Raw genomic sequence first — 86,755 nt, 5'->3', positions numbered from 1 at the left:
AACGCCTTAATGCTCTTCTTGATAGAGAATACAGAGAAAAAGTTCTTGGTTTTAAATGAAATTGCCCTGCATGTTTATGGTCGTGATTTTGACCATACAGGAAGTATGGATATTGTTTTGGCAAAGAATATAGATGCCGAATTGTTTCCTGTAAGGGGAAAAATGTGCTCATCGGAACAAATGCCATTTATAAATGAAAAATTTAAAACGTTCAATGCGTTCGCTAGCGCCGATCTTTCAGATATTTATGGAAGTGCTATGTTAGAAGAAGCACTTCATCTTGAAGCTAAGGAATTCAGGTCGGTAATGATTATGAATACAAAAAAAGGTTTTGTTATTGAACCCTTACCTAAGGAAGCACAGTTTTCTACAATTAATGGTATTGTTTGTGGAGATTTTGATTTAGATGGAATTAACGACCTGCTTTTGGCAGGAAACAAATATGAAGCAGAGGTGGAAACCAGCAGGGCAGATGCTGGAATAGGTGTTTGCTTAAAAGGTAAGGGGAATGCCGATTTTGATTATATCATTCCCCAAAAGAGCGGTTTTTTCGTTCCAGGCAATATTAAAACCCTTTTGGATATTAAAGTGGGTGATAACACTTTGATTGTAGTTGGAGAAAATAATGCGGCAATCAAAGGATTTGTTAGCAATAACTAAAAAAACTTTAGTGGTCATAAATTAAAATAAAAGTACGCTGCCAAAAAAGTATCAGTATTTATCAAGATAATCAGAAAGAATACAATTAGTAACCAGTAAATTAGCTCTTTGTCAAGGAGCTATCAAGCATAACAAAGTATAAATGACAATGAAAAACCCTAAAAAAATTAAAACAAGTATGTTTACTAAAACGGTAAAATGGAATGTTTATGCAATAGTATTATGCATAGCACTAACAACAATAGCCTGTTCGGAAAAAGAGATTGTATTAAGTACTGAGTCTTTTCAAATACATATCGATAAAAATGGCAATCTTCAATCGTTAAAGGATATTAGTAATGGAACGGAGTTTTTAAAAAAGGACCAGAGTGCACCGTTATTGGCTATTCGTGATTTGAGCGATACCATAAATCAGTTACCATTGTCTGCAGATTTTAATAAGAAAGAAGCAACTATAAGTCTAAACTTTAAGAGTGGTGTTAAGATAGATGTAGCATTCAAGGAAAAAGAACACTATGTTACTTTCGAAGTTATTTCTGTTGCTCCTCAGGAAAAAGTGCCAGCTATAGTATGGGGAAGCTATCCTGTTAATATCGAAGGAGTTGTTGGAGAGGTAGTTGGGGTTGCCCGAAACCAAAATTTTGCAATAGGATTGCAGGCTCTTAATTTAAAAACTACAGGAGGGGAGCTTACAAATAATGCAGGCGAAGCTGGTGGACGTAAAGGCGCGGCTACCAAAACAGATTTTGGTTGTACCCTAAATGCCTTTACTATAGACAGGTCTGTAGAAAGAACAGCCAATGTATGGGCCAATCATTTTAAAAATATGCCAGTAAAACCTATTGAGGGAGAAACCGTTGTGGGTTCTAAAATTGCGCTTTTTGGTTGTCATCCGGAAGCGGTGCTCGAGACCATAGGTACTATTGAAGAAGCAGAAGGCTTGCCACATCCACTTGTTGATGGCCAATGGATAAAAACACATCCAGAAAGGAGTAAAGCTTATTTAATTACCACGTTTACCGAGGACAACTTCGATGAACTTTTAGAATTCACGAAAAAGGCAGGTATGAATGCCATTTACCATGGGCATCCGTTTAAAAATTGGGGAGCATTCGATTTGATCCCCGATCAATTCCCTAACGGAAGAGCGGGTATGAAAGCACTGGTAGAAAAGGCAAATGCACAAGGAGTGCGCGTTGGAGCTCATACATTGACTACCTTTACAACGCCCAACGACCCTTTCGTAACACCAGTTCCTAATAGCGGACTAGTTTTTACAGGCCAGGGAACTTTAACAGGAGATATAGATCCAATAAGCACAGAAATATTGGTGAGTACCAACGCGTATTTTAATAATGAAGAATTCAACTGGATGCATACGGTAAAAATTGGTGATGAATTGATTCGCTATCGTACCGTTAGTAAAGAGGCTCCTTATAAACTACTGGATTGTGAAAGAGGAGCTTTTGGAACAGAAAGCTCAGGACATCAAAAAGGCGATGTGGTAGGAAAGTTGTTAGACCATCCGTACAAAGTGTTTTTTCCTGATTTTGAGCTTCAGAAAGAAATGGCTCAGAATATGATCGATTTTTTCAATGAAACAGGTATTACCCAAATGGATTTCGATGGTCATGAAGGTGCTTTGGCTACCGGACAAGGGACATACAGTATGGACGATTTTGCAAAAAGGGTGTTCGAAGGGACACAAAAGAATCTAGTTAATGGTTCCAGTCGTACAACACATTATTACTGGCATATTAATCACTATATTAATTGGGGGGAACCCTGGTATGGAGGCTTTCGTCAAAGTCAGTCCGAATATCGTTTTAAAAACCAACCGTTTTTAGAAGCTAATTATCTGCCCAATATGCTAGGTTGGTTTTCATTAAGGCCACATACTACTATAGCCGATATCGAATGGATGTTGGCAAGGGGTGCAGCTTACAATGCGGGATTTGCATTATCGGCCAATCCCGATGCTTTACGCAATAATCCAAATACTAATACCATTTTAGATTTGATTAGGATTTGGGAAAAAGCAAGGCTTAGCGGGGCATTTACAGATAAACAAAAGCAACAACTGAAAGACCTTAGTAAAGAATTCCATTTAGAGGAAACTATACGTGATAAAGAATGGAAATTGATGATGTTCCAGGATTATGATTTTGTTTTTGAAAAAATCGAAGTACAACCTGGCCAACCCACTTATGCTGAATGGAAATACACCAACGAAACGGGAGAGCAGCCATTTAAGGCCTTTATTACATTGGATGGAGAAAAAGATGCTGCCGTGAGTGACATAACGATTGAAGTAAGTAACCATGCCTCTATTTCTATACCTGAAAAATTAGAACAAGGTCAAGAATTAATTCTTGAAAACAATAAACTTGTCATTTCAGATGCAAAAGGTAAGTTAATTAAAGAGCGTAACATAGAGCTTCCAGTACAGGGAAATGGAGGACACTCCATTCAATTTGACTGTAAAATTAAAAATGGGAACCCTAAAGTAAAAGTCAAAATTAGGTTAGACGGAAAGTAAGAAACTATAACGGCTAAAATTTAAGAGTCTTTAGTTTTAATTCAGAATTAATAAATCAATTATTATTTTAAAAAATAAATGAATACCTGCTATAAGTAATAATTTGCGAACTGTCATTCGGAACGCAGCGTGGTGAAGTGAAGAATCTTTTGATTTTTAAAGAGATTCCTCCTTTTGTCGGAATGACATAATACTATTTTTTGCATTATAAGCAGAACAGATATTCAAAAAAATAAGTCATCAAATGAATACATTAAACAAACTGTATATTACCGCACTAATATTTTCTATTACTTTATTAAATGCCCAACAAAGTTCTAGGTATGAATTAAATATCTCTGATTTGGACTTGAAAAAAGTAGAGCAACCCTGGTGGACGGCTCAAAAGAATAAGGCCATTAACGGAGCAGCAATTAGTATTTCGGGGGACAAATACCGTAAGGGTATCGGTACCATATCCAGAAGTAAAATGTTTGTTTTTCTGGACGGTAAGTCCGATCGTTTTACGGCGTTGGTTGGTATTCAGGATAAACAAGATCTAACAGGAGAAGTAAAGTTTAATGCCTTAGGAGATGGCAACAAGTTGTTTTATAAAGAAGAAGATAAGGAAAGCCGATTTGTTGGGATAGCCAATACAGAAACTTCGATTCAGAAGGGATCAGTAAAATTTGTTATTTATGGTGATGGTAAAAAACTGTGGGCAAGTAAAAAAATTAAAGGGGGAGCCAAAGCAATACCTGTTGATATCTCGGTAAAGGACATTAAGGTTTTGGAACTTATTGTGGAGGATGCCGGCGATGGTGTGTCTGGAGATCATGCAGTTTGGGTAGACGCTAAATTAACCTATAACGGTTATAAACCTCAAATGGTAGATGGAAACTATTTAAGCAGAATGAAAAAGGCTGATGTTGTTTTTACTAATAATATAGTCCCCTTGATTAACCAATTGCCAATGCCAACCGAACCGTATATGGAAGGCGTAAAAAGCGATTGGCTTATAGAAACCCCCAGTTTACCATCGATGGTGTATAAATCGGAAAATGGCAAAGAAATAACCATGTCTAATGGTTTGGTAAGTCGAACGTTTAGAATAACTCCCAATTGCGCGACCGTAGGATTTAAAAATTTGATCACCGGCGATTTTTTATTGCGAGGCGTAAGTCCGGAAGCAATATTGAAATTTGATGGACAAGAATATACCATTGGAGGTTTGGACGGACAAATAGAATACGGCTATTTAAAAAGAGAATGGTTGGAGCAAATGTGGAGTCCGACAAACTCATTTCAGGTACAAACCTTTAGGATTGAAAATATAAAACCGCGAATTGATTGGAAAAATAGAAGGTGGGCTTTAGAACAGAAAAAAACAATAAAAGGAAAAGAACTCATTTTTGAATATGCACATGTAAACCTACCGGGCATAAAAGTGGAGGTGCATTATGAAATTTATGATGGCATCCCTTTAATAAGTAAATGGATAACCGTTGAAAATAAAAGTACAAAAGGTATAAACTTAGATAGTTTTAAAAGTGAAATTTTGGCCACTGTAGAGCCTGAAAGTGCCGTAGAAAGAGGTGAAACGGGTTGGGAATTGCCAAATATACATGTAGAGAGCGATTATGCCTTTCATGCCATGTCCTTTAAAGGGTCAAACCAAGTGGTTCATTGGGAAAAGGACCCACGTTATACGTCCCAAACAAATTATCCGTTATTAATGCCCTGCTTGTTAGAATGTAAGTTGCCTCTAGGTCCTAACGAAACTATAAATGTAGGATCTGAATATGAGACCTTTAGAGTTTGGGAAATGCCCTTTGATAGTTACGACAAGCAAAGAAAAGGGTTGGCTACAAACAAATTCTACAATCTTGTAGCACCCTGGACAAGTGAAAACCCTTTGTTTTTACATTTAACGACAACAGATGAAATAAAGGTTAAAAGAGCAATAGACCAATGTGCAGAAACAGGTTACGAAATGGTGATATTAAGCTTTGGAAGCGGACTTAATATGGAAGATGTTTCTGAAGAAAATATAGCCAATTTTAAAGGCTTGGCTGATTATGCCCATAGTAAAGGTATCGAGTTAGGTGGCTATTCCTTATTGTCAAGTCGGTGGATTAGTGATGAGGTAGATGTTATAAATCCCGAAACAGGAAATAGAGGTGGGGTAATTCATGGTAGCTCTCCATGCTTAAACAGTCAGTGGGGGATCGACTATTTCGAAAAACTAAAAACCTTTTTAGAAAAAACAGGTTTCGACCTGTTAGAGCACGACGGGTCATACCCCGGTCAATTCTGTGCATCAACCAAGCATGTAGCACATAAAAATGTAGAAGATTCACAGTGGAAAGCCTGGAAACGGATTTCAGATTTTTATAAATGGTGTAATGAACACGGTATCTCTCTAAATATTCCGGATTGGTATTATTTAAGCGGCAGTACCAAAAACGGGATTGGTTACCGGGAGGTAAACTGGTCCTTACCCAGAGAGCGTCAATTGGTATTGGGGCGGCAAAACATATACGATGGTACCTGGGACAGAACACCGAGTATGAGTTGGACTTTTGTGCCTCTTACACAATATCATGGAGGTGGCGCAGCAGCAACCATAGAGCCTTTGGATGAGCATTTAGAGGCTTACAAAGCGCATATGATCCAAAATTACGGTATGGGTATCCAGGCCTGTTACCGGGGGCCACGGTTATACGATACAGAGCGAACCAAAGCAGCTGTAATTGAAATTGTCGATTGGTATAAGAAATACAGGGAAATACTAAATGCTCCCGTTGTCCATATTAACAGAGCTAATGGTAGAGATATAGATGGTATGATGCATGTTAATCCGAAGTTAAAGGAAAAAGGCTTTGCTATGTTTTTCAACCCTACCAATCAAACGATCAAAAAGAGTATAAAAATCCCTATGTATTATACGGGCTTGAAAGAAAAAGCAAGCGTAACAATGGCGGATGGATCAAAAAGAGAATACACATTGGATAGAGACTATACCATAGATATGGAAATCGAGGTGGAAGGGAATGGTTATAGCTGGGTAGTTTTTAAATAGCTATTCCGAAGCATTAGAGCTTTCTGAGATCCTTTTTATTAATCGAAACATAGTTAGATGAGAAATAATTGTCTCCAATTAGTGTGTGCATGGGCTGGTTTTATTGCCCTTTTTGGCAAGTGTGTGGCTCAGGAAATCAATATGACGTCATTGCTCAATGAAATGGTAGACCGTGAGCAGATAACAAGATTTCCCGAAACAAATTATCGCACATTACAGGCGAGTAGCTATAACAGGGAATCCGTTTCACCTGACAAGCCTGGTTGGTTTGCCGATAGTGATGGTATAGGGTTTATTAGAACCGAAGAAAATAACGGTAGAAAAGAATGGGTCATTATGGAAGATGATGGTCCGGGTGTAATCACTAAAATATGGGCCGTTTGCTTTTATTACGGTTTGGATAACACCACAGGTGCCAACATTAATTTTTATTTGGATGGGGCGACCACACCTACCATTAGCACCAACTTTTTTAAATTAGTGAAGGGTGAGGATTTTGTAAAAGCACCTTTTGCAGATGAGTCTACCCGGGCAGGGAATCTGTATTTTCCAATACCCTATGCCAAAAGTTGTAAGATTACCATGGATAATAAAGCCTTCTATAACATTATTAATTATAGAAAATACCCCGAGGGCACTAAGGTAAAAACCTTTACCATGCAAGAATTCAACGAAATTTTGAATTTAAGAGATGAAATAGGTACTATCCTAAATGATAAACCAAAGGGAACAGGACAATTAATTTCAGTATCGAAGAAACTAAAAAAGAAAGATGCTCTTCATTTACCATTAAAGGATGGCGCGGTCATTACCCAATTAGAAATAAAGCTGCAAAACACCGAAAATCTGCCACAAACGTTACGTTCTGTGGTTTTACGAGCCGAATTCGACGGTAAGGAAACCATTTGGGCTCCTGTTGGTGATTTTTTTAGCAATGTGGGTAAGATACAGCCCTACGACATGTGGGAGCGTAGTGTAAAGGAAGATGGTACGATGATATGCAGATGGATGATGCCATTTAGAGACGATGCTAACCTGTATCTTGAAAATTATAGCGATATTGGGGTAGAGGCTACTATGAGAGTTACTACAGATGAATACGAATGGGATGATTCTGCCATGCATTTCTATGCTACGTGGCGTATGGACGATCCCACACCCACATTTCCCTTATATGATTGGAATTTTTTAGAGGCCGAAGGCCAAGGCGTTATTGTTGGTGATGAATGGGCAGTATTAAACCCAATTGAAGGCTGGTGGGGTGAAGGCGATGAAAAAATTTATGTTGATGGCGACTTTGAAGAAAAATTTCCATCACACTTTGGTACGGGAACCGAAGATTATTACGGATGGGCAGGCGGAAAAGTTCCTACACCAGCCGACCAGTTTTCCAAACCATTTTTAGGTAATATTATTGTGGCCAATCCAAATTCAAAGGGTTACAATGTTTGTGCCCGAACAAGGGTGTTAGATGCCATTCCATTTCAGGAACGAATAAAATTCGATGTGGAGTCCTCTTGTGGGAAACGTAGTAAATCCCATTTCCTGCAATATGCGCAAACAACCTTTTGGTATGCCAAACCTGGTGTTGAACACAATAGGAATCCGTTGCCAAAAAGGGCTGCTGCAAATTTACCTCAAATTGAAGACTTGCAACAACTAATAGATAAAGCATCAAGAGAACAATATGTTGTGGAAGATGCTTTGGAAGCTGAAATTTTGCCGATTGCTGCAAAATCAGAGGGTGTTAAGGAGAACTTTGCCGAGATTCCACAATGGGGTGAATTAAGTAATGGAGCCATGAAAAGTTTGTGGTTTGAAACTAAAGGCGATTTTGCGGAAATAAAGATTACTGAACAATTCGAAAAGGCTGAGATTGCTTTTAGTGCCACACTCGGACGATCATGCGGTAGTTTTAATATTTATGTAAATGGAGCTCTTGTAACCACACAAAGCTTTTATTCGAATCATGCTGGTATAACGACGCCTTATGTAGATTTAGGAGAGAATGAACCCATTAACAATGCTTTTGTCATCAGGTTCGAGTATTTAGGCTCTGGAGATCAGGGAGAATCAGTAAAAGGAAAACAAGCTTTAGGTCTCGATTTCTTTAAGGTTAAAAGCAATTTTTTGAAAAGGGAATAAATGGTAAGCAGAGAGGTGATGAACGGTTGCGGACGAATAAACAAAATAAAAGAACTATAGGATACAAAGAGATCTCAATAATTTAGTTGAGATCTCTTTGCTTAGTTGAAGTCATTACAATTGTCCCCTGATTTCTCCACCTGGATGTGTTGCAGTATGAACATTTACATAAATGTTACCCGCTCTTATGGCATCAATAAGAGCACTTAATTCTTGTCCTGCCAGTGCGCCTTGTAAGTTTTCAGCCTGAATAGTGCCTTCGGCTAAAAGACCATTAGTCCAACCAGAAGTGCCGGCAGTAAATAAAGTAGCTACAACACCACTATTGGAACCTGCAGGCGCCATATGAAAGTGAGATGCTTTTACATCCATGATGTTGTTAACAATCACTTTATAGTAAATCATGGTTTCTGATTTGTTGATTCTTACAATGGCCCGACCAAAGGCTTCAGAATCATTCGCGGGAACTTCATTTGCACCACTTAAGTGAACATTGAAGATAAACTGATTGTGGTCAAAGGTGTCAGTAGTAGCAGAAAGCTCGGTGTTTGTTTTGTTGCTGAATCCAACCAAAGTCAGACCAAAAACCAACAATAAAAGATAACTTCTTAGGGTATTTGAATGTGTAATCATAGCAATTAAATATTTAGTTAAACAATTGATTTCAAATATTTAAAAGATATGGGGATATAAAATAGGTAGGGATATGTTAGTCTTAAAAGTAGATATTTGGCAACTTTTCTTAAATATAGAAAAAAAATCTGACTTTACATAACAAAACCGCTGAACTACAATTTGTTAAGTGTGAACTTTTTTAAAAGGTCTTTGCTAGGCCTGTTTTACAGCTTTGCCTTTTATGTAGACAGATTCGATATGATTGGAGCCAAAAGCATAAGGAATAAAACCTATTGAATTTACAGATTTAGTAAGTATTAAGTTGGCTTGTTTGCCAACCGTAATAGAACCTACTTTCTGTGCCAGTCCCATAGCGTAAGCACCGTTAATGGTAGCTGCATTAATGGCCTCTTCCGGGGTCATTTTCATTTTTATACAGGCGGTACTCACTACAAAGTTCATGTTGCCGCTTGGTGTAGAACCTGGATTGTAGTCTGATGCCAAGGCCAAGGGTAATCCGGCATCGATCATTTTACGGGCTGGCGTATACGGAATACTTAAAAAATAGGAGCAGCTCGGTAAGGCAACGGGCATAGTGTTCGTGTTTTTTAACGCTTCGATATCTTCCTCTCTCATAACTTCAAGGTGATCTACAGATAAGGCATGATGCTTAACACCGGCCTGTACGCCACCAATGGCCGTAAACTGGTTAACATGGATTTTAGGAATCAAGCCATAACGTTTGCCTGCTTCCAGGATTACTTCCGTATCGGCTACCGAAAAATAACCCGTTTCACAGAATATATCAATGTATTCAGCCAACTGAGCTTCTGCTATTTTAGGGAGCATCTCGCCAACAATTAAATCCAGATAGGCCGATGGATTGCCTTTATATTCGGAAGGGAGTGCATGTGCGCCCAAAAAACTTGCTTTTATAGGTAGGTCATAAGTGTCTTTTAAACGCTTAATAATGCGTAACATTTTTAATTCCGAATCTACCGTCAGACCATATCCTGACTTGATCTCCACGGCACCCGTACCCAGTTGCATAATTTCTTCTAGGCGCACCTTACTTTGTTCGTAAAGGGATTCTTCTGATGTTTTCTGTAAAGTTCTGGCTGAATTTAAAATACCGCCACCTTTGTTGGCAATTTCTTCATAGGATAAACCATGAATCCTGTCCACAAATTCACCCTCTCGATTACCTGCATAAACAATATGGGTATGCGAGTCGCACCAAGTGGGGAGTATCATTTTTTCAGAAGCATCAATCGTTTCTTTTACAGGGGTTGTTGGACAGTCTGCCATATACCCATAGTCAGCTATTTTTCCATTTTCAACTACTAAATAAGCATTTTTAATGGTAGGAAGTTCTTTCATGTCCGATCCGGCTACAAACGCTATAGGCTCTTTACGTACCTGAATCAATTCTTTTATGTTTTTGAATAGGATTGCCATTAAAATAGATGGTTTAATAATTCGTCTTCAACTAAATTAGGAATGGTTACCTGTAAATTAGGAGTACGTTCCATTTCACGCTTTATAGCGAACAGAGCCTCATCGTTTCTTGCCCAACTACGTCTGGCAATGCCATTATTTACATCGTAAAATAACATATTTTTTAAACGTACTTCGGCTTCGGGCGATCCATCCAATAGCATACCAAAACCACCATTGATCACTTCACCCCATCCAACACCGCCACCATTGTGGATCGAGACCCAGGTAGCACCTCGAAAACTGTCGCCAATAACATTATGGATGGCCATATCGGCCGTAAATTTACTGCCATCATAAATATTAGAAGTTTCTCTATATGGCGAATCGGTACCACTAACATCATGGTGATCTCTTCCTAAAACAACCGGGCCTATCTTACCGGTAGCAATAGCGTCATTAAAGGCTTTGGCTATTTTTGCACGACCTTCGGCATCGGCATACAGAATACGAGCTTGCGAGCCTACAACCATCTTGTTCTTTTTAGCATCTTTAATCCAGGTAATATTGTCTAGCATTTGTTGTTTGATCTCATCGGGAGCATGAAGCATAATGTCTTGAAGCACCTTCATTGCTATTTGGTCTGTAATGTCAAGATCGTCTGCTTTCCCGGATGTACACACCCAGCGGAAAGGACCGAAACCATAGTCAAAGCACATGGGGCCTAATATATCCTGCACGTAAGATGGATACTTAAAGTCAATGTCGTTTAGATCCATTACATCGGCACCTGCACGCGATGCTTCCAATAAGAACGCATTGCCGTAATCGAAAAAATAAGTGCCTTTCTTCGCATGATTGTTTATAGATGCCGCATGACGTCTTAAGGAAGCCTGAACTTTTTCTTTGAACACTTTAGGTTCCTCGCGAATTAACCTATTAGATTCATCGTATGACACGCCTACTGGATAATACCCTCCGGTCCAGGGGATGTGTAATGAAGTCTGATCGGAGCCAACATGAATAAAGATGTTCTCCTGGTCAAAGCGTTCCCATATATCGACTACATTTCCGATAAATGCAATAGATACCACCTCATTGTTTTCCTGAGCCTGACGGACTCTGACAATCAGTTCATCCATATCATCAATTAAAATATCGACCCATCCTTGTTCATGGCGTTTAATGGCTGCTTTAGGGTTTACTTCTGCACAAATGGTAATACAACCGGCTATATTTCCGGCTTTGGGTTGCGCGCCGCTCATACCGCCCAGACCTGCAGTTAGAAATATTTTCCCCGCAGGTGTTTCCGTTTTGGATAAAATGTTTCTGAAAGCGTTCATGACCGTTATGGTTGTGCCGTGAACAATGCCTTGAGGGCCAATATACATAAAAGACCCGGCAGTCATTTGTCCGTATTGTGAAACACCCAGCGCATTGAATTTTTCCCAATCGTCTGGTTTGGAATAATTGGGAATGACCATGCCGTTAGTAACTACCACACGCGGTGCATTTTTAGACGAAGGAAATAATCCCATAGGATGTCCGGAGTACATGTGCAGTGTTTGTTCATCTGTCATCTGGGATAAGTATTGCATGGTTAATAAGTATTGTGCCCAGTTTTGAAAAACGGCACCATTTCCACCATAAGTTATCAGTTCTTCAGGGTGTTGTGCTACTGCAGGATCCAGGTTATTCTGTATCATAACCATGATGGCCGCAGCTTGCATTGACTTTGCAGGGTATTCCGAAATGGCACGGGCGTACATGGCATACTCGGGCTTAAAGCGATACATGTAAATGCGTCCATAGTTTTTTAGCTCTTCGGCAAACTCGATAGCCAGTTCTTTATGCCAGGCTTCAGGGAAGTAACGCAAAGCATTGCGGACGGCCAGTTGCTTTTCTTCCTTTGATAAGATATCCTTTCTCCTGGGAGCTCTGTTGATGCCTTTGGGGTAGGTGTGCTTAGGAGGTAAAGTGCTAGGGATTCCCTGTTCTATTTGTTCTTGAAATGTCATAATAGTTGTCTTTTATTTTACTACAAAAGCCTGTGTTTTAACCAGACGAATCATGGCGTCTATATCTTCTTTTAAAATCCTGTCCTCCTCTAATTTAGCAACTTTACTCCTGATTATTTTAAAATTGGCTTCTATAATTTCTGAAAACGTATTAGGCCTTCTGAACTCCAAAGCTTGTGCAGCGTACATGAGTTCAATAGCCAAAATGCTCTCTAAATTATTTAAGATCTGGTTGAATTTTCGTCCTGAAATGCTTCCCATAGATACGTGGTCTTCCTGCCCTAAAGAGGTCGGAACGCTGTCGGCCGAAGGCGGAAAACATAAGGACTTGTTCTCGGTAACCAAAGCAGCTGTAGTATATTGAGGGATCATGAAGCCCGAGTTTAGGCCACCAGCTTCCGTAAGTAAGCGGGGTAATCCGTATTTGCCTTCCAGTAATAAATAACACCTTCTGTCCGATATATTGCCCAGCTCAGAAGCCGCTAAAGCACCGTAATCAATGGCCATGGCCAGTGGTTGTCCATGAAAGTTACCACCGGAAATGGCTTCCGTTTTACTGATGATAATGGGATTGTCGGTAACGGCATTCATCTCTATTTCCACCAGTTCCTTCAAATGGTAATACGCATTTCGTGACGCGCCGTGGACCTGAGGAATACAACGGATCGAATAGGGATCCTGTACTCGTGGACAGTCAAAATGGTTTTCAAGATTTTGAGAGTCTTTCAAAAGCAAACGCATGCGTTCGGCAACAACTAAACTTCCCTTAAATGGACGAATGAGGTGCAATACTTCCTTAAAGGGGGAAGCACTTCCCTGAAAACCCTCTAAGCTCATAGCGCCTGCAACATCTGCTAAATCCAACAGATAGGCCATGTTGTGAAGACCTTTAATAGCATGTGCTAAAATAAATTGGGTTCCGTTAATCAGTGCTAGTCCTTCTTTGGCTTGCAGCTGAATGGGTGTTAAGTTATGTTGTTTTAATGCATCCATTGCAGGGACAATTGCATCATCAACCCAAAATTCACCCTTACCTAAAAGCGGTAAAAATAAATGTGATAATGGAGCCAGGTCTCCCGAAGCCCCTACAGAGCCTTGTTCTGGAACTACAGGCAATAAGTTGTGTTCAATAAAGTATATAATCCGCTCGATCACTTCTAAACGAATGCCTGAAAATCCTTGACATAATGCATGTACTTTACAGATCATCATGATTTTGGATAATTCTTTGTCAATGGGTTTTCCAACACCTACAGCATGTGTTATTAGTAAGTTTTCTTGAAGTTTATTGGTTTCTTCTGGTGTTATTTGTGTATCGCATAACGGTCCAAACCCTGTATTGATACCATAAACTGCTTTGTTGGAGTTTGCCATTGTCTCTACATTTTTTCTGCATTTTTTTACCATATCAATGGTTTCAGCAGATAGAGTGGCTTTTAAATTACCCTGCGATATTTCAATAATTTTATTGATTGTTAACGTTTCTGTACCGTATGAGAACATGTCTTTTTTCAATTTTTATTATTACAAAGTTATTTTTAAATTTAATGCTTAACAAGACTATTAAAGTTGTTATTTAATAACTATGGGTTATCAATTAGAATTTAGGCATTTAAAATATTTTTTAGCAGTTGCTGAAGATTTACACTTTAGAAAGGCTGCAGAGCGTCTTTTCATATCGCAACCGGGTTTAAGTAGGCAAATAAGGCAAATGGAAGATGATTTGGGCATTAAGCTATTTGACAGGCACAATAGAAAAGTTGTACTTACTAAGGCGGGAGAGTATCTTAAAGAAGCAACCGAAAGGAACTTAAAAGAGCTGGACTATATTTTGGATCACGCTAAACTGTTGCATGATGGTGTGGGGGGGAACTTGAGAGTTGGGTATGTTGGTTCAGCTATGCACGAAGTGATACCTAATTTGTTATTGCAGTTTAAAGAAAAACATCCGAATATTATTTTTTCTTTAAAGGAAATGGATAATCAAAAACAAGTTAAAGATTTACTTTCTTTGGATATCGATCTTGGTTTTGTGCGTTTGGACAGAGTGCCAAAAGACCTGGAGATTCGTCCAGTGTTAGAAGATGTGTTTTGTTTGGTATTGCCAAAAAATCATCCAGTTAGTGATGATGATTTCAAAGATTTATCGCAGTTTAAAAATGAATCTTTTATTTTATTTGATGCTTCCTATAGTCCGAGTTATTATGAAAAGGTCATGCAAATCTTTGGTGATAGTGGGTTTAGTCCCCAAGTAACTCATAATACTATTCATGCTAGTTCAATTTATAGATTGGTAGAGAATAACTTAGGATTGTCCATTGTCCCCAAGTCATTACAACAGGGATACAATATGGGAGTTAAGTTTATAGACCTTAATAAGATATCCCAACGAGCCATACTGTCTGTTATTTGGAATAAAGAAAATAGAAACCCGGTTTTAAAGAAAACAATCGAGTTATTAACATAAAAAGTTAAAGCCCTTGAGTGTTAACATCAAAGGCTTTAAGGAATAATTCAAAAAAAATTAAAAACAACAACTATCGTTAACAAGTGCATTTAACACATGTGTTTATTTTTTTATGGAAGGTACTTCTAGTTTAGTAAAGTCTATATTGGGAGCAATGCCGTTGGCTTCTCTTGTAAACATGGAATTGATCTCGGTGGTTTCATTAAAGAAGCCACAGTTTTTCATATAAAATGTGTTACCGGTAACTCCGCCAGCGTAATCCATTCTGGATTCTTTTCTGGCTGTAGCATCAGCTGTAAATTTAGCTTCTGTAAGTTCTGTCCATAGGCCATCGGTTGTGTGAACCCATTGGTTTAGGTAATTTGCTTTTCTTGAAATATATCCGGTATCGGTTCTGAAGTTTTCTAAGAACGAGTAGAAATTTTGTAGATATCTTGAAGTTTTTGGTCTCCTAAAACTAGCAATAAGGTGCCATTCATTATCCTCGGGAGTAAAGAAATAAGCGGTGTAATCGGTCTCATCATTATTAGTGGGGACGCCTTTTAGTAAGAACTTATATGTAAGTCCAGCTTTCCAGTTGTATACTTTATAGCTTTGGCCACCAGAACCTTCATTACCAAATTCACCGGTTGTTACACCCTCGCCTTTTCCTAGGAGTTTGATTTTATACTCGTCGGGAATGTCTTTAGGATTTTGGGTATTGTATGGACTCCATACAGAAAAGAGTATGCGTCTCTCAGTTTCTGAATTCACCTGAATTCCAAAATAGCCATCTTTAAAACCATTAGCCATATAGTATGATCCTAAAACGTCCTCTCCTTCGGGGACATTTATTTCGTTATAATACCAAAGTACGTCTTTGTTCTCTGGTGTTTTGTATGATAAATGGACTGAAGGACCACGACGTCCAAAATAAAAGTCTTCGTTTACGAAATACAGTTTACTTTTGGTTATTTCACCATTTAACACGATATTTTTTATGTCGGCAATGGTCGTTCCGGTTTTAGTTACTCCCTGTAATTCAATACGATTATAGCCTTTTGAAATATTAAAATCTCCAACTTGAATGGTAGTATACGTATTGTTGTCTGTTTTAATCGTTTTGCTAATGCCTCCAACAGTGACTTTAATTTCGGAAGAGCCATCGTTTGTTTTAGCCTCTAGGGAAATATTTACTTTTCCGGGAGTTGTGGTTTTAAAATAGGTGTGGATAATAGTATTTAAGTTGATCCAGTTATGGATACCTTCTTTTCCAATTACAGATTTGTTTTCACTTAATTGATTTACTGCCCAACTATTACCGGCCGTTGGAATAATGACCTGCGTGGTAGAGTCAATAGCATTTTGTGCTGTCTCCGATTTGTTATTAGAACGACAACCTGTGAAGCAGAAAACTAAAGCCAAACAGCATGCTATAATGGAAATATTTTTTATTTTTTTTAAGATCATAAACTATTTTTTAAAAGGTACTTTAACGATAACTGTTTCTCCTTTTCCTTCTTTATTGGCAATACTTTGTATGGTCCAGAGATCTGTGAGATTATCGCCATCTATCACACTACCGCTATAATCACCCCAAGAGGTGCCGTTGGTTGCGCCTTTACCGTTGCCTAAATTGACAATGTCTCTAACGGTTCCTAATGGATCACTGGCTTGGCGATAGGCTAATCGCGGACTTATAAACATGTTGGCATTGGTTTCCTGAAAGCCAATAAGTACATCGTTATTTTTATTAACAGCAATAGTAGTTTGGATGTAATTGGTGTTTTCGTTTTCAATCAATCCCGTTTGAACAATGGTGCCGTCTGTTTTTATTTGATGCCATTGTACAGCAGATTGTCCATTGTAATTTACGGCATGCGAAATCCAAATGCAACCATTTTGAAAGACCAGATTTTTAGGATTTCTGTCACCAGATGATGTTAGTTGATCTGTGTCTTTTTGAGGTGACTTTGGAGGATAGTTGGTATGTTCTAAGTTATGTTTTGTTTTGCTTATAACTTTAGCAACTGGATTGCCGTTTTCATCATCGGTCACTTTGGTTATTATGAATTCTTCTCGAGTAAGATGAAAAAAGTAGAGGTCGTCTATATTGTCTTGGGTAAAAACGGGATGTCCCAAGCTTCCTTCAAAGTGATAAACAGTAGCAACCTTGCCTTTTTTGGCATCTTTCATTCTTAGTACAAAAGTTTTTTCGTTACCACCAGGGAATGAATAACCAATCCATTTTTTGCTAAACCCAATGCCTCCACCGTCAACACCGTTAGGTGCTGGAACGGGGTAGATGCTCCATCCTTTAGAAGGGTTATCGGATTTGGAAATAGAAATGTTTACAGGTTTTTTCTTTTCCTTATCCCATGGATTCCAAAGGTCGAAACCAAAGACTTTATTATGCGGGTCGAAAAACATTTTGGGATCTATACCTTTATTAAAACAATTTTGAGAAACGCCGTCAACGTAAATTCCTTTTTTGTCATAAATAATTAGACCTGAATTTGTACCGTGTAGGACATACCCGCCTCCAACGGCTATTTGTGGATCGACCTGTCTGTTGCCGTCCATAGCGCCATTAAATTGCATAAAACCATTGTAGATTTTTGTGCCTCCTCCTTGAACACGTTGAGGACAATGATCCTCTCTAAATGTTTTTTTTAGGATTGGTGTAATTTGCTCAGTTCTGGTAGGCTTTTTAGTTAGTTCACTTTGGCCAAAAATTGGAGCAAATAAACCTAAAATTAATACTAGTATGGTTGCTTTTAGTTTGTTTAATATCATTTTTGGAAAATTTTATGGAATCAAGGCTACCTTGTAATATTTAGCCTTGATTCAACAATTGGAATAACGTATTTAATAACTGTCTTTCATCCAGTTGTAGGGGTTTCGTTTAATCCAGGTCCCTCTGGTAAAATCGGGGAAGTCCTGGGGTTGGCCGTTGTTTTCTATGGAAGCTTCCGACAGCGGGGTAATGGCACTCCATGCGGCCGCATCGTATGCATCCATCGGTGGTGCTATGTTTTGCTTGGCAGACTCCACAAAGGCCTGTAGTACGAAGAAATCCATGCCGCCGTGCCCTGCTCCCGTTGCCAGTTCGCCATATTTCTTCCAGAGCGGGTGATCGTATTTATCTAACCAGGCCTTGGATTCGTCCCAGCGATGTGGCTTCGATTGCCCTTCAACGTATATCCTGTCCCCGTCCTTTTCCCACAGGCCCTTCGTTCCCTGTACCCTGAAGCCCAATGAATAGGGTCTTGGCAACGATACGTCGTGGGTAACGATGATGGTCTCGCCGTTGGCCGTTTCGATGGTAGAGGTAATCACGTCCCCCATTTTAAAGTTCACTTTAGCATTGGGATGGTCTTTACCACCATTATCAACGATGTAATTATGCAGTCCTCGGCTTTTTGTAGCGTGAGAGGTTAAGGATACAAATCGGTTACCTCGGTTGATATCGCACATAGCGGCTATCGGACCAACGCCATGGGTAGGATAGACATCGGCATTCCTTAAAACAGAATGCTGTGTCCTCCACACGGATTCGGATATGCCCTTTTCGCCAAACTCCACCCCTTTGCCATAGGCGGTCTTTCCGTCGTTGAGCATCACGAAGCGCAGGTCGTGCTGGTAACCGCACCTAAAGTGCACCAGCTCCCCAAACACGTTTTGCTTTACCATGTTCAGTACGGCCAGTACATCGCGACGGTAGTTCACGTTCTCCAGGATCATCATATGGGTGCCCGTCTTCTCGTGTGTGTTTACCAGGTCCCAGCATTCTTCAAGTGTGTTGGCCGCCGATACCTCGAGCCCGGTGTACTTGCCGGCCAGCATGGCGTCCTTGGCCATACGGGTGTGCCATAGCCAGGGCGTGGATATAATAACGGCATCAAGGTTCTTAAGTTCCAGAAGGTTCCTGTAGTCGTAATCGTTGCTGCCAAAGACCTCGGGCTTCTTAAAGCCAGCCTTGTCGATCTTGTCCAGGGCTATGCTGATCCTGTTGGGGTCGATATCGCAAATGGCCGTGATCTCCACGTCCTTTCTGTGCAGTGCATTGTTTAGGTGGTTGGTCCCCCTTAGTCCAACCCCAATGAAACCCAGTTTGAGCTTCTGAGCATCGGAACCTAGCATGCTTCCAAATGATAGGTTAGGCAATATGGCGGCACCTGCTCCTGCAAGGGCGGTGGTCTTAACAAAATTTCGTCTTGATGTCATGAGTATATTTTATGATAAAGTTGCATGAATTTAAATTGATATTCCAAATATGTTAATTATATATACATATATATGGTGCTATTTTGTGCATAAAGTCGGATATTTTAAGTTTTTTACCGCACTTGCAGAAAGCGTCCACCTTTTTGATTAAAACGTTATCCTTAATTTGTAGTAATGACTTGATCTACAAGCTGCCCTCATGGAATTTTATTAATATATTTACTCTTCTTTTAAATGGAGGCTCAGAAGTATTGTTTTTTGGAACTAGAGGAAACCATTCTATTTTGTAAAGAGATTTTGATCGTTTAAGAAAATAGCTTATGCGGAAGTTTAAATATTATATGTTTTTGGTGGGAGTTATGTTATCAGTGTGTTTGGCTGCTGGACAGAATCATACTAATTTCAGTCATATTTCTCCAACATTAAATAATCGGGATATAAGAATTTCTAAAACCATTCAGGATTCAATAGGGAATATTTGGATGGCTTATGGGGGAGGTTTGTTAATTTATGATGGGTACAGGTATAAAGTTATAAGCAACAATAGCCTTTTTCCAAATCGAAAATCTGGAGACTATGTTAAGGATATGGTGTTGGATAGTTCTAAGAATATTTGGTTGCTATCGCATCGGGGGTTACTTACCAAATATAATGTTGGAAATAAACATTTTGAAGCCATTTCTCCCTTATTGAAAGGAGCAGCAATTACTTCAATAAAGGTAAAACGTGATACGGTTTGGATGGGGACTCAGAGAGGAGCCGTGTATCGTTATGCTCATGCGGTTATTGATAGTATAACACAGGTTCCAAAGAAAATGTTTCCTGAAAATTTCATTAGTGATATTGAAATTGGACCAGACAATGAGTTGTTTTTAAGTATAGGTTATGGGACAGGTACTATCCTTGTTTACTATGCTAAATCTAAACACTTAGAAGAGTTAGATGCTCCTTTTAAGGATTATCCAGGAGGCTTGGTTATTGTTGCAGATAACTACAATAAACTTTGGATTGGAACAGAGACCTTTGGTTTATTTGTTTATGACATACTCAATAAACAATTTATACAAGATACTTTTTTTAAAGGGCGCTTGTTCAATATACGGAAGGAGATGTTTCGCGCATTATATTGTGATAGCAATGGATATGTTTGGGGAGGAACAGACGGAGGCGGACTGTATAGGATAGATGCACAAAAAGGAGATGTTTCATTATTTACAAAGCAAAACGCAAATGAATCTTCTTTGAGTACCAATACAATATTAGATATTAATGAAGATGCTCATAAAAACCTGTGGGTGATAACAAATTATGGAAAGGTAAATATCCTGCCCAATTCCAACAACAGCATTTTTTATCATGAAGGATCTCAATCCAATGCGCCATTACGAATACTTAGTATGTGTAAAAGTTCTAAAGGCGTATTATGGGTAGGTACGGATGGCGAGGGTATAACGAAAATAATTTTTAATGAGGACGGAAGCACAAAGGAGAAGCAATATTTTAATGATGCTATTTTAAGTAAAGGATTTTACGTACAATCCATTGTTGAGGACGATAATTCTAATTTGTGGTTAGGGACTTATAAAAATGGTTTGTGGTTTTGTAATACTAAGAATGATAAGTTTAAAAAGGTTGAGATATCCAATTCAAGAAATCTAAAAGCGTCAGATGTCAGGACAGTATATAAAGATTCGAAAGGGCGTATCTGGGTTGGATCTGATATTTCAATAAATGTCTATTCTAAAGATCAAAAGCTGTTAGCTTCTTTTGCGCATAATTCGTATGGTCTTAAGGGAAGTATTGTTGAATCTATAATTGAAGATCAGAATGGTACTATTTGGTTGGGATTATATGAAGGAGGTCTATTTCAGTTCGTTGAAAATAAGGAAGAATTAAAAGCCTCATCCTTTGTAAATTGTAATTCTGTCAATAATGAAACACGAGCTGGAGCACTTGGAGTTAAGTCTATGGCAGTAGGCGGAGCTAACACAATATGGATGGTTAACGGAAGCGGGAAACTGGTAAAGTTTAATACAAAGAATTATAACTATACCATGTTTGAAGATTTGGATGCTTTAGCAGATAAGTCTTTGTCTGCTGTAATAATGGAAGATAACGACAATTTATGGTTGAGTTCTACCAACGGTATTTGTCATTTTAATTTAAAAGACTCTATTGTAAAAACATACTATAAAGCTGATGGCTTACAAGATAATGTGTTCATGTCGAGAAGTGTTTTTAAAGCTAAGGATGGGCGGCTGTATTTTGGAGGGTTTAAAGGGTTGAATTACTTTTATCCCCAAGACTTGAATAAAAACCAGTCGGTAGCCACGTTGCAAATCAATAGTATCGAAGTTTTAAATCAATCAGCAAATGTTTTAATTCCAGATCAGGTGCCAAATGAGCTATATGATGTTAAGTCCCTTAAATTAAAGCACGCACAATCTTCTTTTTCATTCCGATTTTCGGCTGTTGGCAATAATATCTTAGATCCCAAATATTATTATGCTTACCGTTTAGAGGGATTTGATGCAGATTGGATTACAAGTAATACAGAGCGTATAGCAACGTATACTAATATACCTGCTGGTAATTATACTTTTGAAGTAAAAGCCGGAACTAAAAAAGGTGTATGGGATATTCCTGTAAAAAAGATTGTTATTGCAATAGCACCACCGCTGTGGAATACACCACTAGCATATATTGTATATATATGTATATTAGGGCTGTTGGCTTATGGGATAAAGCGTTGGTATTCTTTAAGAAAAAATCTGTTTTTAGAAAAAATAAGCCATAAAAAAGATAGCGAGTTAAATGCATCAAAGATGAATTTCTTTGCAAAGATGTCGCATGAAATTCAAACCCCAATAACGTTAATATTAGGCCCAATAGAGGATATGTTAAAGCGTGCCGAAGCTAATGGAAATTTATTGTTAAAGCAACGTCTTAGTATTATTGATTACAACGCCAAGCGGCTTTCTAAAATTGGACGTGAATTGACTTTGGTTAGGGATAAAGAGTTGGACACATTAAGGCTAAATGTAACTAAAAATGATCTGTACGAAAACATTGAAGCTGTAGGTTTGTCCTTTAAGGAATTAGCAAGAAAAAAGCACATTGATTTTGCGATTAATTGTCCTAAAAACCTATCAGAAGCTTGGTATGATAAGGAGAAATTGGAGCATATTGTATATAATCTTTTGTCTAATGCATTCAAGTTTACGCCGCAAGAAGGTAATATTCAGTTAACGGTTATTCCGATTAATTCAAAAAAGATGATAAAGCTTTCAGTAACCGATTCGGGACAAGGCATACCTAGGGAAGAACTGAATAATATTTTTGAATTGTTTTATCAATCAAAATCTGGTAAAAACAAAAAGGGAGCGGGAATTGGATTAGCGCTCACCAAAGAATTGGTAGATCTGCACAAAGGAAAAATAGAAGTTGAGTCTTCTCCAATAGATGGTACGGTATTTACTGTTGTTATTCCTATAGCAAAGGAATCTTATAACGATTTTGAACGTATAATAGCAGATGAGCCTAAAGAAACAAAACTACCAGAAGAAACAAATACGGCACAGTTAGAAGAAAAAAACAAAGGAGATATATTAAAAAAGACGGTTTTAATTGTAGAAGATAATTATGACCTTCAAAGCTTTTTAAAGGATATCCTTTGTAATGAATATAATGTTATTCTAGCCGAAAATGGAGAAGAAGGGTATTATTATGCTAAAAGTAACTTCCCCGATCTTATTTTAAGTGATATTATGATGCCTGAACTGGACGGGATAGAAATGTGCAAAAAACTTCAAGAGGATCACTTAACAAAGCATATACCTGTTGTGTTGTTAACGGCTAAGAACTCTACCAAATCTAAGTTAACAGGGTTGCAATCTGGAGCCATTGAATATATAAGTAAACCTTTTAACACCAATGAGTTATTGCTTAAAGTGAAAAATATTATTATGTCTAAGGAGCATATAATATCCAAATATCGAAAAGAGTTTATAAGTAGTCCCAATCTAAAAGAAAAGAAATCCCAAGATGAAGTTTTTCTTGAAAATCTTGTGGCAAATATTAACTTAAGGATGGATGATGCGAATTTTAAAATGGAGGAACTATCTGATATGTTAAATATGGGATATTCTAGTATTTATAGGAAATGTCAAGCTTTGACTGGTCATAGCTTGTTAGATTTTGTTAGGCTTATACGATTAAAAAAAGCCGCTGTTTTACTTACCAAATATGGTTATTCTGTTTCGGAGTCTGCATTCATGACAGGTTTTAACGATCCAAAATATTTTTCTAGATGTTTTAAAAAATCATTTAAAAAAGCTCCTGCAGAGTTTAAAAAAGAGGCTCAAAAAATTGGGATCGCAGACTATTTAAACAAGCATAAGGTAGATTCATATTATTAATTTTAAAGGTTCCAATTAATATTAGAAGAATCCCTTACAATCAATTCGGCATTAAGAATTATTTTGTTCAATGTTTGCTTTACTGGAGTCATTTTTACACGCTCCAGAAATGTTAAAGCTGCCTGTCTTCCAATTTCTCCACTGTGCTGATTGATACTCGAAATAGTTGGGCTAACCATAGATGTAAAAGGTTCATTGCCAAAACCAACAAGAGCGATATCCTTAGGGATATTAATACGATTTTCTTTTAATACTTGTAAAGCACCTAGAGCAGCATAATCTCCAGCAACATATACGGCGTCAGGTCTGTTTTTTAATGCTAATAACTGGTTCATTTTTTCTCTTCCGTCTTCAATCGTTAAACTACTCTCAAACAGCAATTCATCATCAAGAGGTAAATTATGTTTTTTTATTGCGTCAACATAGCCACGAATTCTATTATTGTAAATTCTGGTATGCTTAAAACCTCCTATATGTGCTATACGTTTACAGCCCTGACCTACTAGATGTTCTATAATTAGATGACTACTTTGGTAATCATCTATACCTATGTAATCAACATTTAAATTATTCTCACCACGATCAAACAGAATTAAAGGAATCCCATAGGACTTAATCTTTTCGTAATAATCAAGATCAATAGTTTCATTCGCCATAGAGGCAATGATACCATCAACTTGGGTAAATAAAAGTGCATCTATATTGTTGCATTCCTTTTTAAAAGACTCATTAGATTGTGTTATAATAATATTGTACCCTTCTTTGTTTAAAATTTCTTCTATATTTTGGATAACAGAAGAAAAAAAGTTACTGTTAGTTTTGGGAACTATAACGCCTACTAAATTACTTTTGCCTTTTCTTAAGGCACTTGCGAGATGGTTGGGTTGGTAATTTAGTTTTTTAGCAACTTCCTTTACGGCTTCTATTGTTTTAGCACTAATACGAGAGTCTCCATGCAAGGCTTTAGAAACAGCCGCAGGAGAAATATCTAAGACGTTGGCAATGTCTTTTATGGTCGTTCTTTTTTTATTTCCCAAATTTTTTATAGCTTTGCTTAATCGTTTAAGCAAAAATAACGTATTAGTCGGTATAATCAAAACATCTAGATGCTATTTAATGTTTTGATTTCTTTTAGACACAACTGCTTAAACGATTAAGCAAGTTGTTTAATTTAAAGTAGAATATGAGTAGAGTAGTAACATTTGGAGAAATCATGTTAAGGTTAGCTCCACAGGGATTTTTAAGATTTTCCCAAGCCAGTAGTTTTGATGTGGTTTATGGAGGAGGAGAGTCTAACGTAGCGGTGTCGTTGGCAAATTATGGGATACCAGTTGATTTTGTAACGCGCTTACCAAAAAACGATATTGGTGAATGTGCGATGATGGAAATGCGTAAACGCGGTGTTGGTGTCGACAAGATTGTTTATGGAGGAGATCGTTTAGGTATTTATTTCTTAGAGACCGGTGCAGTATCTAGAGGAAGTAAAGTGGTATACGATCGAGCCCATTCGGCCATGGCAGAAATAGAGCTAGGTATGATTAATTGGGATGCTGTTTTTGAAGGTGTAGAATGGTTTCATTGGACAGGAATTACACCGGCGATTTCTCAAGGTGCTGCCGATGTGTGCTTGGAGGCAGTTAAAGCAGCCAGTGCAAAGGGTATCACGATTTCAACCGATTTGAATTACCGTGCAAAATTATGGAAATATGGAGGAGATAGGGAGGCTATCATGACCGAATTAACATCATATTGCGATATTATTCTAGGAAATGAAGAAGATGCCGAGATGCATTTTGGCATAAAACCAGAAGGAATTAGTGTTCAAACAGAAGGTCATAATGTAAAAGCAGAGGCCTTTTTGTCGGTTTGTCAACAAATGATGAAAAAATTCCCAAGAGCCAAAAAGGTTATTACAACATTAAGAGGTTCTATTTCTGCGTCACATAATACCTGGGCTGGTGTTTTATACGATGGCAAAAAAATGTATGAAACCCGCCAGTATCAAATTACAGATATTGTAGACCGTGTTGGTGGAGGTGATTCGTTTATGGGAGGTTTAATATATGGATTGTTAACCTATCCCGAAGATGACCAAAATGCCTTGGATTTTGCAGTAGCAGCATCCTGTTTAAAACATACCATCAAAGGAGATGCTAATTTGGTAACAGTTGCAGAAGTTGAAAAATTAATGGGAGGTGATGCTTCAGGACGTGTTGCTAGATAAAATAAATGTGTAATTGTTAAACCGTTATGTCTTAAACGATTTAACAATTACACAAATAAAAAATTAAACATTTAAATAAGAATGGCTCAATTTACAAGAATAGAAGTTGCAAATGCAATGCAAGAAACAGGGATGATTCCTTTGTTTTTTAACAGTGATATTGAAGTAAGTAAAAGTGTATTAAAGGCTTGCTATAATGGAGGCGCTCGTTTAATGGAGTTTACTGCACGAGGAGATTTTGCCCATGAAGTTTTTGGAGCATTAACAAAATATGCTATCGAAGAATTACCGGGTATGATAATGGGCGTTGGTTCTGTAACCGATGCTGCAGCTGCATCATTATACATGGCTTTGGGGGCTAATTTTATTGTAACACCTGTGTTACGTGAAGATATTGCCATAGTCTGTAATAGAAGAAAGGTACTATGGTCACCAGGATGTGGTAGTTTAACCGAAATTGCAAGGGCTGAAGAATTGGGATGTGAGATTGTTAAACTGTTCCCTGGGGATTTGTATGGCCCAAAATTTGTAAAAGGTATTAAAGGACCACAACCATGGACTAGTATTATGCCTACCGGAGGCGTTGCTCCGACGGAAGAAAATCTTTCAGGCTGGTTTAATGCTGGCGTGACTTGTGTTGGTATGGGCTCGCAATTAATTTCAAAAGAAATATTGGCCAACAAAGACTATGCGAAATTAGAAGCTGACGTCAAAAATGCACTTACTATTATTAGAAGTCTTAGAAAATAAGTTCTCCAAAAAAGAGAAGCCGCCTAAAATAGGTTCAAGCTGTTACAAACAAAAAGAAGTTAACCATCAGGTAATTAAGTGATGATTCGTTTTTGTTAAGGAGTTTTTGAATACTTCTTTAGGTGGTTTCTTATGTTTTGGAGTGTATTGAATCTTAATTTTTTATACAGTGGTATTATAAGAACGTATTTTTGTAAATTGCGTTACTTATAAATTACGTGTAAATAGTATGGTTACTTTAAAGCAATTGGCGAAAGAGTTAAATGTTTCGATTTCTACAGTTTCTAAAGCATTGAATAATAGTGAGGAAATAGGTGAAGAGACAGTAAAACGTGTTAAGGAACTAGCCGAACTATACAATTATAAACCCAATAAGGTAGCATTAAGCTTAAAGCAAAATAAAACCAAAACAATTGGTGTTATTATTCCCGATATCCTTAATCATTTTTTAGCTAAAGTACTTTTTGGAATAGAAAGAGAAGCCACTAATCATGGTTATAACATTATTACATGTATTTCTAACGAATCTTTAGAAAAAGAAAAAGAGAGTTTACAGTTATTGGCCAATGGTAGTGTAGATGGGTTTATATTATGTGTAGCCCAAGAGACACAGATGAAAAATGAAGTAGATCACTTTAAAAATACAATAAAGAAAGGGCTTCCAATTGTTATGTTTGATAGAGTGGCTCACGACGTATTGTGTGATAAAGTTATTGTAGATGATTTTGAATCGACTTATAATGCTACTAAAAGTTTGCTAGATGAAGGTAGAAAACATATTGCTTTTATAAGCAATATAGATGATTTAAGTGTTGGTAAGCTAAGGGAAAGAGGTTATGCAAAAGCTATTTTGGAGAATCAAGATCTTCAGGTTTTGTCTTTAAGAATGGGACGTTATGATGACCACCAAAAGAAGATACATGACTTCTTTAAAGAAAACAAAGGTATAGATGCGGTTGTTGCAGCCGATAGCGCTTCGGGTGTTATAGCCATCAATACAGCCATAAGTTTTGGGTTTAAAGTTCCCAAAGATATTTCTGTTATAGGTTTTTCAAGTAAATCGGTATCTAATCACAGTATTCCAAGATTAACAACTATTAGACAACATGCAAAGGACATTGGAGCCAATGCAGCCCAATTACTCATTAATAGGCTCCAAAATAACCTAGGTGACGACGATGTTAAGACAAAAATAGTCAAAACAAGCTTAATACGAAGTGGCTCAACACTTTAAAATATAGACGGTATTTTATACATAAACAACAATAAAACGCAGTTAATCGATTAAATATGCATTTCATCGATTATTTATTCGTAATAAAGGTAGTTTAACCTACTTTAGTAGCATCTTAACGAGCATTTATAATTTTACCCTCAGCTCCGCAAGAAAATTAATCCATTTTTAGGCAGAAATGCCAATTCCCTCAATTTAGTAAAGTAAAATCTGTATGCATTGTTTATGCATTCGATTTTAGATTAATTATTCCATTTTTCCCTCGACCGAGACACTTGATTTCAAGGTCTTAGTTATTAGTATTTTTTTTAACAAATAGAGAAAAATAGTTTAACCCTAAAATCGAATGGATATGAAAACCTTAAAAGTTATTTTAATGCTAGCTGTAGTGTTAACAGCATTTACATCATGTACTAAACAAGATCTTAATGAAGATGATATACTAAAATCTCCAGAAACCTCTAAAGTTCAGTATACTGGAGGTCAGGGAGATGACTAATACAGTAACCTGTATTAAGAAACAATCCCATACAACTAAGTATGGGATTTTTTTATGGCTAAAATGATATTATAAAAATTAAAAAATTATGGATACATTTGGGAGTAAAGTTAATTGACTATAATAATTGAAGGGCAAAATACTCTATATAACTTTATTCTTCTTCTTTTTTTGTGTGAGCATTCAATCGCAAACACAACAGAATTTATACAAGATTGATTCTATTCATAACGTTCTAAAAAATAATAAAACTTTTGATTCAATTTACATAGCAGAAGAACACTATAAGATTGGTGAATTATTTCGAAAATCATTATTAGTTGATACAGCCTATTATTATTATCAAATAGCAGAAAAAGTATTTAGAAAATACGATTATAAATATGAAACAGCCATAACGCTTTACGGTATTTCTGTCTGTCAAAAAAATAATAAAGATTTTACGGGTAGTGAGGTTACTTCAATTGAGTCGCTAACATTATTAAATGAGCTAAAGGAAAGTAAAGAAGTTAATCAATATAAGGCGTACAACTATAATAATTTAGGAGTTGTTTTTAATGAGCTTGGTCTGTTCGAAGAATCTATAAAGTATCATCAATTGGCTCTTGAATTAAAAAAAAGTCTAGAAGGTGATTTTGAAAGAAGTATAGGTTTGTCGGAAAACAATATAGGGTATGCATATAAGGCAGTTGGAAAATATGAATTGGCTAAAGAAGCTTTCAATAGGATTTTGGCCAACAAGGGTTTGGTGGCAAATTATCCAGATGTTTATGTTTTGGCTTTAGGTAATTATGCCCATACCTTGTACCTTTTAAGGGAGTTTGACCAATTACCAAGTTTATATTTGAATGCTTTAGAAATTTGTAGCGAGGCTGGTTTGGAATATAATTCTATAATTATTCATCAACATTTGGCTGAGTATTATAGCCATAAAAACCAGAAAGATTCAGCTCTTTATTATGCTTATAAGGCAAAAGACATTTCTGAAAAATATAGTAACGATGATCTACTTAAGTCATTATTAATTTTGTCAGAAATTGAAGAAAAGGATAAAGCGTTTATGTTTTTAAATGAATATATATCGCTTAATGATAGCCTTCAAAAGGCTGAAAGAGCAATTCGAGATAAATTTGCTAGAATACGCTTCGATACGCAGCGTGTCGAACAAGAAAATATCCAAATAGCCAAAGAGCGTATGTGGCTATTAATACTATCTGTAGTGATAATTATAACTTCCTTGTTATTATACGTAGTTATAAACCAACGTAACAAGAATAAGGAGTTACAGTTTATTCAAAAACAACAGGAAACCAATGAAGAGATTTACAATTTAATGCTTTCGCAACACGATAATGTAGAAGAAGCAAGGGCATTAGAGAAAAAGCGAATATCCCAAGAGCTGCATGATGGTGTTCTAGGGCGTTTGTTTGGTACCCGTTTAAGTTTGGATAGTTTGAATATGAATAATAGTGTTGAGGCTATAAATACTAGGAGTCAGTATATAGACGAGCTTAAAGCTATTGAACAAGATATTAGAAAAGTGTCCCATGAGTTGAATACAGATTTTGTGTCCGGGGGTGGTTTTATGGACATTATTAAAACTCTTGTAGAAACCCAAACAAAAGTTTATGCACTGGATTACGAATTAAAACAAGACGATACTATTAATTGGGAGACCTTGCCTAATAAAAATAAGATTCATATTTATAGGATTATTCAGGAAGCATTGCATAATATCCATAAGCACGCAGAGGCTTCTTTGGTAACAATTAGTTTTAAATTAAAAAAAGATGTAATTTGCTTAACAATTAAAGATGATGGTGTTGGATTTGATGTTAATAAAGCAAAATCTGGTATAGGACTCAAAAATATGAATGCTCGAATTAAAGATATTCAAGGTAAGATTACCATAACTTCAGAAAAAGAGGCAGGAACTACCGTAACATTAAAAGCCCCAATTAACTAAAAACCAATACCATGACCGAAGATATCAAGATTTTAATGATTGATGATCATCCTATGATTATTGAAGGGTATCAAAATACCTTACTCTTTACAAAAAAGGAGCATCAAAATTTAGAAATAGATATAGCAAATAACTGCGATCAGGCTGTTGCGCTCATGGATGGATCCATTCAAAAAGAACGACCTTATAATATGTTGTTTGTGGATATAAGTTTGCCTCCTTCTAAAGATGGTGCGATGACATCGGGAGAGGATCTTGCAGAATATGCCAGAAAGGTATTGCCAAATGCCAAGATTGTAATACTTACCATGTTTAATGAGCCGTTTAGAATTCACAACATAATCAAAACCATTGACCCCGAAGGGTTTTTAATTAAGAGCGATTTGACATCGAGTGAGTTGGCCAGTGCTTTTCAAGCGGTACTTAATAACCCGCCATTTTATAGCGGTACAGTAAATAGTTTTATAAGAAAATCTATTACTAGCGACATCGTAATAGATGAAAAAAACAGAAAAATATTACACCTTTTATCGCAAGGAGTTAAAACTAAAAACTTAGCTTCGCACTTAGATATTTCTTTAAGCGCTGTAGAAAAACGAAAAAAGCAGTTAAAAGAATTATTTTCCATTCAAGATGGACAGGATGAATCGCTTTTACAGGCTGCTAGGGAGAAAGGTTTTGTTTAAAATTGTGCATAATTTGCCTATTTAAGAATAAAATTTTCATAAAGTTCAAATTTTTTTAGCTTCGAGAACATATATTATAATTGAAAAGTGTAATTAAACCGTAAAACCGTTACGGTTTTCCCACACCTAAAAGATCAGACTTATTTTTATATTTGATACTGTCAACACTACAAAAATTAATTAATCCCTCAATTTTTTCTTGTTGATAATAGCAATTTACTGCCCTATGGAGGTGAGAGACCCATAGGGCTTCTTCTTTTTGTTAAAATAATTTGATTAAAATCAGATACTTAGTTGTGAACTAAAAAATTAGTTTTAACTAAAATTTTAGTTGAACAAAGTAATGACCATTTTTTTAAATGAATTGTATCTAAATATGGTCAGTTAAAAACATAATCAGATAAAAAGTGGATAGTTAAAATTTTGGTTGCTGCCATAGAATGATTATTTGGATGTTACCATGATAAAAACAGTAAAAGAAAATACATGAAACAACTCACAAAAGCAGAAGAAGAGATCATGCAAATACTTTGGAATCTTAAAAAGGCTAATGTAAAAGCTATTATAAAAGAGCTTCCAGATCCTAAGCCAGCCTATAATACGGTGTCTACCATTGTTCGGATTTTAGAGAGTAAGGGTTTTGTTGATTATGAAAAGGAAGGAAAGGGACATGTTTATTTTCCTGTAATACCCAAACAGGAATACAGTAATCAATCCATAAATAAATTGGTCGACGGCTATTTTCAGGGGTCATTTAAAAGTATGGTGTCATTCTTTGTTAAAAAGAACGATATCAGTCTAGAAGAGCTGGAATCTGTTTTAAAAGAGATCAATAAAAAGAAGTAGTTATGTTGCATTATATTTTACAAACTATCGTATTCCAATTGTTCTTTCTATTGGTTTATGATGTGTTCTTAAATAAAGAAACCTTTTTTAATTGGAACAGAGGTTATTTGTTGGGTACGGCGGTTTTGTCAATACTACTGCCTTTTATAAAAATACAACATTTAAAAGAAACATTACCATCAGAATATATCGTAACGCTTCCTCCCGTAATATTAGGACAGACAACTACAGAGGTTAAGGAGCCAATAGTTTTAGATGCCGTAATGATAGCACCAAGTATGTCAGTTTGGGAAATTATGTTGTACGTTGGTATGGCCGTAGCCTTTGGGTTCTTCTTGTTTAAGTTTTTTAGGATATTGTTTTTTGTCTTTAAAAACCCTAAAAAACGTTTTGATAAAGCTTTGATTGTTAGGTTGATAAATAGCAGTGAGGCATTTTCATTCTTTCATTATATATTTTTAGGGGAACAGATCAAGGAAGTTGAAAAGAAAATGATTTTAATGCACGAAATGGTACATGTTAAACAACGCCACACTATCGATTTATTGTTTTTTGAGATGTTACGGGTTTTATTTTGGTTTAATCCTTTAGTGTACATGTACCAAAATCGTGTGGCTGCACTCCATGAGTATATTGCCGATTCACAAGCAATAAAGTACCAAGATAAGAATCAATACTATCAAAATTTACTTTCTCAGGTTTTCGAAACAAAACATATTTCTTTCATCAATACATTTTTCAATCAATCATTAATCAAAAAACGAATTGTTATGTTAAGTAAATCTAGATCCAAACAGATTAATTTAATCAAGTATGCCCTTTTAATTCCGTTGGTATTCGGTATGTTGGTGTATACTTCTGCCGAAGCTCAAAGAAAAGGCAATAATAGTGATAACCAATACCAGGAATTAGACGATGAATCCTTAAAAGAAAAGCTTTACAGTGATTTACTGGATATGGAAAAAGCGGGTATGTCCTTTACGGAAATACTAACAGCAAGTAAGCTTAATTCAGATCGTTATTTTGTGTCGAGGGTAGACTTTTACAAAAGTCAAATGGCAGATAAGTATATGTTAAGCAAAGGGGAAACACTCGTAAAGGATTTGAGTAGGCAACAAAAAATGACTTATGCTGATTATTTGGAATATAAGAAAACGGATGAAGCCAAATTATTGTGGGAGAGTGATATTAAACATGGTGTTTTAAGGCTGTTAGTAAATGATATGGATGCGTTAACAGATGAAGAGCAAAAGAGAAAAGAACAAAAAATTAACTTGATAAAAAAGGATGACTATTTAAATGCGTTACGAATTGAGAATATAGATGGTAGTAAAATGTATGTTCAGTCACACGCAAGTCTTTTTTCCGTTAATAAGAGAGATGATTCTAAGGCAGTTTTATTAAATAACCCAAGTTTCAATGTAGGTTTCGATGTGGTAGATAGAGTACCTGCTTTTCCAGGCTGTGAAGGGTTATCTAACGCGGATTTAAAAAAATGTCTAACCGAAGGCGTATCCAAGCATATAAGAGATAATTTTAATTACGAGGTAGCCGACAAATTAAATTTAATAGGAGAACAGCGCATACACGTTATTTTTAAAATTGATGAAGAGGGGAATACGATAGATGTTAATGTTGTAAGGGCTCTGTATTCAGAGTTAGAAGTTGAAGCAAAAAGAATTGTGAAAACCTTGCCAAAAATGATTCCTGGACAACATAAAGGCAGAAATGTAACGGTTCCTTATTCGTTGCCAATAATTATTGACATTGGAGGTAATAGTGAAAGGGCAAAAGATTTGGAGGCAATAATGTTAAACGAAGTAGAAGTGCCTTTTGCGATGGTAGATAAGGCTCCCGTATTCTTGGGGTGTGAAGGGCTAATAACTAACGAAGAGAAGAGACAATGTATGTCTAAAGCTGTCCAGAAATTTGTTAACAGAAACTTTAATACAGCTATTGCCGATTCATTAGGCTTGACAGGTAGACAGCGTATTAATGTTATCTTTAAGATAGATACGAAAGGAGATATTGTTGGGATAAGTTCAAGAGCATCCCATCCTGCCTTGGAAGCAGAAGCTATTAGAGTAATTGAATCCCTTCCTAAGATAATCCCGGGAGAAAACAATGGTAAAAAGGTTATTGTTCCTTACTCGTTACCAATAATTTTTCAAGTTCAAGATCAATCGACCGTTGATGAAACAGTGGTTATTGCCTATGGTGAAAATAAGAAAAAAGATATTTCAGAAGAAGCTATTGAAGTGCCTTTTGCGGTGATCGATCAAGTGCCTGTTTATCCTGGTTGTGAAGATTTAGCAACTAACCAAGAGAGAAAACAATGCATGTCCGATAAAATACGTGAATTAATAAATCGAAAGTTTAATACAGATATTGCAAAAAGTCTAGGTTTAGAAGGAAGGCAACGTATTAACGTGATATTTAAAATAGGTGAAAATGGAACTATTAGTATGGATGACATACGTGCAAGAGCTCCACATAAGGATTTAGAAGCTGAAGCCATTCGTGTTATTAAAGAACTTCCTAAAATGATGCCAGGAAAACAACGCGGTAAGAATGTAACGGTGCCTTATTCTTTACCCATAGTATTTGAAGTCGATAATACACAACTCTTAGATGAGGTTGCTGTAGTGGCATATCCATCATTGGATCAATCCAATATTGAAGTTCCTTTTGCTGTTGTAGAAGAAGTCCCCGTATTTCCAGGATGCGAATCACTAACCTCAAATGATGAACGAAAAAAATGTATGTCTAATGAAATTCAAAGTCATGTAAATAAAAATTTTAATACCAAGCTTGCAAAGAAGTCGGGAGTGAAAGGAAGGCAAAATATTAATGTAATATTTAAGATTGACACAAACGGTAATATAACTGATATTCGTTCGAGGGCAAAGCATCCAGCTTTAGAAGCTGAAGCCATCCGCGTAATAAAGACATTGCCCAAAATGATCCCTGGAAAGCAAAGAGGTAAAAATGTAGTAGTGCCTTATTCGTTACCAATTGTATTTCAAGTGAAGCGTTAATAATGATTAGATTTACAAAACTATTATTCTTATTTGTATTGTTTAAAGCCGAAGCCCAGACTTCGGTTTTAAATATGGCAGATAGCTTGTATATAAATGGAAATTACTCTAAGGCTATCGAACAATATAAGTTGTACAAAGAGCAGTCAGTGGTATTAGATAAGATAGCAAAATCGTATGTCGCCATTGGTAATTATGACGAAGCCCTTAAAAATTATAAGGCAAGTATAGATGAGAATCCAGAAAAAGCTTTGTTAAAATATGAGTACGCTAAATTACTGTATAAGACTAAAAAATATAATGAAGCGGCTATTGTTTTTAATGAATTGGTCTATTTGGATCATAAAAACCCCAATTACCATTACGAATTAGGTTTGGCTTTAGAGCGCATAAATGATTCTACGGCGGCAAATAGATTTTATAATGCAATTGAGTTAGATTCAACACATCAAAAAGCTATTTATAGCCTAGCAAAGATATACCTTAAAAAAGGGAAGAATACATTAGCCGATAAGTACATAGATATCGGTTTGTTATCTTATGGAAACAATAAGGAGTTAATCAACCTAAAAGCCCAGAATTTTTATTTGCGAAAACAGTATGAGAAGGCGGCCGTTTGGTTTGAAAAATTAATAGCTTTGAATGAGTCTTCGCAGTTTATTCATGAAAAATTGAGCTATTCCTATGCTAAAATAATGGAATATGAAAAAGCAATAGAACAAGGCCTTGAAGCTTTAAAATACGAACCAAATAACTCTGGTAATTTGTATATGCAAGGCCAACTTTACGAGCGGATAAATGATTTTGAAAATGCCGAAAAATATATTGCAGAATCGTTGGAATTACAAGATGTGTCTTTAGAAGAAGGCTATAAAAGCTTAGGAATGGTTTTAAACAGGCAAGAAAAACATAAAGAAGCCATAGAAGCCTTTAACAGGGCAATACATGAAAACCCAAAAAGTGATAGTGCCCATTTTTATTTGATTTATACCAAAGATCACTATTACAAAGATATTGATACTAGGATAGCTTTATATGAAGCATTTAAAGAAAGATTCCCTAAAAGCAGTTATATAAATATGGCTAATTTTAGAATTAGAGCGTTGAACAAGGAAAAATTCGTGAAGAATGATTTAAACACTGATTAAAAACCAAAAAAATTGTATTTTCGATTTCACGATGCGATCGATAAAGCAAATTGGAATTTTTCTGTTCGTTTTAGTACTGGTGTCATGCGAGTATTTTAACGTAAAAAAAACATCTCCAGAAGCCATTTTAAAGGAAGAGCTAAGAACTTTTAATTGGCAAGAAGTTGATGCCTATCCTAGTTTTGCCTTATGCGATTCATCCGAATCGAAACAAGTACGCAAACTGTGTTTTGAGCGTACACTAACTACGCACATAGCAGAGTATTTGCAAAAGGAAGCACTAATTGTTACCAAAGATGTTCAGGATACGATCTTATTGCAATTTCAGTTGTCCGAAAAAGGTGTTTTAGCACTTTTAAATGCTAAAATAGACTCGCTCACAACTAAAGAAATTCCTAATATTGGGAGCTTACTAGTGCAAAGCTTGGATTCATTACCGCAAATTTTTCCAGCACTAAAACGCGGTCAGCAAGTTAAAACAGAATTTGTTTTACCTATTATAGTTAAGGTAAATTAAACTTATATCCAAACGAAAAGTTAAGAGGAAAGCTATTATGGTAGTCTGCAAATACAGCAAATATTTCGTTACAATTAAAAGTTATAAAACTGGTATTTCCCAACTTTATATCAGATCCTAGTCCAAATATTAAAGGGACACTAAAACTGGTGTTTTTTTCATGCTCATCGGTGCCGTTTGCTTGGGTAAAAGTGCGATTCGAAAATGTAAAATGTGCCATTTGCAAGTTAAGGAATGTACTTCCTATATTGTTTTTTATAAACCGAAACCTGTAACCTAGAGCAAATTGTGAGGAAACATAATTTATGTGGTTGTTGTCTAAAGCCTGCTCAAAACTTAAATAACCACTTTGTCTGGCGGCACTATTTTTTTCGTAAATTTCAAAGATGGCTCCAAGAAAAGCAGAAGAAGCCTGTTCTGGAGTGTCTATAAATGGGTGATTTGTAATACCGCTATAAATGCCTATCCGGGATTGGGCCTGAACACGCTCTCCTGTGTAAGCATATCTTTTGTGGCCATTGGAATTATAGGCTCTAATGAACTGTTTTAAGCTGTAACGTCCAAAGCCAACATTTTTTGCTGACATATTTGTGCCTTTAGTTAGTAACTCTAATGTCTTTTTATATGTGTTACCGGCACTACTGGGATGAATTAACTCTGTGATAGTATCATTTTTATCCTTAATAAAAAAACGATATTGATCATTTTTCCGAAAAGATAGTAGGTGTAAAGCGCCTTTAATTTCAGTCTTGAGCAGTAGTGGCTCTCCATTTACTGTATAGGTTGTTTGAGACAAACAATTTAACGAACTTAATAGCAGAACACACAGTAGAAAAAATAAAGCTCTCATGAAACATGAAGTTTTCAAAAAACATATAAAGCTACGAAAATAAATAAAACTACTATTTGTTAAAATACCTTGCTTTCCATGTGTAGCCCTTAAAAATAGAGTTAGCAGCGATATACGTGCTGAAAAAAGGGTAGATAAAGAAGGCCAAAGTATAACTGCTTAATGCAGATTTAGTGTTAAAAAATGCAGCGGTTTTATAAATTAAATAAAAATCAACACAAAATTTAATGAGCAATGAATAAAGAAAGTAAGAACTGTTAAAAACTCCAGCTAAAGTTAATATTAAGCCACAAACAATCCAACTGTTCATTAGTAATACAACTAATCCGGTGAGTTTCCCGAACCAGTTGTTATAAGCACTCGTTTTAGCAGCCCAACGTACACGCTGGGATAGGAGATCTGGCCATGAATCTTGCGTTGCGGTGGTAACAATTGCTTGTTGACATTTTAAATAATGCACTTGACTAGGGTAGGCTTTTACTGCTTTTTCGAGGAAGAAAATGTCGTCACCGCCAGCAATATCTTCATTGCCATTAAAACCATGTAAACTCTTAAAAATTGATTTTTTGTAGCATAAATTAGCACCATTACATAAAAAAGGCTTTTTTAAGCCAAAACCTCCTATGGTAGCTCCTTGTAAACTCAACATGTCCAGTAATTGGAAACGATCTAAAAATGACTTTCCTGTGTTATATGTAACCGGAGCAGCAATGCATAAAGTGTCATTTTCTAGAATAAAACTATTAAAGCTATGTAGCCAGTCTTTAGGCAATATGCAATCGGCATCTGTGGTGATAATCCATTCATATTTAGATTGGTTAATAGCTTCAGTAATGGCATCTTTTTTTGGAGAATAACTGATCCTTTTATTAGGTATAACCCTGATGTTTACAGGCGAACTGGCAGCAGTTTTTTTTATTAAGAGTTTAGAATGATCGTTGGAATCATCATCTATAAAGATAACCTCAAACAGAGATGAAGGGTATTCTAGTAAAGTTATAGATGTTAATAGTTTCGGTAAATTTTCGGCTTCGTTCCTAAAAGGAATGATAATGGAAAAAGATATTTCGGCTTTCTTTACTTTAATTTTAAAAGGTCTAACCTTATCAAATCCGTATAGAAAGCATCCTATTAAAAGTAAGTATGAAAAGTAAATAAAGGTCATGTAAAATTGGTTGGTTTCGATTGTTAAAGGTACATCTAAAAGTTTTCTGTAATATTAGTTCTTTAAATAATCCAAGAAAATATTTTAGTAACACTTTTAATTCATTGTCTTTTCATGTTGAATTTGTAGGTTTTTTTTGTATCTAATGGGCAAAGTAACATTAATATGAAAATGATTGTAAATATCTGCATACTATACAGGATAACTTGGTTGGGGATAGATAGTATTTCTTAAATAAATTTCTATATTTGAAGAATTACTTTCTTCAAAGTAAATGAAAAAGCATTTTCTCCATAAAGATGAAAACCAGAATTTAATCAACTCTAAAACATTTAGGGTTGTTTACTTAAACCATTGGGATAAATTGTATGTTTATGCTTTTAACATTTTAAAGGATAAAAAAATATGTGAAGATTTGGTACAGGACATTTTCTTTACCCTTTGGAAAAATAGGAATACTACCAATATTCATAATATATCGGGATACTTATTTCAATCTTTAAAATTTAAGATATATAAACATTTTAGGGATACTAAGTTTATAGATATGGACATCGAAAAATTTCACAATATAAAAGAAACAAGTGAATCTCCATACGACATGATAACCCTACAAGACTTAGAAAGAATAGTTGCCATCCATAGCGAAAAACTACCCAAAAGATGTCAGGAAATTTTTTATTTAAGTCGTTTTGAATGTTTATCGCACAAAGAGATAGCAGATAAACTAAATATCTCTATTAGGACAGTAAAGAATCAGATTTCAGTGGCTCTCAAACACCTAAAAGTGCATTTGGAAAAGGAATCTTATGTTGTTTTACTTCTCTTTTTATACTTGCTTGTCTATTAGGTTGTTGTAAGGGTGAGAGAAAATAATTGTCTTTAATAATTTCTTCGTTTTGAAGCCGGTTTGTCAATTGGCAATACTCATGTGGTAAAAAAAAAATAAAAAAAGTATAGTACCATCTTGCCCTAAATGGAACTTATATAATGTAGCGATTCCAAATTAACACTAAACTATACTAAATATAATGCAGTCATCTAGAAAAGAAATAGAAAGCCTTATAGATAAATATCTTGAAGGGCGATGCACACCAACAGAAAAAAAGCTGTTGGAAAAATTTTTACAAAGTTATCAAAAGGATGATGAAGGATGGGTAGAGGCCAAACATGGAGAGCGACAGCTAATTCAAGACAATTTGTATAAAAAGATCCAAAAACGAATAGCTAGGAATGGTAACCAATATCCAAACAGTTTTCTAAAGAGAAAACGTGGATATTTAAAGTTTGCAGCCATTTTAATTCTGGGTATTTTTTGTGTTTCAAGTATCTATGTCTTTAGGAATCAGTTGTTCTTTAAGGGGTCTCTCGATAAAAATGATGTAATCTTAACCTTAGACAATGGAGAGGTTAAGACCATTCGTGAAGATGGTAACACACAAGTTAAAGATGCTAACGGAAACGTAGTTGGGCAATATATAGGTAAACATTTGATTTATTCGAGTGATTCCGAGGTGGAAAAACTAGTATATAATACGTTAACCGTTCCTTATGGTAAATTATTTGATTTGCGCTTATCTGATGGGACTCATGTTTTTTTAAACGCAGGAACCACTCTAAAGTATCCAGTAAAATTTATCAAGGGTATGGAAAGGAATATATTCTTGGATGGAGAAGCCTATTTTGAAGTGGCTAAAGATAAAGAACATCCCTTTATTGTGACAGTTGACGATAAAATAAATGTTAGAGCTTTAGGAACTACTTTTAATATCTCCAGTTATGAAGAAGATAGGGCTATTAACACTGTGCTATTGGAAGGTTCTGTGGGCATATATAAGAAAGAAGAACCGTTTAACCTAAAAGAAGCTGCGATATTGAGCCCTAATGATAAAGCTTCATGGGATAAGAAGCAACGTGAAATTGATGTTGAAGAAGTAGAAACAGATATTTATACGGCTTGGATGGACAGAAAGCTGATTTTTAAACATACACCATTTAAGATTATTAGAAAAAAATTAGAGCGGTATTACAATGTCACCATACAAAACAAGAATGCAGTTTTAGAAGAAAGTACGTTTAATGCTAGTTTTACCAATGAAACTATCGAGCAAGTTTTGCAAACATTAAGTAGTGGTTCAAATATCATTTATAAAATTAAGAACAAAAAGATAGTTATAGAATAACAGTAAACCAATTATAAAATTTAGAATTAATTATTAACCATAAAAATTAGTATTGCCGATGAAACACTAAGACATAAAATCTCTTTTACAAAAAAGTCACAAAAAACCGGAAAATGGTCGCAACATTTCCCGGAATATAAAGTGATTGCATTTAAATCAAAAAAAACAACCAAACACAAATTTATGAAAATACTTTGTAAAGTAAAGAGTAATGACTTTACTCTTTTTAAATTCGATTTAAAAATGAAGATAACCTCATTTTTTATATTGATAACACTTTTTCAAATACATGCCAATACGTATTCTCAAAGTTTTAGAATTTCGTTGGATCTCGAAAATGTAGCTATTGAAAAGGTGCTTGAAGAAATAGAAACAGCTTCTGACTTCAAGTTTTTTGTCAATACAGATCAAGTTGATGTAAAAAGAATTGTTTCCATTAAAGCAAAAAAGGAACGCATTTCAAAAATATTAAAATACTTGTTTGATAAGCAGCCAGTTACTTTTAAGGTTATAGATGAACAAATTGTTCTTAAATCAAATGTAAGTAAGGAAAAGACGGTTATGCCTAAAATTTCTCCGATTGAGCTGTCAGATATTAAACCTCAAGAGTATTTGATTAAAGGTAAGGTGGTAGACGGGAATGCGATGCCTATGCTAGGTGTAACGGTTCTTGTAAAAGGAACCAACACGGGAACTTCAACCGATTTTGATGGAAATTATACCCTAAAAGCAAAAGACCCTAATGCGGTGTTAGTCTTTTCATATATAGGGTTTACAACTAAGGAGATTCCAATTGCCGACCAAACAACCATTAATGTTACTTTAAACGAATCAGCATCTGAGTTAGATGAAATCGTGCTTATTGGGTATCAAAAAGTGTCTAAAAGAGAAGTCACAGGGGCCGTATCTAGCGTTAAATCTGATGCGATTGAAGGAATTCCTGTTTTGAATGTGTCAGGGCTTATTGCAACCCAAGTACCAGGTATGCAAAGCGTCACTATGACTGGAGCTCCGGCGGGTAGGGGTGCTTTGGTGATTAGAGGAAATACCAGTATTGGGGCGAACATTGATGCCGATATAGCTTACAGTAACCCTTTATATGTTGTAGATGGTGTACAAACAAGTTTGGAAGATTTAGCAGGTTATAACGTATCCAATCAAGATTTCCTGGCATCATTAAACCCCAATGATATTGAAAGTATTGATGTTTTAAAGGATGCTTCGGCCGCAGCCATTTATGGTTCCAGAGGAGCTAATGGGGTTATTATTATCGAAACCAAAAAAGGAAAATCTTTAGCAAGACCCGAATTTACCTTTTCTTCTAGTATAGGGATTCAGCCAAAACCCGAGTTAGCTCCTATGCTTGTAGGTGCTGCAGAGCGTAATGCCAAATGGGATATGATAAACAATTGGTGGGCACCTTACGAGTTGCAAAACGGTACAACACCCATGGTGTTATCAGATAGTTTAAACCCTGCATTTAATAATAATGTAGACTATCAAGGGTTGTTTTACAGAACCGGTATTGCTCAAAAATACAATATGAGTATGCGTGGCGGAAGTGAAGAAACAAATTATAGGGTGTCATTAGGGTACGACGATCAGGAAGGTGTTGTAAAGGGGACCGGTATAAAAAGGATAACGTTTAGTTCTAATTTAAACTTCAAAGCCGGTAAAAAATTTAAAGATCAGCTCATCACCAGATTTACTTATGGCGATCAATTAACAGGTCAAGGAAACCCTTATTATGGTGTTCAATATAATTATAGTCTAAATTCATCGCTACCAGTTAACCCAGCGGGATTAAATTCGTCCCTGTTTTATATCTCCGAAGCACGGCGCAAATCTTTAAAAGGTGAATTAAATGAAAAGTTAAATACCGATAGAACTTATGGTTTAACACTTTCTAATTTTGCTAATTTAGATCTTACAGATTGGTTAACGGTGAACTCTCAATTGAGTTACGTATATAATAGTAATAAAAAGAATTTCTACGAACCTTCGACTATTAGGACAGAAGGAGACGGATTTGCGAGTTACTCGCTTTACAATAGAAACAATCTTACCGCGGATACTTATTTAAGTTTGTTTAAAGAATTTAATAGTGGTGATCATCAGGTAACGGGTGTTATTGGTAATCGTGTAGATTATAACCAATATGAAACGATGAGGTTGGCTGCTTTTGGTTTTGGTAGTGATGCCATCAAGGTTATTAATGGTAGATATGCCTCAGATGAGATTACTGGAGATACAGATATAAGTGAAAATGCTTTAATATCATATTATGGACGTGGGTCTTATATGTTTAAAAATCGTTATCGGTTTGATGGTACTTTTAGTATCGATGGTTCCTCTCGATTTGGGGAGGATGTGCGTTGGGCAAAATTCTATTCAATGGCGGGAAGCTGGACGATCTCCGAAGAGCCCTTCTTTGAACCGCTTACCAATGTGATAGATTATTTAAAAGTACGAGGAAGCTGGGGAATTAACGGAAAGCAATTCTCTGAAAACTATAGAAGATATGGAGCTTACAGCTTAGGTTACGGAGGTAATACATTCTGGGCAAATCAAATGAATGTGTCCTCTTATGCAGGTGTTACTGGTGTAATTCCAAATTACAACAGAATAGGAAACTCCGCATTGACATGGGAAGAAACCGAACAATGGAATATTGGTTTTGACCTTGAAATGTTTAACCATAGATTCAATGTGAGTTTTGAAGCCTATAATAAGAGTACCGATCAATTATTCTTCGATGTGAGTTTCCCTGCTTATTCAGGCTATAATTATGCTCCTGCCAATATTGCAGGCGTTTTAAACTACGGATGGGAAACGATTTTACGCTATAAAGTATTTCCAAGAACCAGTGATTTTAATCTGGACTTAACGGCTGTTTTTTCGCAGAATAAAAACTTTATATCAAAGCTTCCTAATGGTAATCGTGATTATATAGGAGGTAATTATGGTTATGTGGTGGGTAGACCACTTAACTTATATAAAATGTTTATCAACGATTATATTATAGACGATTTAAGTCAGTTACCCGTAAACCCATTTACAGGTGAGCCGTTAACAGGTAAAGCAGCCTGGGCGGCTATAAGACCTGGTTTCCCTATATGGAGAGATTTGAACGGTGATTACCTTTTGAATGAAGAGCATGACCAAAAACTCGCAACTGAGTTTTCTCCAATTCCGGATATACAAGGAGCTTTTAACATAAACTTTAAATATAAAGGCTGGTACTTGCAAGCTTATAGCCAGTTCTCTTTTGGTGCAGACATAAAAAACACCGTACTAAATGCTTATTTGGATGCGTATGATCGCACTGGTGATGCTTGGGCAAGAAGAGGTTTGGCAGACTTAAGTGCACATACATTTTGGGAACAACCGGGCGATGGAGCGGCAGGTGTTGATTTTCCTGCTTTATACCCTACCGTGGGTAGCATCGGTGGGCCTTTTTACGGATTTAGAGGTAATCAAACACTATGGATAGAAAGCGGTGATTATTGGAAAATTACTAATGCGTCCATTGGTTATACTTTCGATCAAAAGGAAACCTTTATGAAAAATATTGGCCTTACCAGACTGCGTTTGTACGCTTCGGTATTGAACCCTTACCAATGGCAACGTTCTAAAAAAGTAGTGGATGCTTCTATGGTAGATGCCAAAGGATATACTTATGGAAATGGATATCCTCAAGCCAGAACAATTTCAATAGGAATTGATACTAAATTTTAAATTAAAAGATTATGAAACGATTTAAGAGTTTAAAAATATATGGATTGGTCTTGGCTTTACTAACAATTGTAAGCTGTAATGACCTTTTAGACAGGGAGCCAGTAAGTATTACACATCCAAACGTATTTTGGGTTAGCCAGGCAAATGCAGAACAGGCTGTTGCTGGAGCTTATGGCTTATTTAAAGAAGCTATTATGACGCAATCTAATTTCCTATATTGGGGAGAATGGACTGGTATGACTTTTATGGATAGTAGAAACTGGATTGTTAACTACATTGAAGGAAGTGGGAACTATGTTTTAGCTTATAGAGATGCCTCAAGAAACTGGAAGAACTTTTACAGAGCAGCTAACTGGGCACTTACAACGGAATTATATGTAGAAGATATGTCTGATGACTTATTCGATTCTACTGAAGACAAAAACAGAATAATGGGAGAGGCTGCATTTGTTCGTGCTTTAACCTATTTCTATATGGCTCGTATTTGGGGAGATGTGCCAATTATTGATGAATCCATAGAGAGTATCGATCAGCTTGTTACAGAAGACGGTTATATAGTTGATATAAGCAGAGCTCCAGAATTGGAAGTTTTGGATTATGCATTAGAGGCTGTTAATAAATCTATAAGTTTATTGGAATACTCTTCTCCTGGAGCTTCCGATTGGGCTATTAGAGCTAATAAAGCCAGTGCAGAAGCTTTAAAAGCACACATTGCCTTATGGTATGCAGGAAGAGATAATGACAACAGTACCATGATCCAAGAAGCTATTAATGCCACTACTTCCGTTATTAATAATAGTGGAGCTAGTTTAATCGATTATGCTTCTGAAGGACAAAATGGTGTTGACAGAATGTGCATTGGACAATCTGAAACCAGTTTATTTGAAATTAATGTGAGTTCAGATGTTAATGAGTCCTTTAGAGTAACAAAAGGTGATAACAGTCATACGGGGTTAACCTTAAATTATCCCTTCGCCTATTCTTCTGTTAATACTAACAGATCTCCGGGATGGAACGCTGATTTTTATGGTAATGAAATGATGGCTACAGATTCAGATAGAGAAAATGATGTACGTAAAGAGTTGTTTTTCTATGAATATGGTACAACGAATGGTTCTTTTTTAATGAAGTACTCGTATTCGACGCAAGATCCTGATTCGGAAAATGCCTATGCGCAGTTCTCTGAAGCCAATATTTTAATTTTCCGTTTAGCAGATATGTACTTACTAAGAGCCGAAGCAAATGCCAGATCAGGTAACGGAACTACTGCAGTTTCAGATATTAATATGGTTAGGAGCAAAGCAAATGTTCCTAATTACACAGGGGCAACAGATAGGACTTCCCTCTTTAAGGCCATTTTTGATGAACGCGCTATTGAATTTGTTGGTGAGGCCCAATCTGGTTACGACAGAATTCGAATGGATTACTTTGAAGGGGTTAGTTGGGCCAATCAGGTAAGGAACGATAAAAAAGGTTATTTCTGGCCAGTACACCCTTCCATAATTTCTATTAACCCATCCATTCTTCAAACAGAATACTGGAGAGGTAAACTGTAAGTAAAATTTAAGACAAGACATAATATGATGAAAAATATAATATTACCAATACTTCTGCTTTTTGCAGTTTATGCCTGCGACAATGGTGGCGACTATTTAACAGATGGAGGCCTTAGTAATCCAAATGTTGGTACAACTACTTTGGAATTCTTTAGATCCCATGAGCAGTTAGACACCTTGGCCATACTTATTGAACGTGCGGGTATGGAGGACTTGGTCAATGGCGAGACCACTATTTTTGCGCCAAACAACCTGTCCATTAAACACTATATTGACAAAGTTTTAAGTGAACTACGCCAAAGCGATCCATTGGCAGAATATACTGTAAATGACATTCCGGTAGACACACTTACTAAATATTTAGGAGGTTATATTTTTAACGGCAAAATAACCCGGGATAATATGACTCCAGATCAGGGTAAAATATATACCGCTACAAACGGAGAAGAGCGTCGTATCTCTTTGGAACCCACAAACCAATATGGAAACGAATTGGAATCGTACCCAGAGTATGTATACTTTACTTATAAGAATGGATCCGAATGGGATGACTGGGATAGAACGATAAACGATCCGGATGAAAAGGATGATAAGTTTGTAGTAAGAACGTCCAATTTGCAGTCCACTAACGGAATGATATATGTACTTCAGGGAGGGCATACACTATTTAATTACAAAAGTAATTAGTGCAATATTGTTTAAGTGTATAAGCGTATAATCTAAAAACAAAAACACATGAAAAATATATTTTATTCTTTTCTAACCATAACACTTCTTATTGTTGCTTGTAAGCCGCCAGAAATAGGCTATTTAAGTGACAATATCCACGCTTTGGAAGATACCATTTTTGCGCCGCGTGGCATTTTTGTAAAAAGTGCACCACCAGCCATCGAGGGATCTACGTACCCATTACACTGGGAGATAACAAGCATTACAGATGGTAATGGTAACCCCACAAATGCTTTGTTTGAGGAACATGAAATTTTAACATGGAAAGAACCTTTTAATCCAGAAACCGATACATCATTGGAAATAGTCAATCAAAAGTTAGAGTTAACAAATCAACCTTCTATTCTTATGAATGACGTTAGTGGCGAATTCGCCTTTACGCAATCCACCCGTAATGTAACGGATAATGATATTTACCATTTAAATGTTAAAGCGACCAACGTAAGGGGGGAACGCCAATTAGATGATTTTGTGGTGGTTAAACTGGAGCCTTTTGTGCCAGTAGAATTTCCTGTAGAAATGCGATCAAGGCTTAACTTGGTTAACCAGTCAAATGGTTCTTTGAGTGCACTATATACCTCCAAGATTACAAATGGTTTTGACGATAATGTCCCAAGTGTTCTAGATGGAACGCATCCTTACATTACTATTACTAAGATTAGTAATGAGCCTGCTTTAGGTGTCAATGTAAAAATGATAATTACCGATAGTTATGATAACCCTTTAGACCCAGCGAAAATACCTTTTTATCCTTCAGGGTCTTCCTATCTTCAAAATTATCACGATAACTCTATAGAAACGGTGTCTGATGCAACATCGACTACGTTTTCATTACCAGCACCTCCATTTCCTCAGTATGCGAGAAACTATGGTGGTAATAATTCATATTTAATGTATTATATTACAACACGTGATGCCTTCACGGTAGATACAGAAGCTTATGAAAATGATTATGGAGCCAAAGACTGGGCGCCATTTACCGATCCGGATACAGGCGTTATAGTTAACCAGGCTTACATTCGCTGGGGAATCAAAATTAACGATTCAGGTACTTGGGAGATTAAAATGCGTATCCCCTATACAAAACTAAAGGTATAACCTTTAAAAAAAAATTGGGATACTAATTTAAAAACAAGGCTAGGTAATTATCTAGCCTTGTTTTATGTTATGAAATAGTATAAAAAATTATTGAAAGAATATTTTTTTACTCTTGTTGGTAGGAGGAGATTAATACCATTGTTTATATCATAATCAGTTGCGGCAAAAAAGAATTGATTAGTTTTGTATGATATTACATTTGTGGTTTAGACCAATGTAAGCAAATAAAACTACCATATGTTATGACCTCAAGTTTTAAAAGATATAAATACTTTGTTTTTGCTATTGGTATGATGTGGTTTTTTCAGGGGAATGCGCAGGGAGACCCGAGTACATTTAAGGGACAAATAGCATTAGGCGTCAATAGTCCTTCGCAATCGGGGTTTGTAGATGATTTTGAGGCAAAATCTGTAAATTTTCCCAGCATCAATTTGGGAGTTCAGTATATGTTTAATTCCTTGTTGGGAACAAAACTGGATTTTGGATACAATCGTTTTTCTAATCTGGATAATACGCCCGAATTTAAAGTGAATTATACCAGGCTTAACGCCCAACTGGTTTGTAATGTAACACGCGTTTTAGGTTTTGTACCGCAACGCATTGGGGTTTTTGCCCATGCCGGTCCGGGATTTTCAATGATAAAGCCTTTGGTAGATTATGGGGAGAACGATACGTCTTTCCTTAATGCGATGGGAGGTTTGGAATGCCATTTTGGAGTGTCTGATGCCTTATCGGTTTATTTGGATGCTTCCTATATTTTAGGATTGGGCGATGACTTCGATCCGGTAACCACCGGATATGGATCATTTAATGGAAACCTCCTAACGTTTACCGTTGGATTTTCAATTTCGCTTAGTGGTTGTTATTATTGTGAGCATGAGTAAAGAACGTATTATATTGGGGATCGATCCGGGAACGACCGTTATGGGGTTTGGACTTATAAAAGTTGTTGGAAAGACCATGCACTTCTTACAGCTAAATGAACTGGATCTGAAAAAGTACGACGATCATTATTTAAAGTTGAATCTTATTTTCGAACGTACTATCGAGCTTATTGATACACATCACCCCGATGAAATAGCGATTGAGGCTCCTTTTTATGGCAAAAATGTGCAAAGTATGCTTAAACTAGGTCGGGCCCAGGGGGTTGCCATGGCGGCAGGTTTGAGCAGGCAGATACCAATTACCGAGTACTTGCCCAAAAAAATAAAGATGTCTATAACTGGTAATGGAAATGCCAGTAAAGAGCAGGTGGCTAAAATGCTTCAAGGGATGCTGGGATTAAAAACTTTGCCTAAAAATTTGGATGCTACCGATGGATTAGCTGCCGCCGTTTGCCATTTTTATAATTCGGGTAAGGTGTCGGTAGGTAAAAGTTATTCGGGATGGGCAAGTTTTGTAAAACAAAATCAGGACAAAATAGGTTAACTCATTTTTTGTCAGGCATGATTGGTAATGACAGGGTATGTTTTGTATAATTTATTGTAATTCATAAATCTAAAATCGAAGATCATCGCAGGTATCTATATTCATATTCCCTTTTGTAAGCAGGCATGTTTTTATTGCGACTTTCACTTTTCAACCTCTCTGAAGAAAAAAGACGATTTGGTTAAGGCATTGCTTGCCGAATTGGAATTGCGAAAGGATGAATTTAAGGGACAAAATGTTGAAACGATATATTTGGGAGGTGGTACCCCCAGTTTATTGAGTGATGATGAATTAAGAAGTATTCTTGGTGCCATTTATAAAGGCTATAACGTAACAGAGGCTCCCGAAATAACACTTGAGGCCAATCCAGATGATTTAACCAAAGAACGATTAATGTCATTAGCAGATACCGGAATTAATCGGCTGAGTATTGGGATTCAGTCATTCTTTGAAGACGATCTGAAAAGTATGAACCGGGCACATAATGCATTGGAAGCCCAAAGATGTCTGGATATCGCGCAGCATTATTTCAATAATATTACCATCGATCTTATTTATGGTATTCCGGGTATGGATATTAATAAGTGGGATCATAATTTGGAAATAGCTTTTAAGTTCGGGGTCAATCATATTTCGAGTTACGCCTTAACGGTTGAGCCAAAAACGGCTTTGGATACATTTATCCGAAAAGGGACCTATCCACCTTTAGACGAATCTTTGGCATTGCAGCATTTTAATCATTTAATGGATAGAACAACCGAGCAGGGCTTTGTACATTACGAAATTTCAAATTTTGGAAAACCGGATTATTTTTCAAAGCACAATACATCGTACTGGCAGGGAAAACCATACATAGGTATAGGACCATCGGCGCATTCCTTTAATAGAATACAACGCAGTTGGAATATAGCCAATAACACAAAATACATACAGGCTATCCAAAAAGGGGTACAGCCGGTAACCATCGAGGAGCTGTCCATTCAGGATCGGTATAATGAGTATGTAATGACCGGACTCAGAACCATTTGGGGAATATCTTTAAATACTATCGCAAGTGATTTTGGAGAAGTCTATAAGCATCATGTATTGGAAGCTGCACAGACGTATTTTAATGAAGGCTTACTGACTCTTTTGATCGATGTTGATAACGAAAAAAATCACATTGAGAAAATAACAACCACACCAAAAGGGAAATTTTTAGTGGATGGTATTGCGTCCGAACTCTTTATGCTGAACTAGATTCAGTATCTAATAAAATTTCAATTTTGAAAGAAGCATATGTTTACATATTGTCCAATAAAAATTGAACAGTCCTGTATGTAGGTGCAACAAAAATTTGAAAAAGAAATTGAAATGCATCTTAAAGGTTAAGCAGCCTTATCTACCAAAAGGTATAATGTTCATGAGTTGTTGTACTTTGAAAGATTTGACGAATATCATGAGGCTTTTATTAGGAAAAACAAATTAAAAACTGGAAGGCTAATGGAAACGGAATTTAATTAAAACATAGAATCCAGATTTAAAAAACTTATATTTGGAGTTATAGTATCTTAATTTTAAAGATGCTGAAATAAATTCAGCATAAATGATTGCAACTATTCAATACAGATCCAAAAAACTTCAAATAGATTTGTCTAAACCCATTGATATTTCAATGCCTTTGCAAGCGTCGAAGAAGAATGTGAATGCCTGGTATATTGGTCCACCCAGAATTGAACCTGTGGTTGAGGGTGACTGGATCGCCAGTGTAAAAGAAGGGGCCAGTATCAATTTTAATAATATTTATTTTAATCCACACGCTCATGGTACACATACGGAGTGTGTGGGGCATATAACAGAGCGGCCCTATTCGGTAAATAAGAAATTAAAGCAATTTTTCTTTTTGGCAGAAGTTATTACCGTAGCTCCCGAAAAGCTAAAAGACGATTTTGTGATTTCAAAAAAGCAATTACAGTTTGCTATTGGTAATAAAAAAAGAGAGGCGATTGTTATAAGAACGATTCCTAATACTAAGGAAAAGTTATATGCTCAGTATTCTCACACCAATCCCCCTTATTTATTAGAAGATGCCGCTATTTATTTGCGAGAAAAGGGGGTGCAACATTTATTAGTAGATTTACCCAGTATAGATAAGGAGAAGGACGATGGTATGCTATTGGCACATCGTGCATTTTGGAATATTGAAGGTAGTTTACGAAAACATGCAACGATAACCGAATTTATTTTTGTGCCAAATTCTGTGGTAGATGACATTTATATTTTAAACTTGCAAATAGCGTCTTTTGAGAATGATGCCACACCTAGCAAGCCCATCCTTTATAAAATTGAAAACACATGAGTCTAGTTTTAAAAATGGAAGAGTTACTGCTCTTTGTATTAGGTGTATATTTTTTTAATATTCTCGATTTTAGTTGGTGGTGGTTTTTGGTGCTACTGCTAACTCCAGATATAGGGATGTTAGGATATTTGGTCAGTGCAAAGGTAGGAGCCATAACCTATAACGTGTTGCACCATAAAGGGCTAGCTGTTTTATTGTATTTGGGAGGAATTTATTTAGGAAGCCAGATAATACAATTAATTGGTGTTATACTATTTTCCCATGCCGCTTTAGACAGGGTTTTTGGTTACGGTTTGAAGTATTTGGATAATTTTAAACATACCCACTTAGGGAATTTGGAAAAGTAATATGAATATTGAGCAACTTCGAGATTATTGTTTAAGTAAAAAAGAAACAACGGAAGATTTTCCGTTTGATGAAAATGTATTGGTATTTAAGGTGTTAGGTAAGATATTTGCTTTAGTGCCGTTAGATGCCTGGGAACAGGGAAAAGCTTCGGTAAATTTAAAGTGCGATCCAGAATATTCAGAAACGTTACGATCTGATTACAGCAGTATACGGCCAGGTTTTCATATGAATAAAAAACATTGGAATACCGTTTATATCCATGAAGGCGAATTGTCGTCAGAATTTATTTTACATCTCATAGACCACTCCCATGAAATGGTTGTAAAAACCATGCCTAAAAAAGTAAGAGATACATTAATTTAACTGGAAAATGCTTACGAATGTAAAACGAGTGCTTTTTTGTTGTATATTTAGTACTCTCCAAAAATAGTTCCGATTAATAGTAAATAAAAGATTGTCTCAAATCTTGTTTTCAGTCCCCGAGCCTTAAAGAAGTATTTGATTTTAACTAGTATACTAATTTAAATTTTATCAGATTATGAAAACAATCAATCGATTATTTACAGCACTACTAAGTTTGGTTTTGTTGTTTAGTACCACTACACTTTTGGCCCAACAAGATGTACCTGAGCGCCCACAGTACATTGCAGTAACAACTATGCATTGGAATATGGATTATGAAGACTTTAAAATGGAGGAATGGAAGGCCGTAGAAAAAGAGTATTTAGATAAGGTGACCATGAAAAATGAATACATTATGGGAACTTCTACCCATTTACATATGTTTACAGCAGATAACACTGAAATAAAATATGTTCAGGCCTTTGCCTCTTGGAATGACATAGACAAAGCTACAGAAAGGAGTAAAAAGTTGGAAGAAGAAGCTTGGCCCAATGAAGAAGAAAGAAAAGCATTCATAAAAAAGAGAATGGCCTATTATGCTAACGAGCATTCCGATGAAATTTATGTAACGATGGGTAGAGCTAAGCTTATGGATGCTAAACCAGATAAGGATTTAATTACTTTTGTAAGAGTTAGCCATTTTGCTTTTCCAGAAGATGGATCGAAGGATGAGTTCGAAGAGTTAGGAGAAAGTTATTTTGATGAACTAATTAATAAGAATGAATATATAAAAGCCTATTATCCGCATGCACATGCTTGGGGAGCGGACAGAACAGAGTTTGTTGAAGCGTTTATAGTGGAGTCTTTAGCCGATCTAGATAAAATGTTTGATAGATTTCAAGAACTAAGAAAAGAAGCATGGCCAGATGAAGAAGCCCGTAAGGATAGAGGTAAGAAAGTAGGTAAATATTTTACCGGAGTACATGGCGATTATATTTATCAGTCGGTGCATGAACTCAGAAAATAAAAGATGAGATTTTTATGGTTTAGTCAAAAGATGCCTTTTCCGGCATCTTTTTCTTTTTTAAAAAATAGAGATTACCATTGTAAGAGCCTTAATTTAGGTGTATTATTGCAAAATCAAAAAATCTATATTATGAGTGTATTGCAAACCTTAAAAGAAAGAAGTAATTCAACCTGTGAGTTATGTACCGCTACCAACGATTTAAAACAATATGTCATTCCCCCATCTTTGAATGAAACGGTAGATAACAGTGTCTTGGTATGTAATACCTGTTTAGATCAGATCGAGGGCAATACAGATATGGATGCAAACCATTGGCGATGTTTAAATGACAGTATGTGGAGTGAGTTTGTGGCTGTTCAGATAATGGCCTGGCGAATGTTGCAACGATTACGTAAAGATGGATGGCCTCAAGATTTGTTGGATATGATGTATCTGGACGATGAAGCTTTGTCTCTAGCCAGGGCTACTGGTGAAGATAAGGATGAAAGTGAAAAAATAATTCACCGCGATGTGAATGGCGTAATTCTGGAGAATGGCGACTCTGTAGTTTTGGTGAAAGATCTTAAGGTTAAAGGATCCAGTATGGTTGCCAAACAAGGTACGGCTGTTAGAAACATTCGATTAGATCATGAAAATGCAGAGTATATTGAAGGTAAAGTAGATGGCCAGCAAATAGTAATTGTTACCCAATACGTCAAGAAAACTTAAAGTCAGGTGTCTTTATCGTTATTCTTTCTAAAGAATCCGAATCCAAGAGGAATAACTAAGAACAGAAAGAAAAACTTTCCTGTTACAATACCAAAAATAGTAATAATCAATCCAATGCCTAAAAGAATATAAAGGTGTTGTCGTTTCATTAATCGTTCACTTTTCTGTAAATGTTTGGTGCTATTCCTTTTAAGGTTTTAAATTGTCTGTTAAAGTTAGATATATTATTGAATCCCGATTTTTCCGATACGTGTATTATTGGTAGATCTCTGTGACTTAATAATAATTTACAGGCATTTTCAATGCGTAATTCGTTCAAAAACCCAAAATACGTTTTATTGGTACGCTTCTTAAAATATTTGCAGAAAGCATTTTTAGTCATATTGGCCACATTGGAAATAGCTTCCAACGAAATGTCCTTATGATAATGGGTCATGGTATATTCGAAAATATCACGCATGCGCTTGCCTTCTATGTCGGTATACTTTTTATCATAAATAAAAGACGATAGACTTTTATAGGAGGCCACCGAGGCTATTTTAAGTAGTTCCAATAAGATAATGAACCTGCTTAACTTAGAAGCGGTTTCCAGTGTGTAAAATAAACTGTGGATGGCCTCTTTATCCGAAGTAATTTTAAATCCATGTGCGGCACGCTTAAAAAAAGGTTCCAATTCATGTAATTCCTCCAGGCTGAAAAAATGAGTCCCAAAGGCAGCCTTAGTAAAAAATAACGTGAGCATATGCGATTTTTTGCCAACGCTCAGATCGCTTTTAAAGACATGGGGTAGATTACTCCCGATAACTAAAACATCTCCATCGGAATAGTCGTTAATAGTATCACCAACAATTAAAGTACCCTCACCCTCCACGACAAGACTCAGCTGAATTTCTTCATGTTGATGCAATTGATCGTAAAATGTGGTTTCAAGATCAACCTGATAGACCAAAGCGTCCGATTCGGGTTTAGGTATTTTAAAAGGTAAGACTTTCATTTTTAATCTTTAATGAACTAAAAATATAAAAATTATCCTTAAAATTTAATATAATAACTCATAATGGATAATATAGTATCATTTGTGGATAAAACGAACATAGCGTATATAAGCATCTGTATGTAATTTTGAACTGTATAAATAATAGAACTTATGAGTATTCAATGGAAGGGTGTAATGCCCGCAGTGTTTACATGGTTAAAAGAGTCAAAATCAGGCGCTCTTGAAATTGACCTTGATGCAACACAAAAACAGGCCGCAGGTATTTTAAAAACTCAAGGAAAGGGCGGAAGCAGAATGAACGGACTTGTTGGTTCTGGTACTCTGGGAGAGAATAGCTACCTGAGTGCCAAACAGCGTCTTTCTTTACTTAAATCCCTTTCTGAAGTTGCTAAAGAATACAATGTTCCGTTAATCAGCGGAGCTTCAGCAGAAACTAAGGAAGAACTTGCCAAAATCATTGAAGGACTTGCAACAGTTGGAGTTGATACTGTCATGATCATGCCACCAAAAACTAAGGCGGTTCCTTCTGAAAAAGAAATGTATGAGTACTATGCACTTTCTGAAGCAACTGCAAAAAATGTAGGCGTAACAATTATGCCTTATAACAATCCCGATGCAGCTGGTTATCATGCGCTCTCAACTGACCTTCTTATAAGACTTTCTGTTCTTCCTAAAGTAACTGCTCTTAAAATATCGACTATAGATGTTTCAATTATTGAAACTCTGATGTTAGAGAATAAAGATTTAAAAGTTTTGGCAGGAGTAGATACAGTCACTGTATATGCAGGACTCGCTGGGGCATGTGGTGGGATTACAGGTGTAGGTACTATCTTCCCAAAAGCAAGTGTTACTATGCAGGAGTATGTTTTAAATGGAGAATGGGCTGAGGCAAACAAAATTTCTCAGGCTTTAAATTCTCTGTCGTATCTGGATGCTCAGCCGCTCCTTATGGAATATCTCAAGCTTGCTATGGGAATTCATCATAATGATGTTGCTGGAGGGCTGCGTACCTTTGGTAAGAAATTAACTAAACAACAAATTGATGATGTCCGTGCAAGATATATTCTGGCAAAAGAAAGACTTGAAGTTATGGACTTAATAAGTTGATCTTTTCAAATATTCAAAAATGAGAAAGCTTCATTTTTACAGAAGGCATAATGTAGACATTATAACACGTTTATCATAATTCTAGAGATGGTTATGAGAAAAGGTTTTTCATTTCAAGGTATTATTTAAAAATACCTAATTATCAAAAAAAGTAGCTTACAAACGAGTAAATTTGAAAAAACATTTAAAAAATAAGGAATGATTACAGGGAAAAATTATATAGGAAATAAGTTGTCAGCAAATGGGAGTGTAACCCATCATACTATTAATCCTAAATTAAATATAGAAACTTCAACACCCTTTTTTGAGGCAACAGAAGCAGAAGTAGATGAAGCAGTAACACTTGGCTGGGAGGCATTTAAAACTTATAGAAAGATCCCTGGATTTAAAAGGGCGGCATTTCTAAACGCTATTGCTGATGAGATTTTGGCTTTAGATAAGGAGTTGATTGAAGCATATACAACGGAATCAGGTTTGCCAGAAGGACGTGCTATAGGTGAGCGAGGAAGAACTGTGTTTCAATTGCGTTCTTTTGCCGATTTGGTATCGAAAGAAGACTGGAGAGAAAACGTTATAGATGAAGCCATTCCAGATAGACAGCCTTTGCCTAAAGAGGATTTACGAAAAACTTTAATTCCATTGGGACCGGTTGTGGTTTTTGCAGCCAGTAACTTTCCCTTGGCTTTTTCTACGGCAGGAGGAGATACAGTCAGTGCATTGGCAGCAGGCTGTCCCGTCATTGTAAAAGCGCATGCGATGCATTCCGGAACGGCCGAATTAGTCGCATCAGCCATTATTAAAGCTGCTGAAAAAACTGGAATGCCCAATGGTGTTTTTTCTAATATTATGGGGAGAGGAAGAACCGTTGGTACAGCGCTTGTAAAGCACCCAAAAGTTAAAGCGGTGGGATTTACAGGAAGTATTTCCGGTGGTCGTGCCTTGTTCGATCTGGCTGCACAACGGGAAGAACCTATTCCGGTATTCGCAGAAATGGGAAGTATAAATCCGGTTATTATTACTTCAAAAGCTCTTGATAAAAGATATGCAGATATAGCAGATACTTACGCCAGTTCAATTACTTTAGGAACAGGCCAGTTTTGTACCAATCCAGGTTTAATTTTAACGGTGGAAGGAGACAATACACAGGCTTTTGTCCAGGATTTAGCAGAAAAAACCATCGCTATCGAAGCGCAATGTATGTTACACCCTAATATCAAGCAAGGTTTTGTCGAGAATGGACAAAGTGTAACATCGCAAAAAGGCGTGGAAATTGTAGGTGTTGTTGAAGGTGATTTAGAACCAAATTATGCAGCATCACTAATAGCTACCATATCGGGGGCTGATTTTTTAGCAAACCCTAAGACCGGTCAAGAGGTATTTGGGCCATTTTCGTTAGTCGTGAAATGTAAGAACGAGGAGGAGCTGTTAAAAGTTATTAATAATTTAGAAGGACAATTAACAGGAACCATAATTGCCGAAGAAGAGGAATATGCGAATCTGCACGATTTGGTAGATGCTTTGGAAAACCGCGTTGGTAGAATTATCTTTAACGGTGTGCCAACGGGTGTTGAGGTTTGTCCATCTATGCAACACGGAGGGCCGTATCCAGCTTCAACTGATTCCAGATTTACGGCTGTAGGAGCCAATGCTATAAAAAGATGGGTGAGACCAGTTAGCTACCAATCGTTCCCAAATGAGCTATTGCCCGATGCACTTAAAAATTAAAACTATAAAGAGAGAGGTAGTGAACAATAATAATAACTAGGGAATCATATGAATCGGTTACAATATATTCCCTTGCTGATATTATTACTGGTGTTTAATAGTAATAAGATTGTTGCCCAAAATGCATCGGCCCAATTAAAAGTAGTAATTAATAGCTATCAAGGTCATAACGGATATGATGAAACAGCATATCCGTTAGGTCTTTTTACAAAAGATTTTTATAAAGCAGAAGCCACATTTGCTAAATCTAAATTAGATGAATTGTCAAAGATAGATAATAAGGAACTATCAGAGACGGAGCAGATATCGATGCGTCTTTTAGCTTTTGTCTTGCAGGACAAAATCGATTTTTACACCTTTGAGAACTATTTAAACCCTATATTGTCGGATGCGGGGTTTCATAGTAATTTAACCTACATGGTTCGGCCGCTAACCAATTACCTACAGGTAAAAAACTATTTAAATAAATTAAAGGCCATTCCCAGTTTTGTAGATCAACATTTTGAGAATTTAAGAGAAGGTCTAAAAAAGGGAATGTCTCAGCCCAGAGTTATTTTTAAAGGATATGAGTCTACATACAATACACATATTGTAGCTAATTATGAAGACAGTTTTTATTATTCCCCTTTTAAGGCACTACCGAATGATTTAAGCCAAACGCAAAAGGATTCAGTGTTAGCAGTTGCAAAAGATGTGATAGAAAAGGTTGTAACAACTCAGTTTAAAAGAATAAAAACCTTTTTTGAAACCGAATATTTGCCTAAAACACGAACAAGTCTTGGGGTATCTGAAGCACCTAATGGGAATGCGTTTTACCAAAATAGAATTAACTACTATACAACGAGTACGGAATATACCGCGGAGGATATCCATCAAATAGGACTTAAAGAGGTGGCGCGGATCAAGGCTGAAATGGAAAAAATAATTAAAGCATTGCATTTTAAAGGTAGTTTTTCGGACTTCTTTCAGTTTTTGCGGACAGATGCCCAATTCTATGCCAAAACGCCAAATGCATTATTAATGTCTGCCCGCGATATTGCCAAACGGGCCGATGCGCAGTTGCCAAGGTTTTTTAAAACCCTGCCCAGAAAGCCTTATGGAGTGGCACCCGTACCGGATGCTATTGCTCCTAAATACACCAGTGGGCGTTATGTCGGAACATCAAAAAACAGTACCGATCCGGGATACTATTGGGTGAATACCTATGATCTCCCCAGTAGGACATTGTATACCTTGCCGGCATTAACCGTGCATGAAGCAGTTCCAGGGCATCACTTACAAATGAGTTTGAACAACGAGCTGGGTGATAGTATTCCCGGTTTTAGAAGACACCTGTACCTGTCTGCTTATGGAGAAGGTTGGGGACTCTATTCTGAGTTTTTGGCCGATGAGATGGGACTTTATACAACCCCCTATGAAAAATTCGGACAACTAACTTACGAAATGTGGCGCGCATGCCGTTTGGTTGTCGATACTGGAATTCATGCTAAAGGTTGGACCAGGCAACAGGTGGTGGATTATATGGCTTCCAATACAGCCTTATCGTTACACGAGATCAATACCGAAACCGATCGTTATATTTCCTGGCCTGGACAGGCATTGTCGTACAAGATTGGGGAATTAAAAATTAGGGAATTACGCAAAAAGGCCGAGAATGTGCTGGGAGCAAAATTTAACATTCGGGACTTTCATGAAGTGATTTTAGGACAAGGAACCGTAACCTTATCGATTCTGGAGAAGCGGGTCAACAATTATATTGAGAAAATAAAAAATGAGTAAAAGTACATTTGTTTGTATTGATGCACATACCTGTGGAAATCCGGTACGTGTAATAAAAGAAGGTGGGCCTGAGCTGGTTGGAGAGAACATGAGCGAGAAGCGGCAGCACTTTTTAAAAGACTACGATTGGATTCGTAAAGGATTGATGTTCGAGCCCCGTGGTCATGACATGATGAGTGGTAGTATTTTGTACCCACCGCATGATCCGAATAATGATTTTGCAATTTTATTTATAGAAACATCGGGATGCCTGCCAATGTGTGGTCATGGTACGATAGGAACCATTACCATAGCCATTGAAGAAGGTTTGGTAACACCAAAAGTACCCGGTAAAATTCGAATGGAAGCCCCGGCGGGTTTGGTAGAAATTGAATACCAGCAAACGGGAAATAAGGTAGATTGGGTAAAGCTCATTAATGTAAAAAGTTACCTCGCAGCAGAAGGATTAACTATAGAATGTCCGGAGTTAGGTGAGATCACTTTCGATGTATCTTATGGAGGCAATTATTATGCGATTGTAGATCCGCAACCTCATTTTGAAGGCGTTCATGCTTTTTCAGCTTCCAAAATCATCCAGTACTCGCAGGTGGTAAGACAACGTATCAACGAAAAATATAAAGATATGTTTGTCCATCCTGAGAATTCAACCATCAGGGATGTAAGTCACATGCTGTGGACCGGCAACCCAATAGATCCCAGTTCATCCGGACGTAATGCCGTATTTTATGGTGACAAGGCTATTGACAGGAGCCCTTGTGGTACCGGGACATCAGCACGGCTGGCTCAGCTATATGCTCAAGGGAAATTAAAAATAGAAGAGCCTTTTGTGCATGAGAGTTTTATTGGCTCCAAGTTTATTGGACGTGTGGAAGAAGAAGCCATTGTGGGAGGTCAAAAAGCTATCATCCCTAGTATTCAGGGATGGGCTAAAGTATATGGTCATAATACCATTACAATTGATACTGAAGACGATCCGTACGCGTTTGGTTTTCAGGTAATATAGATTCTTAAAAACTTGATAATTAATAAATAATGAGATATTTACTTGTGCTTTTACTGGTATCATCTGTTGTTAGGCTGCAGGCACAGGAGATAGATAAGCAAGACTACGAACGTGCAGTTAGGTTTGTGAACTATTGGGATATGGCTTTTAATCTTAAAACGAATGTATACTGGTACAAGGATGGATCCGGGTTTTGGTTTATAGATTACAGTAAAGCGGGGAAGTATTACAAAACGGTTGCGTTCAAAGATTATAAAGTGAGACCGCTGTTCGATCAAAACAGATTAGCAACGGTGTTAACGGAGAACCTCAAAAAGGCGATAGATCCAAACGCTCTTAATATATCAGAAATAGAAAAGTTAAATGATCATGAATTTTCTTTTCGTGTGGATGGTAAAATTTACAATTTAGATATCAATACCTACGACCTAAAACAAAAGGATGAAAGGCTGCCGGCTAAAGGGAATCCGTTTGAAAGTACATCACCAGATGGTAATTGGATTGCTTATACCAAAGATTATAATTTATATGTTAGGTCTAAGCATACCGGGGAAACCCATCAGTTAAGTCATGATGGTAAAAAGGATTATGAGTATGCCACTTACTATGGTTGGTATGATTTAATAAAAGGAGAAAATGGCGAGCGTCCCAAACATTTTAGTGTCAATTGGTCCAATGATTCCAAATGGCTTACTACCAGTATTGTAGATTTTAGAAATGCAGAAAAAATGTATTTACTAAATTATACGATTGATAGCCTGTATAAACCGCAATTGCTAAGCTACTACAGAGGGTCGCCCGGAGATACCACTTTGGTAGATGTAAAACCTGTTTTTTTTAATATTGAAACTAAACAGGAAATTAAAACAACATTGCCTGCAAATACACACTTTAATCCGGTTAATGTACGTTGGTCGGATAAACCGGGGCAATGCTATGCTTTCTGGAAGGAACGCGGTTTTCAAAAGGCAATTATCCGACGTATTGATCTAAATACTAATACAGATGTGGATCTGGTTGTAGAAACCAGTAAAACCAATATCGATAATTTTGAGTACAAACTGGTAGAAGAAAAAGAGGTGCTACTGTTTCTTTCCGAACGCAATGGCTGGAGACAATTGTATGCTCTAAACCTAAAGGATAATACCATTAGGCCTTTAACAAATGGAGATTATTACGTAAACAGTATTGAATTTATAGATAGTCAAGAGGGGGTTATTTATTTTTTAGCATCGGGGAAAGAAGCCGGAGAAAACCCCTATCACCAAAAACTGTATAAAGTAAATTTAAAAGGAAAGTTGACGGTATTAACGCCGGAATTTGGGCATCACATAGTGTCGTTTTCAAAGGATGGTAAATATTTCGTAGACAATTATTCGACATTAAATATCCCGACAACAAGTGTTTTAAGAGCGGTAAAATCTGGTAAAGTTGCATGTGAACTAACAAAAGCAAATGTTGAAGAAGCCAAAGCAAAAGGTTGGGAAGCGCCAGAGGTATTTGAGTTGACCGCCAAGGATGGGAAGACGACTATTTACGGTGCGTTATGGAAGCCTTCTAATTTTGATCCGTCAAGGTCCTACCCGATCATAGATAATACCTATACCGGACCCCATACGCAAATAGTTCCCAAATCGTTCGATGTGGCCTTCGCTAATCAGGCTTTGGCCGAATTGGGTTTTGTTGTTATGCGGATAGATGGTTTAGGCACTTCGGGGCGTTCAAAGGCATTTCATGATCATTCGTATAAAGATATGGGTAATAATCTTGAGGATCATGTGAAGGCTATTGGCTATTTAGGTAAAAAACATACCTGGATTGATACCGATAAAGTGGGTATCTTTGGGCATTCAGCGGGAGGTTACGACACAGGAAGAGCGCTTTTGGCTTTTCCCGGGGTTTATAAAGTAGGTGTGGCTAGTTCTGCCGATCATGATTTTAGAATGGAAAAGGCCTGGTGGCCCGAAATGTATCAGGGATGGCCGGTAGATGACACCTATCAGGAGGTATCCAATATTACTAATGCTAAAAATTTAAAAGGTAAATTGCTTTTGGTTCACGGTGGTCTGGACGATAATGTGAATCCATCTGCAACCTTTAAATTAGCCGAAGCCCTGGTAAAAGCCGATAAGGAATTTGATCTGTTAATTTTACCTAGCCAACGGCATGGTTACTCGGGAATATCGAGGGACTATTTTATGAAGAAACGTTGGAATTATTTTGTAGAGCATTTAAAAGGAGAACAGCCCATTTGGGATTTTAAATTAAAATAGCCGTGAGTAGAAGTGTAATTATTATAGGAGGTGGTATCATCGGGTTGAGTACTGCCTATTATCTGCAAAAAGAAGGTTGTCAGGTTACGGTAATCGATAAATCCGATTTTTCCGAAGGCGCGTCTTATGTCAACGCCGGTTACATTACCCCCAGTCATTTTATTCCTTTGGCAGCCCCCGGGATGATTACCAAAGGGCTGAAATGGATGTTTAACGAGTCGAGTCCGTTTTATGTAAAACCACGACTAGACCTGGAGTTTTTAAAATGGGCATTGGCTTTTAAAAGATCGGCAACAAAGAAGAAGGTGGAGAAGGCTATTCCTGTTATAAAAGATATTAACCTATTGGGAAGAGACTTGTATGAAGCGATGCGGGACTCCGGTGATTTTTCGTTTCACTACGAACGTAAAGGCTTGTTAATGTGTTATAAGTCTGATGCTGTAGGTGAAGAAGAATGGGAAATAGGAAAACGAGGCATCGAAGAAGGACTGGAAGTAAAGCATTTATCTCCCGAAGACGTCAAGGCCATTGAGCCCAGAACAGGTTTAAATATTAAGGGTGCGGTGCATTTCATGTCGGATGCTCATATGACGCCTAATCATTTCATGCCGGAGATGGTGGCATACCTGAGATCGAAAGGGGTGGTGCTATTGGAAAAGGAAGCGGTTACAGATGTAGAAGTTTCTGAAGGGAAAATAGGTAAGGTTATTACCGATAAGCAAGAACTGATGTCGGATGAGGTGGTACTTGCCGCCGGTAGCTGGAGTCCACATATATCTAAGAAGTTGGGGGTTAAGATCCCGCTGCAGGCAGGTAAAGGGTATCGCATCAATGTATCACGAGAAACTCATATTACCATACCCGCTATCTTATGCGAGGCTAAGGTGGCCGTAACACCTATGGATGGATTTACGCGGTTTGCGGGCACGATGGAAATAGCAGGTATAAATCATAATATAAACACCAAGCGTGTTGATGCTATTGCGAATGCCGCTAAAAGATATTATGATGGTCTCGAAATTACTAACGACGAAAAAGCGGCCGCGGCATGTGGCTTACGACCTTGTACACCGGATGGATTGCCTTATATAGGAAGGTCTTCAAAATGTAAAAATCTGACCATTGCTACCGGACATGCCATGATGGGGTGGAGTTTAGGGCCTGCCACTGGTAAATTGGTTTCAGAACTGATTGTAGATACAAAAACGAGTTTAAATTTAGAACCATTCAGTCCGGATAGAGGGTTCTAAAATAAATTAAAATATATGAACAGATACGGAATTGGCGGATCGACTATTGAAGACGAATTAAAGGCGATAAAGCCCATGGCTCATTTGGCAAAACCTATAGAAACAAAGGAGTTTCAAGAGCGCATTGATAAAGCCTGTAAACTAATGAAAGCTGAACAAGTTCGGGCTGTTTATTTACATGCCGGGACTAATCTGTACTATTTTACGGGGACGCGATGGAATTCCAGTGAACGTATGGTAGGAGCCATTTTATTTGCTGATGGAAGCCTGCATTATATAGCACCCGAGTTTGAAAGAGGTACTATTTTGGACTTTATGCAAATAGAAGGTGAAGTGCATGGTTGGCAGGAGCACGAGTCGCCCTATGTTTTGTTCATTAATATTTTATCCGACAATGGTGTTCATGAAGGCGTTGTCTTAATGGATGAAATAACCCCCTTTTTTGTTATCGACGGTATTCTAAAAATACAAAGCAATCTCCATTTAGAAAATGCGAAACCCATCACTTCCGGGTGTCGGATAATAAAATCGAAGGCTGAAATTGCTATTATGAAAACAGCCATGGATATTACCATGGAGGTACAAAAGGCGGCAGCAAGGATTTTACGCGTTGGCATTACCGCTAAGGAAGTAGAAGATTTTATTCACGAAGCTCATAAATGCTACGGAATTCCTTCGGGGTCGTACTTTTGTATTGTGTTATTTGGTGTGGATTCATCATTTCCCCATGGGGTTAAAGCTCCTAAAAGATTGGAAGCAAATGAAATGGTGTTAGTGGATACAGGATGTGTATTGCACGATTATATTTCAGATATAACGCGAACCTATGTGTTTGGCGAACCAAATGAAGAACAGACCAGAATTTGGAATATCGAAAAAGAAGCGCAGCAGGCGGCTTTTCAGGCGGCTCAATTGGGAGTGACCTGTGATGTGGTCGATAGGGAAGTAAGGAAGCTTATTGAATCTCATGGTCTCGGACCTGATTATAACCTACCCGGTTTACCCCATAGAACGGGGCACGGTATAGGCCTGGATATTCATGAACACCCCTACATTGTTAGAGACAATGCAACGGTTTTAAAACCGGGGATGTGTTTTAGTAACGAACCGATGCTTTGTGTGCCCGGAGCGTTTGGGGTTCGTCTTGAAGATCATATTTATATGACGGAACAAGGGCCACAGTGGTTTACCGAACCCGCATTTTCTATAGAAAATCCGTTTGGCTTAGCGTAGTCGTCATCTGTTAAATTAGCGCATTTTCGATGGCGTTTAGGAATAAGAGTGTTATTAAAACAGAATTATAGGGTATCGTTTTTAATATCCAATCGCATGGTGATCATATGTTTTTTAAAACCGGCTTTTTCATAAGCTTTTATGGCTGGGATGTTATCATTATAAACATCGAGCCGTATTTCGAAGATGTTACGGTTGCTGCACCAGGCTATTAAGGCATCAATGATTAGTTTATTCAAACCTTGGCCACGATGCTTTTCAGGGACGAACATAAAGCCGAGATAGCCTTGTTGTTTATGCTTCAGGTAATGGCGGTCACTCTTTATTTTAACATAACCCGAGGCAACAATATCATTGTTAATTTCAACAACAAATACCTCCGATTGATCGCTTGTAATGAGTTCCGCTATATCGTAATAATGAATATTGCCATCCTTTATGGTGGGATCCATAGGGCGCTCCGCCTCAATGACACCCTGTTCAAACTCTAATAGCGTGGGTAGATCCTTTAAGGTGGCTTTTCTAACGGTTGGGGTCATAATTTAGCAGGAGGTATCGGCAATAATTTTCCATGCACCATCTATTTTTTTCAGAATGATCATAAAAATACCATTGGCGTTACCAATATCACGGGTTAAATGGTATTCGCCCATCACACAGTAGGCTCCGTCATTTATTTTTGTAATGGCATTAATTTTAAAATCCAAATGCCCCTTATGTGCTTTGGTAGGATAACTTTTTTTGTAACGTGCCAGGGTATTTTCCCAGCCGTGTGTAACCCCGTTACTGCCATAAAATTTTAACGAATCACTTTTCCAATAGCTGGCCATGAATGTCTCAATATCGTTATTGTTCCAGGCCTGTCTCTGGGTTTCGATAAGGTCGAGAATGGCTGTTCTATCTTTTGCTTCCGAGCTTTGTGCCTGACTGTAAAAGCATACAATTAAACACAGAACGCATATAAGTCTTTTCATAGTTTGGTTTTTAATAGGAAAATTATGAAAGCCTGTGCTTTTGACGAGCAGGCCATTATGATTCACTAAAAATAACCAATTTTTAAGTTTTGAAAAGCTGTTTCCGTGTTTATTTTAGGGTTGCCTACAAGGCATTCTTTTGATGTTTAAAAAAGGCATCTGCTTGTAACTGTAGAAGTTCCCGGGCCTTTTTGCGTTTGTAATTGTAAAGTTCTTCCTCTTGTTTTATATCCTCATAAATACGGTCGTTAAGGGCGTTTTCGGTTCTTAAGAGGACGGCTCTTTGGCTTTTATTTTGAAGGACTACCGTTTTTACAGCAGTTTCCTGATCTTCAAGTTTAAAATCGTAAGCACTCTTTGGAGCTAATAGTTTAGCAATGATGGGTGCTGTTTCAATGGCTAAAAAGAGCAGAAATATAAAGAAGGAAGGTAGCCAGGGGAGTTTGTTCAAAGCATCAATGCGTGTCATTAAACCATCAAAATTGTTGATTATGGGTTGCGTTGTCATGACTTGCGCATCATAGTCATTTTTAAGGATCGCTATTTGGGATTCGGCAGCAGTTATTTTTGTTTTATTCTCGGTTTTTAACTGCTTAAGTTCCGCTAGGAGAGCATCGTGTTTATCACGTTTTTCCTTGTAGACAGAACCTTTGCCTTTTAGTTTGGTGCCAGCGGTACCTTCGGCTTCGCTTATATAGGTGTCGTAAAGCGCATTTACTTCGCCCTCTTTGGTCTCTATTTGTTGTTGTAGGCTTGTTATTTCTTTATTCAGATTGTCTATAGAGGGATCAAATTGTTTGGCTATTTGCGTTTTGTTGGCCAAAGTCAATTCGTTTTTTTGTTCCAGTAAGACCTGATCGATCTCTTTTTCAAAAATTTTTAATTCTAGAGGTTTGGAGATAACAATGGCTATAATGACAGCCAATACAATTCTTGGGGATGCTTGAATAAGTTCGTTGGTAAAATGCTCACTTTTTTTGATGGTAGAAACAATATACCGATCCAAGTTAAAAATGAGCAAACCCCAAATAAGTCCGAAGAAAATAGCAGTATAGAGATTGTCAAATACCATGTATAGTGCATAGATAGCTGCGATACAGGCCATAACGGCCGTAAAGAAAACCGTGGCACCAATACCCGCATATTTATTTTGTTCGCCTTTAGAGCAGTGTTCTAAAATAGCGGTGTCTGCACCCGAGCAGATAATGAAAAATTGCTTTAACATAACGTGATTGATTTTTGATTGACTGACTATTAGAACGTTATTGGATGGTAAATGTTACATTTAATGCATGAAAAAATCCGATCAAATTTCATTTAACCGGATTTAGACTGCATATTAGTTTAAGCGTGATTTTACAAATTACATCAATTTTTAATTGATTTTTTTCTTGATGCATCTATTTCTTTGCCATTCACAATAACAATAAAAGAGGCGTTTGCATATTCATCACTCTTGGCTACATCAAAATAAGCTTCCCCCTTAATTAACTCAACTTTTCGTGTTTGGCCTTTAACGAACTTAGCGGGATATTTTAACTTAGCTCCTGATCCTAGAAAAACTTTCGTACCGTCTGATAATTTTAACTCAAATTTGCCACCATCAGGAACGGTTAAATAATTATAGGCAATGTTTTCTGATTTGGATAACGAGCTGTACTGTTTGTATAGCAACATCACTTCTTTATAAAGGTTATGCAATTCGTCAAATTTACTTTCACCGGTTTTGTAGCCCTGCACAGCTTCCATATAGGTTTCTGCCTTTTCTTCATATTTTTTCCTGGCATCTAATAATGTTTTTGAAGGGTTTTGTGGTTCAGCCGGCGTTGGTGGGGGAGGTGGAGGAGGAAGGACTAATTGATAAAATGGTGTGACCGACCTTTTTTGTGCCTCGGACATTTTATTATAAATATGTTGTAAACGAACCAGATCTTTTTGTTTTATGATGCGCTGACGTTCAGGGAGCGCATTGAGTTTTTTTACAAATTGTTTATATTCTGTGATCTCTTTGTCTGTTGCTTTTTGTTGGCTATTTTGTATTAAATCATTGGTATATTTTGAAATAAGCATTAGGTCATTGCTATTGATAATATAGTTGCTGCTTTTCGGAATTCTTATAGTTATAGAATCATGATCCTCTTTGTCTGTTGCTTTTTGAGGTGATTTTGTATGCGGTGATCCAGAATATCCACGTATAAACTCTCCTTTTTTGGTCGTAAAGTGAATGGAATCTGTTGTTGTAAATGAAATACCTTTAAATGAATTAGCATGCTCACTACGCTCATCCATTTCTATATAATTGGCTTTTACTTCTGTTATTGAGGTATTTGCCTTTTCTACTTCTTTTTTGAGGTCGAACAGAAAGGCATTGGATAAGGTTCCTTTTACTTCCACATAAACGTTGGGGGTCGCATTACTTTGATGAATGATCATTTTGAGTTCATTCGAAAGGTCTTTAAGAAGAATCTGTTTATTGTTAATACTAATCGTATTGTTCTTGTCGATGTGTATTGTTATTTTATCGTCGGATGCTCCTTGTTCTGTAGCTTGAGGACTTAGGTTTTTTTCAACAATAACTTTACTACTAAAACTATAGATTAGAATAGTGAGTAAAGGCAAGACGAGTAGACGTCGTAGCCATAAGGCTAATTTGGATGTTTGTGTTTTCATAACTGTAAATCGTTTTTTGATTAATGAATGATTGATGGCGTGCGCCAAGGGTGAGTAGGAGGCATTTGATGAGAATGCCAGTAAAATATTTTGATATGTAGGGGTTGCAATCCCCTTATTAATAACGGTTTGATCGGCTAGGAATTCATGATTTAACTTCATGCTTTGTTTTATCAAATAAACAAGCGGATTAAACCAAAAGGCAATCAGGACAATTTCAATGAATAGTACATCCAGACTGTGCTTTTGAATGGCATGGGCTTCCTCATGTAATAATATGGCTTTGGGGATCTGTTGCGATTCAAACTTGCGTTTGTTTAAAAAGATATAACTTAAAAAGGTATGAGGAATAACGGTTTCCGCTAATAACACATTGGTAACCCTATGAGTTTTGTACTTTGGGTTTTGCCTTATTTTATAGCCTATATCTAATAGGTTTTTTATGAATTTAATGCTAAAAAGTAAAAGCCCCAGACCATAGATGCTCCATAAAATAACGGGCCAATAGTTTTGTTGCGGAGCTACCACCTCTATTTGGAGGGGTACATTATTTGAAACCACTAGAGGTATTTCTTCGGGGATTACTTCTATGTATTCCGTAAACGTAATGGCAGGAATGATTATTGAGGCCAGTAAGGCGCCTATTAAATAAAAGCGTTTGAAATGATGCATATCCTCTTTTTCTAAAAAGAGTTTGTAAAGCGCATAAAGAATGCCTAAGCAAATACCGGATTTTAAAGCATATAAAATCATGACTACTTCTTTTTTATTTCGCTATCTATAAGTGTCTTTAAGTGTTCCAGTTCTTCTTTTGTTAAATTGGTCTCTTTAGTAAAGAAAGAAGCAAATTGAGAAGCACTATCATTAAAAAAGGTTTTTATAAGACTGTTTACGTGCTTGGAGAAGTAAGCTTCTTTTTTTATCAAAGGATAATATTCCCGCGATTTACCATAGACCTTATAGCTTATAAACCCTTTCTCCGTCATGCGTTTTAAAAGGGTGGCAATCGTTGTTGAAGCCGGTTTAGGTTCGGGATACTGATCCAAAATATCTTTCATGAAGGCTTGTTTTAGCTTCCATAAATAATTCATTAGTTCCTCTTCGGTTTTTGATAATTGCATGTCTACATATTTAGAATGTGTTCTACAAATGTAGAGCAATTTTTTTAATTCTACAAGTGTAGAGCATGAAATTGATTGTAAAAGCCTTTGTTGTGTGACTTTTGTAACATTCTATGCTGAACAAATAGATTAATTTTAATGGTGTAAAACAGGAAATCATGAAAACAACAGTAGTAATTGGTGGAAATTTTGCAGGAATGACTGCCGCTTTGGAAATAAAGAGAAAAGGTAAAAAAGATCATCGGGTAATCGTGGTTGATAAGTCGCCATTGTTTTTATTTATTCCCTCGTTAATTTGGGTGCCTTTTGGAAGACGTGAGGTAAAAGATATTTCGTTTAGAAAGGATACAGTATTAACAAAAAAAGGAGTCGAGTTTTTAAATACTGAAGCTATTAAAGTGGATGCTAAAAAGCAGATTGTTGCGACAGATAAAGGAGATGTGGCTTACGATCATTTGGTGATTGCTACAGGGCCTAAGGTGAAGTACGATGTAGCTCCCGGTGTAAAAGAGTTTGCCCATTATATTGGAACACCTAATGGTGCTATGAAAACCAGAAAGGCTCTTGAAGAATTTAAGAAAAATCCGGGTCCTATTGTTATAGGAGCAACTCAAAATGCGGGTTGTATGGGAGCTGCTTATGAGTTTTTATTCAATATAGAAAAATGGTTGCGCGAACAACATATTAGAAAACAAGTGGATTTATATTGGATTACTCCCGAAACCTATTTGGGACATTTTGGAATTGATGGGATGCCGGGAGGAGAAACCATGTTAAAATCCTTTATGAAAATGTTTAACATTCACTATCGCACGGAAGTGGGGGTGAAAGAGGTTTTTAAAGATAAGGTGTTGCTTACCTCGGGAGAAGAACTGCCTAGTCGTTTTACGATGCTTATGCCGCCGTTTGTGGGTGTTGATTTTGTGGCTAACTCTCCAGATTTGCATGCAACCGCTAATGGTTATTTGCCAGTAGGGGAAGACTATAGGCATGTAGATTATAATAATGTTTGGGCTGCAGGTATTGCGGTGGATGTAAAATTACCTTTTAAACCGGGTAAGGTGCCGTTTTCTGGTCCTAAAACAGGCTATCCATCCGATGAGACTGGAAAAATAGTAGCAGAGAATATTATACGGGTAACCCGGGGAAAAACAGAATTGAAAAAAAAGGCCTGGGGTAAAATTCCCGGAATATGTGTCATGGATGCCGGTAAAAAAGAGGTGATCATATTAAGTGATAAGCTGTTTAAACCTAGAAAGTTTGCCATTATGATCCCGAACATCTTTTACGATTTCTCTAAAGTACTTTTTGAAAAATACTTTCTTTGGAAAATGCGAAAAGGGTATTCGCAGTTACCATAAACAAATTTAGTGTTGGCACTTTTTTTAGGCGGACTTACTTTGTGATCGGAGACTCTCAATTACTACTGTTGATAGAATGATGAGTCCGCCAAAAAAGGTGTTCCATGTGGGAATCTCTCCTAAAAAAATAAAAGCGATAACAATACCCAAAATGGGCTGCATACTGTTAATAATACTGGCAGTACTTACTGTAAAGTGCCTTAAGCTGTATATCAGCATCGTATGTCCGACAGCTGTGGTAAGTACCGCTAGAAAAATAACATAAGGAAACTGGGTACTTAAGTTGGAACCATCCATTACGAACATAGAAGGGACTAATACAATACTTATCACAAACATTTGAAAAAGCATAATGGAAGATCCGCTGTAATGCGTTACGAGCTTTTTTGAAAGGATGTTCCGCAAGGCGTAACACAATGATGAGAATAGCCCAAATAATATGCCTTTAACATGTGCGTTTTCTATATCAAATTCAGGAGCTAACAGGTAAATGCCAAACAGGACCATGAACCCTAAAACGATGTATATAGGGTCAAATTTAGTCCTGATGAACAGAGGCTCCAGAAGTGCGGTAAATATAGGATATACAAAAAGGGATAACATCCCTATGGCTACGTTAGACAACTTAAGCGCATAGAAATACGTAATCCAGTGAGTGCATAACAATAAACCGCTAATTATGCCTGGTACCAGGTCGCGTTTAGAACGAATGGTCAGGCTAATATTTTTATATCGGCAGAAGGCGTACAATAACAGTAATGCAATAGCAGAACGGCACCAAATAGTTATGGGAATGGGAAGGTCTATAAATTTTCCCAGGGCGCCTGAGGTACTGATAAAAAGTGTGGCAAGTAAAAGTTGTAAAAGGTGGTTAAAATGGTTGTTACGCATGAAATTGCTATAAGTGAATAACCGGTAGTTCACTAAGCCGGTTTGGTTTTATTTTGAAGTCAAAAATACATAAAAAAACAGAGTCCCCGCTTTAAATCAAGGACCCTGATAATATTATTGTGACAGCTTTGTAAAATATTTATAGAAATAGGGAATGGTTTCAATACCCTTTAAATAATTAAAGACTCCAAAATGCTCGTTGGGCGAATGGATGGCATCGCTGTCCAAACCAAAGCCCATTAAAATGGTCTTGCTTTTTAGTTCTCTTTCAAAAAGAGCAACGATTGGAATACTGCCGCCACTTCGCTGGGGAATTGGTGTTTTGTCAAAAGTAGTCTCATAGGCTTTTGAAGCTGCCCGATAACCAATACAATCTATAGGTGTTACATACGCCTGGCTACCATGATGGGGTATCACTTTAACTGTGACCCCTTTTGGAGCAATGCTTTCAAAATGCGATTTAAATAGCTCGGTAATTTCTTCCCAATCCTGATTTGGTACCAGGCGCATCGATATTTTAGCATAGGCTTTACTGGCAATAACCGTTTTGGCACCTTCCCCGGTGTATCCTCCCCAAATACCATTAACATCAAGAGTCGGGCGAATGGAATTGCGTTCGTTGGTGGTATAACCTGTTTCGCCATATACGGCATCAATGTCCAGTGCTTTTTGGTAAACCTCTAATGAGAAGGGCGCTTTAGCCATCTCGGCCCGTTCTTCTTTCGATAAAACGTCTACCTTGTCATAAAAACCGGGAATCGTAATATGGTTGTTTTCATCGTGTAGGGAAGCGATCATTTTAGTTAATACGTTTATTGGATTGGCCACGGCACCGCCATATAATCCTGAATGTAAATCCCTGTTAGGTCCGGTTACTTCAACCTCAACATAACTCAATCCGCGCAATCCGGTAGTTATAGAGGGGATGTCTTTAGCAATCATTCCGGTATCAGAGATCAAAATAACATCGTTACTTAGTTTGTCACGATTTGCTTTTACAAAATCACCTAAGTTCGAACTGCCAACCTCTTCTTCGCCTTCGATCATAAACTTTACATTGCAAGGCAGTTGGTTGGTTTGGGTCATGAATTCCATGGCCTTTACATGCATAAACATTTGTCCCTTATCATCACAGGCTCCACGTGCAAAAATGGCCCCTTCCGGATGTAGATCTGTTTTCTTAATAACAGGCTCGAATGGTGCCGAATCCCATAAATTCAAAGGATCCGGTGGTTGTACATCGTAATGTCCGTATACCAGTATCGTGGGGAGGTTTTTGTCAATGATCTTTTCTCCATACACAATAGGAAAGCCTTGTGTTTGACAAATTTCTACCGTGTCGCAGCCAGCATTTTGGAGTTGGATTTTTACAGCTTCAGCAGTTTTTAAGACATCACCTTTATAGGTGGAATCAGCACTAATGGATGGGATTTTTAGAAGCGCTATGAGCTCGTTTAAGAAACGATCTTTATGAGTGTCTATGTAATCTTTTACGTGTTGCATGGGTCATTGTTTTAATGCCTATCAAAAGTACAAAACATCTGGTAATTGAACCAATTAATGACTAAGATCGGGTTTCCGGTTATGGATAATACAAAGATTTAATACATTTGTATTTAATAGGTATTAAATTGCTGCCTCCAATAATTGCGTTTAAATAAAATTTTATAGACTGATACTTGACTTCTAAGAGTAGAAATGCTTTCGATTACCTCATTGAGCAATGGATAAAAAAGATAACATAGAAATAATCTTTTGGGAAAACCTTAGAAAAGGACAGGTTAATGCTTTAGAGGGGTTGTATGATCTTTTTATAGACGACCTCTATGCCTATGGTATCAAGCAAGTGTATGATAAAGGTTATATCATGGATTGTATTCATGATCTTTTTGTCGATCTGTATAAGTACCGGTCAAAATTGTCTCCGACAGATAACGTACGGTTTTATTTATTTAAATCCTTAAAAAGGAAGATCAACAAAAAGTATTCGGAAAAGGGCGTATGGATAGATAACGATATTTCCGATATAGAGGCTTCGATGGATAAAAATTATACAGAATCCTGGGAAAAGAAAATTATTAAGGAAGAATCCGTTAACGAAAAAAAAGTTTGGCTTTTAAGTGCTTTGAATAAGCTGACTCAAAAGCAAAAGGAAGTTATCTTTTTAAGATACAATCAGGAAAAAACATACGAAGAGATCGCAAAAATAATGGGGGTTTCGGTGGCTACTGCCAGGACCATAGTATATAGGGCTATTAAAATTCTTCGGGAATCGTCCTTGTTAATTTGGGGGATTTTTAAAATTTTTTAAAAAAAGTTCAAAAAATCTGTCTATAAATAGTTAGATGTTTGCTTATTGTATATAGAGGGCGTTAAATACCACGCTAAAATGATAGTGATACAATAACATAAACATGAAACCTACAGATAACATAGAGCATATATCTTTAACAGATCAGGAAAAAGAACAGTTAAAGCATCGCATAAAAAAATCCATCCTCCATTTTAATTCTAGAAAGAAGCAATGGCGTTATGCCTATGCCATGGCAGCCTCGATCGTGTTGTTTCTTTTTGTAAGGGTGTACTTGAATCAAGATGCAGGAGATAATCTCCTGAAATTTGTCGAGAGTTCAGAATCAGTAGATGTTAATGGTTCTAATGAGGTTGTGTTGATCCTAAATGATAACGAAAGCGTAAGCCTTGATGGTGATAATTCAGAGGTAGCATATTCTAATACAGGTGAAAAGGTTAGCCTGGGACAATCTAAAACTTTAAGCCAGAGTATAGATGACGAAAAGCTAAACTATAATACCCTTTTAGTGCCTTACGGTAAGCGGACGCAATTAAAATTATCCGATGGTAGTTTAGTTTGGCTAAATTCCGGATCTAAACTGATCTATCCGGCTAAATTTACAGGTAATAGCCGTGAGATTTATTTAGAAGGAGAGGCCATATTTGAGGTAGCTCATGATGCCGAGCATCCTTTTATAGTTCAGTTGTCCAAAGATAATGCCGTTGAGGTGTTGGGGACTGTTTTTAATGTAAGTAGTTACCCTGAAGATCAGGTGGTACAAACTACCTTGAAAAGCGGGAGTGTAAAAATTAGATATTCAGACAACAGTGAAAAAAACAAATCGAAATATTTAAAGATTACCCCTGGAACCATGGCGGAGTTTAATAAAGAACAGGCAGCGATAACGTCGAAAGCAGTGGATGTGACGCCGTATTTCTCATGGAGAGAAGGGGTGTTTATTTTTAAGAAGGACTACTTAACCACCATATTTAAAAAGTTGTCGCGATACTATAATGTAAAAATAGAACCGGGAGACAATGGATTTAAATTAAATACGAATAATGACACATTTACCGGACACCTTGAATTGAAAGATGATATAAGTGAGGTGCTAAACATTATAAAAGAAACAACAAATTTCAATTATACGATAGAAGGGAATAAAATAAATATTAACTAAAAATGAATACAGCCTATGACTTGACTAAACTTTAAACTAAACATTACAAAAAAGCCGGATATGCGCCAACATGATCCGACTTAAAAACTAACACTGCCTGAAAGGGCAATATTAATTCACCAAAAAACAAAAATATGAATAAAATAATCAGCGCACCAGCTAATAGCTGTAAAAATGCTATTGGTTGTTATTTAATGTCAGCTATGAGGGTATTTTTACTTTTTATCTGTATTGGTTTATCGAGCGCTTATGCCAACCATTCCTATACACAAACAAAGATCGATGTCAATGTTAAACGGGTGACTTTGGAGGAACTTTTTAAGGTTATTCAAAGTAAAAGTGAGTACATCTTTTTTTACAATGACAAGGTTTTAGAAGGTAATCAAAAAATATCTCTAAAATTAAAAAATGCGAAGCTGGAAACTATACTGGAAAGCGCATTTTCGAAAACCAATCTGGACTTTAAAATTGATGACAGACAGGTTGTTATTAAAACCAAAGATAAAATAAATGTAATGCCATCAAAAGGTAATGCCACCGAAATACAAGGTTTTAAGGTTTCGGGTGTGGTAAAAGATCAAGATGGAGTTCCTTTGGCAGGTGCCAATATTTTAGAAAAGGGTACCACCAATGGCGTACAGTCTGATTTTGATGGCAACTTTAATTTAACGGTAGCGAATGGAAATGCCACCTTGATAATATCCTATTTAGGTTTTGTAACCCAGGAAGTAGTATTGCAAAATCAGCAAAATATCAATCTTGTATTAAAAGAAAATGCAGCAGCACTAGAAGAAGTGGTGGTTGTGGGTTATGGTACCATAGCAAAGAAGGATATAACAGGTTCCATAGCCACCATTAAAGCAGATGCTATCACAGAAAGAAGTACGACCAATATTTCCAATGCACTTCAAGGATCGGTTGCAGGACTTAGGATAACGAGATCAAGTTCAGAGCCAGGTGGAGGAAACACCATTAGAATAAGAGGTAATACAACACTTCAGGGAAGCAATGATCCGTTAGTGCTTATTGACGATGTGCCAGGAAGTATAAATGACGTTACGGCAGATCAGGTAGAGAGCATATCAGTATTAAAAGATGCAGCTGCAGCTGCTATTTATGGGTCAAGAGCTGCGGCAGGTGTTATTATTATAACAACTAAGCGCGCTAAAGAAGGTGTTTTTAGATTTAGCTATAGTGGTGATTATTTTATTAATACACCCACTAGAGAGCGTGAATATGTAGGAGCTTTGCAGTACTTGCAGATGGATAATGAAAAATCATGGAACGATGATGGGAATGGCAGTGATTTATACCCTATTTGGTCTGAAGATAGGGTAAATAAATATATTACGGGAGAGGCGGCTTCCAACCGGAATGAATATCCCGATACCGATTGGGCCAGTCTTATGTTAAAGAAAAATTCAACAGGCTATAGACATAATATTAATATTTCTGGTGGTACGGAAAAATTAAAATCCAATATTTTTATTGGTTACGAATATCAAAATGCGTTTTACAAACAGAGGGACTGGAGTCGTGTAACGGCAAGGGTGAACAATGATTTTAAAATTTCGGAAAAGTTTGGTGCCCTGGCGGATATTAACTTTAGACTGGTTAAAACAAACAACCCTATTTTTAACCCAACGGGACGCGCGTTGCAGTCCGCACCGATATATCCGGCTGTATGGGAAGATGGCAGATATGCAGAAGGAAAAAGTGGTGATAATGGGTATTTACGTTTTAAGGAAGGTGGGTTTTCTAAAAATGATTCCTACCTCTTTACAGGGCGTATAGGATTATATTACAAACCCATAGAAGATTTAAAATTCTCTTTGAATGTTACGCCTACGGCAACCTTTACAAAAGGAAAGTCATTTTCCAAGGAAGTTAGGTATTGGGATGCTGACGATCCTGAACAAATAGGTGAGGGTACACTTATCCCTGGACAAACTGTAAATCAATTAAGAGAATCTCGATATGATTTTACGGCTGTTACATTACAAGCCTTAGTGAATTACGATAAATCTTTTGGTAAGCATGGTTTAAAAATCCTTGGAGGTTTTGAAGAAAGAGGGTCTAAAACCGAAAATTTAGGCGTATTAGGAGATAGATTTGTTAGTCCAGATTTCCCATATTTGAATCAGTCAACAACAGCCGAAATATTCGACAATGGCACATCTGTGTCTGAACTTGCATATTCTTCTCTTTTTGGAAGGGTCAATTATAGCTTTGATAATAAATATTATGTGTCAGCAGCGATAAGGAGAGATGGCTCTTCAAGATTTGGAAGTGATTATAGATGGGGTACTTTCCCTTCTGTCTCTGCAGCATGGACAGTTTCTAACGAAGAATTTATGAAATCCTTAGAATCGCCTATCTCCTATTTAAAACTAAAAAGTTCTTACGGTGAACTGGGAAATGATCGTTTAGGAAACTATTTATATTTAACCTTATTGCAAATTCAAAATGCATTAATAGCCAATGGATCAAATGTAGAGGAGGTTAGAGCCCTATCACAGTTGTTCTTAACGACTCCTAACATTAGATGGGAAACAACGGCTACCAAGAATTTTGGAGTAGAGCTAGGTTTGTTTAATAACAAATTGTCTTTAGAAGGCGAATATTTTATTAAGGAAACAAGAGACATGCTGTTAAGCTTGAGTGTTCCAGATTTAGTAGGTTTTGAAGATCCAGTAGTAAATGTCGGAAGTATGACCACCAAAGGTTGGGAAGCAACGGCATCTTGGAAAGATAATATAGGGGATGATTTTGATTATGCCATTTCATTTAATATTTCGGATGCAGAATCCATTATTGGAAATATTAACGGGAAACGTCTTTTTAGTGGGGTAACATTATCAGAAGAGGGACATGAGTTTCGGGAATTTTATGGATTACAGTCAGATGGACTATTTCAAACACAGGAAGACGTAGATAATTCGCCGGTTACCAATGCATCCGTGAGCCCTGGAGATGTTAAATATAAAGACATCAGTGGTCCTGATGGTGAGCCAGATGGCATAATCAACGATTTGGATAGAACATTCTTAGGAAGCTCTGCGCCTCGATACATTTATGGCGGAAGAATTAATATGGCTTATAAAGGATTCGATTTAGGGGTGGTCTTTCAAGGTGTAGGTAAGCAAAACTTTTACCTGTCCCAAAGTTTTGTGCGTCCATTTCTCGAGTCATGGTTAACACCAAGCAAAGAGTACGCTAGCAGTTATTGGAGTGTTAATAATACACCAGAAGTTAATCAAAATGTAAAGTACCCAAGATTGTCTGAGACATCAGCAGGTAATAATTATCGGTTTTCAGATTTTTGGTTAAAAAATGGAGCCTACCTAAGAATTAAGACCCTGTCATTGGGGTATACCTTACCTAATAGCCCCCTAGAGAAAGTAGGATTAACAAACCTTAGGCTATCCATTACGGGTAACGATTTATTTACGTTTGATAAACTTCCTAATGGCGTTGATCCAGAACAAACTTCAGGGATAGATTATTTCTTAACGAAATCTATAATTGTAGGGTTAAAAGCTAATTTTTAAATATAAAGAGATGAAAAAACATATATACAAAATAACGTTTCTACTACTACTTATAGTAAATTCTTGCACGGAGTTGGATTTGGTGCCATTAGATGCCCCTACTACTGCGCCCTTTACCAGTAAAATCCAGTTTAGGGAAGGGTTGAATGAAGGTTATAGGTTGTTTCAATGGGTGAAAGATGAATCTTCTAACGGTGTTGATGACGATTTTCAGAGGAGGGACGCTTTAGATGCTATAAAAGCGGGAACTTTAAATTCTGAAGACGGTCGGGCAGCAGCAAGATGGTCTGATAAATACAAAGGGATTTCAAGGCTAATTTCAATTAAAAAGCAAATTGAAAACCAGAATGGGGTTTTAACAGATAATGAGGCCAAGACCTTTTTAGGAGAAGCCAACTTTTTTATAGCCTCTTTTTGGAGTTACTTAATTACACATTATGGCGATGTTCCTTTTTTTGAGGATGCGCTGTCGGTTGATGAAGCCTTTGAAATTGGTAGAACAAACAAAGCCGATATTTTGCAAAAAGTTTACGAGTATTACGATAATGCTATAGCAAACCTTCCTGTGTCATATTCCGGATTGCAATATGCAACCAAAGGAGCGGCCATGGCTATGAAAGCTAGAATTGCTTTGTATATGGGAGACCATGCCATTGCAGCAGAGGCTGCACAAGATTGTATGGATTTAAATGAATATGCATTACATCCTAATTATGGCGATTTATTTCTTTCGGGTACAAAGACATCTGATGAACTTATATTTTATATTCCCAGAAGTGATGCATTAGGTGTAAACAGAAATGACAATTTGCCAGATTTTCTACCAAGAACGCATGGAGGTTGGGGAGCAAAGCAACCTACATGGGAGTTGTTGGCATCTTATGAATGTGTTGATGGTTTACCTATAGATGAATCTCCTTTATTTGATCCTCGTAACCCATTTAAAAATAGAGACCCAAGATGTTTGGCGACTATTGTCCCATTTGGTTCTTTGGAAGATGGTGATGGCTTAGACCCGAGTGACGGTTCTAATTTTATGAATATAGAATATACACCCCATCCAGAGAGATTAGAGGTATTCGATTATAGTACGGGGCAAATGAGGTTTAATCATGACACAAGAACTAACAGGTCTTTCGCATCATTTAATGGCTTGCTTTGGAAGAAATTTATCGATGAAACATGGAAAGCACCTGTAACCGCCGAAAATAACCATATTATTATGAGGTATGCCGATGTGCTGTTAATGTATGCTGAATCAAAAATTGAATTGGATCAGATTGATGGCAGTGTGCTTACTGCTATTAATGAAGTTAGAGACAGGGCCTATGCCGATTCAAATTTCTCTAATCCTGCGGTTACAACAACAGATCAAGCAGAATTAAGGTATATTGTAAGAAATGAGAGGCGTGCAGAGTTTGCCAACGAAGGTCTAAGATATATGGATTTGATTCGTTGGCGATTGGCCGAAAAGGTGCTTTCAGGAAAGACTTATGGAATGGCAAATATTGGTAGTATTGTTGAAGATGTCGTAGAACCCGGATTGTGGTTTTGGGGTATGACACCAGAAATTGATGAAGATGGTATAGCCGATTTCGATCCTTTGGTAGAAGCAGGTTTAGCCAGAACTTTAAATGAAATAAATTTTCCAATCCACCAATACCTGTGGCCGATACCTTCAGCCGATGTGCTTTTAAATTCAAATTTAGGTCAAAACGATGGATATTAATAATTTTTAGTTAGATGTTTTTGAGTTAATCAAATTTAGTTTGTGAAAGTCCCCGAGGAATCGATTTTCGGGGATTTTTTAAAATACAGTTATAGTTTAATATGCTTGCAGAGAGAATGTCTTTGGTTGTTAAAATAATAAAATAAACAAATGAGAAAACAAATTTTTAAGGTAGTACAACCACTATGCTTAGCCCTATTAGTTGCCGCGTGTAATTTAAAGAAAGCGCAGGTTGAACAAAACAATGTGGAAACAGCAAAGTTTGCTGTTAAGAATGGTGAGATAACAAATGTTTCTGGTAACAGGGAAATTAGCGGAATTTATCCCCACCTAACCACTTATGCACATGGCAGAGCCAATGGTATCTATAAACTTGGAAATGAATGTGGTATCGGCGCCTTGGCAGAATGGAATGGTAAACTCTATATGATTAACTATGCAGCTCATCGGCCTAAGGGCAGTGAGCATAAGCTTTATATTATAGATCAGGATAAGAACATGCAGATCTTTGAGGGGAGTATAGGAGGCACACCGGCAGCACGGATGGTACATAAGGAATCCAATCAGCTATTAATTGGTCCTTATGTTATTGATAGTACGGGGAATGTGAGGGTGATCCCGATCAAGGATATGGAGGGACGACTAACTGCTATTGCCCGCCATTTAAAAGATCCTGGGAACATGGTGTATTATTATGATATGGAAGGCATGCTCTATGAAGTTAATGTACATACACTGAAAGTCAATAAATTATTTCAGGACCCCTTACCAGGTTGGCATGGTAAAGGAGGATACACCAGTCAAGGAAAACTGGTTCTAGCCAATAACGGAGAGCACGCCAGTGAGGGGCGTGTTACCCACGATAACGACGATTGGGAAAGTGAGCACTACAAGTGGATGGATAGTTGGAAGATTGAAAAAGATAATGTTTTTGGGCCTGAAAACTTGGGTATTTTGGCAGAATTTGACGGAGACAATTTTAAAGTTGTAGAAAGAAGACAATATACCGATATAACCACCAAGCATGGTATTTATGCCATCCCCAATGATCAATCGCCTCTTTGGGCAATGGGATGGGATAATAAATCAGTTAGACTAAAAGTGTTAGATCAAGGAGAATGGTGTACCTATTTATTGCCTAAAGCCACATATAATAACGATCCGCCACATGGTTGGTTTACAGAATGGCCACGTATAAGATCAGTTGGGAATGGTAAAATGATGATGGATATGCATGGTATGTTCTTTGATTTTCCAGAGACATTTTCAGCAGCCAATACGGCAGGGATTAAGCCCATGGGTTCACATTTACGATACATCCCAGATTTTGTAAACTGGAACGGTCAAATTGTTTTGGCCACAGATGAGACAAGTATCCAAGGAAATCCTTTAGCAGGACAACCACAATCAAATTTATGGTTTGGTAGTTATGAACAACTATCTAATTGGGGGCCAGCATCGGGGTATGGAGCCATTTGGTTAAAAGAAGAGGTTTCTGCAAATAAACTTTCAGACCAATTTTTAATATCAGGGTTTGATAACAGAATAGTTCATTTTAAAAATCATACAGATAAACCTGTTAAAATTACCATGGAAATTGATATAAATGGAGATAATAATTGGACCAAGCTTAAAGATATAGATCTAGAAGCTGGAAACTACAACTATTACATTTTCGATACATCTTTGAAGGCAGAATGGTTAAGGTTGATTCCTGAGACATCATCAAAAGTAACGGCCTCAGTTCATTTAACAGATTCAAATTTAAAAGATGCTTCAGAAGGGAAGGAATTATTTTCAGCTTTAGCTGATATAGATTATTCAGGAAAGGTAAATCATGCCAAGCTCTATACTAATAAAACCAATTTCAATTTAAGCGTTTATAACGGAACAATTGAAAATGGTCAATTTAATAAGACAAAAGAGCTTGAATTTACTAAATTCAATTTTAATTTTATTGAAAATATAACGGATAGTACAGCTGCCGAAGCGTTGAAGATGAAAAATATTTGGTCTGAGGATGATGCGTCAATTATACTTAATGCCAAAAATTATAGATTAAGGTTGCCAAAAGACAATGGAAATTATTCTAAAATCATGCCTTCTGGTACTGCAAGGGTAGTACGTGAAGTTGAATCTGAACGTGAATTAGCCAATATAGGAGGTACTTTTTACGAGTTACCTTTATTTAAAGTGGGACAGGAACCACGATATAAAATGATGCGCCCGGTCTCGACCCATGGCAAACAAATCTCCGATTTTAATACATGGAATGGTCTTTTGGTATTAAGTGGTGTTAAAAGAGAAGCAAAAGCTTCCGAGAATGTTTATGTCTCTGAAGATGGTGAAGCCAGTCTTTGGTTTGGAGGCATTGATGATATTTGGAGTTTTGGCAAACCAATAGGTGAAGGCGGTCCATGGAAGAACTCCAAAGTAAAGGCTAATGAGTTGTCTGATATGTATTTAATGACTGGCTATGATAAGAAGGCCTTAACATTAAAAGTTGATAAGGATGCTGAAATAACATTACTTATTCATATCAATCATTATTTAGATGAACCAGTGGAGTACAAAACGTTTAGTTTAAAATCTGGGGAAACTTTAGAACATAAATTCCCAGATGGATTTAGCGCACATTGGATACAACTAAAAGCAAATAAAGATTGTACAGCAACAGCTTGGTTTGTTTACGAATAAAGGACGTAATATGAATAAAGTAAAATTAATACTGCTTATAGGTTTGCACCTTATATGTTTTAATAGTAAGGCGCAAAGTTTATTGATAGAAGCAGAAAGCTTTATAGATAAAGGGGGGTGGGTAGTAGATCCACAGTTTGTTGAGCAAATGGGGTCACCATATTTAATGGCACATGGTATGGGGGTTCCAGTAGCAAATGCTACTACAAGAATAGCATTCAATGAAAAAGGAACGTATCATGTTTGGGCTCGAACTAAAAATTGGGTTCCTGGAAATTGGGAAGCTCCTGGACGATTTAAAATAATTGTTAATGGGAAGGCTTTAAAGAAGACATTAGGTGTTACCACGGGATGGTCATGGGAGTATGCTGGAAAAGTAAAAATAAAATCTAACGATGTCGACATACAACTATCCGATTTGACAGGATTTAACGGTAGGTGCGACGCTCTCTATTTCAGTACGTCAAAAAAAATACCAAGCGATGCGGAAACAAACTTGGATGCGTGGAGAAAGGCAAAGTTAGGAGAAACCATAGCTCCAAAAGAGCAAAAAGAATACGATTTGGTGATAACAGGTGGCGGCCTAGCGGGTTGTGCAGCTGCAATTGCAGCTGCTGAACAGGGATTAAATGTAGCTTTAATTCACGATAGACCTGTATTAGGGGGCAATGCGAGTGAAGAAATACGAGTACATACCTTGGGTATCTATGGGAAGTATGAACGTATCTTAAAAATGATTGATACTAAGCACTATCCCAATGGTTCATTTAAGGCGAAATATGACCAGGAAAAACGCGATAAAAATGTTAAGAGCTTTAAAAATATCGATCTCTTTTTAAATTGGAGAGCTTATGATGCTGTGTCACAAGATAATATCATAAAACATGTTGATGCAAGACATACCGCTACTGGAGAGCGAATTCGCTTTACTGCACCACGTTTTGTTGATTCTACTGGTGATGGATGGATTGGTTTTTGGGCCGGAGCTGAGTTTTCTTATGGTAGGGAAAGTGCTAGTACCTATGGAGAAGCTTGGGATGAGTGGGGTGAGTTGTGGAGTCCAGAAGAAGCAGATAATTTTGTGATGGGATCCTCTGTACTTTGGCAAAATGAAAAAACAAATGAAGTGCATGCTTTCCCCCAGTTACCTTGGGCTTTAGGTATAGCTAAAGGACATAAAGCTATTGCAGGTGAATGGTATTGGGAGTTTTCAAGAAATGATCTGCACCAAATTCATGATGCAGAACAGATAAGAGACCATATGTTGCGTGCTATATTTGGATCATTTGCTAATGCGAAAAAATTAGAAGAAAACAAGAATTATAAATTGCAATGGGTGTCTTATTTGGTGGGGAAAAGAGAATCTAGAAGGTTAATAGGAGACTACATTTATACCTTTAATGATGTAAAGAACCATACAAAGTTTAAAGATGCTGTGGTTGAGGAAGTAAGGGAAGTAGATGTTCATTACCAAAGAAATTTAAAAGATAGTGAGGAACCGGATTTTCTTTCAGAAGCTATTTTTTATGAAACGGAAAAATATTATATCCCTTATAGAAGTTTATATTCTAAAAATATAGGCAATTTATTCATGGCTGGACGAAATTTTAGTTGCTCTCATATAGGCTTAGGAGGGCCTAGGGTAATGCTAACAACCGGACAAATGGGTGCGGCGGTAGGATTTGCAGCCGCTATATGTAATAAGTATCATGTAAATCCAAGAGAAGTTTATACCAAACATCTTAAAGAATATCTGAATTTAATAGAAAAGCAGCAATAATAATGTATAAGTCTTTAGTGTTCATAGTTCCTTTTTTTATTTTCATGGGATTTCAAAATCAAAAAACTGATTACGACCCCATGTTTTTTAGCATGACCAATGAATTGGAAGACATTACGAAGGATGAGCCCATTTTTAAATTTGCAGCAAAACATTTAGATACTTCTTATAATACTCAAATAAGTCATGATGTTAGGTTATTATCTAACAGTCAAGGAGAGCCTAGGTTATTTTTCTCAGACATAGAAACTTCAGTATGTGCTGATGGTGAGTGCAAATTGGCCAATATTAAAGTTTATTGGAATTTACTAGGCAATTATGTAGGTTACGGTATACACCCAGAACTTCCTCTTACTAAGTTCGAACATGATGCTTTTGAAAAAGAAGACTATGCAAAACTTCATAAACTATTATTAGATGAAAATTCTATTCTTAAAAGAAGAAAAATAACTGATTTAATAGATAAAATACCTGTTTCTCCTTCTTATATAGATTCAAAAGATCTTGATGGGATTTCTGGAGCAACCAAAAAGGAAATAAAGGAATCGGTCGTTAAAGGGGGCTTGTATTCATGCTATACCTTGTGGCACATTGTACATGGAGAGGCTAAAGAAAAAATGAAAGCATATTTGCAATCGATTCATTCTGCTGCTCTAAATGCATACTTTTTGTATGCGCCCTACAGAGATTATCAAATTTATGCTTTGAAACAATTAAATAAAACAGAATTTAAAGAACATTCAAAACAGATTGCCGAGATATTTAAATCAACAGATGCTTTAACGAAAACTTATATTTTAAAAAAGATACCAACTGATGTTTTATCTGACCAAAAAACAACAAATCTGTTTTATAGTGCATTCCCCTATATAGATATTAATTCCAGAACCCTTTTGATTAAAAGATTAAAAGATGCAAATTCAATTGCAGTAGAAATAGTGTCGGAATATATAGGTTATATGACAAAGAATCAACTAAGCATGTATTTAAAATATTTAGAAGAAACCTATGGGAGCTTAAATAGAAAGGTTAAATCTAATTTGGTAAAAGCAAGTAATTCTAAGAAATATACTTATAGCTATTTAATGAAGTCATCTTGACTTTTTTTTGAGGAAAAATAGGGGTTTTAGAAATTTGTGTTGCGAAACATAAAAACT

General features: G+C 36.7%; 63 protein-coding genes and 1 pseudogene. 45 read left to right on the top strand and 19 right to left on the bottom strand.

The features are described from left to right. From ABD792_RS00770 to ABD792_RS00755, 4 genes and pseudogenes are all read left to right on the top strand, one after another. A pseudogene (locus ABD792_RS00770) lies at positions 1–660 on the top strand (hypothetical protein); the annotation flags it as partial. 148 nt (positions 661–808) lie between these two features. Continuing rightward, the gene (locus tag ABD792_RS00765) at positions 809–3,199 is read left to right on the top strand and encodes a hypothetical protein (RefSeq protein ID WP_345003788.1); all 2,391 of its coding nucleotides are present in this window, start codon (positions 809–811) and stop codon (positions 3,197–3,199) included. Between the two features lie 244 nt (positions 3,200–3,443). Beyond that, positions 3,444–6,260 carry an NPCBM/NEW2 domain-containing protein gene (locus ABD792_RS00760; RefSeq protein WP_345003787.1) on the top strand — a complete coding sequence of 939 codons (2,817 nt, stop codon included), beginning with the start codon at positions 3,444–3,446 and terminating at the stop codon, positions 6,258–6,260. Between the two features lie 57 nt (positions 6,261–6,317). After that, positions 6,318–8,405 carry a glycoside hydrolase family 172 protein gene (locus tag ABD792_RS00755; RefSeq protein ID WP_345003786.1) on the top strand — a complete coding sequence of 696 codons (2,088 nt, stop codon included), beginning with the start codon at positions 6,318–6,320 and terminating at the stop codon, positions 8,403–8,405. A gap of 114 nt (positions 8,406–8,519) precedes the next feature. Here ABD792_RS00755 and ABD792_RS00750 read toward each other — a convergent pair whose 3' ends face one another. The 4 genes from ABD792_RS00750 to hutH form a co-directional block, all read right to left on the bottom strand. Beyond that, on the bottom strand, positions 8,520–9,038 hold the full coding sequence (locus tag ABD792_RS00750; protein WP_345003785.1) for a CHRD domain-containing protein: 519 nt from the start codon (positions 9,036–9,038) through the stop codon (positions 8,520–8,522). 195 nt (positions 9,039–9,233) lie between these two features. After that, complete coding sequence (gene hutI, locus ABD792_RS00745) at positions 9,234–10,478, bottom strand: imidazolonepropionase (RefSeq protein WP_345003784.1); 1,245 nt, start codon at positions 10,476–10,478, stop codon at positions 9,234–9,236. Then, complete coding sequence (locus tag ABD792_RS00740; RefSeq protein WP_345003783.1) at positions 10,478–12,475, bottom strand: urocanate hydratase; 1,998 nt, start codon at positions 12,473–12,475, stop codon at positions 10,478–10,480. Before ABD792_RS00740 ends, hutI begins: the two co-directional genes overlap by 1 nt. 12 nt (positions 12,476–12,487) lie before the next feature. After that, the gene (hutH, locus tag ABD792_RS00735) at positions 12,488–13,978 is read right to left on the bottom strand and encodes a histidine ammonia-lyase (protein WP_345003791.1); all 1,491 of its coding nucleotides are present in this window, start codon (positions 13,976–13,978) and stop codon (positions 12,488–12,490) included. An 82-nt stretch (positions 13,979–14,060) separates the two neighbouring features. On the opposite strand from hutH, the gene ABD792_RS00730 reads away from it, so the two are divergent. Beyond that, the gene (locus ABD792_RS00730) at positions 14,061–14,942 is read left to right on the top strand and encodes a LysR family transcriptional regulator (RefSeq protein ID WP_345003782.1); all 882 of its coding nucleotides are present in this window, start codon (positions 14,061–14,063) and stop codon (positions 14,940–14,942) included. A gap of 102 nt (positions 14,943–15,044) precedes the next feature. On the opposite strand, the gene ABD792_RS00725 is transcribed toward ABD792_RS00730, so the two are convergent. The 3 genes from ABD792_RS00725 to ABD792_RS00715 form a co-directional block, all read right to left on the bottom strand. Next, the gene (locus tag ABD792_RS00725; RefSeq protein ID WP_345003781.1) at positions 15,045–16,391 is read right to left on the bottom strand and encodes a DUF3472 domain-containing protein; all 1,347 of its coding nucleotides are present in this window, start codon (positions 16,389–16,391) and stop codon (positions 15,045–15,047) included. A 3-nt stretch (positions 16,392–16,394) separates the two neighbouring features. Then, positions 16,395–17,717: a hypothetical protein gene (locus ABD792_RS00720; protein ID WP_345003780.1), complete on the bottom strand. Its 1,323-nt coding sequence runs from the start codon at positions 17,715–17,717 to the stop codon at positions 16,395–16,397. Between the two features lie 72 nt (positions 17,718–17,789). Then, a complete protein-coding gene (locus tag ABD792_RS00715; protein WP_345003779.1) occupies positions 17,790–19,148 on the bottom strand; it encodes a Gfo/Idh/MocA family protein in 1,359 nt (452 codons plus the stop codon). Between the two features lie 320 nt (positions 19,149–19,468). Here ABD792_RS00715 and ABD792_RS00710 point away from each other — a divergent pair, with 320 nt between their 5' ends. Next, on the top strand, positions 19,469–23,566 hold the full coding sequence (locus ABD792_RS00710) for a hybrid sensor histidine kinase/response regulator transcription factor (RefSeq protein WP_345003778.1): 4,098 nt from the start codon (positions 19,469–19,471) through the stop codon (positions 23,564–23,566). 2 nt (positions 23,567–23,568) lie between these two features. Here the strand turns inward: ABD792_RS00710 and ABD792_RS00705 are convergent, their stop codons facing one another. Then, positions 23,569–24,603: a LacI family DNA-binding transcriptional regulator gene (locus ABD792_RS00705; protein WP_345003777.1), complete on the bottom strand. Its 1,035-nt coding sequence runs from the start codon at positions 24,601–24,603 to the stop codon at positions 23,569–23,571. 146 nt (positions 24,604–24,749) lie between these two features. Between ABD792_RS00705 and ABD792_RS00700 the strand changes: the two genes are divergently transcribed. From ABD792_RS00700 to ABD792_RS00655, 10 genes are all read left to right on the top strand, one after another. Then, a complete protein-coding gene (locus ABD792_RS00700; protein WP_345003776.1) occupies positions 24,750–25,790 on the top strand; it encodes a PfkB family carbohydrate kinase in 1,041 nt (346 codons plus the stop codon). Between the two features lie 81 nt (positions 25,791–25,871). Next, positions 25,872–26,540, top strand: coding sequence for a bifunctional 4-hydroxy-2-oxoglutarate aldolase/2-dehydro-3-deoxy-phosphogluconate aldolase (locus ABD792_RS00695; RefSeq protein WP_345003775.1), 669 nt, complete (start codon positions 25,872–25,874; stop codon positions 26,538–26,540). Between the two features lie 187 nt (positions 26,541–26,727). Beyond that, positions 26,728–27,774 (top strand): LacI family DNA-binding transcriptional regulator, encoded by a 1,047-nt coding sequence (locus ABD792_RS00690; protein ID WP_345003790.1) that lies wholly within the window; start codon positions 26,728–26,730, stop codon positions 27,772–27,774. Between the two features lie 352 nt (positions 27,775–28,126). Beyond that, positions 28,127–28,273 (top strand): hypothetical protein, encoded by a 147-nt coding sequence (locus ABD792_RS00685; RefSeq protein ID WP_345003774.1) that lies wholly within the window; start codon positions 28,127–28,129, stop codon positions 28,271–28,273. Positions 28,274–28,448: 175 nt separating this feature from the next. Then, entirely contained in the window at positions 28,449–30,239 is a 1,791-nt protein-coding gene (locus tag ABD792_RS00680; protein ID WP_345003773.1) for an ATP-binding protein, read from the top strand. An 11-nt stretch (positions 30,240–30,250) separates the two neighbouring features. Continuing rightward, on the top strand, positions 30,251–30,925 hold the full coding sequence (locus ABD792_RS00675; protein ID WP_345003772.1) for a response regulator: 675 nt from the start codon (positions 30,251–30,253) through the stop codon (positions 30,923–30,925). Between the two features lie 486 nt (positions 30,926–31,411). Further along, positions 31,412–31,771, top strand: a complete 360-nt coding sequence (locus tag ABD792_RS00670) for a BlaI/MecI/CopY family transcriptional regulator (RefSeq protein WP_345003771.1) — start codon at positions 31,412–31,414, stop codon at positions 31,769–31,771. Between the two features lie 2 nt (positions 31,772–31,773). Continuing rightward, positions 31,774–34,809, top strand: a complete 3,036-nt coding sequence (locus tag ABD792_RS00665) for an energy transducer TonB (RefSeq protein ID WP_345003769.1) — start codon at positions 31,774–31,776, stop codon at positions 34,807–34,809. A 2-nt stretch (positions 34,810–34,811) separates the two neighbouring features. Continuing rightward, complete coding sequence (locus ABD792_RS00660; protein WP_345003768.1) at positions 34,812–35,957, top strand: tetratricopeptide repeat protein; 1,146 nt, start codon at positions 34,812–34,814, stop codon at positions 35,955–35,957. 31 nt (positions 35,958–35,988) lie between these two features. Continuing rightward, positions 35,989–36,474: a hypothetical protein gene (locus ABD792_RS00655; protein WP_345003767.1), complete on the top strand. Its 486-nt coding sequence runs from the start codon at positions 35,989–35,991 to the stop codon at positions 36,472–36,474. Here ABD792_RS00655 and ABD792_RS00650 read toward each other — a convergent pair. Then, positions 36,461–37,324, bottom strand: a complete 864-nt coding sequence (locus tag ABD792_RS00650) for a hypothetical protein (RefSeq protein ID WP_345003766.1) — start codon at positions 37,322–37,324, stop codon at positions 36,461–36,463. The genes ABD792_RS00655 and ABD792_RS00650 overlap by 14 nt on opposite strands. 52 nt (positions 37,325–37,376) lie before the next feature. Continuing rightward, a complete protein-coding gene (locus tag ABD792_RS00645) occupies positions 37,377–38,489 on the bottom strand; it encodes a glycosyltransferase family 2 protein (protein WP_345003765.1) in 1,113 nt (370 codons plus the stop codon). Positions 38,490–38,763: 274 nt separating this feature from the next. Here ABD792_RS00645 and ABD792_RS00640 point away from each other — a divergent pair, with 274 nt between their 5' ends. The 14 genes from ABD792_RS00640 (at position 38,764) to ABD792_RS00575 (ending at position 53,984) form a co-directional block, all read left to right on the top strand. Continuing rightward, a complete protein-coding gene (locus tag ABD792_RS00640; RefSeq protein WP_345003764.1) occupies positions 38,764–39,339 on the top strand; it encodes an RNA polymerase sigma-70 factor in 576 nt (191 codons plus the stop codon). Positions 39,340–39,520: 181 nt separating this feature from the next. Further along, positions 39,521–40,672, top strand: coding sequence for a FecR family protein (locus ABD792_RS00635; RefSeq protein WP_345003763.1), 1,152 nt, complete (start codon positions 39,521–39,523; stop codon positions 40,670–40,672). 183 nt (positions 40,673–40,855) lie between these two features. Further along, complete coding sequence (locus ABD792_RS00630) at positions 40,856–44,410, top strand: SusC/RagA family TonB-linked outer membrane protein (RefSeq protein WP_345003761.1); 3,555 nt, start codon at positions 40,856–40,858, stop codon at positions 44,408–44,410. Positions 44,411–44,421: 11 nt separating this feature from the next. Next, entirely contained in the window at positions 44,422–45,966 is a 1,545-nt protein-coding gene (locus ABD792_RS00625) for a RagB/SusD family nutrient uptake outer membrane protein (protein WP_345003760.1), read from the top strand. 24 nt (positions 45,967–45,990) lie between these two features. Continuing rightward, on the top strand, positions 45,991–46,653 hold the full coding sequence (locus ABD792_RS00620; protein ID WP_345003759.1) for a hypothetical protein: 663 nt from the start codon (positions 45,991–45,993) through the stop codon (positions 46,651–46,653). Between the two features lie 48 nt (positions 46,654–46,701). Beyond that, on the top strand, positions 46,702–47,793 hold the full coding sequence (locus ABD792_RS00615) for a DUF5007 domain-containing protein (protein ID WP_345003758.1): 1,092 nt from the start codon (positions 46,702–46,704) through the stop codon (positions 47,791–47,793). A gap of 242 nt (positions 47,794–48,035) precedes the next feature. Then, positions 48,036–48,677, top strand: a complete 642-nt coding sequence (locus ABD792_RS00610) for an outer membrane beta-barrel protein (protein ID WP_345003757.1) — start codon at positions 48,036–48,038, stop codon at positions 48,675–48,677. Continuing rightward, positions 48,670–49,221, top strand: a complete 552-nt coding sequence (gene ruvC, locus ABD792_RS00605; protein WP_345003756.1) for a crossover junction endodeoxyribonuclease RuvC — start codon at positions 48,670–48,672, stop codon at positions 49,219–49,221. The genes ABD792_RS00610 and ruvC overlap by 8 nt, the downstream gene beginning before the upstream one ends. 63 nt (positions 49,222–49,284) lie before the next feature. Then, positions 49,285–50,460: a radical SAM family heme chaperone HemW gene (hemW, locus tag ABD792_RS00600; RefSeq protein WP_345003789.1), complete on the top strand. Its 1,176-nt coding sequence runs from the start codon at positions 49,285–49,287 to the stop codon at positions 50,458–50,460. A gap of 346 nt (positions 50,461–50,806) precedes the next feature. Next, complete coding sequence (locus ABD792_RS00595; RefSeq protein ID WP_345003754.1) at positions 50,807–51,559, top strand: cyclase family protein; 753 nt, start codon at positions 50,807–50,809, stop codon at positions 51,557–51,559. Next, a complete protein-coding gene (locus ABD792_RS00590) occupies positions 51,556–51,906 on the top strand; it encodes a DUF4260 domain-containing protein (RefSeq protein WP_345003752.1) in 351 nt (116 codons plus the stop codon). The genes ABD792_RS00595 and ABD792_RS00590 overlap by 4 nt, the downstream gene beginning before the upstream one ends. Position 51,907: 1 nt before the next feature. After that, positions 51,908–52,270, top strand: coding sequence for an MmcQ/YjbR family DNA-binding protein (locus ABD792_RS00585; protein WP_345003751.1), 363 nt, complete (start codon positions 51,908–51,910; stop codon positions 52,268–52,270). 175 nt (positions 52,271–52,445) lie between these two features. Next, positions 52,446–53,276 (top strand): hypothetical protein, encoded by an 831-nt coding sequence (locus ABD792_RS00580; RefSeq protein ID WP_345003749.1) that lies wholly within the window; start codon positions 52,446–52,448, stop codon positions 53,274–53,276. A gap of 129 nt (positions 53,277–53,405) precedes the next feature. Then, a complete protein-coding gene (locus tag ABD792_RS00575) occupies positions 53,406–53,984 on the top strand; it encodes a PhnA domain-containing protein (RefSeq protein WP_345003748.1) in 579 nt (192 codons plus the stop codon). Positions 53,985–53,986: 2 nt separating this feature from the next. Here the strand turns inward: ABD792_RS00575 and ABD792_RS00570 are convergent, their stop codons facing one another. Both ABD792_RS00570 and ABD792_RS00565 read right to left on the bottom strand, forming a co-directional pair. After that, a complete protein-coding gene (locus tag ABD792_RS00570; RefSeq protein WP_345003747.1) occupies positions 53,987–54,133 on the bottom strand; it encodes a hypothetical protein in 147 nt (48 codons plus the stop codon). Further along, complete coding sequence (locus ABD792_RS00565) at positions 54,133–54,978, bottom strand: AraC family transcriptional regulator (protein ID WP_345003746.1); 846 nt, start codon at positions 54,976–54,978, stop codon at positions 54,133–54,135. Before ABD792_RS00565 ends, ABD792_RS00570 begins: the two co-directional genes overlap by 1 nt. A 153-nt stretch (positions 54,979–55,131) precedes the next feature. Between ABD792_RS00565 and ABD792_RS00560 the strand changes: the two genes are divergently transcribed. The 7 genes from ABD792_RS00560 (at position 55,132) to ABD792_RS00530 (ending at position 65,351) form a co-directional block, all read left to right on the top strand. Then, positions 55,132–56,088, top strand: coding sequence for a dihydrodipicolinate synthase family protein (locus tag ABD792_RS00560; RefSeq protein ID WP_345003745.1), 957 nt, complete (start codon positions 55,132–55,134; stop codon positions 56,086–56,088). Positions 56,089–56,286: 198 nt separating this feature from the next. Continuing rightward, positions 56,287–57,813 carry an aldehyde dehydrogenase (NADP(+)) gene (locus ABD792_RS00555; RefSeq protein WP_345003744.1) on the top strand — a complete coding sequence of 509 codons (1,527 nt, stop codon included), beginning with the start codon at positions 56,287–56,289 and terminating at the stop codon, positions 57,811–57,813. A 48-nt stretch (positions 57,814–57,861) separates the two neighbouring features. Beyond that, on the top strand, positions 57,862–59,592 hold the full coding sequence (locus ABD792_RS00550) for a DUF885 domain-containing protein (RefSeq protein ID WP_345003743.1): 1,731 nt from the start codon (positions 57,862–57,864) through the stop codon (positions 59,590–59,592). Beyond that, positions 59,585–60,595, top strand: coding sequence for a 4-hydroxyproline epimerase (locus tag ABD792_RS00545; RefSeq protein WP_345003742.1), 1,011 nt, complete (start codon positions 59,585–59,587; stop codon positions 60,593–60,595). Before ABD792_RS00550 ends, ABD792_RS00545 begins: the two co-directional genes overlap by 8 nt. A 29-nt stretch (positions 60,596–60,624) precedes the next feature. After that, a complete protein-coding gene (locus ABD792_RS00540) occupies positions 60,625–62,868 on the top strand; it encodes a S9 family peptidase (protein ID WP_345003741.1) in 2,244 nt (747 codons plus the stop codon). Between the two features lie 2 nt (positions 62,869–62,870). Next, positions 62,871–64,118 carry an NAD(P)/FAD-dependent oxidoreductase gene (locus tag ABD792_RS00535; RefSeq protein WP_345003740.1) on the top strand — a complete coding sequence of 416 codons (1,248 nt, stop codon included), beginning with the start codon at positions 62,871–62,873 and terminating at the stop codon, positions 64,116–64,118. Positions 64,119–64,133: 15 nt separating this feature from the next. Further along, the gene (locus ABD792_RS00530) at positions 64,134–65,351 is read left to right on the top strand and encodes a M24 family metallopeptidase (RefSeq protein ID WP_345003739.1); all 1,218 of its coding nucleotides are present in this window, start codon (positions 64,134–64,136) and stop codon (positions 65,349–65,351) included. A gap of 65 nt (positions 65,352–65,416) precedes the next feature. Here ABD792_RS00530 and ABD792_RS00525 read toward each other — a convergent pair whose 3' ends face one another. From ABD792_RS00525 to ABD792_RS00505, 5 genes are all read right to left on the bottom strand, one after another. Continuing rightward, positions 65,417–65,890: a GNAT family N-acetyltransferase gene (locus tag ABD792_RS00525; protein ID WP_345003738.1), complete on the bottom strand. Its 474-nt coding sequence runs from the start codon at positions 65,888–65,890 to the stop codon at positions 65,417–65,419. 3 nt (positions 65,891–65,893) lie between these two features. Next, positions 65,894–66,325 carry a YybH family protein gene (locus tag ABD792_RS00520; protein WP_345003737.1) on the bottom strand — a complete coding sequence of 144 codons (432 nt, stop codon included), beginning with the start codon at positions 66,323–66,325 and terminating at the stop codon, positions 65,894–65,896. A gap of 124 nt (positions 66,326–66,449) precedes the next feature. After that, the gene (locus ABD792_RS00515) at positions 66,450–67,550 is read right to left on the bottom strand and encodes a DUF4407 domain-containing protein (RefSeq protein WP_345003736.1); all 1,101 of its coding nucleotides are present in this window, start codon (positions 67,548–67,550) and stop codon (positions 66,450–66,452) included. A 143-nt stretch (positions 67,551–67,693) separates the two neighbouring features. Continuing rightward, positions 67,694–69,748, bottom strand: coding sequence for a M56 family metallopeptidase (locus tag ABD792_RS00510; RefSeq protein ID WP_345003735.1), 2,055 nt, complete (start codon positions 69,746–69,748; stop codon positions 67,694–67,696). A 2-nt stretch (positions 69,749–69,750) separates the two neighbouring features. After that, positions 69,751–70,116 carry a BlaI/MecI/CopY family transcriptional regulator gene (locus tag ABD792_RS00505; protein WP_345003734.1) on the bottom strand — a complete coding sequence of 122 codons (366 nt, stop codon included), beginning with the start codon at positions 70,114–70,116 and terminating at the stop codon, positions 69,751–69,753. Positions 70,117–70,274: 158 nt separating this feature from the next. Between ABD792_RS00505 and ABD792_RS00500 the strand changes: the two genes are divergently transcribed. After that, a complete protein-coding gene (locus ABD792_RS00500) occupies positions 70,275–71,477 on the top strand; it encodes an NAD(P)/FAD-dependent oxidoreductase (RefSeq protein WP_345003733.1) in 1,203 nt (400 codons plus the stop codon). Between the two features lie 24 nt (positions 71,478–71,501). Here ABD792_RS00500 and ABD792_RS00495 read toward each other — a convergent pair whose 3' ends face one another. Then, entirely contained in the window at positions 71,502–72,368 is an 867-nt protein-coding gene (locus tag ABD792_RS00495) for a DMT family transporter (RefSeq protein WP_345003731.1), read from the bottom strand. Positions 72,369–72,482: 114 nt separating this feature from the next. After that, complete coding sequence (locus ABD792_RS00490) at positions 72,483–73,871, bottom strand: dipeptidase (protein WP_345003730.1); 1,389 nt, start codon at positions 73,869–73,871, stop codon at positions 72,483–72,485. 220 nt (positions 73,872–74,091) lie between these two features. On the opposite strand from ABD792_RS00490, the gene ABD792_RS00485 reads away from it, so the two are divergent. The 7 genes from ABD792_RS00485 (at position 74,092) to ABD792_RS00455 (ending at position 86,698) form a co-directional block, all read left to right on the top strand. Continuing rightward, positions 74,092–74,679, top strand: coding sequence for an RNA polymerase sigma factor (locus tag ABD792_RS00485; protein WP_345003729.1), 588 nt, complete (start codon positions 74,092–74,094; stop codon positions 74,677–74,679). A gap of 103 nt (positions 74,680–74,782) precedes the next feature. Then, on the top strand, positions 74,783–75,841 hold the full coding sequence (locus tag ABD792_RS00480; protein ID WP_345003728.1) for a FecR family protein: 1,059 nt from the start codon (positions 74,783–74,785) through the stop codon (positions 75,839–75,841). A gap of 134 nt (positions 75,842–75,975) precedes the next feature. Next, on the top strand, positions 75,976–79,392 hold the full coding sequence (locus tag ABD792_RS00475; RefSeq protein WP_345003727.1) for a TonB-dependent receptor: 3,417 nt from the start codon (positions 75,976–75,978) through the stop codon (positions 79,390–79,392). Between the two features lie 10 nt (positions 79,393–79,402). Then, the gene (locus ABD792_RS00470; protein ID WP_345003726.1) at positions 79,403–81,121 is read left to right on the top strand and encodes a RagB/SusD family nutrient uptake outer membrane protein; all 1,719 of its coding nucleotides are present in this window, start codon (positions 79,403–79,405) and stop codon (positions 81,119–81,121) included. Between the two features lie 150 nt (positions 81,122–81,271). Further along, a complete protein-coding gene (locus tag ABD792_RS00465) occupies positions 81,272–83,818 on the top strand; it encodes a hypothetical protein (protein WP_345003725.1) in 2,547 nt (848 codons plus the stop codon). A gap of 10 nt (positions 83,819–83,828) precedes the next feature. Continuing rightward, positions 83,829–85,598, top strand: coding sequence for an FAD-dependent oxidoreductase (locus ABD792_RS00460; protein ID WP_345003724.1), 1,770 nt, complete (start codon positions 83,829–83,831; stop codon positions 85,596–85,598). 2 nt (positions 85,599–85,600) lie between these two features. Beyond that, positions 85,601–86,698: a hypothetical protein gene (locus ABD792_RS00455; RefSeq protein ID WP_345003723.1), complete on the top strand. Its 1,098-nt coding sequence runs from the start codon at positions 85,601–85,603 to the stop codon at positions 86,696–86,698. Positions 86,699–86,755 lie beyond the last annotated feature (57 nt).

It is taken from the genome of Snuella lapsa (assembly GCF_039539345.1).
GTDB classification, from domain to species: domain Bacteria; phylum Bacteroidota; class Bacteroidia; order Flavobacteriales; family Flavobacteriaceae; genus Snuella; species Snuella lapsa.
This window is presented reverse-complemented; position numbering and strand designations above follow the sequence as displayed.

Coding starts and splice junctions, on each gene's coding strand:
- ABD792_RS00695 (WP_345003775.1), top strand. CDS start 25,872: ATGGCTCAATTTACAAGAATAGAAGTTGCAAATGCAATGCAAGAAACA.
- ABD792_RS00490 (WP_345003730.1), bottom strand. CDS start 73,871: ATGCAACACGTAAAAGATTACATAGACACTCATAAAGATCGTTTCTTA.
- ABD792_RS00650 (WP_345003766.1), bottom strand. CDS start 37,324: ATGAGAGCTTTATTTTTTCTACTGTGTGTTCTGCTATTAAGTTCGTTA.
- ABD792_RS00580 (WP_345003749.1), top strand. CDS start 52,446: ATGAAAACAATCAATCGATTATTTACAGCACTACTAAGTTTGGTTTTG.
- ABD792_RS00765 (WP_345003788.1), top strand. CDS start 809: ATGAAAAACCCTAAAAAAATTAAAACAAGTATGTTTACTAAAACGGTA.
- ABD792_RS00565 (WP_345003746.1), bottom strand. CDS start 54,978: ATGAAAGTCTTACCTTTTAAAATACCTAAACCCGAATCGGACGCTTTG.
- ABD792_RS00460 (WP_345003724.1), top strand. CDS start 83,829: ATGAATAAAGTAAAATTAATACTGCTTATAGGTTTGCACCTTATATGT.
- ABD792_RS00610 (WP_345003757.1), top strand. CDS start 48,036: ATGACCTCAAGTTTTAAAAGATATAAATACTTTGTTTTTGCTATTGGT.
- ABD792_RS00520 (WP_345003737.1), bottom strand. CDS start 66,325: ATGAAAAGACTTATATGCGTTCTGTGTTTAATTGTATGCTTTTACAGT.
- ABD792_RS00660 (WP_345003768.1), top strand. CDS start 34,812: ATGATTAGATTTACAAAACTATTATTCTTATTTGTATTGTTTAAAGCC.
- ABD792_RS00760 (WP_345003787.1), top strand. CDS start 3,444: ATGAATACATTAAACAAACTGTATATTACCGCACTAATATTTTCTATT.
- ABD792_RS00505 (WP_345003734.1), bottom strand. CDS start 70,116: ATGCAATTATCAAAAACCGAAGAGGAACTAATGAATTATTTATGGAAG.
- ABD792_RS00575 (WP_345003748.1), top strand. CDS start 53,406: ATGAGTGTATTGCAAACCTTAAAAGAAAGAAGTAATTCAACCTGTGAG.
- ABD792_RS00485 (WP_345003729.1), top strand. CDS start 74,092: ATGGATAAAAAAGATAACATAGAAATAATCTTTTGGGAAAACCTTAGA.
- ABD792_RS00710 (WP_345003778.1), top strand. CDS start 19,469: ATGCGGAAGTTTAAATATTATATGTTTTTGGTGGGAGTTATGTTATCA.
- ABD792_RS00685 (WP_345003774.1), top strand. CDS start 28,127: ATGAAAACCTTAAAAGTTATTTTAATGCTAGCTGTAGTGTTAACAGCA.
- ABD792_RS00635 (WP_345003763.1), top strand. CDS start 39,521: ATGCAGTCATCTAGAAAAGAAATAGAAAGCCTTATAGATAAATATCTT.
- ABD792_RS00455 (WP_345003723.1), top strand. CDS start 85,601: ATGTATAAGTCTTTAGTGTTCATAGTTCCTTTTTTTATTTTCATGGGA.
- ABD792_RS00675 (WP_345003772.1), top strand. CDS start 30,251: ATGACCGAAGATATCAAGATTTTAATGATTGATGATCATCCTATGATT.
- ABD792_RS00615 (WP_345003758.1), top strand. CDS start 46,702: ATGAAAAATATATTTTATTCTTTTCTAACCATAACACTTCTTATTGTT.
- ABD792_RS00755 (WP_345003786.1), top strand. CDS start 6,318: ATGAGAAATAATTGTCTCCAATTAGTGTGTGCATGGGCTGGTTTTATT.
- hutI (WP_345003784.1), bottom strand. CDS start 10,478: ATGGCAATCCTATTCAAAAACATAAAAGAATTGATTCAGGTACGTAAA.
- ABD792_RS00570 (WP_345003747.1), bottom strand. CDS start 54,133: ATGAAACGACAACACCTTTATATTCTTTTAGGCATTGGATTGATTATT.
- ABD792_RS00670 (WP_345003771.1), top strand. CDS start 31,412: ATGAAACAACTCACAAAAGCAGAAGAAGAGATCATGCAAATACTTTGG.
- ABD792_RS00465 (WP_345003725.1), top strand. CDS start 81,272: ATGAGAAAACAAATTTTTAAGGTAGTACAACCACTATGCTTAGCCCTA.
- ABD792_RS00560 (WP_345003745.1), top strand. CDS start 55,132: ATGAGTATTCAATGGAAGGGTGTAATGCCCGCAGTGTTTACATGGTTA.
- ABD792_RS00540 (WP_345003741.1), top strand. CDS start 60,625: ATGAGATATTTACTTGTGCTTTTACTGGTATCATCTGTTGTTAGGCTG.
- ABD792_RS00730 (WP_345003782.1), top strand. CDS start 14,061: ATGGGTTATCAATTAGAATTTAGGCATTTAAAATATTTTTTAGCAGTT.
- ruvC (WP_345003756.1), top strand. CDS start 48,670: ATGAGTAAAGAACGTATTATATTGGGGATCGATCCGGGAACGACCGTT.
- hutH (WP_345003791.1), bottom strand. CDS start 13,978: ATGTTCTCATACGGTACAGAAACGTTAACAATCAATAAAATTATTGAA.
- ABD792_RS00715 (WP_345003779.1), bottom strand. CDS start 19,148: ATGACATCAAGACGAAATTTTGTTAAGACCACCGCCCTTGCAGGAGCA.
- ABD792_RS00645 (WP_345003765.1), bottom strand. CDS start 38,489: ATGACCTTTATTTACTTTTCATACTTACTTTTAATAGGATGCTTTCTA.
- ABD792_RS00585 (WP_345003751.1), top strand. CDS start 51,908: ATGAATATTGAGCAACTTCGAGATTATTGTTTAAGTAAAAAAGAAACA.
- ABD792_RS00495 (WP_345003731.1), bottom strand. CDS start 72,368: ATGCGTAACAACCATTTTAACCACCTTTTACAACTTTTACTTGCCACA.
- ABD792_RS00720 (WP_345003780.1), bottom strand. CDS start 17,717: ATGATATTAAACAAACTAAAAGCAACCATACTAGTATTAATTTTAGGT.
- ABD792_RS00475 (WP_345003727.1), top strand. CDS start 75,976: ATGAATAAAATAATCAGCGCACCAGCTAATAGCTGTAAAAATGCTATT.
- ABD792_RS00480 (WP_345003728.1), top strand. CDS start 74,783: ATGAAACCTACAGATAACATAGAGCATATATCTTTAACAGATCAGGAA.
- ABD792_RS00625 (WP_345003760.1), top strand. CDS start 44,422: ATGAAACGATTTAAGAGTTTAAAAATATATGGATTGGTCTTGGCTTTA.
- ABD792_RS00740 (WP_345003783.1), bottom strand. CDS start 12,475: ATGACATTTCAAGAACAAATAGAACAGGGAATCCCTAGCACTTTACCT.
- ABD792_RS00590 (WP_345003752.1), top strand. CDS start 51,556: ATGAGTCTAGTTTTAAAAATGGAAGAGTTACTGCTCTTTGTATTAGGT.
- ABD792_RS00725 (WP_345003781.1), bottom strand. CDS start 16,391: ATGATCTTAAAAAAAATAAAAAATATTTCCATTATAGCATGCTGTTTG.
- ABD792_RS00470 (WP_345003726.1), top strand. CDS start 79,403: ATGAAAAAACATATATACAAAATAACGTTTCTACTACTACTTATAGTA.
- ABD792_RS00620 (WP_345003759.1), top strand. CDS start 45,991: ATGATGAAAAATATAATATTACCAATACTTCTGCTTTTTGCAGTTTAT.
- ABD792_RS00510 (WP_345003735.1), bottom strand. CDS start 69,748: ATGATTTTATATGCTTTAAAATCCGGTATTTGCTTAGGCATTCTTTAT.
- ABD792_RS00530 (WP_345003739.1), top strand. CDS start 64,134: ATGAACAGATACGGAATTGGCGGATCGACTATTGAAGACGAATTAAAG.
- ABD792_RS00700 (WP_345003776.1), top strand. CDS start 24,750: ATGAGTAGAGTAGTAACATTTGGAGAAATCATGTTAAGGTTAGCTCCA.
- ABD792_RS00665 (WP_345003769.1), top strand. CDS start 31,774: ATGTTGCATTATATTTTACAAACTATCGTATTCCAATTGTTCTTTCTA.
- ABD792_RS00655 (WP_345003767.1), top strand. CDS start 35,989: ATGCGATCGATAAAGCAAATTGGAATTTTTCTGTTCGTTTTAGTACTG.
- ABD792_RS00595 (WP_345003754.1), top strand. CDS start 50,807: ATGATTGCAACTATTCAATACAGATCCAAAAAACTTCAAATAGATTTG.
- ABD792_RS00550 (WP_345003743.1), top strand. CDS start 57,862: ATGAATCGGTTACAATATATTCCCTTGCTGATATTATTACTGGTGTTT.
- ABD792_RS00545 (WP_345003742.1), top strand. CDS start 59,585: ATGAGTAAAAGTACATTTGTTTGTATTGATGCACATACCTGTGGAAAT.
- ABD792_RS00515 (WP_345003736.1), bottom strand. CDS start 67,550: ATGTTAAAGCAATTTTTCATTATCTGCTCGGGTGCAGACACCGCTATT.
- ABD792_RS00630 (WP_345003761.1), top strand. CDS start 40,856: ATGAAAATACTTTGTAAAGTAAAGAGTAATGACTTTACTCTTTTTAAA.
- ABD792_RS00640 (WP_345003764.1), top strand. CDS start 38,764: ATGAAAAAGCATTTTCTCCATAAAGATGAAAACCAGAATTTAATCAAC.
- ABD792_RS00525 (WP_345003738.1), bottom strand. CDS start 65,890: ATGACCCCAACCGTTAGAAAAGCCACCTTAAAGGATCTACCCACGCTA.
- ABD792_RS00555 (WP_345003744.1), top strand. CDS start 56,287: ATGATTACAGGGAAAAATTATATAGGAAATAAGTTGTCAGCAAATGGG.
- ABD792_RS00750 (WP_345003785.1), bottom strand. CDS start 9,038: ATGATTACACATTCAAATACCCTAAGAAGTTATCTTTTATTGTTGGTT.
- ABD792_RS00500 (WP_345003733.1), top strand. CDS start 70,275: ATGAAAACAACAGTAGTAATTGGTGGAAATTTTGCAGGAATGACTGCC.